This is a genomic window from Paenibacillus sp. NPDC058367 (assembly GCF_042723305.1).
GTDB lineage: Bacteria > Bacillota > Bacilli > Paenibacillales > Paenibacillaceae > Paenibacillus_AQ.
Genome location: NZ_JBHXIZ010000001.1, coordinates 2,284,503 through 2,399,845 on the forward strand (window position 1 = coordinate 2,284,503; position 115,343 = coordinate 2,399,845).

Consider the following 115,343-nt stretch of genomic DNA (forward strand, 5'->3'; position numbering starts at 1 on the left):
TCTTCATGAAGATGCTTACACAGCGAAAAAGCCACATTCCCAACGCCTTGAACGGCTACAGTCTTTCCTTCGAGCGAATCACTGCCAAACGCTGCTTTGGCCGCTGCCTTCATCCCTTGGTATACGCCGTAAGCCGTCGCTGGTGACGGATTGCCCGATGAACCATAAGTAGGAGATGTACCTGTAACATAATCTGTCTCCTGATAAATAATGTTCATATCTTCTTCTGTAGTGCCAACATCCTCGGCTGTTATGTAACGTCCATTCAAGCCCTGTATGTATCTTCCAAAAGCACGGAACATCGCTTCATTCTTATCCTTCTTGGGATCCCCTATAATTACTGTTTTCCCACCGCCTAAATTTAGGCCGGATACTGCATTTTTGTACGTCATCCCTTTCGCTAATCGAAGCGCGTCAACAATCGCTTCCTCTTCTGTAGCATAGGTCCACATCCGTGTTCCACCCAGCGCCGGCCCTAATGTAGTATCATGAATGGCGATGATTGCCTTTAATCCTGATGCTTTATCCTGACAAAATAACAGTTCCTCGTAATCGTCCTGCTCGAGTGTTGCAAACAATTCCATTCTTAATATCCCCTATCTCTTTGTTATATTCCAGATGTTGGTTGTTACTCTTACCTCTCAAAGTATTGTAGCAGAATGTGCCGTAAAACAAAAAGAACCACGTCACCCTTATAACTTTCAATGGATGACGTGGCTCTTATATGAATGCTACTGCACCGAACAGAGTGCAATTGTCAAAATGCGTTACAGCTTAGCAATTGTTTCTGTAAGAACAGGAACGATTTGCGATTTACGGGATACTACACCTCTGAGAAGTGCTTTATTGTCATCAAGCTTAACATTGTACGCCGTTTCTACTGCACCTGCAACACGACCCAGAGCCAGACCCACAGAATCGTTATTGAGGATATCTGTAACTACAAACAAAAACAGATCCAATTCTTTTTCAGCAATAATGGAAGTAAGTGCAGTTTCCAGTTCAGCTTGTTTGGAGAGAACATCATTAACATCCACCGCGTTCACTTGAGCGATTTCAACTTTGTATTCACCCATTTTGAATTCCTTTGCATCCAAGGAAATCAGTTGAGCGATACTCTTGTCGCTAAGATCAGCTCCAGCTTTCAGCATGTCGAGACCGTAGCTTTCAGCATCTACACCAGCGATTTCAGCAAGCTCACGTGCTGCAGCTACATCTTCCGCAGTGCAAGTTGGTGATTTAAACAGCAAGGAATCAGAAATGATCGCAGACAGCATCAATCCGGCGATTTCTTTAGGAATAGCAACTCCGTTTTCTTTATACAACTTGTTAAGAATAGTAGCTGTACAGCCTACTGGCTCAGCACGATAGTATAACGGATGTGCAGTCTCAAAGTTTGCGATCCGGTGATGGTCGATAACTTCAACCACGCGCACTTGATCAATGTCATTCGCACTTTGTTGGCGTTCGTTATGGTCAACAAGAATAACCTGATTTGCTTCACCAGCTACGTTCTCTACCAGACGAGGAGCAGCGACTCCGAAATGATCAAGCGCAAATTGCGTTTCACCACTAACCTCGCCCAGACGAACGGCCTCAGCATCCCAGCCCAATTCCTTTTTGAGTGCAGCATAAGCAATTGCAGAACAAATGGTATCCGTATCCGGATTTTTGTGTCCAAAAACCAAAGTTTTTTCCATTTCCAATCTCCTTACTATGTTTTAGTGAGATTAATATACCATACATTGATAGCGGCTTCCAGATTGTGTGGTTTGAAAAATGCTTTATCGGCATTCAATTAGCCTCTTCTAAGTTGTTCACGCCCTAGTCTTTGGAAGTGGTACCGGCTTGTCCTCCCCATGCAGTGGCTCATTATCCGAGAAAAGGTCCGGATTCTCTGTCAGCATCTGGCTTAGAATATCCGTCGTTTCTACCGTTCCACATATCCTGACTAACGCGTCTCCAAAGTTACCCTTGCGCATGGCACCGCCCTCTTCAAGCTCACGCTCCACCTTCCAAAAATGCTCCGACCAAGAGAGGCCACAATGTCTGCGAGAAGGCACCATGATTTCATCTCCTCCCGGCGTCACCGTATATAGCTCCTCATGGGTATCCGTCATTCTGCCTGGAATATCGACCCACTCTTCAATGCCATGGATGAACGTATTCCGCCGAAGATCGACTCCCAGCAGTACAATTTCCGCTTTTCGATCAAGTAGCTTGCCCCATGCTGAACCACGGGCGCACGGCGTATCCCAGCGTTCATCCCCCGTAGTGAACTCCTCAGCATCTGCACCTAAAGCCGCCACAGAATGCGTCGGGTGCCAAGAGCGAACAACACCTGGACGTTTACGGAATAACTCCGGTAATATCCCTACACAAGATGGGGAATCTTGAACAGAGAACCTTGGATTGTCTGCATTAATATAAGCCCATGTATGAGTTGGCAATACGAGCAGTCCGTCCTTCATATATTCACTGAGTACATCCAGTACTGTGTTCGCGCCTCCATCTACTTCCCCAATGCTTTTTAAAGAGGAATGGACCAGAATAGTCCCGTATGGATCAAGCTTTAGCTCCTGCAATTGTTTCATCAAGCTAGTTGTTGTGTGCATTGTACGCTCTCCTTATGTATGAACTGGATTTTATGATGCATAAACATCTACTTGCAAAAATCGTATTTTACTATTAAAATTATAGCAACTTAATAATACTCACTAAATCTTTTAAAGATCACAATATAACTTACTCACATTTAGCATTAACACGGAGGTAATTACACATGACATTAACATTAAAAGGACTACATCACGTATCCGCAATTACAGGTAAAGCGCAAGAAAACTTTAGGTTCTATACCGAAGTACTTGGACTGCGTCTCATTAAAAAGACAGTAAACCAGGATGATATTTCAGTGTATCATTTATTCTATGGTGATGAGAAGGGTAATCCCGGAACCGAATTAACTTTCTTCGAACTCCCGATGGCGGGCCGCAACCGTGCAGGCAATAACAGCATCTCCGCGCTCTCCCTTCGAGTGCCAAATGATGCTGCACTTACCTATTGGGAGCAGCGTTTCACCGAGCTTAACGTAGAGCATGAAACGATTCAAACAATCGGTGGCCGCCAGGCTTTAGCCTTCCGTGATCACGAAGGGCAACGTTTCATTCTAGTATCCGACGAAAATGATAATGGTGTTGCCGGTGGCATCCCTTGGGCTAAAAGCCCGGTACCTGCTGAATATGGGATTGTTGGTCTAGGTCCCGCACATCTTACAGTAGAAAGTGCAGAACATACGGCGGTTGTACTGGAGCAATTGCTTGGCTTCCGCCGCAAAGGCACTTATCCTTCAACCATTGCGGGCCAGCCAGATGTGATTGTATTTGAGACTGGAGAAGGCGGATCAGGTGCAGAGGTTCACCTAGAGGAACGTAATGATCTAGAGCAGGAACATTTAGGACGAGGTGGTGTGCACCATGTCGCATTCCGCGTGGATAACGAGGAGGAATTGAAGCAATGGGTCGAGCATATACGCACAGCTCAGCTTCCTAACTCCGGATTCGTGGATCGTTTCTACTTCCGCTCCCTTTATTTCCGTGAGCCTAACGGCATTCTTTTTGAGCTAGCTACAGACGGACCAGGCTTTGCAACAGATGAGCCAATGGAAAGTTTGGGCGAATCTCTTGCACTGCCACCATTTATGGAATCGAAACGCCAGCAAATCGAAGCTTATCTGAAGCCGCTGGATACTCGGCAATAAGATTCTTCAGCTCACTTAATAAAAGGTGTGAGTCGCTGAAGCGCTCACACCTTATTTTTTATTGAAGATCCGTTGTCTTGCCTACAATGTCTAAGAGCTCAGACAGAACTCGAATTTCGTATTTCGGTTGAACACCCGACGTATTCTCTTTACCGAGCGGGTTAAACCAGCAAGTATCGATCCCATAATTGATTCCGCCTTGAATATCAGAGGTTAAGGAGTCCCCTACAATCAGTACTTTTTCCTTATCCGAAATCCCCAATTTGGCAAAAGCATAATCAAAAATCCCTGTCTCCGGCTTCTGACAACCAGCCTCCTCTGAAATAATGATCTGCTCAAATGTTTCACTAAGCGGTGATCCTTGGATTCTGGAAGTTTGCACTTCTTTAATTCCGTTCGTAATGATCGCTAATCGACAGCCGGCAAGCTCCTCGCACAGCTCGATCGCTCCCTGGATCAGAAAGGTTCCCTCGCCTAAGAAACGTAGATATGCTTCACTAAACGCCTCAGGATCTAGCTCCAGCGCATTCGCAGCGAATAACCGATTAAACCGTTCCACGCGTAATGCCGCAGAACTAATCTTCCCCTGCTCCAAATCCCGCCACAGCGCATGATTAATTTCCTGATAACTGGCAGCATAATCCTCAGCACCTGTGGGCATCCCAACATGTAGAAATGCGTTAGATAACGCGTGACTTTCTGCCATTCCGTAATCAAACAGTGTATCGTCAGCATCGAATAAAATAACGTCGTATTTCATAAATATCCCCCAAAACTCTTTTCTCAAAAAGGTACTACAGTGATACAATCAAGTCAACTTATCAGTCAGACGACAAAAATTTACTTTTTTAAGGTAGTTTTAAGCGAATTGTGTTATTTTAAAAAGAAAACGGTGGTGAGCGTCATATTATACGTTTTATCGTTTCTAATGTCTTTTTCTATCGTCTACTTTCTAATTCCGCCGCTCGGCAGACTAGCTTTCCGACTCGATTTTGTGGACAAGCCTCGTCAGGACGTTGAGCGTAAAATTCATAGAGAGCCTATACCGCTTACGGCCAGTTACGCCATATTCATTGGATTCTTCATTACCTATCTGGTATTTGCCCGTGAATTCTCCATGGAAACCGTCGCGCTGTTTGCAGGGGGCGTACTGCTGCTGACCATTGGCACCATAGATGATTGGTACAAAACAAAAGGTAAGGATTTCCCGGCACTGCCCAAAATGATTGTGCAGGTTAGTGCGGCTGTTCTTGTTTATCTTTCCGGCAACGCATTTACAGGCTTCTATAACCCCTTCTCAGGGGATTATATCGTTCTACCCGTTGTATTACAGTTTCTATTGACGATTATCTGGATCTTCGGCGTAACCACTGTCATTAATTTCTCGGATGGTATGGATGGTTTGGCTGGTGCCTTAACTGCTATTTCGGCCATAACACTATTTATTGTCGCATTAACTAAGGGGCAATCCTCTTCTGCGATTATGGCGATTGCGCTCGTCGGTGTCACCATTGCTTATCTACGCTATAACAAACCGCCTGCCAAAATCTTTATGGGCGACGCCGGGGCTACCTTTCTAGGTTTCATCCTTGCGGTAATCGCACTCGACGGTGCGTTTAAGCAAGCTACGGCCCTGTCGCTGTTCATCCCGATTCTGGCGCTGGGCGTTCCGATCTTCGACAATATTTTTGTCGTCGTCAAACGCTTTATCCAAGGCAAGTCCATTTATCAGGCCGACGCTACCCAGGCTCATTACCGCCTGCTTCGTGCAGGTTTGAGCCAGAAGCAAGTCGTTGCCGTGTTATGCTTGATCAGCGTTTGTCTATCGTTATCCTCTATCATTCTGTTGTTGATCGAGACTTGATGCATTATTTGCGGATTAGTATCGTACAAGAACAATCGCATCGGCTAGTCCATTGAAGTAATAAAAACGAGCAAGTTTCCAATCTGGAAACTTGCTCGTTTATTGTTTGAAGTTTATACGTCTTTAAGGCCCTACCTCTGCAGCCAAACACATCATCTCATCTGTCGCTTTCTTGCGTAAACTCAGCTAACCTACGGTAAATTCCTATGATTTCCTCCATAGGCATCCTCACTAATCCACTGGAAGAGGGAGCTACAAATTCACGTACACCGTCTACCTTCGGAGGTACATCCCCTTGAAATCCCCAGTTTGCTTTAGTCCTACGGCTAAACTCTGTATATACACCTTTTCCTACAAAACAGGCGACCTGTGGGCGATACAATCCCAGCTTGGAGCGAAGCAATTCGCGGCCCTCATTATATTCCTCACGGGTAATATCGTCGATTCCGCGTGTAGGCCTGGAAACAATATTCGTAAACCCATAACCCAGCTTAAGTAGGTCCCCGTCCTCAGACGCGTCGTATAGCCGAGGAGTAAGTCCTGAATTGTGCAAGATTCTCCAGAAATTATTTCGTGGATTCGCGTAATGGTGCCCCACTTCACCTGAACGAATACTCGGGTTAAAACCAATAAATACAATCTGTAATCCGTGATCTAGGTGATCTGAAATTCCATCCATGTGAGTATGCCTCCTAACCAAACGTTGTTCTAATTCTACAATGGGGTATACACATTAAGACAGGAAGCCGGAATTGGGTCCGCCAGCCATACCTCATTACCCGCACAATAAAAAGTTACACCCATTTGACCAGCGCTAATCGTATCAACAGTCAGTAAAATCAATTTCCCTCTGCGGCTTCCGGCCAGACTGGCAAAATGTGTCCCTTCGGATAAATGAACATATTGGCGTCCCATTGATTGGAGTCCCTCTTCCAAAATAACTGAGAGAACGCCAGTATGAGTTCCGTGATAAAGCGTAGATGGCGGAGTTCCCGGATCATAGGTTATTTTGGTATGACTATGCCCGTACCGAGCTTTGATTCGATCTCCATTGATTTCAAATCGTTGCTTCTCGCAGCTGGCAACCACTTGCTGAATATCTCCCACAGTCACCTCAGACCATCTAGGAGCTTTCACAAGCACGGACAACAAATCGTCCAACGTACAGGAACCATCCTCAGGGTCCAAAATAAGGCCACACTGCTCTGGAGTATGCCGGAGCAATTTAGTCATAAATTTGCTTAACGACACTTCTGTAGCATTGCTTAACATTATATTTCTACCTCAATTCATAACTCATTTCTATTCTATTCTCTACAGCCGTGGATCTACAGGATCAGACTCCAAAGACAGCGCAGCAAGCACACATTCATGTACGCGTTCTATCGGCTCTTTACGAATAAAACGTTCCACCGATTCCCGGCTAAGCGCACATTCCATTAAGGCATTTCGCTCTTTTTTGCTTGTTTTGCGCTGCTTGAGGCGTACAAGATTGTCCGGCTGTAAATAATCTATTCCATAGATAATATGCAGATATTTACGCCCTCTCACCTTGAGTGCAGGCTGAACCAGTTTATCTCCATTACGTGTTATAAATGTTTCCGGTTTGATAACAATCCCTTCATGCCCATCCTCCGTCAACTCTTCCCACCAACGGATTATCTGTTCCTCGTCCGCTTCATTACAAACCGTACGGTATTCAGTCTCCATAAATAAAGGTGACAACTCCGCTAGTTTACGATTATGCTCCATATGCCAAAGATGGCTGTGCTCAAAGAAAGTTTGTCCGCTATGCGCAAGCGTGTGGAAGGGAGCAATCTTAATCCCCTCTAATCCACTTACGTCCCAGCAATACTTTTGGAAAGCTTCCTTAAAAAGATGAGCATTCTGGAGCTTCTCCTCCATTTCCTGTATCCACGAGGTAACATCTCGCCCTGATCTTTCAGCCTCACGCAGCTTCTCCAAAAGATGCTCCCGATCTAACAGTGCAGCTTCAGCCACATGTGCATATTGGGAGGAAATCAGCTCACGCGCTTTCAAGTTCCACGGTACGATCTCCGCATCTAGGAGCAGCAAATCCGTGTTATTTTTCGCAAAATAATTCGCCTGCACGAGATCCGCGTTCAGCCTACGTAACACTTCAGATTCAGTATCCCTGTCAAAAAAAGCTCGGCCTGTACGTGTATAAATCGTGCCTAACGACGGCCTGCCCACATACGATAATGCCGCCTCTTCATCCCGGAATAACAATAGGATGGCCCGGCTGCCCATATGCTTTTTCTCCGCGATCATTGTCTTCACACCTTGTGCACGGAAATAAGCAAAAGCTTCACGCGGATGCTCCAGATAGTTCTCATCTATAGACACTGAAGGCGGCGGACTCATGGTCGGTGGAATATATACCAGTTCCTCTAGTGGAACCGTAAAGTGGGAGACCGTGTCTATAGCCGCTTTAACGAACTCTCCGCGCACCGTTATCTCACCGTAAAGGTCAGACTGGACTGAGTAGCCCTCCACGAATTTGCGCAGGTTAGGTGGTGAGAATCTTCCCCGCTCCCAACGAATTAACGGACTGTCGGGATCACCTGCATAATCGCGTTTTGCTTTAACACTAACGAATTTCCCTTCAGGGTAACGGTACGCAGTTAAAGATCCGCCAAATACAGCGCCTTGGTCGATGTTCACTGTATTTTTCACCACGGTTGGAAAAGGTCTAGGATCATGCCCCCAGACGATAATCTCTCCAGATTCGTGTTCGACATACCATTCTTTCCTTACAGGTGCACCCTTGCCATCCATTCCATCAGTGTCCCCATATCGGCAGAAGTCCTGAATCCGTTTGGACTGCTTGCCGATAAATTCATCGCGAATGCCGGCATGGGTAACTACGACCCGCCGCACGCCATTGCGGCCAAACAACAAGTGGCTAGGCGCGGACAACAGAAACTGTTTAAGCTCATCCCTAAGCCTTTTTGCTTCCTCATCGCCTGCTTCTAGCGCAAATGCCTCCAGCTCGGCGGCGATATTCTCGTCTCCGTGGCTTAATGTAACTTTGCGGCCATCCAGGTAGCGGGCGATTTTCCAGCCATGGTTGCTGTCGATCATGCGGGCGATTCCAGCATCTACATGCTTTTTCCAAAACCTCATCGTCTTCAGCGATTCCGGACCCCGGCTCATCACATCCCCCAAAGAAATTAACTGCCTACCCTCGGGGTGTCTGTACAACCCTTGCTCGTCTTCCTTATATTCCAATCTTTCGAGTAGCTCGATCATCTCTTCATAACAACCATGAATGTCGCCGATTAAATCAAGTCCTTTATCGATTTCAACCCAAAGCGGGTTCTGCTTACGTTCAAAAAGTACTGACTCCGTATTTTTCAAAAAATAAGTTGAGGCAAAGCCCTCGTCCTTAACACTCCGTAGCGAACGCTTGAACTGTCCATATTGTTGCTTGACCCGCTGGCGTCCTCGTGGATGCTCACGCTGTACATCCCGCTCCAGCAGCGTTTCCTCTGGAACATCGAGCACCCAAGCCATACATGGAACATTATACTTATCTGCTAAATCTAAATATTGCTTACGGTATTCCTCTTGCAGATGTGTAGCATCCACCACCGTCAGTTTTCCAAGTCGGCAGCGCATGGCAATGACTGAATTCATTGCTTCAAAGGCTAGACTTGAGAGCAACTGATAATCATTAAAAATAATATCTGCTTCTTCGCGGGGGCGATTCTTCCAATCCATAAAATCAGTGTCGCCAAGCATGCTACGGAAATCATCCGATGAGACGATTTCTGTCTGCAACAACGTGCCTTCATCTACTAATCTACGCAGTAAAGTGCTTTTGCCGCTATTGGAGGGACCCACCAATACAATAATTCCTGCATGCGGAAAAAGAATGGTTCGCTGCTTTTCTTTTTGCTCTTCTGTAGTCATTACAATGCTCCCTCCTTCGTAAATATCGCCATCTGCGTCGGGTATCCAAAAGCGTCAGAACCCTCGCCAATTCCTTTAAAATCAACCGAATAATCAAAGGAGCTCGTCCAGCGCATACACCACTCGGAAAACTCTGCTCGTCCCCATTCAAAACGGTGATCACTATGCCGCATTTCTTCCGCTTCCATCTCATACACCTCGTTATACTCCTTGTTCGGTGTAGTCAGGATCAATACCTTAGGACTATATTCCGCCAGAATAGTCTCCATCACTCGAGCCAGCCTATATTCGTCGATATGCTCAATAACCTCACATAGAATCATAATATCCTTGTTCCGCAGCGATTCATCGAAGTAGAACAAAGAACCTGTAACAGGCGTCGGCACGGTAACTCCTTCTCGGTCTTCAAGCTTCGAGAAGCGGTCTATTGCGCGTAGCTGTGCGTTTGCGGAAGGCTCAACCGCCCAGATCTGCTTAACGCCCGGCACACTTCCGAGCCTTGCCGAAAGTTTCCCTTCGCCGGAACCAAAATCAACAATACTACTCTTGAAAGCCAACCCTTCTACTGTTTCTGCAATCGCCGCATACCGCAGATCATTTAATCTAATTTTAGGCTCAGCTGAAAGCTCAGCAGGAGTAACAGCCACTTTTTCAGAAGAAGGGGTGGATTCCTCACCATCAAATTGCTTAATAAGATTAGCAAATCGTAGTGACCGCTTGAGAATTAACGCACGCAACGGATGACTATCCAACCAGCCTTCGCCATAACGCCTGATTTTTTCAATCTCATCATCACTGATAAAATAATGCTTATCATCATCTAATGCCGGAATCAGAATGAACAGTTGACGAAGGGCCCTTTGCAGCGTCTGTTCTCCCCGCAGCCTAATGTATCGTGCAGAACTGCGGCTTTTTAAATCAAAAGAATACACTGCATCTCCTCTTTCAAGCTCAAGCTCGTAGCCAAGTACATGAAACAGTTCCTCAATCGTGTGATCAGGCAGGTTCGATGCTACTGGGCCAAAGGACAGCTCCAATTGAAATTTGTGATCTACCCAAGGCAAAAATACTTCCTTAGGCTTTCCATTAAGAGCTGTACCTAGCGCTGGACGGATATAAGAGCAGAACCGGCTGCTCGTAACAAACTCCCGATCGTTAATATATTGTGTGATGTCATTATGAGCTGTATTTCCTTTAACTAGAGCTATTGGATCTGGTGTGACATAGATAACGGCCTCTGTCTCTTCGTCGGAAGCTGCAGTGAATACTATACGCACTCTAGCTTCTTTATCGCTCCTGTCATATAAATTATGTGGGTTTTTAGCCAGCAGATGGGACAACATCCCTGCTCCTGACCCCGTCGCCTTGATAATCAAATGCATAAGCTTTATCTCTCCTTAATTAACAATTATTGAATTGCGAACTTACCAATTCCATTGCCCCGTATCTCCCCAGACCTCTATCAGTGCTGATCGGAACAAGACATCTAACGCTTCATCCATAACACCAACACTCTGTTCAAAAGCAGAAGCAACCGCCTCGTAATGAGCAATTCGCTCCTCCAAATAAATATTGATAACATCCAAGCGCGGCTCCAGATTTAGTTCATCACCGGACATTTTACGAGATAACAGGTTCTGCACAGCTTCCTGTAATTCTGAACCTTGTGGAATCAAATCCTGTACAAGCACATTAAAATCGAGCGGCGGCACTTCGTTGTATTTTTCAATCCAAGCGCATGCTAAGAGTGGTCTTAATACGTAAAAATATTTCTTGATTTTAACCTCACTGCCTTGCAGATAATCCCGGTAATTTCCTCGCGCCATGTTCAAATAGTGGTAAATGCATGATTTTGGCGAAAAGCTTTGTGGCGAGAGTTCACGGATACTTTCGGCTACAGCGTATTTTTCTTCATAGCGAATCGGTGATTCTAACCATTCCAGCAGAGGCGGATTAGATTTCCGAAATAGATTAAGCCCCTTCTTCAAGTCCCAACCGTTAATATCAAGCATGTCACTGATCGGCCGTTCTATTACATCCCTGTGCTCAAAAATAGATAAATACGCCTCAGGTCTCCGTATGTATAGGAATCTAACATCATAATCACTATCTTTGGATGGAAATCCCCAAGCCCTGCTCCCCGATTCACACGCATACAAAATGCGGACTTGTTCTTCAGATTCAATGGTCCGAAGCTGCTGAATGATCGATTGATGTATTTCCGACATATTAACCCCTCCCTTAAACCTTCTAAATATGCAAAAAAGACCATGGACTCCATCGTCCATGGCCGGGCTTCACCTAAATACAGAACTCCTTACCGGTTAATATAGCGTTGTTGATTCACCGGAAATGAATACACTGATTCTAAGGCTGACCTGTAAGCCAAGGTAACAGATGGACGCAAATATGGATAAGCATTATACGATGGCTGATTATTCATATTGTTATTCATCTGTCCTTACCCCCAAGTCAAATTATATTTTATTCAGTACCATTTCATCCTTAACCTATCTCCAAAAGCATAATCCAACTATCCAGTTTCTGTCAACCAGTAGTCTTTTTCTGTAATCTTTTACTTACCTTATTCTTAGCTTATTTCAGCAATACCTTCAATTCAGCCGTCATATCGGACGCTTTTAACATAACGAAATCACTATAACCCTCCTTATACAGCAGCTTCACAATGTAGTTGCCATTCTCGACTCCATAATTGAAACGATGATCTAAAATATCCGTTAATAGTGCCTTATCCTTCATAACAACTGTACGATTCTTTTCACGTGCAAGCACTACTCTTTGTTCAGGACTCGTAGGATTCTTAGGTGTTTGCTTATCCATAAAGTCGTCTTTTACAATCTCTGCCGATTGGATATCTTCAGCTGTTATTCGTATTTTATCGGCATAGCCTTTTTCGTTCATCCACTTTTCAAGCTCATGGAAAGAAGACTTCCACGGAAAATAATAACCATAATCTGTAGAAATTTGATTACTGTTCTCTTTTACCTTTACCTCTACTTGGATATTAGCCACATCAGGTTTTCCGTCCTTATCTATCTGTACTTCGTAGGACATATTCGAAATTTCGCGTTTGATAATCTCCTTTAGCTCTGAAATTTCCTGAGGATCAGAGATGGCTACTTTTTTATTCCTGTTAGTAACCCACATATAATCCAGGTCTTTGTCTAAGAGAGCTAAATTATACTTTTCATACTTGTAAGCTTCGGTATCCTTAACCGCCTTGAGCTCTGATTCAAACCCCTTATTAGGGATCCAGTATTCCCTCACTAGCTTGTGACCGTTCTCCAATTGATAGGCGATGGTAAAATATTCATAAGCGTATTGTTGTGAGGTATGATCTGGACGTACCGCAATTACCGTTTGATGAAGTTTACGGACAGCTTCTATATAATCTTTATCATCGGAAAAAGGGTCCTGCCCCATATAGGGTGTAGTAGTGTACAAATCATCCGTGGGGGTATACCAACGGTAGTTAGATCCCATATACACACCACTAATCTTATCACCGGATGGTACTCTAGCTTCATACCCGGTAACACTTGATATCGGGATATACAGAAGTAACCCCAGCATTACTGCATAAACCGCAAACTCTGCTAACACTTTACGCGTCATAATCTGCCATGTTTTCCGAATAATCATTTCCGCAGCAACATAGCCGATAATGGCTCCAATGGCATATCCACTAATTACCCAGCCCATTTGCTGTTGCTTCATTTGTGCAAAATAATTCCCGGAAATAAGCATAGTACATAACATAAACCCTGCTTTAAACAGCGGGTTGAAATATCCAAAAGCAATAGCCTGACCCGCTTTTTCCGTACTACGTTTACGGTATAATAGATAGGACAACCCAATAAATAGAAGTGCCAATACCCCATAAATCCATAATTCTGTATTGGTGAATGGTTTGCCGGTAAAATAATACACGATATGAACAAACGGAGACCACATCTGCAAACTAGAATCTCGGAAGTTTACATTTGCATTTGCATTTGCATAACCATAAAGATACATGACTAAATGGCTATTGATTAATGAAATCAGTACAACAGGAAGAATAAGCAAAATATAAATGATAATTCCCTGAAGAATAGATTGGCCCGTGCATATTCCCACAAAAACACTAAAGCAGAAGAGGAACAAAGTTAGAATACTAACAGTGATGCACCATTGCCAAATATCTGCGCCCTGAAAAATATAAAAATTACCACTCCATCGCTTAACAACCGCAACCACCCCTGCAGTTAACCAAACCGGCACCAACAGTAAGGTAAGTCCACTTGTCAGATGAGCCGTAAATAAATGCTCTCTGCGTAAAGGCAGGCTATGCCATAGATCTGATGGAGATTTTGCCTGAAGGTATCGGAATAAAAAGAGTCCAGCAGCAACAGGGATCGTAATAATAAACAATGCTTGCACATTACCAGAGATGCGGAATAAATGATCGATTTCCTGCGGTTTTGCATTTGGATCGATACTCATGAACAGCTGCAATGGAAGTGCGAACATTAGGCCAAGTGCATATATAATCCCTATCCAGCCATGCTGGCGGAAGTTCTGGCGAATAATACTGCTATTAAAGTAGTATCGGCTGCGCGTCATATCCGACATCCCCCATTTCATAAATAAAGATCTCTTCTAGCGTTAATGGAAGCAAATCGAATACGTATGGCTCGTACACTTGAAAAGCCGCTTTAATTCGCTCACGATCCCCTTTTACTATGTAGAGGTTCACGCTCCCCCGGCGTTCTTGATGTAATATTTGCAGCTTCGCTGCTAACGGAATTTCATGCCGTTCATCTCGGAAGGCCACTTGAATCTTATGTGTATCCGCCTTAAGATCATCCAGGTCCTTCTCAATCAGCATCTTCCCACCATGCATAATCCCAACATGATCACACAGATCTTCGATCTCACGAAGATTATGTGAAGAAATGATTACCGTCAGCTCGCGTTCAGCAACCTCCTGAAATAGCAGGTTTTTGATCTGGCGTCGCATTACCGGATCTAACCCGTCAATCGGCTCATCCATAATAAGCACATCTGGCATACAGCTTAAACATAACCAGAATGACGCTTGCCGCTGCATCCCTTTGGAGAAACGACTAAGCTTACGCTTCTTATCGAGCTGAAAGACGGTCCCCAAATCATCAAAACGCTTCTGATTCCAGCTCGGATAGATCGAGCGATAGAAGGCTGCCATTTGCAGCATGGTGGATTGCGGGAAAAAGTAAGGAGAATCCGGCATAAAAATAACCCGTTGCTTAGTCGTCGGGTGTTCGAATACCGCTTCACCCTCCACCTTCACGGTTCCCTTATCTGGAGAGTAAATGCCTGCCAAGGTTTTCAGCAGCGTAGTTTTACCCGCGCCATTAGAGCCGAGCAGCCCATAAATCGTCCCTTTACGTACTGTTAAAGAGATATCGTCTACTGCCTTCTCCCCTTGAAATAACTTACTGACGCCTCGAATCTCAATCATCACTTTTCCCTCCTTCTCTCTGCTTCTCCACTTGCTCATACAATGAACTAATCTCAGCTGCGGTGAACCCAAGGTATACCGCTTCCGCCATCAGTCTAAGCAACTCAGCACGTACTTCGGCTTTTTTAATCTCATTCTGTTCTTTTTTCATTGGGGCTACAAAACTCCCTTTCCCCTGCAGTGAATAGATATACCCCTCACGTTCCAATTCACGGTAAGCCTTCTGAATCGTATTGGGATTCACGGTTAGCTGCTGGGATAATGTCCTTACCGAAGGCAGTTGTTCATCAGTCTGCAAAATACCATGTAAAATCATCTCCTTGACCTTATCGGTCAGCTGCTCATAAATCGGCTTGCGACTTCGAACGTCCAATTCGAACATAACCATCCTCCTTTCACTGTCTTCCCTTAGTTCATGATGATGTGTATTAACTGTACTACTATTATTAGTACAGTTTAATCTTTATGTCAACGCAAAAACCCCCACAGTTATAAAAAACTGTGGGGACTTTTTCTCATAAATAGACACTTTATTAGCCTGAGGCGGTATTCATACTCTCGTCTCTTGATTCAGAAAAATTCGAGTGCGCTCCTGCTGTGGATGATCAAAAATCTGCTCTGGTGTTCCAGACTCTGTAATCTCACCGTTGTCCATGAAAATCACACGATCAGCCACATCACGAGCAAAGTTCATCTCATGAGTGACAACAATCATCGTCATATTCTCCTCAGCAAGTTGACGGATGACGCGTAGTACCTCGCCCGTGAGTTCAGGATCAAGCGCGGAAGTGGGTTCATCGAACAATAGAATATCAGGATTGAGCATTAATGCTCTCGCAATAGCAACCCGTTGCTTTTGTCCACCCGACAGCTTTGCAGGATACACATCCGCTTTTTCAGCAAGTCCTACCTTAGAAAGTAAGTTCTCACTTCTAGCCGTAATCTCCTTCACGCTCTCCCGTTTCAACATCCTTGGAGCTAGCTCTAGATTGCCTCGCACCGTTAAATGTGGAAATAGGTTAAAGTGTTGAAATACCATTCCCATGGACGCTGTGATCTCACGAATACTTGCTCCACTAGCGTATTTTCCATTCTCCACAAGCGGCTTACCTTGGATGAAGATGCTTCCACCCGTAATTTCCTCTAGATGTACTAGACTACGCAGCATCGTACTCTTACCTGAACCTGAAGGCCCGATAACAGCGACGGCTTCTCCCGCCTGGATATTGAAACTAACCTTCTTCAACACATCCAATTTGCCGAAGGATTTCTGTAAATCACTTACTTCTATCATGTTACTCATATTCAGACAGTCCCTCTACTCGAATTTAAAACGTTTCTCCAGTGCTTTGAAGAATAAAGTGAGCACCAGCGTCATCAGTAAGTAAATCACTCCCGCCACTACAAAGGGGGTTACAGTAAAGTCTCGATTCACTGCTGTTTTGGCATAGTTCAGTAGCTCAGGTACAGCAACGGCATACAGTAGAGCCGTATCTTTGACCAAGGAAATCGATTCGTTTGCCACGGCTGGCAAAGCTACCCTAAACATTTGAGCTAGAATTACCTTGCGCAGCGTTTGCCATTTACTCAGTCCGAGTACTTTGGCTGCTTCATGCTGCCCTTTATCAATGGAGAGCATACCCCCACGGAAGATCTCCGCGAAATAAGCCCCATAGTTAAGAATAAACCCAAGACTCGCCGCAACGAAGCGGTCCATGACCAGATATTCCCCGATCACCGGAATCTGTGGTAAACCAAAGCAAAAAAATAACAATTGCAGTAAAAGTGGTGTTCCCCGCATGACATAGATATAGGTATGTGCAATCCAAGCCACGGGCTTGATCACACTCTTCGCCATCAAAGTGACTAGGAACCCGAGCGGAATCGACACCAAAATAACAATAAGAAACAATAAAATAGTTGTACGCGCGCCTTCTAACATCGGCCCGGAAATTTGTATTATATAATCCATTTTCATTTCTCCAATAAACTCTGTATATTGACCTTCTATTTCAATACCTTATTCTCACCAAACCACTTCGTGGAGATCTTCTCAGCCGTTCCGTCGTTGTTCATTTCATCCAAAGCCTTTTGAAGTTCTTCCAGTAGTGCCTCATTGCCTTTCTTAATTCCAATACCGTACTGCTCAGGAGCAAGCGATTCATCTAGTAGCTTAAAGGTATTAGGCTCTTTTGACATATAATATCTGGCTACCACTTCATCAATGACTACACCGTCCAGGCGCTTAGTCTTCAAATCTGTGAGCGCTAGCACATTATCAGGAAATTCCGACAGATTAGCAATTTGGTCTTTAATCGGATTAGCATTTAAAGCATCGGCAGCGGAGGATAGACTTTGAAGTCCTACCTCTTTACCCGCCAAATCCTCAAGCTTTGAAATAGTGGAATCCGCTAATACGACTACTACCTGACTATTCTCAAGATAAGGCTTAGTGAATAACACCTTTTCCTTACGTTCATCTGTGATGGTATAACCATTCCAAATCATATCAATGCGCCCACTATTCAGTTCTGACTCCTTAGCTGACCAGTCAATAGGCTGAAAAGTGATTTCTTTGCCCATTTTCTCAGCTGCAGCTCTTGCATAGTCGATATCAAACCCAACAATTTCATTATTCTCATCTCTAAAGCCCATCGGAGCGAACTTATCATCAATCCCAATCACCAGCTTTCCATCCTTGCTCCCAGAAGACGAACAGCCTGATAAAGCTGCAATAACCATGATCATAAATAAAACTAAAAGTGCATTTTTCTTCATCTCTTTTATCCCCCATCGTTGACACAGTGCTGTGTGCTTTAGTTCGCTAATACGTTATCAGAGTATCATGATAACATGACAAATTAACTACGTCGATAGATTAGAGAAGTCTACATGTGTCAAATCTACAAAGATTTCAGACAACAAAAAAAAGACGACAGATCAAATCTGCCGCCTCAACAATATGAATGATTTAATTCCACTATCAGATTTAGCGCTTATCGTTCCAAAAATTGTTAGGCTCCATATCCGAAGTAATAATATGAAACGCATAGCCTTCTTTCTTCAGCGCCTCTAGGATGCGTGGAAGAACTTTAAGTGTAGCCTTTTGATCATGCATTAGAATCACTGGGCTGCTCTTCTTCAGACTATGAACTTCTCTCATAACCGTATTATAGATGGAATTACTATCGTTCTTATATCTCCAATCCTCAGAGTCAACGTTCCAATCCCACAGATGGTACCCTTGAGTTAGTATCTTATCTCTATAAGCTTTTGTTAAATAAGGCTTACTACCATAAGGTGTACGAATCAGCGTTGTACTTTGACCTGTAATCTTCTTCAGAATTGCATTATCGTCATTCATCTCTTTCAACGCAGAAGCTGGAGAAGCATAAAATTTATCTTTCACATGTGTCATGCCGTGCAAAGCAGGTGCATGTCCATCTTTCACTAAACGTTTCACTTGAGACGCGTGTGCGTTCATGTTATTTCCTAACATGAAGAAGGTTGCCTTCGCATCATACTTCGCCAAGATATCAAGTAGTTGAGAGGTTGTAGCGGATGGGCCATCATCAAAGCTAAGATATACAACTTTCCCCTTTGTGCCTGTCGTCCCTGTAGTTACATTTTGTTGCAAATCCTTTTTATGTTGATTCACGAATGCAGCATCGTCTAATTTAGCCCCGGAATTATACACTCTTAATAAAGATTGAGCTGGCTTAAACGAAATTGAAAATCCAAGATGAGAGGTCATCTTCACAGGAACCATCGTTCTACCATTTTCCACAAATGTTTTCAGCGGGATAGTCTTTCCATTAGGGAGAAGAGCTGTTGCGTGATCATTCAGCAGTTCAATGGAACCGTTGTTCCCTTGAACATGAATACCAACACCCTCAAGGGTAAGATTCAGATTCAGTGCTAGTGACAAGTCACGCAGCGAAACATAATATGTATCCTTTATCGACACTGCATCAATTTTAGTTAATTTATCGTTCACCCCTAATTTCAGGGATCCTGCACCCGCAGCATTCACTGTATCTATCTCTCGTACCAAGCCCGTACATACGAATAATACTATAAATAATAGCCACACTTTCTTTTTAAACATCTCAAAAAATCTCCCATCTCGTATATTTACCTATAACATTATCATAGATTAATAGATAGAAATTTGAGAGATTGTAACTTAATACAGAATAATTTGTTACCCTTTTTAAGGCTTGCAGATATTTCGACAAAATTCATCAAATACAGATTTCGGCCAAATCCTGTCACACCAACAATAAATGGTTAAATTCCAATCCTTTTGCACAAAATAGATGTGTCCAAATTAGCAACTTTAGTAAATTATTGAACAAAGTTTGAACAGAAATAAATAACCATTAAACAGCGTGGCTACAGTGATCTTTATCATATCATTAGGAACTTGTAACAAATTGATCACACATATTTAACTTGATCGCCATTATTAAGGTATATTATGGCTTAGATGGAAAAATAAGTCTTTTGCTTTCTTTCTCATTAGTTCTTACTATATATGAAGGTAATGATGAGGGTTAATTAATAGAAGTATTGAAGGAAGGAGCTTAAGCATGAACAAAAAGGGACCGTTATACGCTTTATTTCTCAGCCTAATTTTACTCTTGCCAGGATGCAGTTCAATCGCTGTTCTGAATCCGAAGGGGCCGGCTGCGAGAACTCTGTCTGACACGATCATCCTCTCCATTGTTGTGATGCTCGGTGTTCTAGCAGTTGTCTACATCTTATATGTCTTTGTACTTTTGAAGTACCGCGCTAAGAAAAGTAACGAAGATTATATTCCTCCTCACGAGGAAGGAAACAAATGGTTGGAGGCCATCTGGATTACAATCCCGATTATTATCGTGGCATTCCTCTCCGTGGTCACTGTCAAAACGACAGTAGATGTAGAAAACGTTGCAGCGGATTATAAAGATCAGAAACCGCTTGTAATCTACGCTTCCTCCTCCAACTGGAAATGGCATTTCAGCTATCCTGAGGAAGGTATTGAAACCGTAAACTACGTGAACATTCCAGTTCACCGCGCTGTTGAGTTCAGATTGTACTCTTTCGGTACGATCTCAAGTCTCTGGATCCCTCAATTGGGAGGACAGAAATATGCGATGAGTGACATGCTTACCACTCTGCATCTTTCAGCGGATACTGTAGGTTCTTATACCGGAAGAAATGCGAACTTTAATGGTAAGGGTTTTGCCCACATGGAGTTCGAAGCCCTTGCGATGACTGATAAGGACTATCAAGAATGGGTAAAAGACGTTAAAGAAACAGCAGGTCCATTAACCGAAGACGAATTCAAAAATCTTTTGAAAATGGAATATGTCGGACGCAAAACATACACCAACACTCACTTATCCTTTAGCCCTCCTCCAGGAGACCATGGCGACCATATGAGTAATAATGGTAAAGAAATGGATATGGATAATGGAACTATGGAACATCAGGATAATAAAGAAATTCATCCGTCTCCTGCACCATCTAGCGAGACAGAATTTAACAGTGAACCTAATCCAGAACTGGATGAACAGAGCACTACACATGAAGGACATTAGTCCATGTTAATTGAGCAACTTGAAAGGAGCGATTCCTAATGGATTGGGATAAATTTAAGGTCCATGGCGAACCCCTGATTTACGGGGCTATGGCAAGTATTGTTTTAGCTACAATCGGGATTATCGTCGGCCTAACCTATTTTAAAAAATGGGGATATTTATGGCGCGAATGGTTAACTACCGTTGACCACAAACGTATCGGGGTTATGTATATCCTTGCTGCGCTACTAATGCTTTTCCGCGGCGGCGTTGACGCTATTATGATGAAGCTGCAAACCGCAGCCCCAGACATGAAATTTCTTGACGCACAGCATTACAACGAGGTATTTACAACACACGGCTTGATCATGATCCTCTTTATGGCCATGCCGTTTATTATCGGTCTGATGAACGTTATCGTACCGCTACAAATCGGTGCCAGAGACGTTGCCTTCCCACGTCTTAACGCTGTCAGCTTCTGGCTCTTCTTCTTCGGAGCAATGCTGCTTAACATTTCGTTTGTTATCGGGGGATCACCAGATGCTGGTTGGTCTGCATACTTCCCACTAGCAAGTATAGAGTTCAGCCCAACGGTGGGTAACAACTACTACTCGCTCGCGCTACAAATATCGGGTATCGGTACACTCCTCACAGGCGTTAACTTTATTGTAACGATTCTGAAGATGCGTGCTCCTGGTATGAAGCTGATGAAAATGCCAATGTTTACATGGTCCGTGCTAATCACGAACGTAATTATCGTATTCGCTTTCCCAGTGCTTACGGTTGCGCTCGCTTTGATGATGTTCGACCGGTTATTCGGCTCTCAATTCTTCACGATGGCCAACGGCGGTATGGATATGTTATGGGCCAACCTTTTCTGGGTATGGGGACATCCAGAAGTATATATCGTTGTACTTCCTGCCTTCGGTATTTATAGTGAAATTATCGCCACCTTCTCCAAAAAGAACCTGTATGGATATACATCCATGGTCTTTAGTATGTTGATCATCTCCCTCTTGTCCTTCTTAGTATGGGCTCACCATTTCTATACAATGGGTCAAGGCGCTATGGTTAACAGTTTCTTCTCGATTACTACCATGGCCATTGCTGTTCCAACAGGTGTGAAAATATTTAACTGGCTATTCACCTTACGAAAAGGGCGAATATCATTTACGACGCCGATGCTATATTCGCTAGCCTTTATCCCGATCTTTACGATTGGTGGGGTAACAGGTGTCATGCTGGCCATGGCCAGCGCCGATTATCAGTACCATAATACAATGTTCCTGGTAGCGCATTTCCACTACGTTCTCATTCCAGGTGCTGTATTCGCCGTTATCGCAGGTTTCCACTACTGGTTCCCTAAAGTATTCGGCTTCCGTTTGAACGAACGCCTTGGTAAACATGCCTTCTGGTGGATTATTATTTCCTTTAACGTATCGTTCTTCCCACTGTTCCTTCTCGGACTTAAGGGAATGACACGTCGACAATACACTTATTCTGCGGATACCGGATTTGGTCCGCTCAGTATGGTCTCGTTCATAGGGGCGATAGGTCTTACAGTCGGATTTGTAATTCTGGTGTATAACATCTACTGGAGTACACGTTATGAACCAAGAGATACAAATGGAGATCCATGGGATGCACGTACACTGGAGTGGGCAACGAAAAGTCCGATTCCAGCTTACAACTTCGCAGTGGTTCCAACCGTAAAAACACGCGATGCCTACTGGTTCTCTAAACAAGACAACGTACCTCTATACGAAGATAAGATTACTAAGATTCATATGCCTAGCAATTCAGGCAAACCATTTATTCTGGGTGTTATCTTCTTCATTGCAGGATTCTCTCTGGTATTCAGTCTCTGGATTCCAGCCATTCTCTCTGGAGTAGGTATCCTCATCGTTCTAGCTGCTATGTCCTTCGATCGGGATCATGGATTCTACATCCCTGCAGAAGAAGTTATTGCTACTGAAAAGAAATTGCGGGGTGAGACAATATGAAAATAGATGCGTCTAAGCCGCTTGAATACTCAACAGAAGAGAATAGTAATAAAATCTTTGGCTTCTGGGTCTTTCTAGGAGCAGAGATTGCACTGTTCGCTACGTTGTTCACTGTTTACTTTGTAATGGTAGACCGTTTTGCCAGCGGCCCTAGCGGGCCGGACCTTTTTGAAATTGGTCCCGTGATGATCGAAACATTACTGCTGTTGACAAGCTCATTTACGATCGGTCTTGCAGTTCATGCTATGCGGCATGGTTACCAGAAAGCTATGATGGTCTTTTTCGGACTAACCCTACTAATGGGTCTCGGCTTCCTTGGTATTGAAATCATGGAGTTTGTCACTTATGTTCACGAAGGGGCTACACTTCAAACCAGCGGATTCCTATCCAGTCTCTTTGTACTGCTGGGAACACACGGAGCTCACGTATCGTTCGGGTTCCTGTGGGGTGCGGCTATCTTAATCCAGTTGAAGCGTCAAGGTATTACTCCGGCTACGGCCAATAAATCCTTTATCTTCTCGCTGTACTGGCATTTCTTGGACGTTGTCTGGATCTTTATTTTCAGTTTCGTCTATCTGAAAGGACTGATGTAGCATGATGAAGCAACTGTTTCCAATTCGCCATGTGATGGGTTTCTTAGCCTCTCTTGTCCTTTCTGTGGCTGCACTTGCTGTAATCTACCTTGATCTATCTAATAGTGCGAACATGGCTATCCTGCTTATTACAGCGCTCATTCAGGCTTCCCTGCAGCTCTTCCTGTTCATGCATATTGGAGAATCAGCTGATACCAAGAAAGAACTCTACATCAATATCGCCTATGCCTTATTCGTTGGCTTAGTTACGATCTTTGGTACGCTCTTCATCTTCGTATGGGGCTGGTATGCTTAACTCCATTCAATAACACACAAAAGGACGTCTCCAAAGCCTAAATGGCTCTGGGACGTCCTTTTTTTCATTTCACGTTATAATTTAAATCGCGCTAAAGTCTTCTGCAGATCTTCCGCCAGCACCGCTAAATACTGAGCTGATGCGGACATTTCCTCCATAGCAGACAGTTGCTGCTGACTAGCTGCGCTGGTGTCCTGAACACCCACTGCCCCTTTATTGGATATTGCATTGACCTGTTCCATTGCTGCCGCTACACCTTGTGACTCTAAGGAGACATGTGCAACCGCCTCTCTAATCTCTTCCGTCTGCAGCGTAGCTTCTTTAATAGAACTTTGAATCTCATGAAACGCTTGAGATACGAGCTGACTTTGAGCTACGCCGTGAGAGACTAGCTCGGAGCCGAAAGCCATTGATTCTACTGCTCTTTCAGTTTGCTTTTGAATATGCGTAATAATATCCGTTACTTTCAGTGAACTGTTTCGCGTCGCTTCTGCAAGACCCCGAATTTCTCCGGCAACTACAGCAAAGCCACGTCCATGTTCTCCAGCTCTCGCTGCTTCAATAGAAGCATTAAGCGCCAGCAGGTTCGTCTGTGTTGCAATTCCGTTAATCGTAGTAATAATTGTATTTATATCCTGAGACAGCTGCCCAAGGTTACTAATAATCTCTTGGCTCTGAGTTACGCCGGAGTCGATTTCCTTCATCTGTTCAATGATGTTATCTACGGCGATTACCCCTTGATCTGTTGAACCAGAAGCGACTCCCATAAGGTCGGACATTTCAAAACTGCTACTTTCTACGGCCGAAATATTATTGGTCATAGCTTGTATAGACTGAGAAGTACGATTAATGCTTTCCGTCTGTTCATCAAACCCCGCTGCAATCTCTCCAGAAGCTTCGGCGATCATTTGCGAAGCCAACGAGGTCTGCTCAGCACTAGCGCTCATCTCTTGCGATGAGGCTGATAACAATTCTGCACTCTCCGCAATGCCTTGCATCATCTTCCGTAAGCTCTCCAGCATATTGTTAAATGAGCTATTAATTTGGCCGATTTCATCCTTAGCGGTATATGTTGCTGTGACGGTTAAATCCCCATTTTCCGCCCGCTTCATTAAACCTTGCAGTTCCTTAAGAGGTTTCGTAATCAGTCGAATGATTGCAACACTAAGCACGATACAAATGATCCAAGAGAACGATATCAACACTATACTTTTAGTCTTCATGCTCTTAGCGGTAGCCGTAGACTCTGAATTATGATCTCCAGCTCCCTTTAGCAGCGAATCGCTTATTCCTTTAAGCATATTGATCATTTTCTCACGAGAATTACTAAACTCACCTGTGAATACTTGAAAGGCCTCTTGACTACCTTTGCTATCCGCAACCTGAATAATATTATCTCTTTGTGCACGATAGTCTGTTAAGGAGGACTCATATTCCTTTATTTTATTCACTACCGCACTATCATTGTACTGGACGGTCTTCAACTTGTTCAAAAGATTATTATTTTCCTGAACTTTCTCCGTAATGCTCTCTTTCAGTTGTTTGTTCTTGTTTACATCAACGCTCATCAAGCGCTCCAAGAGAAAAGCTTCAATGGCCCGATTGTTTGTACGCATTTGTCCCACGTAAGAAACAGGCAACAAGTTTTCATTATACGTCTCTGTTGTTTTTTGAGCCATTTTGTCCATGGTGATAAAGCCAGTTACCCCCACAATGTTCAACATGACTACAGAAAATACCAATAGAATCCCAATTTTGAATTTCACTTTCATATTCTTCATCTGCACTCCGCCTTCACATGATCTTACTAACTATCTATTTTTATCGGTAAGAAAGGCGAATAGTGTGATGATTTTTAAATAAAATCATGAATAAAATGTCGAAAAAAAGTTTATGTTGTCAAATAATGCAACGAACGAAAACAAAAAAACGGACACTCGATCCGCTAATACTCCGAATCGTAGTGTCCGCCTAACAATAATCAATCGTACTTATTCACCCGATGAATAGTACCAATATAATATATCACCGTTCTCTAAAATGTAGCTGTCCGCGCTGATACTTGGATCAGCATCTCTATTCGTCTTATACTTCCATCCACTGCTAGGTCCGCCATCAAATTCGGACAAACCATCTATAGATTTCACGTATTTACTTCCAGCGTTTCCGGATGATACTACCTTATCGCCCAATTGACTAATCAATAAGCTATAAGCCGTTTCACCTTCTTTTAGCGATACTGTTGTACTGTTCAGAATCGTACCCTTCTTGTTATCCCCAACGACTGAAAGGGTAGCCGTAGCTTTAACAGGAGCAATAACATCTGAAGCAATGTTTAGTGACTGAGTATAACGCGCCACACTAGGCACACTATCTTTAGCATATCCGGTAACAATGATCGTATAGGTATTCGCTGGTAGACCTTGGTCAAATGCAGCTACACCCTTAGCATTTGTGATCGCCTTCTGATCACCGATCAAGACCTGCACGCCAGCGGCTGGAGAAGTCACTGGATCGGAAGTAAAGGTATCCTTATTCCACACCCATTTTTTCTGAGAAACTGTTACAGTGAAAGCTTCACCCGGCTTCGGCTGTGCAGAGGATACAACCGCAGTATCAACAACCTGTGTGGTTTCTCCGGCATAATATACAAGAACACGGTCGGATTCCTGTAATTCAAAAGCGTCCATACCCACACTTGGATAGATCCATTCACCGCTACGCCATACTACGAAGCTCCACCAGCCATCATAAAGGCCTTGAGTAACTCCATGAATACCCGATACAAAATTACCATACGACGATTTCGTGATATCTACTTTAAAATCATTGGATAACCCCAATTGCTGCAAAGCTTCAAGCGCATTGGAAGCCTTTAAAGTCCCCTCACCGATCAGTCCTTGCGGACCCTCAACGGTAAGTGAAGCCGTTACATTCTTAGGAATTACCTTTAGATCTTGAGTATATTTAGCTATCGATGGCGCTTTTCCTTCACGATAGCCTGTTACAGTCAGCTTGTAATCACCTGCTGGAACATTCCCTGAGAATAGCGCCTCGCCTTTAGCATTTGTTGTTACGATGCGATTTCCAATTTGGACCTGAACGCCAGATGCTTTGGCAGTTACCGGGGAGGATGTATTCGTTACAGCATCCCATTTCCATGTCTTACTAGTCACTACTACAGTAAAAGAATCGCCCTCTTTAAGGCTTGCTTTGGACACCGTTACCGAATCTACAAGTTTAGTATCATCTCCAGCATAATAAACCAAGACCTGATCTGAATCTTTAAGCGCAAAATCACTCATTCCAACATCAGGGTTGATCCATTGACCGTTACGGGATACGGCATACATCCATCCGTCATAGCCGCCGTAGCTTCCGGCGGGAATGTTTCCAATTCCTGTGACATATGCACCGGAAGGATTCGTGATCGGCAAGTTCGTCTGAAGAGCCAACTTCTCTAATGCACCAAGTACGTTGCTAGCATATCCATATCCCTGTGCTAAAGTACTCTTAGGACCCTCTACAGTAACAGGTGCATAGATTAAGGCATTCTGAACAGATGACTTAGAAAAATCGTATAACTTACTGTTACTGCCTTTATAGAGTAGATTGTAGGCTACAAGCGCCTGAAGGCCTTGCTCAGTAGCTAGAATATTACTGCTTCCGCCACGGCTATGAGCGAAGCTTCCGTCAGCTAGACGGTAGCTCAGCAGGTTACCAATCAGATTCACTTTATTCTTGGCATATTCTAATCCACTTGGATCTACACCGAAGGATGTGAGACCTAGAATAGCTTGTGCAGCGCTCTCAGCACTATCTCCGTAACCTCCATGACTATCCTGAGCATTAGAGAGCCAAGATACGGCTTGTAGCCCTGCTGTGTAAGCCTCTGGATTACGCTTATGTGCCGCTAGAGCGGTCAAAGCTATCGCTGTCATATCTGGCTCACTAGCGCCTGTCGTTAAGGCAAAGCCGCCATCTTGATTTTGCTTGGAGAGAATCTCAGCAATGAGCTTATCCGCTGTCCATTTCGCGTTATATGGAATGTTATATTTACCAGAGTCCAGTGCGAGCAAAGCATATACTGGATTATTAAGTGTCTGTCCACTGATTTTGTCATGATTATAGATCTTTTCTATTAAGTTATAGCCAGGTGTTGTTCCACTTCCAGCAAAGTTGGTAGGATCAGCACCTACCGCTCTTACTGCGAGTACGATTCTCGCATAATCCGTTACGCTCGCGAAATTCCCCTCTGCATCCTTCACCTTTTTCTCAAGAGCTAGACGGTAACCTGCTGGCAGTTTGTATCCCGCTTGAGCCAGCCCAATCGCTTGCCAATCCGACTGCACGCCACCCTTTAGAATAAATTCTGCAGCTGTATAGGTCGCATCCGCAACATTAATTCGCTCCGCCTGAGCAGCTGCATCGCTAGATTCATCTAGTCCGGTGCTAACACCTGCCTCTGCGAAGATGGTTCCTGCCGGAGCAAGGGATGTTCCTAAAATTGAAATGACCATGAATATGGCCAGTCCAAGTACAAAAAACTTGGAGGTGACTATTTTCTTCATTGTTCAACCTCTTTCTATAAAGGAATGGATACTACATAAAATAAGAGCGCACAACATAAAGACCGCCCCTATAAAGGGCGGTATAACCTTATTTTCATAATCATATCTATTAATACATAGCATGTCTATAGAAAAGCTTTGTATGAGTAACAAAAAAAGAACAGCAGAACCAAACCTTTCGGCATCGTCCTGCTGATCAGAAATTCCTTTATTCAGCTGTTCCTTCCGGACTTGCAGTTGGAGAAGGTTCAGCACTTGAGTTAACACCCAGTGTATCCTTTGGAGCGGGATCTACAATCAATGTAAATCTTCCCGCCTTGATCATACTTTTCTCTACGATGGTCGCTCCCGGTTCTAAGGTAACCTCCACCTGATAGGATGGCTGTACCCCTTCTGTGACAGATGTCGCGGATGGATCAACTGTGTTATTCTCCGCATCAGATGAAGGCGTTGGAGAAGGTGTGGCATCGGCTCCTGAGTTAGTAGCGTCCGCACCTTCAGCCGGTTCAGAATTAGCGCCTGTGGCATCCGCTGACGGAACTGGACAAGTTCCATGGCTAGCAGCGACTTTAAAGCTCTTATCCACCACATTGGATGAAGTCATCAGACTAATCTCCGTCGGATTAAATTGCACACAATCATCAGCTTTGGCAAACGTGAACACCAATATGCTGCTCCCCTTATCTCCTTCGACGCTCTGATCCTTCAAGTATACTGAAGCCGGAGGCAGCTCATTGCCTGCACTCTGAACGGGTGTCGGCTCAGGGCTTGTCCCCGGCAGAGCCGTCTTTGGATCATCCGGACGCAGCATACTGAATACGATAATTGCGATAATCACCAGAATGCCCGTGATGGAACCGGAGATCAGGAGTCGAAATCGACTGCGGCTGATCCAGCGCGCCAGCGGGGAAGCGAGCTGGGAGCGAGCTTCATTGTACACATTTTGAAGAGCAGGCCGTGCTGTAGCAACATAGCTTTTACGGAACTCACGATTCTTGAAGGCTTCGCGGTCACTGCTCTGGAAATACTTCAGAATCGCCCGGCGGTAACCCGGATAAAGCTTTTTATTCGATATCGTAAATAAAGAATTTCCTTGAGACCATGCAAAAAATCGATAGATAACATCCTTATCGGTACCGGCTTTATGCTTTACTAATTCCAAGAGTGCGTCATAATCCAGTGGACCACCCTCGCGCTGACTGGTGTAGTAGAAAGCTAGAGGCAGACGTTCAAAAGGCTCTAGCACTCGGGCTTCCTTCAGTAAACGGCGACCGAGCAGTTGTACATCGTCCAGCTCCTTTGGAGATAAGCCTGCAAAAATCTCTTCATTCGGCTTCTCTTCACCAAACCAGCGATAAGCAGCACGGAGTGCATTTTCTTTCTGCTTGCTAATTCTATCTAGTGGCGGCTGCCAATCCACGACATTGCCATAACGTAAGAAAACAACCTCCAGTAAGTCCTCCTGCGTCATTTCAGTGAGGGATAGCCGGTTCAGCAAGAATCTGTCTGCAGATGCTGCCAGATCCTGCATGAGCGAGAGTACTTTAGAAGATACGCCTGTCCCTCTACGTCGATCTTTCTCCGCTTTATCTACAGTGCCATGAATTTCCGCCACCGCAGCAACCGGATCAGTCTCCAGTTGTAGCTTTTCTAGCAAATAATCCCTTACTGCATCCTGAGCAAAAGGTTGCTCTAACGCAGCTGGCAGAAAACGGCCCCAATGGAGTACAAAATTCAGAATGTCCACAGATTTAGATGCAGCAACTAGTCTTGATTCCATATAAGGTTCTAATAACTGCTTGCGGAAATACGCTTCAGACATTACCCGTTGAAAAAAAGCAGCGCTTAGCTCATCATTACTCTCAATGATACCGTAAGCTGCATTGAGAACATCTTTGCGTCCCGCTTCCACGCTATGAAGCATACCATTAATGAAATAATCAACAATTCTGACTTTGTAATTATGATCCTTGAGCACAAAATAATCCTTAAAGCACTCCATAATTGCAGGATCCGGGACATTCCTTTGCCGGACTAAATCAAATTCTCGGTCGAACCGCTCCAAGAAAATATCATTCAGTCGGATTCTGGAATGAATCGCCCCCTCCGCTTTAAGATAAGAGAGTAAACCACTTAGCACCGCGCTCTTGTTCTCTGTATATAAGTGCTCATTCCCCTGCTCAATCTCATAAAATACGGCTAACTCATTATAGAGAGCGAGCGATAGTTTATGCTCAGGACTTTCTCCGCGAAGGATCTGATCGGCAAAACTTACGAAATCGTCGAGATCCCCTGGATTCAGAAGTAAAAGCTTCCAAACCAGATCAGCATACGGCTGACGGGACTCGCCAAAATCTACATTCCCCATCCGACCCGAAACCAAATCGAATGTGAAGTCCTTCTCGATGCTGCGATCACCGGGACGGAGCGAGCCTTTTTCCACAAAGCTAAGATGAATATATTTACGGCTTTGCGGTTCATTCGCATACGTAATCACGCCTAATCTACGGCGGAATTCATACGGCAGCACGCTATATAAAATCTCTGTAAGCTCCACCGCACGTGCGGACAGCTCCGTGATAGGTACATTTAGAGCGATATAGATTTTTTTCTTACCTGCCACAGAGAGCATCACCGCTTGCAGCAATGCCTTAAATATCCCTTCATCAATCCCTAGCAAGCGTAATCCCGCTATAGGATCAGGTCGGCGATCCGTACGTATAACTGGAATAGCAGACAGCTCCGGCAAGGTTCCGCCCAGCTCTCCTTCATAACTTTTTGCGAAATCAGCATGCAGAAAGTCCCCGTAGCTCTGAATAATCTCCTCTGAACGTGAGGCCGGAACTACAAAGTTATGTGCAAAAAAGGCGCTCCGCTGGCCCGTAAAATCCGTCGCTTGATAACGACTCGTCCCAAGAACCGTGTCGCCATTCTCTGCATGGAACAGGTGCAGCGCACTAGGATATAGAGTCTCATCCTTCTCCCCACGCGCGGCCAGCTCTGCTGGAGCATCGTAAAGACAGAAGGGATGCAGTGTTTTTTTGATAAAATTATTGTCCAGACTATCCGATTTCGCTACTGTATCAAAACCTTCAGTGGAACGAAATAATCCGCGGCGTTCGCGGGTATACATTTGTTGGGCGATCTTAGACCCTGAGAAAACATTCACGGGCCGTCGCTCCCCTCAATATACTTCAGCTTATGCAGCAGCCAAATAAACGGCTCGTCTACACGAATCGGGCTTACTACACCCTCAATCTTCTGATTCACAGGATTACTGCCCAACGCAGATACCGCAAAATAGCCCGTATTCGAGAAGTACACATCCATCGTATCTTTAAAAGGTCTGTCCACCTTACCAATAAATCTGCGGATTTCTCCGTCGATGTTATGGAATTCATCCATATTCAATGTTTTGCGATGGACATAGTTATTGAACACATTACTGTTGGACTTGATGTAATCGCCATCCTCATCCTTCAGCGAATGCAGCATATCACTTTTCGCAAGAACGACTGCTGTTGGAATGTCAGTTTTGCTCTTTTCCTGATAGGCAATAAAATCACCGAACATCGTCAGCACAACATCACGCGGCTCGTCATATTGCGAGACCCATTCGCCCGGGCGATCACCGATGTTAATATGAATCTTCTCACGGATCGAACGGATTTGCAGCGGATCGACCATAAACAGAATACCGGCAGAGTTCTTAATATGTTGACCGTGTAGTCCGAGATAATCCTGATCCACCATGCCCTCACCCGCTACATCAAAGAACACAAGTGTCAGCGGCGGCTTTTCTTCATCCTTAAAAACAAATTGAAAGATAAACGGCTCCTGCATTTTCTCCTTCTGTGTGGAAGCTAGCAGATCCCCGCGTTCAAACAGCGGTTCTTCATAGAGCGTACGGAACTTACGGCTAATCTCCGCGTTGAGCGGCATACAAGCGGCATCGAAATGACCTGCTGTCGTATGCTGCAAGGTATGAATCAGCGCGGTCATATATACCGACTTCCCGACTTGGGAAGCTCCGATAATCGAGATAATGTTACTTGGAACCTTACCTGCAGTCACAGGCAGCTCGTTATGGCAAGATGGACATAGCCGTCTGCGTGTAAGCACTCCATAACGATCCGTAAGCCCTGTTAACACATGATCGGTATAATGATGGTATTCTTCCGGAATATCCGCCGGATTAATGATTGCTTCTATGTCATCCACCGTATCGAGCCCAAAGCGCTCACGGTATTTATTCAAGGCATCATCCTCGCCCAGCGCGTAATTCTCATCGTCCTCTCGGCTATGCATAGCCCGAAAGACTACATCCTCCGGAGAGAACTTAGTGAAGCAATACGGACACACAATATCATAAAAAAGCGGCCTTGGCTCCGGCTGATTCTTTTTCATAAAACGGCTAAAAAAAGACATCTACTCATCCTCCCAAAAGTTGTATCTGCGTATCTTGCTATGGACAGGCATTGTCCAACACTCGCTTGTACGCATAGACTGATCTTACTCCGGCACCAGCTCGTAATAAAGCCCATACTTAGGACCGTCGGTGAAAAAGATGCGTACAAAATCATCCTTACCGATCTCAATCGGCGGGAGTACATTGCGTCCAGGGGCGAAATCCTGTACAAAGGGAAAGAGAATACCATCCTCTTTCCCTGCCGGATGTCCTCCCCGTTTCTTAACATAACAGAGGACATCTCGAGCCACTGGAACTTCTGCCGTAATCGCCATATGTACGGTCTTTTGTTTTCCGAATAATCCTCTTTTTTGTTGAACGGAATAATAGATTCTGGCTTTGCCTGCACTGACCACCACACGGTTCGCACCGTCACTTTGCCTCACCAGCAGTGTCTCTCCGTTCTCAGCAAGGCGAGCGTATATGGTATAGGAGACTAGGCCGATCTCATCCAATCGATCACGGTATCCATTGTTAGATTTGTATTCCTCACGAGTGTAGAGCTTCATTCCGACCGGAGGAATATCCCCGGTGCCAATAGAAGCCTCTTCTGCGGAGGTCTTATGGATGTACACCGCCTGCACGCCGTCCGGCCAGCGCCATCTCAGCGTACAGAACCGTTCATCCACTTGAGATGTCACATCCGTTATTACCAGAGCGGAAGCATTATCCTCGGCGTACCTCATTACTGTAAACCCCTTTCAACTACTAGAATCCTTTGCTATTCCGATTTCTCCGTCGATCAGGAAAGCTTTCTGACGGTGGATTAGGAGCTGCATTATTTCTTCTATTACGGTAAATACGTCCTTCACCTACCGGAATGACGCCTGTAAATAATGAGATGATTGCAGCCAATATAAGAACAGCAAGGAGGCGAATTAGGCCGTCAGTGAAATTGTGCCCGCTAAGTCCAAATTCCAGAATAAGCCCTGCGAACAACCCTGAGATTACGCCGCCAATCCCGAAGCTTTTTGCTAAATGACGGTTATCAAACATAATACCAAGACCGAGTCCAAGTGCAGCACCGATTAGCATCAGCGACAAAATACGAACTGCAGCATAGTATGGACTATCTGCCGTAGCATCACTACGCACCGTAAGCAATGTCCGATCTCCCAAACGATCATAGATTTGCTGGAATACATCACCCAAAAGAGCCGTATCTGTCACATCATAATAGTGACCGCCCGTTATTTTCGCAATATCCTGCAGCAACTGGGTACCGGCAGGATCCTGCATCCCCAGACCAATGGTATTTACGGCAATGCCACGATCTATATAGGTCTGTAATTCTCGTGAGGTGTCGAAATTACTGACTCCGTCCGACAGCAAGATGACCATAGCGCCTTGATTTTTTCTGCCGTCACTGTCTATCTCCTTAAGTGCTTCCGAGATCGCACCACTTATGTTCGTGCCACCCTCAGTTGGTTTCAAGTTATCAATGGCAGTCAACACCTTCTCACGATTCTGCGAATCCGAGAGTGGTGTTAACGGCTGGACGACTACAGCTTCGTGGTTAAATGTCACCACCGCTACCTGATTGTCATTGTCCATTCTCGCAATTAACGCCTTAGCGGCTGAATAACGGCTGTTATCAGGATCACTCTGCGCCATACTGCCAGAGTCATCGATAGCCATTACAACATTTTTAACCGGTTTAGCACCGCCAAAATTCAGCTCATAAACGAATTCTGTTAATGCTCCAACTCCAAGTGCAAGGACAATCATCAGAGGCAGGAGCTTCCAGGATAAACCTAGGTAGCGCTGCTTCCACGAGGCTCCGTTCAGCCGTGGCGAGATCATTTCTGCAAGCAGACAACCGATGCCGATACCGAGTGCTACTATGGCAAAATAAATGCCTACGAGCAAGATGGAAGGCAGATCGTTGTACCAGCTTAGCAGCCACTCGCCAAAAAGAAAGGCGACCCCGCCGCCGATCAGACTGAAGAAGAGCAGGAGCAGATTGATTTTTCTCTGCATCGTTATACTTCCTTTCCGGGAGAAACCTGAATTGTACTCTTATGGCCTTAACATTGTTCGGGGGTTATGTAGCCCGATTAACGGGCTGCCCGGATGTGTAATCATCCCCCAGATTGCACTTTGTGCAATAGAATGGAATAAAAGAAACATCTATTTCTATTCTATTGCATAATGTGCATTGGAAATAAGGAGAAATGTCCCTATTCCAGAAATCTACTTAAATCTATTGTATCAAATACAACAGAACTCTAATTAAAGGTTATATCCGATGATTCTATTGCACAAAATGCAATAAAGAGACTCAAAGTGAGGGTACCCATCTATTACGCCATCAGCGCATCTCGGGAAGCTGCTCTTCACTCACCCCATGAAGCTGATAGCCATTCTGAGCATAGGTTTCATAATAAACCTTACCATTACGGTAGTAGAGCAGGTCTTCTAAATGGAAACCACCCATCAGATTTAGCTTCTCCACTCCGCTCCTGCGCTGTTCATGCACAAAGCCTAAGCGATAAATGCGGGTCGTCTCATCCACACCAAATGCATAGCGCAGGAATTCAGATGCGCTGTCTCCGAAGAAATATTTTTCCTCATGACGATGCTCTTGCGTGTATTCGAACAGACGAACATTGATCGTCGCGCTATCCTCCAGATTATGGTACAGACGCTTGAACAACTCTTCCTTGGATAGAACCTGACGGTTCTCATAAGCAGCCGCAACATTTGCACGCCGCAGCAATTCTTCTTCGAAAGATAGAGCAAACGGATCAGCCGTTAATATTTCCCGCTGACAAATGCCAATCAAACGCTCCGCTACCGCTTCTTTGCCTTGCTCTAAAAGCTTAGAAATGCTACCCATGTACTTGTCACTAAAGAATATTCCTGGCCCACGCCGGGTCTCGATCTCTTTCATTACTTCTTCTGTGACAACTCGATAGTATTCCATCACGTTCTGGCCAGTGGTTTCGTTCGTTCGCCCAATGCTGTCCATCACAGTAATACGTAACTCTTCTTCGAGCGTCTCCATAGCTTTCACACGGGCCACACATTCCACGTGAAGCTGCTCAAGCGCAGATTCCAAACGACTGCATAGCGCAAGCTCACTTTCCATACATAATAGCTCATATTTTTTGCCATATACCGCAGAGAATAAGTAATGAATGAAGTTGCGTACCGTTCGTTTGTCAAAAAGCGGCACACGCTGGAACGGTTGGCGCTCCACACTTTCCGCATAAAGATCCTCAAGCTCATCCTGCGCGGAGACAAGTGCTGAACGCAATCCTGTCATATGCTGACGCAAAGCATGCAGCACACTGCCACCCTCATCACGATCAGCTGTCCACTCCGCAAGCTGATAGAATGTTACTGCTGGCGTAGCTGTTTCCTGTGCCGCCAATAGGGTGCGCCATCCACGAAGAGGATGAATGCCTTCTACTCTCCGGTTAGACTCTGCGACAAAATTATTACGGAAATAAGCTTCGCCCCCATCACCGAACAGCTGCTGTTCAGCTTCACGAAGTGACAACTGCTTCAGCTCATTGTAGGACGGACGTCCATGGCTCATTAGCCCCGTCATTTCACTAAGGCCGTCTTTCTCCGGGACTAGCTGCGCCCTATGCTCCCGCAAACTATCAGGATCCAGCCCTAATAGAGATTGACGCTCGCGCATAGTCCATGGACTACCCTCACGCATATCCGCTGCAAGGCGCCGGAAGGCGTGATACAGCACGGCCAAGGCAATTTGGACATTAGGTCTTCTCACGCCAGAAAAGCCTGCGGAGGCGTAGCCTTGTCTTCCTGTGCTACCTCTAATACCGCTTTTGAAGGTCATATTGTTATAACCACCGTGTCCTGTAGCTTGATCAGAAGTCGGGCGGACACGATTCTTAAGTAGGCTAATATGGGAGATGATCTCATAGTTATCATCCATGCCGTGAGCCGACATCATGCCGCGCTCATTCTTATCGGAGAGCAGATACACAAGGTCAAATAAAGCGGAAGGACCATGACTCACTGGAATCGACAGACCATCCTCGGTTACAAGTAGCGGTGCATTAAACGTATAGTCCGTAGCTTGCATTCTGTCCAATTCACGCAGAAAAGCCAGCCCTACTGAGCTGGAATATCCAAAATTATCCCCTTGCTCCCGCTCATTGATTAAAGCGTAGAGATCCGTCTGTACCGACTTGAAGGACTGGCTGAGTATTGCTCGAGCCAGCAGTGTAATTTCTGGCAACAATACATTAAGCGGGTCATCGACCCGCGTAATGATAGAGAGATGGATCACGTCAAAAGATGAATATAGCCGTCCATAATCCGCTATACTGTTGCTCAGCCGCCGAATAACTTTATTCATTTCAGCAAGATAACGTGTATCCTCATGAAACTTGCGGTAAAGTTCATGACGCACAGTGCGTGGATCTGACCCTGCCATATCCGGCAAGGCCATGGCCAGCACCCGGTCTTTTCCTCCTGCATCAGAGCCCCTCTTACTTCTGTCTGTGTCCTCACTCTTCGTGCCTGACACAGCATGCAATGCCATAACACCGCCGGCGTTATCCCATTTTCGTTCGCAGCTATCCAGCACCGGACCGATGGCCGGAGCAACCTTGTCGCCTACGAACAGAAACAGGGCAGGGTAATGGATGCTGCTGCGTCCATCCCCTTTACTGCGCTGTGCCTCTTCCTGTACCGCATATTGTTCACCATAAGATAATGCCAGTGTTTTGATCATAGGCCTATTTCAACTTTCTGCGGATGCTGCCGAGTTTGCTAGTCATACTCTTGTAGAAACTATACATCTCATCGCCGCTCTCATACTCTACCCGTTCATACTCCAAGCTGTCGCGTGCTTCAAGGAAGGATACATACAGCCCTTCCAGCTTATAGAGCAATGGGGTTACGTCTTCAGCGGCAGTCATTTCACTCGCACGACGAGCTGCCTTACGCAGTAGAACGCTGCGGCTCTTCTCATCCAGCTCCCGGAAATGACGGTACACGGCATATTCCACGTAGCTACGTTCTTTCATCAAGTTGGCAAACGGCTCCCAAGCGTCCTCTTCTTCATCACGATCATAAACGTAGAGTGCGCCTTTCTTGATAATGCTGTCCGTGTACAACGCCTCGATGAATTGGTCCATCCACTTGTCTTCGTCCAGATATTGATGGAGCAGCCCTTCAAGCTCCGTTGCTTTTGCAGTCAGCTCAGCATATTTAGCTAGCTCAACACGAACACGAGAAATCAGCTGCGGTGAACGAATTAAATTCTCCTGTGCCATTTCTTTGTTAATGCTGCCAAAAATATCTTTAATGCCTTCGCGTTCCAAGCCCTTCTCGCGCAGATTCTTAAGTTCATCAGCCGCCTTCTTCACTTCTCCGAGATTCGGACGTGAAGAATTTAACTGCATATCAAATCCACTCAATAGAGCATCCATATCAAATGGTTTCGTGAACACAACAGAGTATCTGTTGCTTGTATTCTCGTCTACACCTTTTTCGATGATCACTCCGCTTGCCAACGCCTTTGCAAAGTCTGCACGTACACGTGCGTTATAATCACGTACACGAGAATTGACGTAGGTGTCACCCCATGATTTTTCCGGAATCGGAGAAGGCAGATACGTCCAGTTGTTCTTATCCGTCATCACCAGATGGCGGCCGATCCCTTCCTTATCTAGAATGGTCCGCTCATAGTTCTCTTCAAACACCCGCAGTGGCGTGTATACGAAGAGTGGCACACCGTTGCGGGTGTTAAGCCAGAAAATACGGTTTTTGACTTGGCTTTCTTTGATTGTAAATTGTGATTTGCCAAGCGCATTATTCTGATAATTACGAATCCCTTTCAGGATGCCAGGTGCTTTAACAGGTACGGAAACGAAGCCCCATGATGGGAAATGCAAGCTGCCCGAGCTGTTGCTAAGGTGGAAGGTAGGCACAGCCTCTTCGTCCAATTTACCGGCAATGATCCGCTCTACGAACTTATCCAGCGGCTCTTCATGGCCGAATTTCATCACAAGGAAATCTTCCATCGAACGGGTGATCAGATCCCCGAACTTATCACTAAGGAACTCTGAAATCGAGCGAACGATATCAATCTCCTGTTCCTTAACCCAACGTCCGGAATGCTTCAGCATTTCACGGGTGAAGTCGCGAATCAGGTCGTCGCCGTCCTTCTGATCCATGATTTTGGAGATCGTCGCCGAAATATCCGGCACGTTAACAATGTTCCAATAATAAGTTTTGTTTCCTTTATAATCCGCTTGCTCTTCACCATTGATAAGGATGTCCCCATTCTTGGCAAAAATCGAGCTAAGCGCACTAAGAATCTCCGTAAATACACCATAAATCCGGCTGTTTTCATCATTTAAGAGCTCGTATAAGTCCTCATAAAATTGAATCATTTGCTCAGTACGTTCTACATCGGCATGCAGCCAATACTCATTGATTTTAGCGTCAATATAGGCATTTTTCTTCTTCTCTTTGGATACAAAAGCACTGCGTGCATCGCTCAGCTTCTCATCCGCACTGTCCTGCGCCGTCTCAATATCGCGTGGCAGACGCAGCAAGCTTTCACGTAAAGCCTCAATATAAGACTGAATCAGTTTCAAAATACAGAAGCCCTTCTCTGTGTACAGCAGGCGGGAAACGTAGAACGGCCCTTGCTCTGGGTGCAGGAAGATGCGCTCCAGCTCTTCACTGAAACGTCCAACAATTTCGCCAGGCAGCTGCTTTTTCGATTTAATATATTCCTCACGGGCACGAGCCAGGAAGTTCTGCTCCAGCTCTGTATCCATACTTACCACTTGATTCTTGACTACATTGGCATGACTCAAGCGTTCGCTGTTCTCGTATCCTGGCAATGGCTCAGGCACACGGGATTCAAAGGTTTTAATCATACTGTCGAGATCAATCCCAAGCTTACGTGCGAATTTCTCAACATCCTCTTGACCAGGCACCTGCTGGAACATTTTTTCCATTTTATCAAACAAGCGGAAGGCCAGATAAGTCGTCATTTCCTCAATCGGAAGCACGGCAGACGAGGCGCCGATAATGTTGTACTCATAGTTAGCTGGATAAGTCTTATTCATCTGCGCAATATTGGTGCGGATATTACTGATATAGTCATGGATGGCGAATTCTTCACCAGACTGCTTTTCTTCACTTGCCATAAAGTTCGTGATGTTCTCAGCCGTTACGTTCATACAGTAATCATACGCATTCTCTAACAGCTTACCTTCGGTATTCGTTGCAGAGATCAAATGGCATAAATTAAACGGAGGCAGTGGAGAGTTTACCGTCAAAATATTCCCGTATTGCTGCTGGAATCGCTCCCCACGACTATCTACATTCATCCAGTAATCCAGCTCTTTTAGCGCCGCATAACCGTTCTTGCGAATATATTCACGCGTATGCTCACTTAGACTTTTATTAGACAGGTTCACGTCCGGTGTAAAGAGATAACCCAGTGTGTTCACACGGTCAATACCGGCTGATCCATAATCACGTTCAATAATACCGCGTACGATATAGGCAATATCAAGGAACGCTCCACTACCTGTACCCCCTGACAGACCTGTCAAAAGGAAGACCATCAGCTTTTTGTTCGTGCCTACAGATAAGGTCTTGATCTTCTTATCAATCGCTCCTACAACCTGATTAATCTTGGTGAACAAGAGCAGACGTCCAGCCTGCCGCACACCAGCGGCACCGTTCATACCATCTGTGATACTCAGCTCGGGTGACAGCCAATCCGTGATGTACGAATCAAGGATACTGCGGTTCTGCAGCAATCCGCCGATTTCAGCATTCGCCAGCAATACAAATTCATTCTGTGGATCGAGTCCGATCCCTTTGTATTTCTTTCCGCGATCCTGTTCATTCGTTTCAAAAGCTAGAAACTCTACATTATCCGGCTTGTCCCGCTTCTTCTTGGATATCGGATCTTCTGGCAGCTTAAAGCGGCGGTTAATCTGATACTTAAGACGCAGCAGGGCATCAATGCCCGTGCCGCCTAGTCCAATAATCAGGATCGGATTATCAATCGTATCCACCCTGATCTTATCGCTGACAATCCCGCCGCCTAGTGATACATCCAATTGCTGTATATGCTCTCTTACTACTGGTTTCATATGCTTTATCCTCCTAAAAGTTTTGCGGAAGCTGTACTTCAGATTTCTTGCAAAACCACTTCTATACTAAATATTCGAGATAAATCGTCTTATCTACCGTGTGCAGGGACACTGAAACGCGGTCACCACTCTTCAGCTCAAGACCACGCGAGGCATCCGCAGCACGTCCGGATCTCTCTACAGTAATACCTTCTCCACTGCGTAACAGCAATCGGTCATTCTTAGCTGGTGTGAAAATAATGCTCTCGCTTTCCTTGAGCTCAGGCGCTAATTGCAGCAGCTGATGAAGGGTGAACTTGCCTCTGAATCCAGCAAGTTTCTTATATTGTGGGTAGGTCTTTTCACCCGTATTGCCGTCTTTAACCTCAATTACCAGCTGTCCAACAAAACCACGTGCCGATTTCTTATTCAGCACATACCATGCGGCAGCGGCTGCCAACACCAGAAGAATACCACCAATAATGTAATACAAGGTATTGGATGAAGCTTCTTTCAGAGGTTCTTCTTTGCCCGTTCCTGTCGAAGGACTGGTAGTTGCAGCGCCACCTGCCTTCGCGCTGATTTTTACAGGAGCACTTTCACGATAGAAACTGCTTTCCTCTGCACGAACCTTCAGCTCATAGTCATGGCTTTCTTTTACCTCGAAGGTGCCCTTAAAAACATCCCCGGAGTTATCCAGTTCGATTTCCTGTACATCACCTGTATCGATATCTGTAGCAAGCAGTACCGCCTTCATATCTTGATACAAATTACTGAGCGTTACCTGAGTACCATTGCTGAACAGGTGAGAGGTAATATCAATTTTATCACCTTTTTTATAGGTTGCTGATGGCAACGCATCGATCTTAAGCTCCAAATCATAGTTAAAAACTAGATTAATATCAATTTTATCCTTTGGCACACCTTTGACCTGAAGCTTCCAATCTCCTTCTTGCGGTGACAACAGCTTGATCAAGCTATAAGTAGAAGACTTCGACAGCACAACATCCTTGGACGGGATGGCGACAGCATTTCCTGAAGGATCAGTTAGCTTCGCGGTCACAGGCTGTGACGACATAATTGAGATATTGGCTTCCAAAACACTGCCGTTAGGCACGTTGACAGTCACATCCTGATAATCCCCATTTGCAGTGATCGACTGCACAGGTACTACCTTTAACTTCAGATGACTAGCAAAAATTTCACTAAGTATTTGCGGAAGATCATCTGCGGAGTCCGTCGAAAATGCTTTACCACCTGTCTCAGTGGACAGATCAGCGAGTTTCTGTTTATTCAGCTTGCCGTCTGCGTTAAGACCAATCGTATAAATGGGATAGCCATTCTTCTTAGCGACTTCCACGGCTGCATTCAATTCTTTATCCGATTCGCTTTGCGTCCGGCCTGTTGATTTGTTGAAATCGTTATTGCCGTCAGCTAGCATTACGATGATTGGCTCATGTTTCGGATCGCTACCATTCTGGAGCACCTTCACAGCTTCTTCCACACCGACAGCAATGTCGGTATAAGCTCCACGGTCCAGTCCATCAATAAAATCCTTCAAATCCTGTTTATCTGTCTCTGAGTTAATTTCCAGCAGGGCCTTCTCCCGCTGTACCTTGTCGGTATAGGCAACAATACCTACTTTATCACCTTGGGTGGATAGCATATCTATGAACATTTTCATCGCTTCGTTCGCGACTTTGTTCTTGTCACTAGTCTTCATGGAGTTGCTGACATCGATAAGAAGCACCGCATCAATGTGAGATTGCGCCGACGTTGCCGCATAGGCCTGAACCGCTGCAAAAGGTGAGGCAGCAAGACATAGCGCCAGCAGTAATGCCGGGAAGATACGTTGAAAAAGTGTCTTAGTTGTTCTGTTACTTTGATATTTACGAAGCATAAATAGGGCTCCTCTTGTGTTATATTAGGCACATATGACAGCTTCAGCACTGTCGCTAAAATCTGTAAATAGTATGCCATTATGATATAATTAAACCTTGTAAACTTCAACTTTAGGACCGCCGGACCAAAGTAGCAATGATGCATAGAGTTATCATTCTATGAGCCATCCAGACTGCGAGGCGTCTATGAGAAAGGACTGTTCCATGATTTCATACGTCATTCTTGGGATTACGTTCCTAATTGTCGTAATTCAGATTTCCATCTATGCTGCACGCCAACGTAAACCACTAACTCGAGATGATATTAACGACCGCCTGCTGGCCGCTTTGAACGGAGGCGATAAAGGCCGTGAATAAGAAAAGACCTGTTACCTTTCGCCCTTTCAAGGCTCCTCGTTACGCTTATGACAAGCTTCGTATTTGTCGCCACTGCGGACAATACACTGCTCTCGGTGAAGATCGATGCACCAAATGCGGTAAAGACTCGCTTATTACGGTAGAGAAGCAAGCTGCATCCATTGCAGGAAGAAAAATGCATACGCGCCTCCTACTCATCTTACTGCTTACACTAGCTTCCGTCTATTTTGGGAATAGCATAGAGCAGATGATGTTATGCGGTGCCGGAGGGATTCTCCTCGCTGGACTATTGTACTATACGCAGCGAAAAGCACGGCAGAACGAGAATCTTCGTTCTCTTAACGAGCTGCTTGGCCGAGGGATTGGCATCATCAAAGAGGGACTGGAGATCAACCGTCAGGAGGCTGTCTCCGTACTCCGTGAGGATGATGTGCTTGCCTACGAGAAGCTGCGCGAACTCTCCATCCTGCTTCGTGGTGACCGGATCGCACGGCAGCGTATCGCCTTGCTGCATGGATTTTTGCTTCGCAAGGATATGGATTTAGAACTGGAGCAGCTTCTTCTTAAGGATTTCGAGCCGCTGCTAGCCGAATATATCGGCGAGATCGCTAAAGTCCGTCCTGATCTGATCAAAGATCGTACACTACGATACGTAAAGAACTATGAAGTAGAAATTCGTCATATGAATAATGGTATGACCATCCTTACGGGAGTTGCCGGAGCTGCAGTAAGAATGAAGCGTTATGCCCTGCTCTACTCCAGTATGATCGGCCGATACGTGCAAGATCTACCTAAAGACCGCTTTATGCGGTTATCCAAACTCATTGCTGCTAATCCCCATGAACCGTGGAATGGCTTGGACCAAAGAGTAGCGGACATTCGTGAAGCCAAATACCGCTGGGACCCCGAAGTTCAATAGAATAAAGAATGATGTGAAACTATGCTTTCTTATATTTTGAAAAAAGAGGCTACTCTATATGACGTTCAAACAATTAATAACCCTGCGAAACTTTATGATCATTTTGTGTATAAGTATGTTTGTGATGCTTGGACAGAAGGTTTATCTCATCGCCGACAAAATACAAATAACCAAGGAAGCCGACCGTCTCTATGCTGCTGGCGATCTGATAAGTGCAGAGAATCAGTATCGCCTAGCGGCGGCAAACCATTCCATTCTTTATATGGAAGAAAAGGTTGCGAAGCGACTTGATGAGCTGTCACCAATCACGGCCATCCGCCAAGGTTTGAAGGCCTTGGTATCTTCCGCTAAAGCACAAGCTGCGACTAAAGATTTCACCGGATTTATGAAAAGTTATGATACTCTCCTCAGCTTAAAAGCTACATATATGAAGCCCGGTGGTCCTTATGAATCCTATTATCGCCAGTTATCGACCGATTCAGGCATTTCTGACCAGTTCACAACCTACTTCCGAGAATTTAAGGAGCAGTTTCTTACCGAACTTGCTCAGAGCCAAGATGGAAACAAGAGTGAAGAAGACACTTTTAAATGGAATCTGTTGCAGATTCCCGATGCCTATTACGGAAGCGCTGCATCCAAGGAGGAGTTGCTAGCCTCCAAGTTCAAAAGTCATGATACAGCTAAACTAAAAGCCTTAGCAGGCACAGGAAACTTTACAGGCATGCTGGAGAGCACCCTCTCCATGATGAATGCTTACAGCCAGCATAGTTACGAAGCGCCATGGGTACTTGGGCAGGCAGAAAGTAGCGGAAAGATCATCCTGAACAAAGATCTAGAGAGCGATAACATCACCGCCTTTGCTGGGCATGCTGTTGCTTATCGTAATTTTGCAGGATCGGCAGGGATTACTTCATCCAAAGTACTAACCTTAGTAGATACTAGTAAAGCTAAACTACTTAAAAATGCCAAGCGCATGACCAGTAAAGGTCAATATGCTGAAGCTATTCAGCTATACAGTGATCTTGCTCCGTTAGAGGATACTTCTTCAATCATAGCCGCTACAAGATTGGCTTGGAATATTGCCGAGCCTGTGCGCCTTCTCCCGGGCGGTGAAGAGCAAGGCAGATATGGGAACGTCATCTCCAGCAAGGGACTACACGATAAGAAGGTCATTGTGGCTGGAACGGATAGCAATGGTGTCCTCTATTATGCAGCAATGAATAGCGACGAAAGTGTCATAACTTTAACTGGAAATATTTTACCAAAATTCGAGAGTCTGCGCAGTCTAACTTTTAATGACCAGCTTGCTGCTTCTTCAGGTTCTGGTGCCCCCGTGGTTCTGGCTGAATCTGAGGTCGAAGGTGGACGTACCCTTTTTACAGCATATGAAATGAAATCGGATAGTATTTCGCAGTTGTTTTCAGTGTCTGGAGATAGCTATGAACTGCAGTCCGATGATTCCTTACTCGTATCTAACGCGGATCTCGGAGACGGTGTCGTTGGACAGACGGCACGTTATCGTAAAGTAGATGGCAGCTATCAATTTGCTGAGATTGTTCAGGAGTATGCGGTAATTTCAGCTTCCGATGTAGCGCTTCATCCTTTTGAAAAGGTATCTTTTCACTGTGAAATCGTCGCAGATAACTTCGGTAATATGCTGGCTTACTCGAATGGGGTTTATATTTTGCTTCAAGGAGACTTGGGTTCCGTTACAGGTAACGCGTTAGTTAGTGGTCAATATCAGAACGGTTATCAGCTTGTTGGAACGGAAATGGGAGAGCAATATGTGCCTGTGTTTGTGGTAGAATCCGTGGGTAGTATGAGTTTTGGACAGTAGAATATATGAGATAACTGCTTAGTCGAATTGAGAGATCGCTCATCGTGACGAATGTGAAACTTTATATACATGAACCTAGGATCACCATGTCCGCTTAGTTTTTTTGTCCAAGGGGTGTCGGTAGCCCGTCTATACTTGTGGTGTTCTTCTCTTGTCTATATTCTTTCAGACCTGCTTCGCCCTTTTGGATAGACCAACGTTGTAACGTCTCTCGCTCACCATCATAACTCATGAATGGGACCGAAAATCCGCAGGAAGTCTGTACCTTATGAACATCAATTAAAATGATCTGTCTAGCTCCAGGCAGAGGTGTAAAAATAGGGTACAGTGCTTCCCATTCTGATGAACCAGGCAGGATTACTGTCCCTGTTCCATACAGTCTCAGAATATTCGGCGGTCCTTCAAACGCACAAAACATAACCGTCACTCTTCCATTTTCCAGCAGATGTGCGCTCGTCTCATTACCACTACCGGTCATATCGAGATAAGCCACTTGATTAGGAGACAAAATCCGCAAACAATCATGACCCTTAGGTGAAAGATTAACATGCCCCTCTTCAGATAGCGGCGCTGACCCTACGAAAAAAAGATGCTGCCGAAGAATAAACTCCTGATGTGCAGGTAATATAGCCGTGAATTGTTTTCCCATTTGGTGTTCTCCGTTTCGTTTTGGTTTGTGTGTGATTTGTTGGGTGGGACTGTCATGCTCCATCGAACATATAAACTAAACCAGCTACTTCAGCTACACTTCCTTAGTTCAACTCCATCAAAATCCATCCACTTCACTCAACAAGTTATTTCATTTACACTCCACTTGCTCCATCTACTTCCAAACGGTTTGGAGCATCATTAGGGTAAATGTAGGGTATTTTTACCCCTCTTTCTTGCTTTTTGAGCTCTTTTAGGGAAATGAAGGGTATTTCTGCCCCTCTTTCTTGCTATTTGGGCTCTTTGGGGCAAATGTAGGGTATTTTTACCCCTCTTTCTCGCTATTTGAGCTCTTTAGGGTAAATGTAGGGTATTTTTACCCCTCTTTCTTGCTTTTTGGGCTCTTTCCGGTAAATGTAGGGTATTTTTACCCCTCTTTCTCGCTATTTGGGCTCTTTGAGGCAAATGTAGGGTATTTTTACCCCTCTTTCTTGCTTTTTGGGCTCTTTAGGGTAAATGTAGGGTATTTCTGCCCTTGAAGATTGCTACTTCAGCTAGACGCAGCTAATGTGGGAGATTTTCACCGTTCTGTTGCACCACTTCGGCCTAACACAGCGAATGGCACGAAATTTTTACCGTTTACTGGTTAACGACACATCCGCATTTAAATATGAAGCGTATTTACTCATTCCTTCTATTAATATATATTCGTTTCAATCGTTGAGTAACCCTTCACCCTCACCCAAGGGATTCAGCTCATCCGCGAAAAAAGGAACTGCCTCTCGGCAGCCCCCAAATCCCCACGAAACATTTCTTTTAGCTAAAATATCTTTCACCCGATCTACTCAATCGCAATATAAATCTCAACCTGCGTGTTAGCAGGATCAAAATTCCGCGAATCGTAAATTTCAAAATCGCCCGTATAAGTTCTTATCTCTGTAGAGCCCTTAAAATACGTCCAAATCTCCCCCCAAGCTTGCGAGACTACTTCAAATACCGGACCTTTTTTCGTCGTAAAAACCATATACTTGCTCTCCGGAACAGCCGCACTCACGATGCCGCTATCCGCTAAATATCTCTCCCCAGCCACTTCATGCCCAATCACAACGGTATAAGCTCCTGACGCATCACTCTCATAATCTGTATACAAGGCATAGATATACTCAGGCTTAACCGTATCCATCTGCCCCGCAATATTACTTTGGAAATACGTTTCCCACAGCCGCGATAAGCCCCCATCGGGACCCATTTCTACTTCATTTGTCGTACGTATGCTAACCCCAGCCAATGTCATTTTCGGTTTTTGTGCAAAATAAGTATTCATTATTCTCCCTCATTTCCTGTAATTGAGTTCAGTATACACAAGGGAAGTGGACATCTGTCTGTCCAGTTAGAGCAGAATTATTGATTTGGGTTATAAAAGCATCAATGGGGTAATTAATAGTATGGAACTACACTCGAAGGGAATGACTCCAGCATGTCAAAAATTAAATTAGCCGTCATCTACTACAGTGCCACAGGAACTAACTACCAGCTAGCACAATGGGCCGCGGAAAGCGCCGAGAAAGCAGGAGCTGAGGTAAAACTGCTGAAGGTGCAGGAGCTGGTTCCCGAGGACAAAATTGCGGCAAATCCGGCGATGAAGGCCCTGGCTGAGAAGACAAAAGATATCCCTGTTGCAACACCTGATGATATTGTGGAGGCCGATGCGATTATTTTCAGTTCTCCAACCCGTTACGGTAACATCGCTTCTCAAATGAAGCAGTTCCTTGATACGACCGGAGGGATTTGGGGCAAGGGACTAACCGTAAACAAAGTCGTCAGCGCCATGAGCTCAGCACAGAATCCACACGGTGGACAGGAAGCTACGATTTTGGCACTCTACACATCGATGTATCACTGGGGAGCGATTGTCGCTGCACCTGGTTATACTGATCCCGTCACATTCGGTGCGGGAGGTAACCCTTACGGAACAAGTGTCAGTGTAGATGGAGACGGTAAAATGATCGAAGAGCAGGATCGGATCCGTGATGCTGTTTTTCATCAAGCGAAGCGCACCGTTGAAGTGGCCGGCTGGGTCCAAGCAGGCAAAAGTAAAAACGCCAATAGTCAGAACTAGACGCCCACCTTCGATCGATATAGCAAACACCCCTCGGAGCTACCTTAGTAGCACATAAACCGAGGGGTATTACTATTTTTAAAATTTACTCTCCAGGATACTTAAGACCCCACTGCGCACGTATTTGATCCAGCAGTTTCAGAATCGCTAACGATTCATCCAGTGACATGACTGGGCTTTCTGTTAGCCCTGCTTGTAGACAACGTCCTACTTCCTCTGCTTCAAAACAATATCCAATAGAAGCTCGATCATCCACAAAGCTCTCTACCTTCTCATCCCCTATATAAAGCGAAGCAGATTTCGGGTTCACTAACGTCCCTTCAACAATTATACGGCCCTCTGTTCCAAACACATGCGCTTCCTCCAGCGTATTAAGACGAATACCACCGTTCAACGAAGCGGTTTTTCCATTGCCATAATTCAGCAGCATGGAGAAATGCTCGTCCACTCCGGTCTCACCAATATGCACCGTACTGGAGATAGATTCGGGATGAGGTCCAAACACCATCGAGGCAAAAGAAACCGGATAAATCCCAACATCCAGCAGCGCGCCTCCGCCCAGCTTCGGATTCAGCAATCTGCTTTCCGGATTCCAGTCGGTGCGAAATCCTAAGTCTGCCTTCACCAAGCGAACTTCACCGATTCTACCCTCGGCGATCCATTCTCTAACCTTCACAATCGCCGGGATGTAACGACTCCACATGGCCTCCATCAGGAACAACTTATGATCTCTAGCGTAGGCCACCACTTCTTCCAATTCTCCGCTATTCACGGTAAAAGGCTTCTCACATAGGACAGCTTTGCCTGCACGTAGCGCCAATAATGCATTTTCTTTGTGAAAAGGATGGGGCGTTCCAATATATACCGCGTCTACATTCGGGTCATTTACCAATTCCTCATAAGTAGCATAAGCATGTGGTACTCCATGATCCCTCGCGAATTTATCTGCACTTTCCTGTGAACGCGAACCCACGGCATATGCCACGCCATTGCTGGCGTGAGCTAAATCAGTAACAAACTGATGGGCAATCCAGCCTGTACTGAGAATTCCCCATCTTACCTTGTAAGCGTTATCCATTTTCATATGCATGTTCCTCCTAATCCTTCTGCTAAGTCTCTTTTAATTCTATCAGACCATTCTAATAAATGTATAGGAACTGATGCCAGCAAACACCACTGTCACCACCAAAATAGCAATATTCCAGATCCTGCTCAAAGCCGCTGAATGCTCGTTCGAGCTCTGAATAAACGCTTTTTGCAAAAGGAACTGCAGGAGTTTCATGATTATAAATCCCAAACATCCAAGCCCGCTTTGCAAAATAACCTCCAGACTAGACTTACTTACAAATCTATCAGCCATGTTCCCATCGTAATGGATCGGGACCCTATCAGGCATTTTGGAATATAGGAATAAATAAATAGCTACAGGAATTAAGGCTACCACACCGCTTAAGATCATCATCAGTTTGGTTTTGGACAACATTAATAACCTCCTTATACGGAACAATAATCTCTAGTTATTCTCCTTCCACTTCAATCAAAAATATCCGTTCCTTAAATCCACCACGACTTTCAGCTTTCTCCGCACGAAGCTCCTCCAGCTCTGCGCTATTACTTCCATGGGTCTCCGCCAGCGCTTGAATTACTTCCAGCATGTCGGCAAGCTCCTCTAGAGCTTCTTCATTACTCACTGCCCGAAAATACTCCTCCGACTCTTCTTTCAATTTTTTACGTAGTTCAGTTATGTATTCTTTGGACTCTAAGATTCTTGTTTTAAAGTCTTTACCTTGAGAAGCTATCAGGTTAGGGATTCCATCACGCACTAGCTTTTCATATACGGGCACTTAAGTTCTTCCTTTCTACTTGATGTTCGGACTGCCTTCACACTTGATCTGACCCCACCATTAGCCGTACTACAAAAGGAATATCTGCAGGGGCAAAAGTGAACTGACCGAGTGCAGTTGGAAACACCCACCTATATTCATCGTGATCGACAAGTTCAATTACACCTCCCAGATATCGGGCTTTCCAAGCAAACAGTCTGATCTCGACACTTCCATAGTTGTGCTCGTTCACGCCAAAGCTTTCATAGGGAAGGATTGTTATCCCCATCTCCTCCTGAAGCTCTCTTTGCAGACAATCTGCGATGCTTTCATCCTGCTCTATTTTGCCGCCAGGAAATTCCCACAGACCTGCCTGAGATTTACCTTGCCTGCGCCGAGCAATAAGAATCTGTCCTTCTTCATTATGTATAATCGCTGCCGCCACCTGGATCACAAGGAACACCTCCTTTATTGATTTTTATTAGACAGATACTTCTATTAAAACATACATTTCATTCCAAACCAAAGAGACTCTCCCAAAAGCTATTAGGCCCGGGAAAGTCTCTTGCGTACAGTTTCTCTATAAATTCACAGCAAAGTCTTCTTTACGGAAAGACTGCTATTTCGTCAATACAAGCTCTAATCGAACCTCAAGATTGTTCTCCGTATCCAGCACAACGGTGTGTGGATTGCTTATGCCAAAATCAGAAAAAGCCACTGTTGTTGTACCCGACAGCATCAGCTGTCCACCACTGTACGCTGCTTGAGACTGGAAGGAAACGTCCTTTTCCACACCCTTCACTGTAAGCGTTCCTTGCATTTCAACCGGCACAGTGGCTCCTTCGGTCCATTCCGTTGGCAGCTCCGAGAATGATTTCACAACAAACGTAGATTGTGGGAATTCCGTAACGGCTAGGAAATCTTCCCCTTTTACATGCTCATCTCTTTGACCATTACCAGAGTCCAGAGCGCTCATATCTACTGACCCTTCTCCAACCATCGAAGTAGAATCTTCTATATTAACTTTCCAGGTACCTTGAACTTTGTTATCCACGAAGTTTACTGTTTCTTTAGAGGTGGTTACTGACCAATATACTTTAGAAGCATCCGTAACCGTCCAATCACCGTTTAATTGGTCGGCTGTGACCGCCGCTCCTGCTGGTGCTCCAGTATTAGTCGTGCTTTCTCCATTACCGGCTGTTGTGGCTTGCCCTGGAATCACGGACTCGATCTGTACATTATTGCCCAGCGATTTATCCAGCAATGTATAACCTGTGACTACTCCTACGATAATGACTCCGGCAGCGATCAAGGCTATTCTTTTTCTCTTCATCCTGTTCCCTCCAATATTCAAAATATTCTGTATATTTTCAAGCTCGTCCCTCATTCTAACAAAGCAATAAGTCGGGAAGAAGTCAGAGCAGAGCGAGCTATGATGTGTTAAACTTGTCGTAATTTTATAGATTGGAGGACCACCACATGATGAGATCCATTCTAATTGTTGAAGATGAGGAAGCTATCTCCAGGGTCCTCAGTGCCTATCTGAAAAAAGCAGGCTTCCATGTCACCCGTGTAGCCGACGGACGTGCTGCGCTGGAATCTTTTGCCATAACACCTCCCTCATTAGTATTACTCGACATCATGCTGCCAAACATGGACGGCTTTGAACTGCTAAAGCTGATCCGTGAAAAAAGCAGCTGTCCCGTGATCATGCTCACCGCAAGGGACGGGATCAATGACCGACTAGCCGGTCTCGACGGTGGTGCGGATGATTATATGTCTAAGCCCTTTATTCCTGAGGAAGTGGTGGCACGCGTGAATGCTGTGTTACGCCGTCCTTCGCAGTGGTCCGATGGCAGCCGCAAACGGCATTATGGCAGTTTGTTTATCGACTTTACTGCACGAGCTGTCTTTTTAAACGGGGTTGAGCTGAGTCTTAGTCCACGTGATATGTCGGTCATGTTATTTCTGGCTGAAAGACCTAATCAAATATGTACTCGCGAGCAATTATTAGAACATGTCTGGGAGATGGATTACGAAGGAAGTGACCGGGCCGTGGACTTGTCTATCAAAAGACTTCGCCAAGCGCTGTCGCATTGGCCAGTAGATGAGGGGGAAATCCGTACCCTGAGAGGAACAGGATATCAATTATGGACAACCTAAAGAAAAGCAGCCCCAAACGTACTTCGATTCTCTCCTATTGGACGATTCGTTACCTGCTCATCATTAGTGTTGGCCTCCTGCTAACTGCACTAACGACGTTCTGGTGGATCCAACAAGAAGCTATGAGTAATCGGATGCAGACTACTGGATTATTAGCACAGGAGATTGCCGACCGGAGCGTAAATCATGAGGGTTCAATAGAGATCAGCCAGAATCTTGGAATGCTCATTGAAGACCGAAAACGATTCTTCAAGTTAACCGTAGAAATGTGTGTAATCATTACGGATCAGCAAGATCAGATGCTGTTCTCTATGCCACCACTAACTGAAGATGAGATGAGGCATAAACTTAATGATAGTCTTAACGACTCTCGCAGTCCGGAGTTCAAAGCTGCAGTAGCGTCCATAAAATCGGATGGGGAAACGCTGGGACAGGTGATTGTCCTTCAATCCAAGAAATCGCTGCGGCATATTCCGCAGGAGGAGATCATTTTTTTCTCCATTCTGTTGCTATTTCTAATCATATTAAGTTGGCTAACCATTTACCTCTTGTCCCGTAAACTGGCAAAACCGATCCAGAAAGTAGCCAAAGCAGCCGCTCAAATCAGTCATGGCCGTTATGATATCGTTCTGGATAAGGACGCCAAAGAACGAGAAATCCATGAACTGATGTTGTCTTTTGAAGAGATGGCAGGCAAGTTACAACAATTTGAGCAGTCCCGTGCGGTTATGTTAGCAGGTGTATCCCATGAACTAAAGACACCAGTAACCTCTATTAAAGGCCTAATCCATGCCGTTCGTGAAGGGGTTGTCGAAGACGATGAAGCTGTGGAATTTCTAGATATTGCTTTGCAGGAAGCTGGACGATTGCAACGGATGGTTGCCGATCTTCTGGATTACAACGCTCTGACTGCAGGAATCGTCTCTGTCCGTCACGATCGACTGGATGCCGTGCCACTGTTATCTGAAATCGTGTATCAATGGAAGCTGACACAAGCGGATGAAGTTGCAGAGCCTATGCTCCATATGCCAAGAACTCCCTTATTTTTGTGTGGGGACCCGCTACGTATCCAACAAATCATCGTCAATTTACTTAATAACAGTGTACAAGCCAAAGCCCCAGACCGAATGGTGCAGCTTACAGTAGAGTTGCTTGAACAGCAAGGTCATGGCATGGCGGAGATTCGTGTTCAGGATAATGGGCTGGGCATCTCATCGAATCATAGTGAACACGTCTTCGAGGCTTTTTTCCGAGGTAGCGACAAACAGAGCACACTACGTGGTCTGGGACTCGGTCTCACCTTCAGCCGTCTTTTGGCCGAATCTATGAACGGAAGCCTCGTGCTTGAGAAGCACTCCCAGGAAGGCTGTACCTTCGTGCTGTCTCTGCCGCTTGATCACTAAAAAATAGTCTGCGGGCCATCGTCATGGTATAATCATGTGCACAATCACACCGAAAACCGGAGGCTGTATATGCTTACTTTTGAACAAAAATTAGCGATTCTCGACTCTTACCCCCAACTGGAACGTAAAAACGTATCCCTTGGGCGCGTGAACTATCACTACGAGGAAAGCCAGCATGATAAGAAAACCGTTGCTTACCATCTGCATCCTAATGGGAATGGTTATGTGTTCGCAGGCTTATTGCGGGGCTATGAGGCAGATGATAAGGGCTTTGTGAACATTCGCGACTACTCGGAAGCCGAGCTGCGGAGTCTGCTGGATGCCTCCATCACCTCACTGTCTATCTACATTCCAGACGCCCCTGTAGCCAGCAAAAGAAAGAAAAAGGCTGCGGCAGCCGCCGACTCACTCTGGACTAATGATGAGGGCCATACACTGACACTAAAGCTTGAGGATGATTTATGGTATGTCTATGCCGACCTTAATCTAGAAATGGCCTTTGAGACCCTTGAGGAAGCTAAAGAATATTTAGCGGAAGAGGGATTTACAGCGCAGGAGTAAGCAGGGGTAATAATAACTCCTATCAGAAAAAAATAAAAAGAGGTGTCCTAACAGCCATTTATTTTGGCCATTTGGACACCTTTTTTCAGTTGCGCGCTTGCAAGCTCTACCCAAAACTTCGCTAATAAAAAACATTAATATCCCCTTTAACTACCGAGACCATCATTCAATAATTTGTAGTATTAAAAGAATACTACCACTAATACCCAAATTATGGTTAGATGAAGGGGAAGCTATATCCTAAAGGGAAAGAAGCGTGAACGCACATGAGTTTTGAAATCGTAGAAGCCACTATACCGGAGATCCAAGCTGCATTAGAAGCCGGAGAACTTACGTCAAAACAACTAGTTCTCATGTATTATGAACGCATAGCTGATCATGACAAAAATGGCCTGACGATTAACTCTGTGCTGGAGATCAATCCTGATGCATTATTTATCGCAGAATCTCTAGATGTTGAACGTACGATCAACGGCTCCCGGGGACCCCTGCACGGCATACCTGTGTTATTGAAGGATAACATCAATACAGGGGATAAAATGCATACTAGCGCAGGCTCGCTGGCTTTGGCGAATTCTTTTGCCGGAGAAGATGCGTTTATAGTTACAAAACTGCGTGAAGCCGGAGCAATCATTATGGGTAAAGCCAATATGACCGAATTCGCCAATTTTATGACAACCGGCATGCCCTCCGGCTACAGCTCCCGCGGCGGGCAAGTCCTTAATCCCTACAATATATCTACACCAACAGGTGGCTCCAGTGCTGGTTCTGCGGTAGCTGTCGCTTGTAACTTTTGTACAGTCTCTGTTGGCACAGAAACCTCGGGATCGATCCTTAACCCCGGTAACTTAGGCTCCATTATTGGCATTAAGCCAACCGTTGGACTGCTCAGCCGTTCGGGAATCCTTCCGCTATCCAATACACAAGATACTGCTGGCCCTATGGCCAGAACCGTTCGTGATGCTGTTCTGCTGCTAAACGCAATGCTTGGCAATGATCCTCAAGATGCAGCAATGGGAACGAATATAGGTAGAATCCACGAAGATTACACTGTATTTCTAGACGAGAATGGCTTGCAAGGCGCGCGTATAGGTATCCCGCGTGATTATTATTTCGAGGAGCTGACAGAAGAACAACTTGCACTGTTCAATGCTTCCGTAGATAGAATGAGAGAGCTTGGAGCTACTATTATTGATCCTGCGGATATTAAGACCGCCCGGGAAATTAGTTATTCTTCGGTGGTATTGAATGAATTCAAAACAGCCTTGAACGCTTATTTATCTCGCTTGGGCCCTGGGGCACCGATGCGAACCTTAAAGGATATTATAGATTTTAACCATGCACATCCTGTGGAGACTTTAAGATATGGTCAAGCTACGTTAATAGATGCGGAATATACCTCTTCCGGCACACAAACCGAACCAAAGTATTTGCTGCACCGTGCGACTGACCTAAAACTATGTAAGGAAGAAGGCATCGACGCCACTATGAAGGAGCACAATCTGGATGCCCTGCTGTTCCCCGCCGATTTCGGCGCCAGAATTACCTCCAGAGCAGGATATCCGTCCATCGTTGTGCCTTCCGGTTATACATCAGCCGGCGCCCCCTTCGGTGTAACGTTCTCAGCGAAAGCTTATCAGGAGCCTACACTCATCAAGCTCGCCTATGCTTATGAACAAAACTACAAGGTGCGAAAAGCACCATCACTAAAGAGTTTTATCTGATCACTTCTTATATCAAAAAGCCCGTAAACGGTGATGGTCTCATTCACTGTTTACGGGCCTTTACTTTTCCAAAATCTACATATAATTACTCATAGTCACGTTGATTCTCTTCATCGGCAATATTCTGAATTTCATCAGAGTGAATTAGAAACAACTCATACTCTCCTTCAGCATGCAGCTTCAGCGCCCGCTCTTTAAAAAACTTCGGACTCCCCTCCGCCGCATCCTCATCATAAAAGAGCAATATTCCGTCACTTTTGCGGAACAACAAATCGTCTCTAGCCCGAAACTGCCAGCTACCGTCATAAGGAGCATTACTGACCGCCCCGAAGAAATCCGCACCCGCAATAATACGCCGATACTCGTTCTGCTTTTCTTCTTTCCATTTCTCTTCTTGTCCGGTATGCGCTGTAATGATCCCAAGCTTTAAGTCCGGATATTGCAGCTTAAGTTCGCTCACCACTTCGCATGCCCACAGATCCACACCATACTGGCCGGGCGTAATCACCCATTCCACGCCTTCTTCAATCAAAGGTTTTAATCGGTTAGCTAGTGCCTTTTTAATATAAGGAATCCCTAGATGCTTATTGTCAAAAATACCGAGCTCGTGCGCACGATACCCCGTTACTAGTAAAGTCTTCATGTGCTGCCTCTTTCCTGAACGTTGGCTTATTCTTTAAGTCCACATATTTGTTCATTATATAACATTTGCATATTTCATTTCTTTAGGCAAACTCTCAGCGGAAATTAAGCAAACTTTCAGAACTGTTTGTTATATTTCTCCTAATCTATCTTTAACCTACTAAGGAGGAATAAAAAATGAGAAAGTTCGTTCCTATTCTAATATCTGGAGGCCTACTCGCTTCTCTATTATTGGCTGGCTGCAGCGCGAATTCAGAGGCCGAAGGAACAACTGCTGCAAATAACCAAGCAGACAGGGGTTCAGCAGTCAAACAACCACAAGCAAACGGCGATCAACAGAATGGCGGATCTAATATGTCCATGAATTTCGGTAAGATTAAGAGTGTAAGCGATACTACCCTTACCATATATAAATCGGACATGTCTATGCCCCGACAAGGTGCTGGAGAAGGTGACGGGCAGAACAGTCAAGGCGGTACCCCGCCGGAAAGACCTGATGGCGATCAAAGTACAGGAAATGGCGCTGCGCCCGAGGGTGGGATGCCACAAGGGGAAATGCCGGAAGGTGGCGGAGGACAAGGCGGTGGGCCACAGGGAGGTAGAATGCAGCAAAGCTTCTCCGATGAAACCACAGACATTACGATTGATGCGGATACTAAAATCGTAGCGGTTACCTTCGACAATGGCACGCGTCAAGAAAATGCGATCACCTTAGCAGAACTGAAGGCTGATGATATTATCCAATACACACTTAAATCAGATTCCACCGTGGCGGAGAGCATTATATTAAGTAATGGCAATCCGGGTGGAGCTACTCCAGATGACAGCGCGAGCAGCAGCAGCTAATGAAATGCTGCACCACAAAAAAAGATCTCCGGGGACAAGCTGGTTCCCCGGAGATCTTTTTATATATACTACGAATTAGTTCTTATCCGACAAAATCAATACTCCACGGGCTGGCACAACACAAGAACCGCTAACCTTATTACCAGTCAGAAGATCCGTACGCTCAGTAGCACCAATATCCGCACTCAAATCACCAGTGGTGTGGTTCAGCAAGAATAGGTAGGATACGCCTTCCTTCACACGTTGCACAGATTCGATACCTTCCGGTGCAGTTACTAGCGGCTGAATGTTCTTGTCGGCACACAGATTGGCTAAGAATCCTTTTAAGAATCCCGCTTCTGGGCTGGTAGCCACGTAATACGCTTTACCTTCACCAAAGTTATTCACCGTCAAGGCTGGCATTCCTTTATAGAAATCAGATCCGTACTCTGCCAAAACCTCAGCACCTTCGGCATGAATCAGATCGCAGAGCAGATCACATTTGTAAGAACCACTCAAATTGCCCCACGCTTTGTCCATCACAATCTCATTGCTCATCCCTGGCAGCAGTGCATCAATTTCCTCTGCCCAAATCCCGAGTACGTTGCGCAGTTCCCCAGGGTAGCCACCTACGGTTACTAGGTCGTTCTCATTAACAATTCCGCTGAAATAAGTCGTAATGAATGTACCGCCTGCTTTTACAAAAGCTTCAACCTTCTCAGCAAAACCCGGCTTAACCATATACATCACAGGTGCGATTACAATCTCATATTTGAACAGATTCTCTTCTACACCGATCATATCGGCTTCGATATTTTGTTGGTAGAGTGCATCATAATATTTATGAATCTCATTCACATAATCCAAAGCTATGGATGGTCCGCTTGAAAGGTTGATAGCCCAGCGGTTTTCCCAGTCATAAATAATCCCTACTTTAGCTGCACTACGCGCATCCAATAGCTGATCTCCAAGCTGTCCCAGCTCTTTACCTAGCTCAGCGCATTCACGGAATACACGCGTATGCTCATGTCCGACATGCTCAATAACAGCTCCATGATACTTCTCACATGCACCAATTGAACGACGCAGTTGGAAGAACAGAACAGTGTCTGCACCACGCGCAACAGCCTGATAACTCCACAAGCGCATAACCCCTGGACGTTTCAAAGAGTTATATGGCTGCCAGTTCTGCTGGCTTGGCGTTTGCTCCATCAGCATGAAAGGTTGTCCATTCTTCAATCCACGCATGAGATCATGCGCCATGGCTGTGAAGCTGACCGGAGTATCGAGTGAAGGATAGTTGTCCCAAGAAATGACGTCCATATGTTTAGCCCACTCAAAATAGTCCAATTCATCATAAAAGCCCATCAAGTTAGTGGTAACAGGTACGTTAGGACTGTGCTCCTTAATCGCATCGCTCTCAATTTTGTAACATTCAAGCAAGCTATGAGACATAAATCTACGGAAGTCTAATGAAATGCCTTGGAAGTTGGTGCGGTTGCCGTCCCATTCTTCACTCAGCTCACTAGGCAGTACAATTTCTTCCCAATCATAAAACGTATGTCCCCAAAAACGTGTATTCCACGCTTTGTTTAATGCATCCAGAGAACCATAACGTTCCTTCAACCAGACACGGAACGCCGCTTCAGATAAATCAGAATAATCATAGTTACTGAACTCATTCGAAACGTGCCAAGCTACAAGCCCCGGATGATCCTTATAACGTTCAGCCAGTTTTCCTGCCAGCTTCGCTGCAAACTTGCGGTAAACCGGACTGTTTGGATTCGAGTTATGACGTCCACCGAACTTGCGTTTTCTGCCCTTCACATCAACACGAGTAACTTCAGGATAACGATGAGCCATCCAAGCTGGGTGCGCTCCTGTACCTGTTGCCAGACATACGTAAGTACCATTTTTATATAGTCTATCCATTAATTCATCTAGTGATGAGAAATCATAAGTGTCTTCGGAAGGTTGGATCAGCGCCCAGGAAAACACATTAATTGTGGCAACATCAATTCCTGCCAGCTTAAACATACGCTCATCCTCTGCCCATACAGGCGCATCCCATTGCTCTGGATTGTAATCTCCACCGTACCAAATCTTAGGTAATTTATCGTTAATCACACTTCGCACATCCTTTATAGTATAATTATATATATATTGTAATCGGTTAACCTGACGCTATAAATATAAAATAATCTTCCCAGCATATAAGAATATGGAACTAAGAGGAGATGGAATCATTGAAGGGAATCGTGCATCGTAGAATAGTGTTCCCCCATGAGGGTGGACAGGATCTACCTATCACATTAGACAGTATCGGTCACAATCATCAACAGGAAAAAGTATCCCGCTTAGATGGCTACGAAACCTATCATTGGCTCCAAACGGCGTCTGGTGAAGGGGTGATTCATTTTGAGAATAAAAGCTTCTCCCTTCCCGCAGGCAGTGGTGTATTACTTCTCCCCTATACTCCACATCGCTATGAAGCTTCGGCTGCTAACTGGAGCACCTCTTATTTAACGTTCGGAGGCAGCTCTGCAGGGTCTATTTTGGAGACGCTGGGGATGAATATGAATTCTTTTTACCGCTGGGAAAAAGAGGCGCCTCTCTCCAAGCTGCTAAGAGAAATACTTGATCAGTATGATGCCTCACAGGACATGTTTGGTCTGACTGCCTCCACTGATGCTTATCGCTTTCTGCTTACTTTAAGCAAATATGGGCAACTGCATAACAACACAACGATATCCCGTAATGTCGATAAGCTGCAGCCGCTACTGAAATGGATGGACAGCCATTATGGTGATCCTGATCTCGGACTTAACGATCTAGCCGGTCAGCTTGGCGTCTCAGGGCGATATCTCAACAATCTATTCATACAAACCTTTGGGCTATCTCCTTATGCCTATTTCGTACGGCTACGTATCCGTAAAAGCAAAGAAATGCTCGTAAGCCAGCCGGATCTTACTGTAAAAATCATCTCGCAGAGAGTAGGCTTCCGTGATGTTAGCCATTATGTTGCCACCTTTCGCAAGCAGTCAGGGACTACACCGGAGCAGTTTAGACGACTTCACTAATACTCTAAGGTGTACAGCTTAATCGCCTCCTGCGTAGTGAAATGCTACATAAGGTTGCTTATGACAGAGCTCATCGCTGTGTGGATCTCATTAGTATGGCATCTGTGTCAGAGTAACTGCATTTTGTACACTTAAATCAGCCTGTTCAGCAGAAAATATCCATATAAGTGTATTCTGTGCAGTTATATTCTCAGCATTTGGCTGTGAACCGCGATACTTCGCATTATAGCTGCACTAAATACAACTAAATCCATTTCATAGGCCGAGAGCATAAAATAAGTGTAGAAAGTGCAGCTATTCCGCACCGTACAAACTCACCCTCTGCTCCTGCGTAGCATTCCACGCCACACCAACTCGCCTTCCACTCCAGTGCAGCATTCCGCACCATACCAACTGGCTTGCCTCGACAGCTCTCCCGACCCAAGGAGTACATTTAATTGCACTTCATGCAATAGAATGTGCCTTTTCATCTCATTTCGAGCATTCTATTGAACTTCGTGCATTAGAATCTGGTGAAACCCATCAAAATCGACGTTTACCATTAATCTGATTGCACAAAGTGCAACAGATTCAAATTCCTCCCACCCAAAAAGGAATTCTATTGCACAGAGTGCAATCACATATCACAAATCTCAATCTCAATCTCAATCTCAATCACAAGGGTTAACCCTCAAGGAGATAAAGCCCTCTCCCCATCAACAATTACTTAGAATCTTTTACATTTCCAGAATTTCCACACCATATGGCTCAAGCTGCAGCTCTCCTGAACAAATCGAGTGGTTCAGCAGACTGTTATACTCCTGCGGCAACGGGATCGTCACAGACTCCCGGTTCAAATTAAGCAAGAATAAGAAGCTTCCTTGATCTCCCGAGCGCACAGAGGCCTGTACTCCATCCGGCAAACCCTCAAATCTAAACAGCCCCTGCTGTTTGGAAAGGCGCTCCAATAAAACTGACCAGAATCTCTCTTACATATGAGTCCCAAAGTAATAAACCTGACCTTTTCCAAAAGCATTGACGGTTACAGCCGGAGTTCCACTATAGAAATCATCGCCATACCACGCAATCGGCCATGCCACAACAGGTCTCAGGATGTCGCACCACTGCGTGCATTCATATTGGTTCCCCTCAGCATCAACGACCTTATGGGTTTCAGCACCTATTGGATCATACTCCAGCACTTCAACCCCTGTGCAATAGCTCAGTAGCCCCGGTAGTGGCTGCATGACTGCGATGTTATTTGTAGTTTTCACGCCACTTCGATTGGTAATAAGCAAAGTTCCGCCAGCTAGTGCAAAATCCTCCAAACTACGTACAATCTCCTCATCCAGCAAATATAAATTCGGAGCAATCACTACTTTATAACCATCCAGCGATTGTCTAAAATCGATAACATCGCAACCCATACCGAGCTTCGTCACCGCACGGTGTATCTGTTTAATATTCTCATAATAATCGAATCCTTCAGCCTGAGGCTGAATATCCAGCGCTGCTTTTTCTTCATGAGAATGGAGTATAGCTACTTCATTCTTTAGCGTCGTTCCAGTCAGCTTCTCCCCGAGTGTATTAACCTCATGGCATAGCTGAGTGAACTCCGCAAACCTGCGTCCTGGGACATTGCTGTGATCAATCAGTCCGTGCCAGAATTGCTCTGCTCCCGCGACTGCACTACGCCAGCGGAAATGAACGACGGTATCCGCACCTCTGGCTATCGTCTGCCACGCATAAGCACGAATCATCCCAGGATACGGCGTTCTCCACATCGGCATCCAACAACCTGGTGAACCACTTAGCTGCTCCATGATCCAGAAGTTTTGACGTTTAATACCACGGGTTACATCTAGTGAAAGTGCTCCGCTATATGGTGTTGTCGCTTGCTTGGTTGGCGAAGTATTCGGATAATAGTCAAATGCAGCGACATCCAGATCAGCACCGACTGCGTACATATCCAGACGCTGCGGATAGCTATGAAAGTTATGAGTGATAAAATGCTGCGGACAAACAGACCGCAAAATATCAATTTGGGTCTTCTGGAATGCTACCACCGAATCCCACTGAAACCGCTGATAATCTAGCAGGAATGATGGATTCTGATGTGGTGATCCACCCAGTGGAACAGTAAGCTCATTCCAATCGCTATATTCTCCACTCCACACAACCGTTCCCCACTCTGCATTCACCCGATCAAGGCTGCCATATTTGGCTTTCACCCAATTGCGAAACGCTATATTACAAGCATCACAATGACAATCTAACATCCCGAATTCATTATCAGTCTGCCAACCAATAACGGCCGGGTGTTTACTATAGTGCTCCGCAAGTCGCTGCGTGATACGACTTCCGTATTCGCGCAAAGATGTACTATTATAGCAGCGGTGTCCGCGTACCCCCGGATGAAAGGTCTCTCCCTTCGCAAATAGCGGCAAAACGTCCGGAAATTTCGTAGTTAACCATCTAGGAGGTGTAGCTGTGGGCGTACCAATCACAACCTGTAATCCATACTTATGAAAAAGATCCAGCGCGCGGTCCAGCCAACCGAACTGGTAATTGCCCTCCGCTATCTCTAACCGGCTCCATGCAAACTCGGCGACTCGAACTACCTTGACACCTGTTTCCTTCATTAATTTGATATCTGGTTCCCACATGGATTCTTCCCAATGCTCCGGGTAATAGTCCACACCTATCTGAATAAGATCATATCGTTTCACCGGCGTCCTCTCCCCCTATCTTGTTATCACCAAAATAAAAGGCGCTCCCCGTCTCATAATGATGAGGTATACGGAGAACGCCTTTGTTAACCACTAGTCCATTTTAATCTTATGAACGAGCTTCACTTATTTCTTAAGCTTGTCCCAAGCTGCTTGCATGCCTGTCATCCAGCCATTCACATCAACCTTGCCAGCGATCATCTGTTGAATCACACTAGCAAATTCTTGAGTTACACCGTCAGGGAATTTAGAGGATTGCAAACCATACACTTTGTCTTCTTTTACATAGTTCCATACGTCAGATCCAAGCTTACCGATATCTTCAGGAGTTGCTTCGATGGTGGACAACGCAGGGATGAATTTCCATTTTTTAACGATGTACTCTTTACCCATATCTGAAGTTACCAACCAGTTCAAGAATGTTTTAGCTTCTTCTTTAGATCCGGAATCTTTGTTGATAACAAGGTTTGCAGGAATACCTACAGTCATTTTGTCATTCTTTGCAGCATCTTCATTGATTGGCATAGGGAACATACCGATGTTCATGTCAGGTGTAATGTTATCAACAAGGGTTTGTGCCCAGTTACCTTCTTGCATCATTGCAGTTTCACCTTTAGCAAACATAGCCAAGTGAGTGTTAGCATCTGTAGTCAACGGATTTTTTTGTCCGTATTTCAAAGTCAAGTTGAGCAAGTTGCTCCAATCTTCAAACACTTTGTTACCTACGATTGTACCGGTACCATCATTCAAGCTCTTAATGAAGCCATTTACATCATCTTGTTGAGCAAATGCTACGCTGATCCCTTGGTTACCAAGGAGCCACCATTCTTGATACGCATTACCAAAAGGAGTTACGCCAATCGCTTGCAATTTCTTAGCCGCATCTTCTAGTTGTGACAATGTTTTAGGAGTTTCAGTGATGCCTGCTTTTTCGAACAGGTCTTTGTTATATACAAAACCAATTCCTTCAAGGTTCATTGGCATACCGTACACTTTACCGTCTTTAGTCATTGGCTCTGCTGCCATAGGAATCAGATCTTTCACCCAAGGTTGATCGGACAGATCTTCCATCTTATCTCCCCAAAGCTCCATTTCAGCATATCCGCCATTTGAGAAAATGTCAGGCGCGTCGCCGGAAGCAAACTTAGTCTTCAGTGCTGCAGCGTAATCGGCACCACCACCAACGGTTTGAATATCCAGCTTGATGTTAGGGTGTTCTTTTTCAAATTCAACCTTAAGCTCATTAAGACCTTCAACGATTTCAGTTTTGAATTGAAAGATCTTAACCGTCTTTACTTCACCTTTATCTGTGCCAGCGCTTCCATTTTGTGAGTTACTAGAAGCGTTATTGCCTCCACCGCATGCTGTTAATGCTAAACTCATCGCCATTACTGCCGAAAGTGCAACTGCCGAGCGTTTCTTATTCATTATATTTTCCCCCTTAAGATAGTGGACTACTTATGAAATATTTGGAACGGAGGGCTCGGTGTTAACCTTTCACCGAGCCAGCCGCTATTCCCTCAACAATGTAACGCTGCATGAACAGATAGAAAATGATAATTGGAGCAATCCCGATTACGAGAGCCGGAAGCGCCATATCCCATTGTTTGGTGTATTGACCAAAGAAGGAGAAGGTCGCCAGCGGAATGGTCCGAAGTTCTGGTGCCTGAAGAATCAAGGAAGGCAGCAGATAGTCATTCCATATCCCAAGTGCATTAAGCACGATCGTTGTCATTACCATTGGCTTCAGCAAAGGAAGTACTATGCGGAAGAATACGGTAATTGGATTACATCCATCAACTGTAGCCGCCTCTTCAATTTCAAGCGGAACGGACTTGATAAAGCCGTGGAATAGAAAGATTGCCATTGGAACACTGATCCCTAGATTCGTGATAATCAAACCCAGGAAGGAGTTGTTTACTCCCATTACATTTACAACTTTCAAGATTGGAATCATGATCGTTTGAAACGGAACAACCATTGCGGCTACGAACAACAGTAACAAAAACTGATTAAATTTCGTATTCGCCCGAACCATACGATAAGAAGCCATCGCACTAAACAGAGAGATTAGAATAACACTGATAACCGTTATGATAACCGAATTTCGGAAAGCTTCACCGAAACGTGCCAATTTCCAAGCACTTGTATAGTTCGACCACATAAATGTCTGTGGCCAGCTTGCAGCATCACTCAGAATTTCACCGAACGATTTCACTGAGTTTGCTAGCAAGAAATAAAATGGAGACAGGAAGAGCAGGGCCAGAAGAATCATCAACACTTCCACGCCGATATTCCATCTGCTTTTTGTCTTGGCGTTCATTAAGCTTCTACCTCCTTGCTCTTCGTAATACGGACTTGAATCAGAGTGATAATCGCCACGATAACGAAGAACAGCAGCGCTTTAGCAGTACCCAGACCGTAACGATTGTTCAGGAAGGCTTCATTGTAAATATTCATAGCAACTGATTCTGTAGATTTGAACGGTCCGCCTTTCGTCAAGGAAAGGTTAAGGTCAAACATTTTGAAGGACCAAGAAATGGCCAAGAACAAACCAATGGTTACAGCCGGCATAATCAACGGAACTACAATGCTGCGTAGTACCTGCCAACGGGAGGCACCATCAATATCAGCCGCTTCCAGGACTTCTTTCGATACGTTACTGAGAGAAGCGATGTAGATAACCATTAGATAACCGGAAGACTGCCAAACAAAAACCATTACAATCGCCCAGAAGCCGGTTGTTGCATCACCCAGCCAAGGAAGATTAAAGAACGACCAGCCTGTGAGTTCTCCCATTGTTGCGAACCCTTTGATGAAGATAAATTGCCAGATGAACCCGAGCAACAATCCCCCAATAACGTTCGGCATAAAGAAGATCGTCCGAAGCATGTTACGTGTCTTTAATGGTTTCGTTAACAGATAAGCTAGGAAAAACCCTACCACATTAGTCAAAATTACACCTAACACAGTAAATCTTACGGTAAACCAAAAGGAAGACCAGAAGTCGGGGTCATTCGTAAATATAGTGGTGAAGTTTTGAAATCCTACCCAACTTACATTACCGGATACACCGTTCCAGTCTGTGAAGGAGTAATACATCCCCATGATAAATGGGATAATCGTTATTAAGGTAAAAAACAAAACTGCAGGACCAACGAAGAATACCTGTTGACCTAACTGGGACAACTTAGTGCCGCGCATTTATTGTCCCCCCCTTTCTTTTGCTCACTTACTTGTTTATGCTTTATACACATATTATCTGTTTTTTTGAGCGCACCTCACACCTACGGAAGTGATCTTTCAGGTGTAAAATATTGATCGGATGTGACAAATTTCGATGAAATGGAACACGATTCGCACAAAAATGATCGTTTTCATCCTACTTCCAACACTAATTTGTATTATGGCCACGATGTTTATAAGCTACCACTTTAGTACTCAATCCTTAAGAACAAGAGCAGTAGATGAGAATACGAACCTTCTCTTTCAAGGTACTAGAAACATTGAAAGTTTGATTCAGGAAATCAATCGACTCTCCCTTATCGTCTATTCAGATTCAGAATTCTACAGATCTCTCGAAGCTGGATACGAGGATATGCTAGCAAATGCACGAATTTATTCTTCTCTGAATTACATTTCATCATCTATGCCTGACATATCTCAGGTCTATTTATACGGTGTCAAGGACAGCAAAGCCACTCTGCTCACCCAAAATACACCGAAACGTTGGCAGGGTGTTCCACCTTATCCTGATTCCAAGATCAATACCGATTCTGCGGTATCCTTACAGAGTACGCATTTAAGTCATAGCTACGGCCTAACGGCACCGATCCCGCAATTTATACCGGAGCCAGTGTTTACCTTACACAGAAGAATCGAAAGAGTCCCTACCACAAAAGCGCTTGGTTACCTGTCGATTGATGTCAAGCTAACGGCTCTAACCGACATCATCAGTCAGTTATATGATCAGAAGCAGGAGAACATCTGGCTGCTGGATGGCAACGGAAACATTGTCTATGGGGACAATAGTGAAGAATACGGCAAGAAACTGAATGCAGCTTGGTACGATACGAATATCAGGGACAAGCAAAGCTCACAAGGATACTTTGAAGAGGACAAAGCTATGTTTATTTACCAGAATATCGAAGGTCCAGGGTTAAATTGGACGTTGGTGAAGCAGATTCCCGTATCTTATCTTTTTCGAGAAGCCAATGAGGCGGCAACGATCAATATAGCACTAATGGTCCTGCTGCTGATTACAATTACAACGCTAACGATCCTAATCTCTTTTCGAATCACTGCCCCGATCAAGCAATTGACCCGCTACATGAATCAGGTCCAGACCGGGAAGCTTGATATCGATATCCGTCCCATGGGCAAAGACGAGATCGGTGTCGTTACAGAACGGTTCCGCAGTATGATGGATACGATCAACAATCTGATCCTAAGAGAATACAAGCTGGAATTAACTAATAAAACGAATGAATTGCGGGCTTTGCAAGCGCAAATCAATCCGCATTTCCTTAACAACACCTTGCAGATCATCGGTACGCTTGCCTTGGAGCTTAAAGTACCCCAAATCTACTCTCTTCTTTCGGCGCTAGCGAAAATGATGCGCTACAGCATGTACAATGAGGAGAAGATTGTCACGGTTAAGGAGGAACTGGATCATGTCAAAGCTTACGTCGAACTACAGAAGGAACGTTTTGAAAATAAATTCAGTTTCCGTTACGATATGGAGGAAGCTCTTTTAGAGACATTTATGCCTAAGATGATTCTGCAGCCTATTGTAGAAAACTATTTCAAACACGGTTTTAACCATTCCCGCTCAGACGGATTTGTTGAGATCACCGCGGCCAAATTGGGCGACAAGCGAATGGAAATCTGTATTCAAAACAATGGAAATGCTATCCCTTCAGCGAAACTGGATCTTTTGCGGCAGAAGCTTCAACATTCCACTAGAACAGATATAGATTTATTAAGAAATACAGAGCAAGACAAGGAAGCTACAGGCTCTGGTATTGGTCTGCCGAACGTTCTGGCTCGGCTCAAGCTCGTATGCGGAGATAGCGCCATCTTGACGGTGGACAACCTCAGAGCAGGTGGAGTAGTTGTAAGACTGGAAATAGACATTATAGCGGAGCGTGAGACGATATGAAGGCGTTAATTGTTGATGACGAGGCGAGAGTCAGAAAAGCTGTTAGACTTCTTGTCGACTGGGACGCACATCAAATCAATGAAATTCTGGAAGCCGGAAACGGAAATGAAGCTATTGAGATCATTCGGCAAGCGAAACCAGCCTTGGTCATTATGGACATGATGATGGAATCCGGTAATGGCGTAGAATTAATGACATGGGTTAACGAATTTGCCGGCAACATCAAATTCATTGTGGTTAGCGGACATAATGATTTCGAGTTCGTGCGCCAGACTGTACGTCATGGTGGAATTGACTATATCCTTAAGCCCATTGAAGCGGAGGCAATCAATGTAGCAGTCGCTAAGGCAGTGGCTGCCTGGCGTTCAGAGGAAGCTGACCGTAGCGAACGCCAGAAGCAGAGCATCCAGCTTAATGAGTTCAAGCCCATCTATGGAGAAAAGCTGCTGTCCGCACTAATCGATGATCCGATCAACTCGGAATTATCTCTTCGAAGGTTGCGAAGCGATGGCATTATCCCGGAAAACGTCCTCTCTTCGCGCCTAATACTGGTGCAGACAGATACAGGAAATAATCTCCTACTTAACCGTTTTGGAGGAGACACCGGTCTCCTGAACTACGCTATCGTCAATATTTGTAATGAATTTTTGCAAGGTCAGCGTAAGGGTGTGGCTTTTCGTTACTGGGGAGGTCCTTCGGAGATTGCCATCATTCTATGGGATATCCAAACGTCTGTTGTCGAGCTTATAGGGAGAATTAATCAGGGGATCTACTCTACTTTGCAGGTCCGAATGCATTTCGGAATTAGCTGCATCGGTAACCTACCTAAGCAATTATCTTATCAGCGTGCAGAGGTGGCTGAGGCCTTACAGCGTAGAAATTTATTAATTCATGAGGATTACTGCCATTTTTCTACTTCCTCCGAAGAGTTTAAAGAGCGCAATGAAACCGCAAAGACAGAAATTCAAGGACATGCATCGCCGACGATCTTCGCACATGTGAAGGAAGATTGGAAAATGGCGGTCATCAGCGGAAGCACTGATGTATTGTCCGCGGCAGCACAGCACTGGGTGGACGAGCTTAGCCGATGCGGAATTGTTACACCAGAGATTCTAAACTCGTGGAAGAATGATGCACTCTTATTTCGTTCCCAGTTGGTACGGGAAACGTTAGGCCCTGATGCCGATAGCGCACTAGTCGAGTTAGAACAGGCCGATCAGCTTCACCCAGCTCCTTATACGAATGGTTACTCGTTCTCCTTATTTGCTTGGCGTGACTGGTCATTTGATCTGATGGAGCGAATATCAGAAGTGATAGCCGCTAAACAAGCTAAAGAAAGCAATCCTATGCATGATATCGTGAAATATATCGAACTTAATTATGCCTCTGATCTATCCTTGCAGGAGATTGCCGGAAAGTTCTTTGTTAGCCGCGAATATATTTCACGCCGATTCAAACAGGAATACGGCATTAATTTCTCCGATTTCATCGTTAACGTCCGGATAGATAAAGCTAAATTGCTTATGCAGAACCCTCGTCTAAAGCTGTCGCAAATTTCCGAAATGGTGGGGTTTCATGATGTGAAGTATTTTAGCAAGGTATTCAAGAAACAGGTTGGTGTATCACCCAAGGACTATCGAAACCAGTTTAAAATTTAATTAATACCACGCTACGAGAAAACGGTTGTCTCCTTTATGGAAGACAACCGTTTTCTCGCAGAAATATAAAGATAATGTATAGCGTGAAACTTATATTTTCTTATATTTTTAAAAAGGCGTCCGCGACCGTCTTACCGGCTATGCCGTTCGGATGCGGGTCGTCTGTTCCACTCATAAACTCTGGTCTGATCCGGTGATCGTCTGGTGCAGGCAATGACAATAGGCTTGCTATATCAAACACCCGGCTCACACCTATAGGCGGATTAGACAAAATCTCACGATTCACCTTGCGCCAAGTTTCTTCTCTTTCACCCTGAAAATTGAACGGTGGCACCGTACTTAGAATAATATTAGCTTCAGCATTTGCCCCCTTGATCTTAGAAATAATGGTCTGCAAGTCACCAAGAAGCTCGTCCGCCGAACGGCAGCCAATATCAATATCATTTACTCCGAGTACGATCATCACTTCATCACTTTGCTTAGTTTTGTTTAGCCATGGACCATCTGCAGCGACATCATAAGCTCTAGCCCAGCCAGAGCCGAGATTCCATACACCAATATCCGTGCCAAGACCATCCGCAATTCTCGCGACCCAATATTCGTACTCATCCTTTAATGTCCGCACACCTTGAGTAATCGAATCCCCCAAGAATACTAGTTTCTTGGTAACAGATTTCTTATACCCAATGAAGCTTGGCAGTACCAAAAGATTATCAGACGCTGTAAAACCATCCGCTGATTGTTGTGCGGCAAGATTTCCGGGCGCGTCATAAGCTGAAACCAGCATCCCTTCAACATTGAAAGGAATCGATTTACCTGCAGTGAGTGTCTTAATCGTCCACGTAAACGCCAAGTAATGACCCTCCGGCAGAACAATGCTTGTCTCATCACTCCAGAAACATTCGCCAGCCGCAACGGTTTTTGAGGCTTTGCCCTCAAAGGTAAGCGCATGCTGTGTATTCTCAGCTATTGTTCCGTCTGGTTCTGTTCCTCCGTCAGCGATATAAGCTGTCTCGATAACCCAGTCGCCTCCAGGTTCACTGCCTACAGCTTCTTGCCCTTGATCCCATGTAGAATCCACCGCGTTGCTATGCCAGAACTTCAACTTCAACGTACCATTTTCCCTTAAACGAATATAAGTCCGGAAGGTATGCGTAAATGGTTCTTGCCTATTCATTATAAAATTCGCTGCAGTTGAAAGAACCGTTGCTGAGGTATATTCCGTCTGGTTCAATACTCCACTTCCCTTTGTTAAATTAGTATCCATAACGTTCCCCCGTTATTCAGTAAGATTGTAACACTAAAACCTCTCCAATAAACCAAGAGAACAGATCGTCCACCCAGTTTACAAGAGAGGTTATGGCTATATCAATATGCTTTAAGAAACAATCTTATTTCAATGTAATCGTAAACGATACGGTTTTTGCACCTGCGTTTACTTTTACTGTAGTTTCATCTACTTGCTCTGCACCTTCTACAGAAGCGATAGCTCCCAGATCTTTAAGTGAAAGCGAGAATTCTTTACCGCTACCTTCCGCAGTAACTGTTACCGTACTGCCTTTACGGTCAGCCTTCACAGTCAATTCAGGAGCACCTTTGAGATCACGAACGGTTGCAGAAGTCGTAGTGCCATCTTCAAGTGAATATAAGCCGAATTTAACGCCATTCGCATAGTCGTAATCCGGTTTGTTATCCACACTGCCGATTGCCAGCAAGGAATTCTGGCGAACGAATAGTGGCAGGCTAAAGAAATCATATTTCTCTTTGCGCCATGATCCACCTTGTACGGTTTCACCAGTAAGCAAGTGAGTCCAGCGACCAGCCGGCAAGTAGTACTTCGCTTCGCCGTTTTCTTGGAAGATTGGGGCTACAAGCAAGGATTCACCTAGCATGTATTGACGATCCAACACTTCGCAAGTAGGATCTTCCGGGAATTCCATAACCATAGCCCGCATAGAAGCCCAGCCATGTTCATGAGCTTGTCCTGCTACATCATACAGATAAGGCATCAAGCTACATTTGAGTTTGGTGAAGAAACGGGTAACATCACAAGCTTCATCATCATAAGCCCAAGGCACACGGTACGAAGTGCTACCATGCAAACGGCTGTGACTGGACAATAGTCCAAACGCCAACCAGCGTTTGAATACATGTGCCGGAGCCGTGTTCTCAAAGCCACCGATATCATGACTCCAGAAACCGAAACCAGACAATCCTAGAGACAATCCACCGCGAAGGCTCTCTGCCATGGATTCATAATCTGCGTAGCAGTCACCGCCCCAGTGAACTGGGAACTGTTGGCCACCGGCAGTTGCAGAACGTGCGAACAATGCCGCTTCATTTTTACCAAGCTTCTCTTCTAGCACTTCAAATACAACCTTGTTGTACAATTGAGTGTAGTAGTTGTGCATTTTCATCGGATCAGATCCATCGAAGTAAACTACATCTGTAGGAATACGCTCGCCGAAGTCTGTCTTGAAGCTATCTACGCCCATATCTACCAAATCACGCAGATAGCCGGCATACCATTCACAAGCCGCAGGGTTGGTGAAGTCCACCAGTGCCATGCCCGCTTGCCACAAATCACATTGATAAACGTCACCGTTAGGTTTTTTGAGCAGATAACCATTTTTCTTGCCTTCTTCAAACAAGCGGGAACGTTGCCCGATATAAGAGTTGATCCATACGCAGATCTTCAGCCCTTTATCTTTCAGGCGTTTCAGCATGCCTACTGGGTCAGGGAATACGCGCTCATCCCACTGGAAATCGGTCCATTGATATTCACGCATCCAGAAACAGTCGAAGTGGAATACGCTCAGTGGTAAATCGCGCTCTGCCATACCATCTACGAAGGAATTTACGGTTGCTTCATCGTAGTCGGTAGTGAAAGAAGTTGTCAGCCACAGGCCGAATGTCCATGCTGGCGGAAGCGCAGGCTTGCCAGTGAGTGATGTATAGTTGCTAATAACTTCCTTAATGGTAGGACCATCAATCACGAAGTATTCTAAGCTTTCTCCAGCTACGCTGAATTGCGCTTTTTTCACTTTTTCTGAAGCGATTTCATACGAAACGAGCTCAGGATGGTTAACAAATACCCCGTAACCTTTGCTGCTTACATAGAAAGGAACGTTCTTATAAGCTTGCTCGGAGCTAGTACCACCGTCTTTGTTCCAAAGATCTACGGTCTGTCCATTCTTAACAAAAGCGGTAAAACGCTCGCCCAAACCGTATACGAATTCGCCTACACCGAGATCCAGCTCTTCACGCATATACGTGTTGTCGTCTTGATCCGTGATATAAGCCATTGATTTGTAACCGCTACCTGTAATTCTCTCGTCGCCACGATAGAAATCCACTGCCCATTGCTCGCCTTTGCGAATCACTACACGAAGTCCGCCGCTAATCAGCACAGTCTCTGAATCGGTTTCTTCAATTTTTACATGATCGCCAGTGCCTTTTGTAAGTTCGAAAACCGGACCGCGTTCTTGTACGCCATCATGATGAATAATTTTAACCCCTACCACACCTGGAAGCGGGGAATGAAGTTTTACAGTAAGCAGGGTTGAATTCAACGTCGCTGAACGCCCTGTGATTGGAGTTGTTTGAGTAATTGCTGTTAATCCTTCTGGAGTCTTTTCTACAACATAATTTTGAACTGCACCGTTAATCGTGATACCATCACGCACCAGCCAGAGACCATCAGTAAATTTCATTGTGTACTTGCCACCTTTCAATTTGGTGTTTATAGTTGCATTATACCGATAAAAAATAAACAAAACTAATACTATATAGCTCATTTATAACACTATTTTGATGTTTTTCACGAAAGGAGTGGCATTTATGGACCGTACAACCCAGAGTTTGCTAAAAGAAGACAGAGTGCATGGCGACAGCATGTTTCCGCTTGCAGCTTATTGGATAGAATTGCCGGCTGGAACACATGTACTCGATACCCATTGGCATGAAGAAGCGGAGTTTTTTATGCTGCTAGAAGGAGAAATTCTGTTTCAGGTAGACACCGAATATTTCCCGCTTAAAGCTGGTGAGGCTGTTTTTATTGAGTCGGGTGATATTCATGCCGCCTATGTACTGAATGAGGACACTCCCTGCAGATTCTGCGCACTTGTGTTTCTCCCTGATCTTCTGGCTAGTGCCCAATATGATGCGATCCAGCAGAACACCATCTTACCCCTTCAGGAGAAAAGACAAAGCTTTCCTCGCCACCTAACACCGGCTGTGAAATGGCAGCATGAACTTCTCGGGCACTTAGAACGCATGATGGACGCCTACGCTGCGCAATCTCCCGGGTTTGAAGCTTTTATTAAAGGCACGTTACTCATCATGCTCTCGCTGATTGCTCCAGAGGATCGTTTTGTAAACCGCAGCCAGCTGGATGACGCTGATACTACTAAGATCAATCGACTTAAGAAGATTATTCTCTATATTCAGGATAACTATCAGGAGCCGATTCGAACTCGGGACCTCTCCGACCTTATCCCCATGAGTGAAGGACAGTTCTGCCGCTTTTTCAAAGAAATGACCCGTAAGACTCCAGTAGATTACATTAACTCTTACCGAATTCGCCAAGCCGCCGATCTACTGCAACAAAGCAACAGAAAAATATCCGACATCGCATTCGAGGTCGGATTTGATAATGTGAGCTATTTTATTAAAGTGTTTCGCAGAGCGATGAAATGCTCGCCTTCGGAGTTTAGGAAGGGGTCCCGTTGACATCTTGTTGTTCGACTTCTATTCATCGGTCGTTCTGAAGCTAATGGCTCTCTTTATTAATTCTTCCTGTTCATCTACCGATATATTATAGATAGATCTTATCGTCGTAGGAGGAGAATGAGCCATGCATATAACGAATATGACCTCTGCTATGGGAACGAGACTTAATGTAGCTGTTAGTCACCAAACTAACGATAAAACCATAAATTCAAACAGCAAGACAAGTGGTAGCGGAGACCACTTATCGTTAAGCAAATCTGCAAAAGCAGCTTTTCAAAATCAATCTCAAATGAGCGGAATGGTTGATTCTCTACTTAAACAAAAACAGAGTATCATCGATAGCAAGAACAGCCTAATTGAAAGAACCACCAAAAACTCACATAACCTTGATTCTATTCAAGATCAACTTAAGGAATTCGATAAACAGCTCCAAACGATTGACCAACAAATTGCGAAGTACACCTTTGAAGAGCAACAAAAGAACTTAGAAAAAGCTCAAAAAGAAGATCTATCGGATGAACCTAAAACCGAGCAAGAGATACAAAACGAAAGATTGAACACGATTGTTGCTATAAGCCAAAATGTTTCACAAATGGAGGTAGTTTCTTCTACCCATTCTAAGATGCATGGCGAGGCAAGAGTTCTGACCAAGGAAATCGAATCGGATGAAGCTCGTTCTACTCATTCTGCAACAGCCAAACGTGAGCAGTTATCAAAAATCGAAGATAGAATATCGGAAATGAACGAAACGTTAGGCGATACCATAAAAGACACCGGAGATAAAATTAAAGATCAGGAACGGACTGAGAAATTAGCCACCTACCAAGAAATTCAGCGTTTAGCCGAAGATTCTGATAAGTCGCAGCTAGAAATACTAATCTAACAAAGACAAAATTCTCTATATAGAAAAAGCAATCGGACCTCTACCACATCAAAGGGGTTGCCGATTGCTTTTTTATATGCAGATGATGTTATCTTTCAACTATTCCTTCCGAATCACGATAAAGCAGGTGCTGTCTGGCAAGGCCACTTCCTGTCCGCTCTCATCCATGAACCTTACTCTATCGCGCAGCGCTTCGGTATAACCTTCTTGCAAGTAATGCCGGAAAACTTCAATCTTCGCTTGCTTTCCTAAAGTCTGTTCAATAAATGAGGCAAACTCCGTAGGGGTAAAATAACCAAACTGTTCCTGTACTTCATGAATGTAAGCCTCTTCGCCCCAGGTATACGTATATAAAAACTCCATGGCATCATTAACAGGCATGAGTACTTCTTCTTCCCCTAATCTCTGATACTGAAGCTGACGTCCGGCAAAATCCTTCGCATAACGCTCCAGCCACGCCATACCGTCCTCCTCCAGAAAACGAACTTTCCGCAGCAATGCTGTGGGTTCGGTCATTATCCCATCGCGGATAATGATAACCCCGCCCACTGACAATACATCAAAAGCACTTCGCAGGGCGGCCGAGACGGTGTCATGATTGAACTTTTTACCATTAAGCGGCACATAAGAATATAGCTCATGCAAAATCGAAGAAAAAATTACCGTACCCACCGTTCCAGCCTCTACGAAATCTTCAAGGTTCAACGCATCTCCCTGCAGGACCTCCCACTGACGACCTTCCCGTTGCTTGCGCTGCCGCAGAGCTTCCACTACATTGCTCGATATATCAATGCCGATAGGGGTAACCTCTGGCATCCGCTCTTCCAGCAAATCCAGCAGCACACCGCCGCCAGGGCCGATATCCAGCACTTTTTTCCCAATGACATGCTCCAGAATTACCGCCTTATAATCTGCGGTATTATTCATTTGACTTAAGTAGGTATCTTCATTATGAAAACGGTCGAAGGCGTCTCTGCGTAGCTCGAACAAGTCGAATAACAGCAACACAGCACGTTCATACAAGGGCGATTTTTCAGCTTCCATACAGAATTCGATCAGCTTCTCTGCCGCTGCCGAGAATTGAAACTGAAAAAACACCGTGTCTGGCAGATGTTCCTTAGCGTATGGACGAAGCATTAGATGAGGATTCTCATCAGGTAAAGTCCCTTTTTCGATATCCTCCCATGTAAGCTCCGATAAATATTTTTCTATAATCCGCTTCTTATAAACATTGATCTTCTTAACACCCTTGTAGTCATAGTAAATTCTGTTCATAACCTGCTCGAAGCTGATATGGCGTAGGGGTTCATTCTGAGCCCTTTGGGCTGCAAGCAACATCACCTTCAGAAATTGCTCCAACGAGAAGGTCTGCATTGCAGATTCCACATACCAGAAGATAGTGTTACTTAAAGACTCCAACCGTTCCGCATGGAAGCCTTCCTGTGTCAGCTTTGCCCATTCTGTAGTGAAATCCTCTCCTCTAGAGATCGGACCTAGCCGCATTCTGCGCAGTCTTTCTTTCATCGGCATTGGACTAGCAAGTTCACCGGATGCAATCAGAGTGATAAGCTGTTTCACTTCATGCTCTACATTCAGCCATAGCTCGGGAGATACAGCTCCGATGATGCAATGATTGAGTACGGTTAGCAAGCGTTCAAGTTCCTCGGCAGTCAGTAACTGTTCCTCCACAAGATCACGAAGCGGCTTATTTACTTCCGGAGGCACCTCCCCACGGATTTGCTGTCCTATCAGTCCATGGGTTTCAATAAGCCGATGAACCAGTGCGCTTTTGTCAGAGACCGTACCGCTCAAATGTTTCCCGTATAACTGTGCGGAGCCAATGTTATGTACAAAACAGTTAATGCCTTCCTCCTGCCAAAGTAACCGCTCCTTCAATGTGCCACCCTTAGCTGTTTCTGACCAGATTAATGTTTCTTCCACAAGCTCTTTGATCCAAATCGAACGGGGAAGCTGGTCTAGCAGCTGCAAACTGCGTTCCACATAATCCAGCACGGGATTCCTGCGGTCCAACTCCTCCAGAGATTCCACACGCTCCAAATTTACAATCTGCTCCTCGGCTTGGACAATAAGCTTCAGCCAGAGGTTATCCTCCAAATGATCTTGTATTCCTTCACGGTATAAGGTGATGGCTTCCAACGATTTCAGCATATACTCCTCCTTCGCTCCAAAGTGGAGACTATAAAGACTTATTATTATATATACACTCCCGTTAATTAAAAAACAGAACCAGGATTCATGAAATTGCCATGTCCCGGTTCTGTTTATATTCCAATCCTCAAGTTCCGAACCGTTGCCGATATCCGCACTTGCGGCACAGCTCTTCTACTGCCTCTCTACGAGAGAACCCGTAAAACAGATTGTTCGCTCGCTCACCCTCTACGATTTCTGAGAAAGGAGTCTCATGAATGTTTCCGAGGTTAATGACTCCTTCACCATCCAGACAGCACGGTACAACGGTACCATCCACAAGGATTGCCGCTTGGCTGCGTAGTGCATGACAGAACCCTTTTCCATCATCTTCCGGCTCATTCAGTGCAGGCCATCGGAACTCATGGTCCTGATTGAGATATACCCGTGGGGCAACCTTGACGCCGCTGCCAGGTACAACCTTTTCTTCGATCTTGAAATCAAGGTTAAAGGCTTCCTCCAGCACAGCAAGGGTCTCACGGTTCCGATTCTTCTCCAGATTGGTCAGATTATCCTCCGTCAAATTCCACAGCCGGAAGGAAATAATGACCCCTTGCGCGGAGGCTTCCCGTACAAAAGAAATAATCTCCGACAAATACCCTTCGCGGTTCTCAGATCCTTCATGCCCATCAAAGCTATGCAGAGAGAAGTTCATCTGTCGAAGTGCAGGTTTGCCGAGGATCTTAGGGCCAGCCTTATGAATTAACGTACCATTGGTAGTAATATTGACCTTGAACCCTTTGGCATGTGCCGCATCCAGCAGGTCACCAATCTTGGGATGCAGCAATGGCTCACCTTTTACGTGAAGGTAAATATGATTACTATGTGGCTTAATTTCATCTAATATCGTATTAAAAGTATCGAGCTTCATAAAGTTCTTCGTTCGGGCGGTTGGTGGACAAAAGCTGCAGGCCAGGTTGCAGACGCTTGTTATCTCAATGTATACCTTTTTAAAAGTCTTCAAGTGCTGCTCCCCATTCTATTTATAGATCTGCGGCATAGCGGAGGCCGATTTGTGCTCTGGCTTCCTCCATAACTTCTGCTACTGCCAAGGAATTCGCATGTGTATTAACTCTGCTTTCCCGTTCACCATTCTTAATTAAGTTGATAAATTCCTCAACCTCATAATACATAGACTCGAATACCTGAGGCTGCGTAAGTTCCTCAACGGTTCCGTCGCGATAATGAATCTTCACTTGGTAAGGTTGGTTGATCTTATCGATCACCATTGTACCACTTTCCCCTTGAATCTCGGCTGGCAAATAGGAATCAGCGATCTTGGAATGCATCACAACTGCATCCATATCATCATATTGCATGACAATACTTCCTTCTCCATCCACTCCAGAAGAGAGCATTAGACCCACGGCCTTTACAGACTTCGGTTTCCCGAACAACACTACCATAGGATACAGGCAGTAAACACCAAGATCCATCAACGAGCCATTAGAGAAGGCTGGGTTAAAAGCATTTAATACTGTTCCCTGTCTATAGGCGTCATATCTCGATGAGTATTGACAATAGCTTGCAAAATAACGACGTACTTGGCCAATCTTATACAAATTGTCTCTGATCACTCCGAAATTCGGCATGAAGGTCGATTTCATTGCTTCTACCAACAACACATCATTGTTCTGAGCGGCTTCAATCATTGCTCTAAGCTCCGCACTGTTTGAGGCAGCTGGTTTCTCACAGAGCACATGTTTGCCATGATTTAAGCACATAATCGCCTGCTCAGCATGCATGGAGTTCGGGCTTGCAATGTAAATAGCATCGACATCTTTACTGGAAACCATATCTTCCAAATTCGTATAAATTGTAGCTCCAGCATATTTTGCAGCAAAGGCCTGACCTTTCTCCATTGTGCGGGAGTACACGGCTGTCAGGATAAACTCCTCATTCTCCAAGCCGGCTTGCACGAAGCGGTCTGTAATAAAGTTTGTTCCAATGACCCCGAAACGAATTGTCATGATAATCCCGTCCTTTTTAGTTCTTACTAAAGCTCTATATGCTATTTTCTCACTCTCAGGGTAGTCATGTCTACTTTTCAGGACAAATTTCCGACAAATTCCGATAGATCCACTTTGTGAAAAAAAGCACCACTCCTTCATCTTTTGTCGATATCAAACTATTCATAGTAAACAGCGACATTATTTGTCGAAAGATGCAGTAAAGAGGCTCCCATTCTTAACTTAAGAACAGGAGCCTGCTGAGCCATATGGACTTACAACTTATTTATAAAAAGCCTGCAATTGACGCACAATTTCATCCTTGTCATGATCCACTACGGTTTGGTGTTGTGGCATCTCGAACAACGCTTTAATTTGTGCCGGGAATTCCTGCTTAATGTCAATCAGAGTAATCGCCTCATCAAACTTAGCTGGATGTGCGGTCGCGAAGGTAATCCCAATCTCATCCGAGCCATTAAAAGCTTCGTAAGCTGCGATTCCACATGCAGTATGCGGATCAAGTAGGTAGCTATATTCTTTTTGATACTTAGCAATTGTATTCAAGCATTGATCATTCTTCACGCCAAGCGCTGCAAAATCCTTCTGCACCTGCTGAAGCGCCTCACCTTCAACCGTAATCTTGCCCTCGGTTTGCAGCTTGGACATATACGCGGATAGTTTCTCGGAATCCTCGCCTACCAAATAATATAGATAACGCTCAAAATTGCTCGCCACTTGGATATCCATCGAAGGACTGTATGTGCTTGTGAAGCTGCCCGGTTTGTATTCACCCGTGTTCACGAAACGCTCCAAGATGTTATTTTCATTCGTAGCAATAATCAGCTTGTTAATTGGTAATCCCATTTGCTTCGCCAAATATCCGGAGAAAATATTACCGAAGTTGCCGGAAGGCACGCTGATGTTAATCTTCTTCTCACTGCTGCCATCGACATGCAAATACGCATAGAAATAATAGACAGTCTGCGCCAGAATACGTACAAAGTTAATGGAGTTGATCGCACGCAGATGATAGCGACTCTTAAAGTCGAGATCCGCGAACAGATCCTTAATCACCTTTTGGCAATCATCAAAGTTACCATGAACAGACAGGTTCAGTACATTGCTGTCATCAACCGTAGTCATCTGCAGCTCCTGCACTTTACTAACCTTACCATGCGGATGAAGAATACAGATCTTGATTCCTTCTTTGCCGCGGACACCCTGAATCGCAGCCGCCCCAGTATCCCCCGAGGTTGCTCCGAGGATGTGGATGATCTTGTTCTGCTTTTTGGAAATATACGAGTACAGCTCACCCATAAACTGCAGTGCTACATCTTTGAAGGCAAAAGTAGGGCCATGGAACAATTCCAGTACATACAGGGAATCATTCACTTGGTGAATAGGCGTTACTTCCGGCGTGCGGAAATTGCCATAACTAGTATTGACCATTTCCTGCAAATCTTCTAAAGGAATCTCATCATTAGTGTAATAGGCGAAAATCTTCAGGAACAATTCCTGATAGCTAAGACTTCTCCACTCTTCTAAAGTAGCTGCTGAAACGACAGGAATCTCGGAAGGAACCATCAATCCGCCGTCATCGGCAAGTCCCATCAACACCGTATCGATAAAGCCTTTAGGTTCCACATTGCCTCTTGTGCTTATATACTTCATGCTCATCCTCCTGAACCCCTCATATACTATATATAAATATAAGTTTCACTTAATCGTTGCCTGTTTTCCCTATATACTACCACGTTTACGCGCTAAAGTCCGTTAATTCTTTGTCTTATTTTGCAGCTCTTTCCAGACGGTTTTGTTGCTGTACTGCCGTTCCGTGCTGACATCCTTGCCGAACCATTCCGGCGCCTTGAAGCTTTCCGCTTCCTCCAAAGATTCAAATTCAACCTCCAGAACGGACAATTTCAGCTGAGAATAGACGTCGATCTCAACCGTTGTGCCATTCCACACCGCCGTAATCCGCTCTTTGACCAAGGCTACCGCATTAACCGCCTCAATCATCTGATTATATAAACCCTCTGAGATAAAATATTCGATCTCTTCGCGCTTGATCCCTTTGCCATCCTTAAACGTGTGTGTATACGTTACCTCACCTGAGTCCAGATCCGTAATTTTACGCACACGCAGCTCTTGTCCGCCGTCTATCGCCAGATAGGTCTGATCGATATTATGCCGGGTCACAATCTTCAATTCGCCTTCTTGAATAAGCTGCTCCGGAAATTCCGGCAGCAGAAACTTGCGTTCGATCTCCAAAGCCATGATGTTTCGCTCCTCTTCGTGCCATTTATTTTATATTAATAATCATCATAGGGGTGAGACAAACCCAAGTCAATGTAGATTATGGGGAAAAAGGTTTTGTTCTTATCGAATTACCTCAATAATAGAAACAGCGGCAGTCATGGACGTGGAAAAGCAAGCCCTAAACTGTCGCTGCTAATTATGGAGATTCTAAAGATTTCCTAACAAAGCGGACATATTTTTTTGATTTTCTGCAAGCCAAATCATTTCCTTCGCAAAGCGAGCTGGCGGTACACTATGTTGATCCATGTTAGCATTAATCCACCATGTGCTTTCCATATACCACAACAACTGTAATGAATGTGTTAAATAGCCCTCTACCACGTCGCGTTCCTCACTGTACCCTTCCATAAACGCCGAAGCCAGGGAGACATCTAAATTATCATCTAAGGCACATGACATCACAGCACGAGCTACATCAAGCTGCGGATAGTCATATTTTAGTCGATCAAAATCTAGAATTGCAGATAATCCGTTATCATTAAATAAAAGATTATCTACCCAAAGGTCACGATGTGCCCATCCTGTTTGAAGTAATTCGAGTGGTTCTATATTCATTTCTTCAGTAGCTTTAAATTGAGTTTCTATCTCAGCAAGCAGCTGAGGTTTACCAAGTCCCTTAGTCTTTTCCCAAACGGAGTTCCAATGTGCTAAGCGCTCCTCACGACTTGGAGGAATAAATTGCGGACTATTTTTAATGCCAAGTGTCCCGTCATTTAACAATCGATGCATTTTTCCTGTTGCTCGACCTAAATCATATATTTGATGGACATTGATTTTACCTGGTGAAATTAATTTTCCCTGGCAATACTCCATCACCAGGAAGCGTTCTCCATTATCAGATTCAAGCAAAATACTTTCATTCTGTGATAACACTTTGGGGCACGCTAGATCTTGGTCATACAATCTAATCTGTTGAGAGAGTGCTAACAATATCTCCTCTGACTTATATAATTTATATCTTTCTTTATTGTATTGTTTAAGTAACAATTCCCCTGCATCCGTCGTAACTTTCCACTTTAAGTTTAACCAGCCTCGTTTTATCGAAGTAGTTTCAATTACATTCAAACCGAATAAACGATGAAATGTTTTTAGTAGGTCATCCAAGATCATTTCCTCTGTTAATATTGTCTCCATCTGGTCAACTCCTATATTTATAGTGAATAAGTTTTTATTCCTTATGGAGACCTATATAACCTCTGGGATTAAATAATCAATCTGTTATTAATTTTGAATACATATTGAGATCTATAAACTTTCCGTTTACTCTTTCATACCTTCTTAAGGTTCCCTCAAACATAAAGTTCAGCTTTTGCAAGACTTTTACTGAATTCACGTTTTCGGGTTCCACTTTTGCTTCGATTCGATTCAGCTTCAAAGTTGAGAATGCGTAATCTAACAAAGCACTTATAGCTTCTGAAGCATAGCCTCTTCCCCAAAATGCTCTAGCAATGTCATATCCAATCTCCGCTTTCTCATTTTCAAAGTCTAAGGAATTAAAACCACAAGAACCTATGATTTCATTGGATTCCATTTCAATTATAGAGAAACGAATAGCTTTGTTAGCTAGAGAAAATTCATCAAGAAGTTTTATCATATCTTTTGCCTGATTTTCATCAGTAAAACTATCAATATTCATGAACTTGGTAACCTCTGGATCAGACCAAATTTTAAACAAACTTGGCGAATCCGCTACCTTCATTTTTCTTAAATGTAATCGTTCTGTGTGTAACTCTGTAGTTAACATTATTTTTACCTCCATTAAATTTTAATAGTTGGTTTAAAAATAATGATCTCTGCGCATAGTTCAGTCCCTTCATTTTTCATTCCCCATTAGAATATCACACCATCGTTAAAACGAATAATATACCTCTTTCCCCTCAAGAAAATCCCGACATAACGTGCTGCATATTTTGGAGGCGTGCTCTTTTATCCAACCGTTCCTCTCAGAGTCATGAATAAAAAATACGTAACTAATAAAAATATCCATAAATATTTGTCCTTCAATGTACCGAATCTCATCAAGCGAAAAGCTTGATTTAGAAGCATAACCCTCCAAAAGCGTTTTGCGCAGCTCACTTTTCAACATGGAAGATGCAGAGCCCAAATCAAACAGGTAGTAACCATAACCAAATAAACAATAATCTATTAAGATAGGATTTTGTTCTGACACAACGACATTGCCCAGTTGAAAATCAGCATGAATGAATCCCCATGAATTGTCCCTAGCGTCTAGCTCTGCTAATTGTTCTTTTACTACGAGTAGAACGCTACTAATAACTTCGTAATCCTCCTGATTAAGGGCTCCTTTGTCTGTTCCCTTTCCAAGTTCTATTAAAGTTTCATCAATCTTTGTGACATTGTATACAGGTCTATGTAACTCCAAGGGCATTAGCGTTCGTGAGAATTCATGTAAACTAGCAAGATTTCTACCTAATCTATAAACAATCTGTTCAATGTTATCTTCATCTTGGGTTAGCGTCGAGCCTTCGATCCATTCTAAAAGAGTGGCCAAACTAGCCCCAAATTGCTCCGAACTATATTCAGTAACCAGTTCCCCTTTTTGATTTAGAACAGGTCTTTGAACTTTTAGTATGTTCTTCTGATCGATTTCTCGCAGAAAAAACATTTCTGCCTGTAATCCATCTCGAGTATGTTGTAAGCCTGAGAACCCTTCCGATATTGGTTTATGTATACGTAACAAATAATTCTTGTTATCCGTTTTGTCGGTCACTTTAAATGTAATATTCTCATTATGTCTAATGAATTCAATGATGGGATCGATGAACGAATACTGCAGCAATACTTTCTCAGCTTCAATGATCATAAGACTTCCCTCCTTCAAATCTAGAATATTCTTTATATTGTACCTGTTGCTCGTTGTATTTTGTTGGAATTAATAACTATATTTAAAAAGTATCCTTTTGAATATCTTCTATAAAAAAATAGAGTTACATATTAGTTTCCTAATACGTACCTCTATTTATTACATTAGCTTTTATTCATTGCATTAATGCAAAATCAATACACCAAAGCCTTCCATAGTAACCTCACCCGATAACGTTGTCCCGCTCAGTAAATCCGTTTTGGTCTCATGAAGATGGATCGCGACAGGAGCTTCACTATAATTAAGCAAAAAAGTATAACTGGAAGAAGTCCCGTTACGAACTTGCAGCTCTACATCTTCAGGGAGCACCAGCCAATCTGCTGGCGACTGCAGGCTGACTTGATCTATGATTATGGACGCTGCCTCTTCATTAAATACTGCTCCGTAATACCAAACCTCGCCCTTGCCGCGACGATTTCTCGTAACTGCTGGCTTCCCAGCGTAATAATCCGAGGCATAGACCGCCATGACTTCGACCGAATCATCCTCAATCCGGAGAATATCATTAAAATCATCTGCCCCAGTAACCCCTTCTGCCGCACCCGACCAGCTAATCGTCGTTGGCTGACGACTACCTTTAACCATTGTGAATTCTTCGACTGTGATCCCGCATAGATCTCTAGCAGCACCTGGGAAAGGACGCATATAGCATTGGCCGCGTTCATCCTTATAGCCGGTTCTGCATCCGAAGATCAGTTTTCCACCTTGCTGAACGTATTCATCCAGAAGCGACGCTGTCTCATCTGTCATAATTGCCGGGTGAGGATAGATAAGCACATCGTACCGTGCGAGCTCTTCCAGCGTCGTCTTTTTGCGTAAATAGAGTACGTCATTCGGGATATGCTTCCGCTGGAGTGCCTTGTACCACTCCTTATTGCTCTTCCACATAAATGGACCATGCCACACATCATACTCTCCATCCCACTCATTAGCATAATCACGAACAATAGCAACGTTAGCCTGATTACGGGTGCCGATAAGTGCTTGCCCTGCCCCCGCCAGCTCTTGACCGATCTGTCCCGCTTCCCGTACTCTTCGGTTCGGCTGGTTATGGTAGTCGTTAATGCCATGCCAATAAATTTCATTGCCCATCGTGGCTGTCCGCCAGCGGAAATAAAGTACCATATCTGCGCCATGAGCGATCGATTGATAGGTCCATAACCGCATCTGTCCCGGCTTCGGAGATGGCATATCCATCCGGTTCACCCAGCCACCCGGTCCCGACTGCTGCTCCATAATACAGAAATTAGGGGAAATAGAACGGACAACAGATAATGAAAGTCCCCAGCCTCTGTCATTCAGCGGATTCCGCTCATTCGGATCATAAAAAATAGTCGAGAACTGCGGATAGGAATCATAGCTGAAGAAATCCAGTAATTCATCCGTCAATTCATGGCTGTCGAGATGCCCGAACAGACCGTTCGTTGTTACCCACTGCTTAGGGGCAAGTTTACGGATGATGTCCGCTTGGTTTTTGGCAAAAGAAATCGTATTTTCCGATATAAACCGCTTTTCATCCAAAGCCTGATGGGGATTGGGCTGCTTGGGTGACGGGGTAGGACGCGGAAGATACACCTGAGACCAATCACTATAACTCTGATTCCAAAAAACAGCCCCCCAAGCCTCGTTTAGCCGCTCAAGCGTGACATATTTCTGCTGCAGCCATTCCCGGAAAGCCTTATGGTCACTCTCTGAATAAAATTCACTGATCTCGCAGTTGAGCTCATTATCAATTTGCCAACCGACCACACCTGGATGATTGCCATAATGTTCAGCCATCTGTTCCGTAATCCGAGCACACAGCTCACGGTATTTGGGGCTACTGTAATTATAATGACGGCGCATGCCATGCTGTAGGGTAACACCTTCATACGTCACGTTTAATACTTCTGGATACTTATGGGTCAGCCAAGCTGGAGGTGTTGCCGTCGGCGTACCGAGCACAACCTGAAGACCATGTTTATGAGCTAAATCAATCGCCCGATCAAAGAGCCCGAACTGAAACTCACCCTCAGTAGGTTCAAAAATAGACCAAGCAAACTCCCCAATCCGAATGATTGTAAAGCCTAGTTCCCTCATCCGGCGATAATCGTCCTCCCACATGCTTTCCGGCCAGTGTTCCGGATAATAACAGACGCCAAGCTCGAATTTTTCTGTTGCGACAGGTTTCTTCATGATTACCTCCAAAGTATTAAAAATATGCTTTCAATATTTTATAATTCTATTGTAGTATCAGTGTTAATAAGGCATATATAACAAAATATTGCGATCGTATCACAATCTTGCGTTAATTACTTCAATCCAACTAGCGCTCTGTAGCGCGATAGAAATGGGTGCCACATAACATGAAGAAACAATGGTATTTGCCGACACCGGCTTTTTCAAAATATGTCTGTTATCCTGAATTTCTGGGACATTACAGTCACTTTCCACAGCATACCGAGAGAAGAAGTGAGGGGTTTCTGGGAAGCTATAACCTGCATTTAATTTTTGGTGGGGAGGGTTATGTATTCCATGAGGGCGAACGTATTCCGATGAGCAGAGGACGAGGTTTTCTTTATCCTAAAGGGGCTTATCAGCAGTACGGCTCAGATCCTGGGGAGCCTTGGGATGTTCGTTGGGTTCATTTTAGCACTGAAATTGTACTCCCCTTATTAGAAGAAGTGGACCAGTCTAGTGCATACCTGTTCACTTTTGATTTGGACGCTAAGCTGGACGAGCTATTCGAGGAAATGTACTTGCTGAGCGCTTCCTATGTAACACGTAGTGAGCCAAGGCTATCCGCGCTTCTGTATGAGCTTCTAGTGAAATTGCTGCAGAACTCCGAACCGCTTCACGGCTCAGTACCGCACGAGGTCAGGCAGTCTATCCGCAGTGCCGCAGATATCATTCATGTCGAATGTGCCCGTCCTTGGTCACTGGAGTCGATGGCAAGACTAACCGGGTACAGCAGCTATCATTTTCTACGGCTGTTCCGAATGGTTATGGGCAAAACACCAAACCGTTATTTAACGGATTGTCGTCTGGCCAGAGCCAAGCTTCTACTGGTCTCTACTGGACTCTCCATTGCTCAGGTTGCGACTCAGTCCGGTTTTGCCCAGTCCAGCTATTTCATTAAAGTGTTCAGAACGTTCGAGGGGATGTCCCCCGTAAAGTACCGTCAGGCTTTTGGATCATAATTCCTTACACGTTGAACGAGAAAAAACCGAACGACAATCAGAGAAAACCCTGAAGTTCGTTCGGCTCAAACAGTCATTTACTTAGCTTCTTCCATAAATACTCTGAAGTTTTCTACGATCTCTTTTGCTTTAGTACGATATAAATAATGTCCTTCTTCAAATGTCAGCACTTTTCCATGTACAGAGTCTTTTACTTGCTTTTCATGCTCTGGTATCCATCTATCCGTTGCTGGTTGATTCGCTTGTATAAAGAAAATAAGAGGAAGATTTTTAGGAAATGTTAAGCTTTCAGCTGATTTAAAATTAGAATACATCATTCCAGCTTCATTTAATTGGGTGGGATTAAATATGTTTTTGCGATTGATCAGTCTCATTTGTTCTTTTGTTTTATCATCAAATGGTAGTTCAGCAATGGGGTCAGCACTAAATTTCATTTGCAATCTGATTAAACCTGATTTTTTGAGCAGATTTATAGTTCTTAATTCCGAAGCTTCGATCTTCCTCTCGCTTATCGATGGAACACTACTATCAAGCCCGACAAATGCACTCACTTCATTTTCATACTTGTTAACATAATCTAGTCCATATATGCCTGAAATAGAGTGGCTCATTAGAATATAACGGTCAATATTAAGAGCCTGTAAAGCTTCATGAATTTCACTTACAATATTCTCCGTGCTGCGCTCCTTTTTGGTCAGATCACTTAATCCATACCCAAAAGGCTCAATCATGACAACTTTGTAAAACGGCGACAGTTCATCTATTAATGCTTTAAAATCAAGAGCTGGTGCTGCTGTACCATAGCCTGGTAATAGCACAACTGTTTCTTCGCCTTGTCCTTGAATCAAAATATTCATGTTTTTCCCATCTACGGGTACTAACTGACCATAGGGTTCTATTTTATTTTGTTCCGATTTATTGCTGATCAAATTAACTGTATATACGATGGCGAGAAAAAGCATGATTGCTATGATTATTGCCCCTATTACTTTAAGTATCATGTTTAGTATTTTACTTGTTCTCGTGCCCACCTTTGTTGTTATTCCCTCTTTTATTTTCACTCGTATCTTCTCCTGTCATCCTCTGTGTATTGGACTGCCCTATCCGACTACTAAGGTAAGAATAACCAATGAAGATGTACTCCCCATGACGTTAACATGAACGGGGTATGAATAGGAAAAACAACATTTATACCAGCACACAAAAAACAAGCCAAGAGCCGAGCTCATGGCTTGTTTCCTTTTGAAATAAATTATCTCTCCTTAAGATTTACAGTAAATCTTCGCTCACAAAATCAACCATCGATTGAACCTTCAGTCCCTTAGGAGCTCCTGGAATCCAGTCCCTTCCATCGTTCCCGCATTCCGAGAACGTTATCGTCTTGGGCTGCCCTGGGAGAAGATCAAAGTAATTGTCAGAGAATATTCCTTCATCTTCTGAGGTCAGGTATACGCCTCTAGCTAATACATCGCTTGTCACAGTGAAGCTTAGACCTCCGCTATCTGGAGTTTCCATTATGTTAATTACTGAACGCTGCAACCGAATTTCTTTTTCCGGGATAAAATAGTGCACCTTACGATCTATCATCTCGCCATTAGCCTGCAAGCTGATCTCAAGCAATACATCGTTCGATCCATGACCTTCTAACAGTTCCGTCACTGGAGACGAGAATACGATAGCCGCTGAATCGGCTCCCAGTTCAACGGGATGTGTCCACTCTCGCAGTACCGAACCGTTAAACTGATACAATTTAAGCCCCAAATCAGCGGTGACTGCTGTTCTTAAATCAGATACGACATGAACGTCAATCCGCTCACGGTCTGTACCGTCAATAGACAACAGAACATCTTGAAAGCTTGAGCGCACGGTATATTGCAATGCTTTCCAGCGTCCGTTGTAATCCATCCCCGCCCAAGAGGCGACCGGCCAGCAATCATTCATTTGCCAGTATAAAGTGCCCATACAGTAAGGTTTATTTCTTCTGTGACTTTCAATCGCGATTCGAATCGCTTCGGCCTGCAGAATTTGACTCATATACAGAAATGCTTTAAAATCCTTCGGCTGCGGCAGATACATATCCATGTATTCCTTGATCAGCAGATTTCCGCGTCCATTCTTCTGATGAGCCAGCATCACCTCTGAGGTAAGCTCCAAATCTTGCTCTTCAGCATAGCTCATTACGGTCTTTAGTTCCGGGAACGACTGGAATCCGTATTCACTCATAAAGCGGCCAACCTTGGTATTATAATTCTCAAAAGGCTCAATCCCGTGCCACACGCCCCAGTAATGCACATCCCCATCGTCCACAATCCGCGTCGCGTGTTGATTCATATCTCCAGTCAAATTCCGCATTGGCGAAGACGGCCAATAGTCTACACCTGGATGGAACGCAGCTACAGCCTCCGGCAGAATCCGGTGGAATATTTCCTCATAATCGGCCCACATTGTAGCTCTTTGCTCCGCGCTGAGTTTTTCTTTCCAGCCCCAGCCCATATTTTCCTCGAACTGTGACCAGGCCGAATCAATCTCGTTATTGCCACACCATAGGGTGATGCAGGGATGATTGCGCAATCTTTTGACGTTATACTCAGCTTCTTTCTTCACATTCGCAAGAAACGCTTCATCCCCCGGATACATGCTGCAAGCGAACATGAAGTCCTGCCAGACCAACAGCCCGTATTCATCACAGAGCTTGTAAAATATCTCCTCTTCATAAAAACCGCCGCCCCACACTCGCAGCATATTCATGTTTGATTCTGCGGCCGTGGCAATTTCATGCCGATACCGCTCCTCAGTAACTTCTGTGATGAAGCTGTCATTCGGAATATGATTGGCACCTTTGGCGAAGACCGACACACCATTCAGTACAAAAGAAAATGAAGTCCCTTTCGCATCACGCTCCCGAATCAATTGAATGCTGCGGAGACCTGTTCTTACACTTTTGCTAACTTCAACTTCCTTACCTTTCACCAAATCCGCTTGGAATGTATATAAATGTGGCTCGCCCAGCCCTCTACACCACCAGAGCTGCGGCTGATCTACCACGATATCCATCTCTATTTGTTGCTTGCCGCTCTTTAAGGAAACCGCTTGCATCGACTCTAAACCATCAGCACTCATTCGCAGCATTCCCTGCCATGCCGCAGGAACATCTACTTCAATAATTGCGGTTAATTGAGCCTCTTCCTTTGTGATCACATTTTGGCGGATATAGAGATCTATGATTTGAACTGAATCACGTCCCTTAAGGGCCGCCTTACGCCATATTCCACTGGTCAAGAAACGCGGACCCCAATCCCAGCCGTAATGATAAGGTGCTTTGCGGGCAAAGACACTAATCCGCTGTTCCTCTAGTCCCCCAAGCTCGGATTGATCATTCGGTGCAGGTAACGCATACCCCAGCTTCTCTAGCTTAGGTAGATCCTCTTTAACTACAGAGCGGAATCTCACTAGTATATGGTTTTCACCAATCTTCAACTGATCTTTAACATCCACTCTCCACGCCAAAAACATATTGTCTGCAGCGAGCACATGTACATTATTCACATACACGTCAGCATATGTATCAAGACCTTCAAAAATCAGTTCTGTGCAAGTAAGCTCCAACCACTCTTCACCAAGCTGCAAAGTGGTTTGATATTCCCAATCCTTCTTATCAATCCATTGTAGGTTATGTTCATTTGTTCCATAGAAGGGATCTTCAATCTTTCCGTTCTTCAGTAAATCCGTATGGACCGTGCCTGGCACAGTAGCCGGAAGCCACTCCTCGTCACCACAGCTTCTAAATTCCCACTTCGCAAGATTCATCTCTAGATGTTTCATAATATCCTCCTAATTGCTAAAAGTTTTGTAGAGCATATGCTTCTCCAAGTGACTTCGTACAAAACTCACTTCGAAAGCGTCTGCTTAAGTTTTGTAAGCCTATTCATATTTCAAAATAACATACCTCTTCTAGCATTTCATTGAATCCACTTGTTATTCTTGGTATTTTGTTATCCATTCGTTAGGTATACACTAATTATAATCGTTCAAACAAAACAAATAAAGACAATAAATAATAATACAATACATTTCTAAACGCTTTATTTAAAGCTATAATGTTCATGTAAACGCTAACAAAATAATGAACAGGGGATTAAGTTATGAGAAATAAGTTATTTTCGTTATCTTTTGTTATGGTTATGATTTTATCATCAACGCTGGCTGGCTGCGGCTCGAACAATGGCAACAGCACCAATAACGGGGCTTTTGCAACCGATAAGCCCGCAGCGACTAACACAGAGACTACCGGCGGTGACACAACAAGCAACGCAACAGCCGAACCTGCAGCAGGAGCTGACATTAGCGGCAAAATCACCTTCCTGACTAACAGAACAGACATGATTGGCAAAGAATACGATGAATATTTAAAGCGCTTTAATGAAAAATACCCGAACGTTAAAGTCGAATTCGAGGCTTCCCAGACCGACTATAATCAACAGGCTAAAGTCAGAATGGCCAGCGGCGAGCTTCCTGACGTTATGTTCATTCCTACCATTCCTAACTCCGACCTACCGAAATACTTCGCTTCACTGGATGATCTCGGCCTGAACGATCAAATCACCTTTAAAGACTTCAAATCCTTTGATGGCAAGCTGTACGGAATTACCACAGGGAACTCTACATCCGGGATTGTTTATAACAAAAAAGCATTTACGGATGCTGGCATCACAGAAACCCCTAAGACTTGGGATGAATTCCTGGCTGCCTGCGAAAAGCTGAAAGCAAAAGGTGTCATTCCACTGTCCTCTAACTTCAAAGATAAATGGCCACTGGGTACATGGGCTTATGATACTCCGCGCCTAATTGCAGGCAACCCCGACTTCCCTAATGAGAAGCTGAACTCTGAAACACCATTTACCATGGACAACGGCTATGGTAAAGCCTTTAGCCTGCTCAAGGAGCTCAACGAAAAAGGGTATCTGGAAAAAGACATCAACTCCACCAACTGGGAGCAATCGAAAAAAGACATCGCTTCTGGTAAGTTCGCCATGTACTATCTCGGCAACTGGGTCATTAACCAAGTTATTGGAGTAGGAGCTCCTTCAGACGATGTTGGCTTCTTCCCGTTCCCTTATGACAATTCAGGTAAACCATCCGCTACTCTTAGCCCTGACTTCTTCTATGCTGTTGCTAAAAACAGCAAAAATTTAGAAGCTGCCAAAGCTTTCGTAAAATGGATGATTGAGGATTCCGGCTATGAGGACTTCGCGGGCTTTATCTCCCCACTAAAAGGAAAAGAATCTAATCTGGCTCAGCTAAAAGAATTCCAAGCTACCGGAGTAGAGTTAGTAGAAGGAACTGTTGACGATGCGAAGGTTACAGAAATCGGCAACAAGGCACAATTAGATCTCCCTGCTGTTGTACAGGAATTTGTGCTTGCCAAAGATCCGCAAACTGTATTAGACAAATGGAATAAAGCCTGGACTAAAGCTAAGAAAGATCTCGGCTATTAATACAAACTTTTGACCAGAAGTACAACACGGTGCAAAATGGATTATCGCCCTTACGGATAGTCCATTTTGCCTTTCCATACCAAGCTTTTATGAAAGAAGGGCTAGCGATGTTCGGAACACTTTCCTATAACAAACAAAAAATGATAATCATTGTATCATTCCTTACGATCCCATTGTTGCTCCTTGCGACATTCACGTATTATCCAGCGCTTAAGCTGATCTATTACAGTTTCACCAATTGGGATGGCTATAGCCCTGAGAAACCATGGGTCGGACTTGCTAATTACCGCGAGGTCTTCTCTAATCCTGATATTTTCAAAGTATTTACACATAACTTTGCTTACTTCGCTATGGGAATTGTTCAGAACATAGTCGCCATTTATTTTGCGGTTGTTCTGAATAGTAAGCTCAAAGGGAAAAACGCATTCCGAATCTTACTTTTCCTTCCTTACATCATGAACGGAGTTGCTGTTGCTTTTATGTTTGGTTATGTCTTTGATACTACTAACGGATCTCTGAATATGTTCCTGAATAGCATCGGTCTAACCGGACTAGGACAGACCAGCTGGCTTGGAACAGAAGGACTGGTCAACTATTCTCTGGCATCCACAGGATTTTGGCGTTTCATGGGTTATAACATGGTCATCTACATCGCCTCCTTGCAGGCCATACCAAACGATATCTATGAGGCTTCAAAGATTGATGGTGCTGGACCTTTCCAAACCCTTTGGAGAATTACTTTACCGAATATGAAGCCAGTCATTCAGCTTAACTTATTTCTTACCGTCACAGGAGCACTGGAAGTCTTTGATCTCCCGTTCGTATTGACCAAGGGTGGTCCTGCAGGCGCCAGCGAAACTTATGTACAGAAAGTTGTAGACACTGCATTTGCTTACAACAACTATGGTCTCGCTTCTGCCATGAGTATTATCTTGCTCTTCTTTGTCGTCATCGTACTATTAGTACAGCAACTAGTTCTTAGCCGGGGAGGAGACAAATAGACATGACAAACTCCAAATTCCGCTTTACAGATGTTATTAAATACTTCTCGCTAATCATCGGCGTATTTGTCGTGCTTTTCCCTCCTTATGTAGTTATCGTAAATGCCTTCAAATCGACTGATGAATTTAACAGTAGTAGCTCCATGGCACTGCCAAAAAGCTTTTTTAATTTCGATAATTTCATTGCGGTGTTCCAGCGTGGAGGTTTACTTAACGGATTTGGTAACGTATTAATTATTATAGCTATTACTTTAATTCTGAACATTCTATTTGGAACTATGGTAGCATTTGTACTGGGACGCTTCTCTTTTAAATTAAAACCTGTTGTCTTTGGCGCTTATCTAATAGCCACTATCATTCCTAGCATCACGACGCAAGTAGCCACTTTTGGTATCATCAAAAGCATGGGGCTTTATAATACACTCGGCGCCCCTATCGTGCTATACATCGGAGCAGATGTGATTCAAATTATTCTTTATTTGCAATTTATCCGTAACATTCCCGTGGATCTAGATGAGAACGCGATGGTAGAAGGTGCATCTCTTTTTAAAATCTATCGCTCGATTATTTTTCCATTATTGACGCCGGCTACGGCTACTTTGATTATCTTGAAGACAATTAGTATCTATAATGACATGTACATCCCTTATCTATATATGCCAAAACAAAGCCTGGGCGTAGTTACGACGATCCTGATGCGTTTTCAAGGGGTCAATTCAGGCGAATGGAATTTGATCTGTGCGGCCATTCTGCTTATCCTGCTCCCCACAATAATTCTATATTTCTTCCTACAACGTTACATCTTTGAAGGCGTAACCAGCGGCGCAGTTAAATAAGGCAGTTCACTTTAAGAAAGGATAACGCAAATGGTATCATTCATCCGGCTAGCCTTACGAAAAATGTGGTTGTTCCTTGCCAATCTTCCGATGGAGCGAAAACTGATCGTCGTATTTGTCTTTCTGATCTCGCTTCCAATCACTTATGTTAGTTATTTGTCCTCCCGCTCCATGTTCAATTCTGTTCTTATGAATGCAACGGAAGGCGCGAACCAAATGACATCGAATGCCTCTGATACCATTGACCGTTATGTTGCCGATCTAAAAAGATACACAGCGCTACCGCTGTATAACACCGATGTACAATTCTACCTAACTCAGCAAAATACCGACTGGGATAAAAGTACTGGCATGGCGATGTTCCTGAGCTACTTGAAGCATACGAAGGAAGAGATCATCGCCGTGTACATGGTGGATCAGTACGATTCTGTTTTTTATGATAGAGTCCCCGGGATCCACGAGCTGTATCCTGAAGAACGACTAGCCGAATGGAGAACCTTAAGTGAAGAAGCTGGGGCCGCTCCTGTCATTCAAGGCAGACATACGATTCGTATAAACTCCAATGTCCATAGAGAGGTTTTCAGTGTACTTCGCACCATTAATTCTGTAAGCACGCTAGACAATATAGGAATTCTCGTATTTGATGTAGACATCAACTTGTTTAAGGGGATCATTGATCCCGTAAACGCAGTTACACAAGGCAACACACTAATTGTAGATAATACCGGAGAACTGATCTATGACGGCGAAAACGCCTCAGACTCGATGCAAACTGGCGAGGGGCAAAGTCTGAACACGCAGCTTTTGCTGCAGCATGTGAATCAGCAACAGGATCATTTTCAAGTAGAAATGAATGGTCAGTCTTATCTTGCAGTGTATACTGTCTCGAAACAGACAGGTTGGACGACTATGGTTACGATTCCTTTGGCCCGTATCCTGTCACCTGTACAGAAGAATCGCAATGCTCTTATATTAACTACACTGATCATTATCGCGTTTGCACTTTGTGTTGCGACGTTCATCTCACATGCGCTGACCAAACCCCTTAAATCTTTAGTCCGTCTAATGAAACGGGTACAGCACGGTAATCTAGATGTCTGGCAGCACTCCAAATATAATGATGAGATTGGAATGCTTGGCAGTCATTTTAATCGGATGATCATAAGGGTCAAGGATCTGCTGCAGGAAGTATCCCTCACCGAGAAGCGAAAGCAGAAGGCTGATATGAGGGCACTTCAGAATCAGATCAATCCCCATTTTATTTATAATACGCTGGAGTCTATCCGTATGCTGGCAGAGAGCAACGATGACCCCCGTGTAGCGAAACTCACCTATTTGCTTGGACTTCAGATGCGTTACAGTATTGTCCGAAGCGAAGAAGCCGTTACGATCAGACAAGAGCTGGATCATGTACGAAATTATTATCATCTGCTTCAAATCCGGTTTCCAGATAAGTTCAATCTACACATTGATGTGCCAGAGAAATTTCTACATCTTCCTGTAATCAAGCTTGTCTTCCAACCCATTGTGGAGAACGCAGTTTTTCATGGCTTAGATCAAAAAGTAGGTCTCGGCACCTTAAGCATCACCGCATGGAGTGAGCATGGAAATGTCGTATTCTGTGTAGAAGATGATGGCATCGGTATGGATGCAGCTACCCTTCGTTCCTTAAATAATAGTCTGCAAAATGGGACTGAAAGTGAAATGTTTGGTATTGGCCTACGAAATGTGAATGAGAGAATCCGTCTGCATTACGGCAGCTCATTCGGGCTCCTTGTAGAGAGTAAGCTCGGAGTGGGTACTCGTGTTACGCTGCGCATTGAGGACATTACCTTCACTACTCATAGTGAAGATGATATGAATTACGGAGAGGAGATGCTCTGATTGCTGCATATTGCAATTGTTGACGATGAAATCCTGATCCGCGAAGGTCTGGCCCGAATGATCAGCAAAGAAAACACTGAATTTCTGGTCATCGGCACCTACTCCGATGGGAAACATCTACTTGACGAGTTACCTTCACTTCAACTTGATGTTGTGATTACTGATATTCGTATGCCGCAAATTAACGGCTTGGAATTAATTAAGCAATTAAAAGCCAGTCACCCACAAATCCGCTCCATTCTAATGAGTGGATTTGTTGAATTTAATTATGCCAGAGAAGCCATACGCAGCTCTGCAGTAGACTATTTATTAAAGCCAATCGATAAGGAGCAATTATTCGAGCTGCTTTATCAATTAGAGGAAGAGCAGCAGTTCTCTCGTGACAAGGAGGTACGTCACCGTTCTGGTCTCTTACTGACCCTTCTTCAAGGCGACGAGCCCCCTTCACCCTTGCTTTTGTCGAGCCTTACTTTGCCCCAGCCTTATTTCTCAGTCTTTGTGTTCAAAGGAAGATCAAGAGAACCCGTCTGTTTTTGTGTAGACAGTCTGCGGCAAGTGATGGCATTTAGTATCGACAGCTTAGAGATTCAAAATGGACTGCATGTCTGTATCCTGTATTCTACAAAGCAACTCTCAGACAGCGATAGGAATGAAATCGGCGACAGAATCCGTATCTCTGCCAATGGTATGATACTGCATGTAGGTACTAGCAGTTCCTATAATGATACCGCCAAGCTTAGACAAGCATATCTAGATGCTAAGTTAGCCTGCAGCGTCGGCATCTATAATCCTGACCGACTGCACTATGCAAATATTCAGAACATTCAGCAGTCTGAGATAAATATCCTTGAGCCTTTTAATGCGATCAAGGAACCATTAATCCATGATCTGCAGATCCTGAATATGGAGGGTGCTTTAGAACGCGTGCATAACTTATTCTCAGTGCTGAAATCACAACAAGCTGTGCCCGATCAAATTCTCCGTGTCTGTCGATGGGTTATTGAATCTGCGCAGAAAGAATTGCAAGAATTTGAGGCCCTCTACAAAGGTGCACCCTATCTTGGGCTGGATGAAAGCATCGCGTCCAGTATGAGCTTCAGTGAAATCGAGCGTGGTTTCACCAACCATTTCTCAAGCATTCTATTTGAGATCAGAGCCCATCGCCTAGAGATGTCCGGTACAGCTGTAGAAACCATAAAGCGCTGGATATCAGCCAACTATAATCAGCATGCGGATCTGAACACCTTAGCGAATATGGTTTTTTTGACACCAAGCTATCTAAGTAAGCTGTTCAAACAAGAGACTGGACTTACATTAACGGACTACATCACGGAAATCCGGCTACGTAAAGCCAAGCATCTGCTCAAGAATGCCCCTGACCTAAAGATTCACGAGATTGGAGCAGAAGTTGGATATGGCGATCCTGCCTATTTCAATAAGCTTTTTAAACGTGTAGTCGGCGTTACACCCAATGAATATAAACGAATTTCTATCGTATAAGGAGTTTGATCACTTGCAATCACAGATTCACACGAGCAGCGATAATCATGAAATCATCGTCTATGACACCACAGAACTATACGGTGAACAAGGTGCGTTCCGCGTCATGCAGTTTTCCAATCAGGCCATTCAAGGTGCGATGGATCTCAATCACCCAGAACGAGTTGTGTTTGAATATCCGCGAGCCATCATTCACTTGATGGAATGCAATGCTCCCTCTTTCGAGGATGCCTTTCTTATAGGTCATGGGATTGGAACGATTGCTGGGCATTTTATAGACAAAAGATTTAAAGTAGCTGAGCTAGACAGCGAAGTAGTCGAATTAAGCCGCCGCTATTTTGGATACATCCAAGATAACGTAGTGATCGGTGACGGACGTCAGATCCTTGAAGGTGAAGAACCACAGAAATATGATTACATCATCTTGGATGCTTTCACCGCCGCGGGCACGCCGAGGCACTTAATCTCCAGTGAATTTTTCAGCATCGTGTATTCAAAACTGAATGCCAAAGGGTATCTCCTAATGAATCTAATGGGAAAAGGTGAAAATGACCCACATATTAACGCGATTCACACCACGCTCGCGGAAGAATTCACCTATATCAAATCCTTTTCACTGCCTTCAGATGGGGCTGCGGATATCAAAAACATCATTATTATAGGTGGATTTAAGCCGATCCACTTTCAAGCTCGCCACATGGCAGGCTTTAAAGAAATCCAGCTTGGGCAAGGATATCTTATTCGGGATTAAAGTTATGCAAATAAAAATGACCTCATCCTCCACTTCACTGTGGGCTTTGAGGTCATTTTTGGGTTGTTACTATTTGATATCCTTTACACCGGATTAGGGACAAAACTGCCACCTCGGCAATACTTCAAATAATTTAGCGCATGTACTTGTCCAGTCATTTCTAGTTCACCCTGGTAGACAGGATCATGCCAGCCTTCAATATCAATAGTTCCCTTATAGCCGGCTTGGCGCAGAATCGAGATGATATCCACCCAGTTCGTATCTCCGAAGCCAGGCGTCCGGTCCCACACATAAGACTTAGGTCCGTGAATTCCGTATTCCTTGACGATATCCCAGGCAATAGTGGCATCCTTGCCATGTACATGGAATACCTTATTCACCCATTTGCGTAGCTGCGGAATCGGATCAATGAGACCTATCAGCTGGTGGCACGGTTCCCATTCCAGACCCAGATTGTCTGCTGGTACAGCATTGAACATTTTCTCCCAGGCTGAAGGATTGTGAGCGATATTCCACTCTCCGGCCTGCCAGTTTCCACCCATAGAGCAATTTTCAAAAGCAATTCTTAAGCCACGATCGGCTGCCCTTTTGGACAATTCACTAAACACCTCTGCAAATCTCGGAATCGACTCGTCAATCGAAGAACCTGGAAGACGTCCAGTGAATCCGCCGATAATATCTGTGCCGAATAAATGCGCATGTTCAATCAGCCGCTCCCAGCTGGCGAGTGTGTCAGCGTTGTCGCCTGTCCCTGAAAGTGGATTGCCATAAATCCCAACAGAAGAGATGACAAAATCATGTTCAGCAGCCAGTTCCTTAAGTCGTGCAGCTGTTTCTACAAGATTGGTTTCACCTGTGGTCTGCCAAAAGTTCAGGTTAAAGGATTCAAAACCATGCTGAACGATTTGCGGAATCACGGTGACGGCCTCCCCGCCACGAACCAGAGTACCTATTCTCAATGTGTCTTGCATACGGGTTACCACTCCAATGATAGCTTTTATAGTCAGGATTAAACCTTAAGTGTTTTGAGCATCTTGCAAGAGCCTCGCTTGAGCAATACCGCATCGTAGACAATATGCTGATGACCTGACCTTCCAGAAATTAGATCAAACAGAACGCCCACGCTGGATAAAGCCATTTCTGTACCCGGTTGGCTGATCGTATCAAGTGAAGGATGAAAATATTCAGCCATTTCGATCCCGTCAAAGCCAATGATTGAAATATCATCCGGAATAGACAACCCTGCGGTAAGCACCGCTTTGGCAGCACCGATAGCAATCGTGTCGGAGGCTGCAAATATTGCGGTTACTCCCTTATTCCTTTTAAGCAATCTTCGCGCTGCATCAAATCCAGAGCTAGGACTGTATTCACAATCTTCCACAAGCTGTGCATCATAAGGCAGATTATGTTCTTCCAGTGCTTTTTTGTAGCCCAAATAACGCCGGTTGCCTGTCGTTTCATCCAGTAATGGGGACTTGGCTAGAAAACCAATATTCTCATGCCCAAGTGATATCAAGTAATTGGTGGCCTTATAAGCTTCCTTCAATTCATTAATGGTGACACTAGAAAAGATATCAGGGTCCACCTCTTGTGTAGAGGTGATCGTTGTCAGAACAAATGGGACCGTCAGCTGCTTGAATTTCTCTTCGGAATGATTGTAAGTTCCGCCCATGAAGATGATCCCGCATAGATTCTTTTCTTTGGTTAGCTGAATCGCCGCATTAATTTCATCCGTTCCATCCTCTACCTGATGAATGAGGAAAGGGTACCCTCGCAGATTAGCCTGCCGCTCGATTTCTTTGATCATATTAGAGAAGAACGGATTCGTAATCCCCTTAACCATAAGTGCAATGTTCTTAGACTCCGTAGTTTTTAGATTTCTCGCATTGGAATTGGGAATGTAATTGTATTCCTTAACAACATTCAGAACCTTTTCCCGTGTAGCCTTGCTCACCAGCCCCTTATTGTTGATGACCCTGGAAACCGTCGAGATGCCCACACCGGAAATCCGCGCGATATCCTTGATATTTACGTCCACTATACTCCCCCACTTATAAGTAAGGGAGCTATATGCTACTATAGCTCCCTTACACCTTTTAACGTTCTTTAGTTCACTGGAACAAACTCAGCCAATTGCTTTTCTACTTCGGCAATAACCTTGTCAATTCCTGCTTTTTTCAGTTGCTCACGGTAATCCGCTACAGCAGCTTTAGGATCTTTGCTTGTTTTACCAAGCATCAATTGAATACCAAGCTGGGAATTCACGTTGGAGATGGAAGCAATTTCTGTAGTTACATTCGATGGATCAAAGCTAAAGCCATTGTATGGATCATCGATAGCGACTTTATCCCACTCTGCAAACAAGGAGTTACGAATTGGGTTTTCTGTATCCGTAGGAACTACGAATTTGTCGTTACGAAGTGACCAAGCAGCGAAACCTCCGCCGTCCGTTTTTTCGTTGAAGCCTGGAGGCTGCTTTTTAACACCATTTTCCATAACATATTGTTTGCCTTCAATACCGTTTTGGATGAGGTTGTAGTAGCTTTCGTCAGTCATGAACTTCTCGATTACCATCAGAGAGCGCTCTGGATTCTCGGAGCTCGTGCTGATTACAGTCGAGTTGTCAACGCCCATCTTACGTTTGATCTTCTTGTTGGCTTCCGCAAAAGTAAAGAATGCAGTTTCTGCCTCTGGTTGTGCCTTCAAATCTGCACCGTATTGGCCGATCCAGTCCTGAGCATGAGTCAAATAACCTGCGGAGTTTGCTGCTCTGAAGTTATCTTTACTTCCAAGAGTTGCAGACAGCACATCTTTGCCCCAGTACCCTTTATCTGCCCATTCACGCATCTTCACAGCCCAATCTTCGAATTCTTGAGTGTATGCTGGATGGAAGACGGTCTTGTAGTCCTCTGGACTTTTCGTCACAAGATTCAGTTCATTCAAAGATATACCAGGTGCGTTAAGCCACATTCCTGTAGTATCAACGAGCATTCTGAACATATTGGCCGCATCTTCAGACTTACCGTTAATTGGTGGGAAGGACTCATTGGCAACAACATTATCCATGTATTTAACCATATCGTCGAGTGTGGTGATTTTTTCCATGCCATATTTTTTCAGCAAGTCTACACGATAGGCATAACCATTCGGTGTATATTCGCTATAAAGACTCGGAACACCATAGATTTTACCTTTGTATTTAGTATTTTCCCATACACTAGCAGGAATTTCTGCCTTCAGCTTAGGAGCAACTTTATCGAGCATATCTGTAAGGTCCACTAGAGCGCCTTCACTAGCCAATGTGAAATAGGATACTGGTGCTCCAGGAGATGCATGAGACATATCAAATTGCTCACCAGAAGCAAATAGCAACGGATATTTGGTATTGATATCCGGCCAGTCAATATACTTCACTTCAATTGTAGCGTTAAGATCAGCCTTAAGCTTTTTGTTAATCTCAGCAAGAATCGCCTTATTTTGAACGCCTTCACTGCCCCACAGGTAGTAAACCAACTTAGCTTCTTTAGAAGTATCTACTCCTCCTGCATTCGTTGAAGCTTCTGGTGCCTTCGTAGCTGCCGGATCATTACTTGCCTCGTTGTTCTTCGATGAACAGGCTGTCAATGCCCCAGTAAGCATGAGTACAGCAATTAAAGAAGACGCAATTTTTTTACCTTTCATTAGGTAAGCCTCCCTTTTCTTTTCTATTTATGAATTGCATTTATAATAAACGCGCCTTCGAAAAGGAGACGTCCATTAACCCTTTACAGCCCCAACGGTGAGGCCTGTTACGAAATAACGCTGTACAAATGGATAGAGAAGAATAATTGGCCCGGTGGCCAGCACAGCTGTAGCCATCTTGATGGATTGCGTTGGAAGATCAGCCGTATTGATAACTGCCCCCGAATTGATTAGTGTACCGAGATTCGTCTGATTGACCATTCGCTGCAAAAAGTATTGGAGTGGATATTTCGTCGGGGAGTCCATATATAACATCCCGTTGTACCACTCATTCCAAAAGCCTATCGCCGAGAAAAGCCCGATGGTAGCTAAGGAAGGAACCGCCAGCGGAATAAATATCCGCCAATAGATATGGAAGTCGCCAGCACCGTCAATGGTAGCAGATTCATATAAGGAATCCGGAATCGCCTTCATGAAATTACGCATCAGGAAGATCGACCAAGCGCCAACTACAGCCGGTAGAATCATGGCAAATAAGTTATCTTTCATATGCAGGTGCTTGACCATCAGGATATACGTTGGAATCAAGCCACCGCTGAAGAGTGTCGTAAAGTAAATTAGAAAGGAAAAGAAGTTGCGATACTTGAAATCCTTGCGGTTAAGCACGAAGCCAGCCATCGACATCATGAACAGTCCAAGGACCGTACCCACTACGGTTATAAAAATAGTGATCTTATAAGCATTTACCAATTGCGTAGAGTTGTTAAATAACAATTCGTAAGCCTTAAATGAAAATTCCTTAGGCAGCAGCTTGTAGCCTTCACGGACAATTTCCTGCTCGTTCATGAACGATGAGGAGATCATTAGTGCGAAGGGAAATACACAGAACAGTGCAAAGATACTAATGCAGATATAGCTAATCACTTTTATGATAATACTTCCCGAATCCTGTTTGATTTTTTGAGTTTCCATATTCATCACCCCTGTTTCATGTCTGGTTTTAGAACAATGCGCTGTCTGGCTCGACCTTGCGTACAATAAAGTTAACTACTAGCACCAGAATCAGGCCAAACATGGATTGGTAGAAGCCCACAGCGGCGCCCATAGAGAAGTTGAATTGTCCCACCAGTGAACGGAAGACATAGGTATCGATAATATCCGTCTGCGGATACAGCACCGAGTTCGTACCGATCAGATTATAGAAAAGGTCAAAGGAGCCCTTGAGAATTCCACCCATACCAAACAGTAAAAGCAGAATAAAGGTTGGCTTCAGAATCGGTAAGGTCATATAACGGATCCGCTGCCAGGTAGTGGCTCCGTCCATATAAGCAGCCTCGTACAGATCATGATTAATCCCTGTGATCGTTGCCAGATAGACAATCATTCCATATCCGGTAGCGGCCCAGATCTTGAAGGCTACAATGATATATTTCCATATGCCCGGATCAGAATAAAACTCGTAACGGTCTAGCCCCATTCCGGTTAGCATCGTATTGATGAACCCGGAATTGAAATTGAATATATTGTAGGCAAACACACCGACGATAACCATAGAGATAAAGTAAGGTAGGAGAATAACGGATTGAGACACTTTCTTGAACCACTTGCCCGAGATCTCCGAAAGCATAATGGCAAACACAATTTGAATAATGTTACCCAGAGCTAGGAAGACGATGTTGTAGAGCAGTGTATTCTTGGTAATATTCCACAGATCGCCATTCTGAACCAGAAATTCGAAGTTTTTCAGACCGATAAAGTTACTTCCGAAAATACCCTTATTGAGCTTGTAATCTACGAATGCGACGTAAGCGCCAGGCATTACCGCATAGTGAAAAATAATGAAGTATAGGATTACAGGCAGCAACATTAGAAAAAGCACTTTCTTCTTAATGACTTCCCGGACAATATTTCCACCCGCAAGCTTAATTCTTGCCAATGAGCCCACCTCCAATTTGAAAGATGCATTTCATCACATGCATAACTTAGCTTCCTTTCTTGTCCCGCAACCAGCTTGAAACTGATTGCTCATCCTTTATGATAAAGCGTATCGGATGATATAGAAACGTTTCCATAATTTCTTTGAAACTCCCTGTACGAAAATCATACTCCCTAGATGTATGCGCTGTCAATTCATTTTATTTTTGTTTTTCTAGTAATAAAAATCACATTTTACAACCTAAATATAATGAATCGGCCGATTTCGCGAAGATAATTGACTTTTTATGGTCTTCGGACTAAGATCGATATGTATCGTTAATGGAAACGTTTCTATCTGTTCTTTCATAGACATGTCAGTCTTATATATGATGTCTGACAATGAACTCCCCGTTCTTATCTATTGCATGTCTCATCCAATTATATTTATCTGCGTGTGCACTGCGGCGAACTCAAATAGCAAGCGCTTTCTTATTGGTATAGCACATCTATTTGTCACAATAACTTTCAATGCGCTCACGAGGAAGGTGTTAACCATGACTAAACTGTTTATCCAAGATCTTGTGAACGATATGACTCTAGAAGAAAAACTGGCCCAATTAACCCAGCTAGGCCCTCACTATTGGGGTTTGGATGATACCGTAGATTTAACCGGTCCATTCAAGGAACTGAACATTAAGCCGCAGGTAATGCAGAACATCGGAAGCGTTCTGAACGGCATTGGAGCCAGGAATGTGATTGATCTACAGACCCGGCATTTGCAAGCCAGCCGTCAGAAAATCCCCTTACTCTTCATGGCGGATGTGATTCATGGTTACAGAACGATCCTACCGATCCCGCTTGCGATAGGTTGTAGCTTTGACATGGAGGCCTGTGAAAGGTTCGCTGAAATTGCAGCCAAGGAGAGCGCAGCTGCCGGTATTCACCTCACTTTCTCGCCTATGACGGATCTTGTACGCGATCCGCGCTGGGGACGAGTGATGGAGACATCCGGTGAGGACCCTTATCTGAATGCTCGTGTAACTGAGAGCATGGTACGGGGCTATCAGGGCAAAGACCTAAAAGAAAAAGGTCGTATCGCTGCCTGTGTGAAGCACTTCGCCGGTTATGGCGCTCCCGAAGGCGGTCGAGAATACAATACGGTGGATATGTCCCTCGGCGTATTACGTGAGTTCTATCTACCAGCCTATAAAGCTGCTGTAGATGCTGATGTAGCCATGGTGATGGCCGCATTCAATACGATTGATCGTATACCTGCAAGCGGTAATTCCAAACTTCTCCGCGGGATTCTGCGTGAGGAATGGGGCTTCAATGGCGTTACCATCGCCGATTTCAATTCCGTAAATGAACTAATCCCTCATGGCGCTGCCGAAGATGGTCGTGAAGCAGCTGAGAAAAGTCTGGCTGCCGGACTAGATATTGAAATGATGTCCACCCATTATCTAAACCACGGCGCTGCTCTCGTCGAGGAAGGCAAGCTTGATATCTCCTTGATTGATGAAGCCGTTATCCGGGTGCTAGAACTCAAGGACGCTCTCGGCTTGTTTGACAATCCATTCAAGGATGCAGATCCACTAGTAGATGAGGCGCCCACGCCGAGCGCGGAGAATTTACAAGCTGCGAGAGAGCTGGGTGCAAGCTCAGTGGTGCTGCTGAAAAATGACAATAACGCTCTGCCCCTTAAACACGGTATGAAGATTGGATTGGCTGGTCCCTTCGCTACCTCTATTCATGTGCTGGGCGGCTGGTCTGGAACGGAAAAAGACCCGGCCGTATCACTCTACAACGGCATTTCTCAAAAAACATCTGCCGCGGATATTATTACGGCCATGACTGGTGAGCTGGGAAGCATGCTAGAGGGTGTTTTTGATGTGGAGGATGAAATCGAAGAAGCCTTTCAGCGCCTAAAAGATTGCGATGTAATTCTCGCTGCTGTCGGTGAGAATCAGCAGGATACCGGGGAAGGCGGAAGCAAAACCAATCTGCGCTTGTCGACCAATCAGGAGAAGCTGATCTGGCGTCTGAAAGATACCGGCAAAAAGATTGTTACCATTGTATTTAGCGGCCGACCACTGGAACTAAAGCCTGTTCTTGAGGCCAGCGATGCTCTACTGCAAGCCTGGTTTCTGGGAACAGAATCCGGAAATTCATTAGCTGATGTGCTGTTCGGAGATTATAATCCGTCCGCTCGTTTATCTATGAGCTTCCCTTACTCGGTTGGTCAAATTCCTGTTTATTACAATGCCTATCAGACGGGACGTCCCTATGATCCCCTATATCCGAATGTGCGTTATGTAACCCGATATCTGGATTGCCCTAATGACCCTCTTTTCTGTTTTGGCTATGGTCTGAGCTATTCCAGTTTTGATTACAGCAACTTCAATGTTGATGCTAAGGGTCGGATTGTTGCCTCCATTGAGGTGGAGAATACTTCAGACATCACCGGCAAGGAAACCGTTCAACTCTATATCCATGATGTTAGCGCAAGTGTCGTACGCCCGGTCAAGGAGCTGAAAGCCTTCCGACAAATTACACTCGCAGCGCATGAGAAACAAGTGGTTTCTTTCGAGATCACTAGAGAAATGCTGATGTTCTACGGAAAAGATGATCAAATGGTCTTCGAACCCGGGGAATTTGATATTATGATTGGTAGAAGCTCCGGAGACCATTTCACCCAGCGGATCTGGATCGGCTAACTATATTAGACAGTAAGGGAGATAACCCCAATGAGACACAGCTTATCATTTCAGCAAGATGGAACCTTGAAAATTGTACAGTTCACTGATCTTCACTGGATGGATGGAAGAGCCGAAGATCAGCGTACCCGGGAACTGATGGAACGTGTTCTAGAAGCAGAACAACCTGATCTTGTGGTCTTCACGGGAGATCTAATTTACACTGCCCCTGTCTCTCCTGGCGAAAAGGCATGTGAAGACCCTGCCCAAGCATTTCGGGATGCTGTCGCTGCTGTAGAAAAAACAGGTACCCCTTGGGCCTTCGTATTTGGTAACCATGATACAGAAACCCTGATTTCCCGCAGTGAATTGATGCAGATAGCATTAGAACATCCCCACTGTCTGGCCGAAGCCGGTCCAGAGGATCTTGAAGGTTCAGGCAATTACACGCTTGAAATAAAAGATCAGGATGGCCAAGCAGCCGCTGTCCTTTATTTTGTTGACTCGGGCAGTTACTCCGAGATGGAGCATATCCCAGGCTACAATTGGATTAACCGGAATCAAATCAACTGGCTAACTGCTGAATCCGCTCGGTTGAATCCTAAAACTGCTGAGAACAGGCTGCCTGCATTGGCTTTCTTCCATATCCCGATTCCGGAATATCGTGAGGTCTGGTCTACACAAGTCTGTCATGGGTATAAGTATGAACGTGTATGCTCACCTGAGGTTAACTCGGGATTATTCTCGGCTTTGCTTGAAATGGGTGATGTGCTTGGCACCTTCTGCGGACATGACCATATCAATGATTTTACGGGCAGCCTGTATGGCATACGTCTTTCCTATGGCCGTGCTACCGGCTACAATACTTATGGAAAAGAAGGCTTTATGCGGGGCGCACGCGTCATCAGACTGACCCAAGGCACCCAAGACTTCGATACCTGGCTTCGTCTTGAAGACGGATCTGTCCTGCTGGAACAGCCAATTCATCAGCCTGAACCTGCTGCCGGTTCAGAACATTAATCGTCTTACTTTATTGTCTGCAATCTTTTTGCTCATTAATAGTTATAAAAAGAACCCGCATAGTGCTGGTTCTTTTTTATGTTCCAATATTAGCTTGTTCTCATACTCCCCATTACATCGCTTTTTTTGTTAAAATAGAGTAGTCGACGTATTAAGTACTACAGCGTCAGTCATGGAACGGAGGCAAGTACCTGTGGATTATATTATTCTGGACATCGAATTCAACGGCCGTAAGTTTGCCAGCGAGCACCCTATGGAGGTCATTGAGATTGGAGCTGTCCGGTTAGACTCTTCATTGCAGTATAAGGATGAATTTTCTTCCTTGATCAAACCCATATATTTCTCCACCCTTAATTCTTTTATTAAGAAAAAAACCGGTATTCCCCAAGAGGAAATCGACATCGCACCCCGCTTCCCGAAAGTCATCACTGCTTTTAGAGAGTGGCTTGATCTAAGTACAGATGGAGTGTTGCTCCTTACTTGGGGTGGCGAAGACATGAAGCGAATCATTCAGGATGTACGTATGCACAAGATGGACGACTCCTACTGGATGTCTGCAACGTATTTCGATTTACTGAAGGGTGTGCTGCGGGCTCGCGGCCTAAGCAATGATATCAGTGTCGAAGGCGCGATGGCTTTGTTTGAACTTGAACCTTCTGGATCTGCTCACCGTGCGTTGGATGACGCAAAGATGACTTCGGAAATCTTCCGCGCTGTGTTTAAGGATCTGGATTTTGAGCGCTCACAGCATTACGTAGATACTTTTTCTAATGCCAAAGAACGCAAGACGGTCAAAGTCGCCATTAAAGCGATGAACTCACAAAAAATAGTACCTACCTGGGACCTTGTTCTCGAACACTACTTCTCAGACAAAACAACCCTAGCTGATCCTCGGAAATTAGAGGAATTACAAAATTATTTTGCGGCGCAGATGGGTCAAAAATAACTTCAACATCAGCAAATCATAGCAGCGGCAGTCTTCCCAATGATCTTCAGCGGGTAACTGCCGCTGTTTGGGATACGCAAAAAAAACATTTGACCTTCACGCTACGTAAAGGTGTACATTGAATTTGTGGGAGGTGATACTACGGAATACACAGTACAGAAGCTCGCTGAGCTAGCTGGAATCAGTACGCGAACCCTGCGCTACTACGACGAGTTTGGCATTCTTAAGCCGGCGAGAATCAACTCCTCGGGGTATCGTATCTATGGCCGCACCGAAGTAGATCTTCTACAGCAAATTTTATTTTATCGAGAGCTTGGCTTAAGTCTGGAACGTATCAAAGCTATTATGACTGAACCGTCATTCGACGGAGTCAAAGCGCTACGGGAGCATCATGACAAGCTGCTTGAAAAGAGACATCAATTAGATCTATTAATCGCTAACGTCGAACAGACGCTGGCTCACCAAGAAGGGAGAATGACTATGAGTGACGCTGAAAAATTCGAAGGATTCAAGCAAAAGCTGGTAGAGGATAACGAGAAGAAATACGGTCAAGAAATACGGGAGAAATATGGGGACAGCACCGTAGAACAATCCAACAAGAAGCTTAAAGGTATGACTGAAGAACAATATGCGGCTATACAGCAGCTTGAGGAGGAAATGTTCGAGACACTTGTGCAAGCGATGGAGCATGGAGATCCTGCCAGTGTATTGGCGCAAAAAAGTGCTGATCTACATCGCCAGTGGCTCTCCTTCTACTGGGATTCCTATTCCAAAGAGGCACATGCCGGTGTCGCGCAAATGTATGTGGATGATGAACGTTTTACCAAGTACTACGACAAGCATCGCCCTGGACTTGCAGCGTTCCTAAGAGATGCCGTTCACGTATACACGGGAACAAAATAATAAAATAGAAATAGAGCGGCACCGGAAATCCGGACGCCGCTCTATTTCTATTATCTGAACCTCACTGATAGCTCCTATAGACTGCGATGCAGCAGTGACAGTACATTTCGCAGCTCAACCACAGCTACCTGTCCAGGCGCAGAGGGCTTATGCGCCGCTCCAAAGGTAAGCGCTGAACCGAATATTTCACCGGCTAGACGGCTAATGACCCCAGCTCCCGCCATGGACATTGTAATAATCGGGCGATCTGCATATTGTTCTTTCATCATATGGGTAGCTTCTAGTAAAGTCAGTACATCCCCCGCATCCTGAGGCATCACCGCAATTTTAGGCAAGTCCCCGCCAAGCTCCTGTGCCTTGCGTAATCGCGAGATGATCTCCTCTTGAGAAGGTGTTCCATGAAAATCATGATTCGAGATAATGACAGACACGTTATGAGTATGAGCAGTCTCGACTAGTAGCTTTACATCCTGTTCCTCATTGAATAATTCAACATCAATTATATCTACTAGACCACTTTCAGCTGCAGCTATATTCAGTGCTATGTAATATTCCGTGCTAACCTGCTTCTCTCCGCCTTCTTTTGCACTCCGAAAAGTAAAAATCAGCGGTAACTCCGGAATTACAGAATGGATTTCTTTTAGTGCTAAATTGACCGCCTCTACGTCTTCAACTTCGTCAAAAAAATCCGTCCGCCACTCCACTAAATCGGGACCAAGCTCTTTTAATGATTCGGCTTCCTGTTTCAGTTCAGACAAGGTAGCTCCAATCAACGGAACACATATTTTAGGGATTCCTTCGCCAATGATCACATTTTTAACGATTACTGTCCTGCTCATTATTTCAGCCCCTTATCCAGTCGTCTGCTATAGATTCTGTATTGTTTATTTTACTGCCGATACATGTTTTAGAAACTGTTCAACCTCTGATAACTGCGGCAGCGATGGGATCGCGCCTTCTTTCCCGACAGCCAGTGCTCCAACAGCATTAGCGAAGCTCACTGCCTCCTCCAGCGTTTTGCCTAAGACCAATTGCTGGGCTAATGCCCCATTGAATGAGTCTCCGGCAGCAACCGTGTCTATCGCCTTGACCGGGAATCCAGGAACTGACTTAGCGCCTTCAGCATTAACGATCAGTGCGCCTTTAGATCCCAAGGTTACAATCACATTTTTAACACCTTTTTGCAGCAAAATACGGGCTGCCTGCTCAGCAGTCTCTAAACTATCTACAGTCATTCCGGTCAAAATTCCCGCTTCTGTCTCATTAGGTGTCAGATATGATACTTGACCCAGCATCTCGTCTTTAAGCACTCTAGCTGGTGCTGGATTCAGAATGACCGGAATTCCATGACGATGTGCAATGGCAATAGCATGCTCACTCATCGCCAGTTCCATTTCAAGCTGCATCACAATCATCTCAGCCTGGCTGATGACAGTCTCTAACGCCTGTATATCCTCTGCAAAGAGATCAATATTCGCTCCGGGTACAACGATAATCCGATTCTCTCCATCTTCTTCAATAACGATTGAAGCTACACCTGTTGCCTCCGTTTCACTCACTGAGATATGTTCTATATGAATACCTTCCTGCTTAATAATCTCCAGCATTTCGCTTCCAAAGGTATCTTTTCCGACGCTGCCGATCATACTAACCTCAGCACCCAGACGTGCTGCGGCAACGGCCTGATTCGCTCCCTTTCCACCGGGAGATAGAGCAAATGCTTGTCCCATAAGCGTTTCTCCTGCATTCGGTGCCCGGTTCGTACGTACTACCATATCCATATTTAAGCTTCCAATCACAACTATACCCAACTTATACACCACCAATAATTATTTCTTCAATCTCTTTATCTTAGGGTCTTCCCTTCACTTTATCAATCACTTCCGTTGATTTTGCCCCTAATTGGCTATTTTCACCAAAATGACGTTATGCTTTTGTAGATAAAGTGTGCTAGAATGATGGTGCAATCGCTTCCACAACGATTGGTGACTGTTTTTTGAGCAAACGTTTGCATCTTAGATAATGCCAGCAGCTTTACTGCAATTCAATCTAATCCGCGATTAGGAGGCTTATCAAGTGAACGAACAAAAATTACCATCAGTAGCTTATTTCAGTATGGAGTACGGGTTACATTCCGATTTTAAAATGTATGCCGGAGGGCTTGGAATTCTCGCCGGTGACTACATTAAGGGAGCTAAAGACATCAATGCTCCTATCATCCCTATCGGGCTGAAGTGGAAACAAGGTTATACGGATCAAAAAATTGATGCAAACGGTAATCCATACGACTCCTATCACAATTATGTTTATGATTTTCTTGAAGATACAGGGGTGAAGGTAACTGTAAAAGTCAGAAAGACCGATGTGGTGTGCAAAGTATGGAAGACTGATTATTTTGGCAACAGCACGTTGTATTTACTGGATACAGATATCCCCGAGAATAATGATGCATGGATTACTGGACAATTGTACGGCTGGTTCGGTGAGGAACGGATCGCTCAAGAGATCGTACTCGGGATCGGCGGAGTAAAAGCTATGCGTGCTCTCGGCATTCCGATTGATGTCTATCATTTCAATGAAGGCCATGCAGCCTTAGCAGCCATCGAGCTCATTCGTGAAAAGATGTCCGGAGGCAGCACCTTTGAGGAAGCTTGGAAAGCTACTCGGGAAGAGGTTGTGTTCACTACACATACGCCGATAAAAGAAGGCAACGAAACCCATCCACTCGACCGCCTAGAGTATATGAGTGCATTCAATGGCTTAACCCGCGACCAGATGGAGCGTATCGGTGGCGAGCCGTTCAACATGACGGTTGCCGGTCTACGACTCTCACGTATTTCTAATGCAGTGGCTCAGCTTCATGCGGATACAGCCAATAAGATGTGGAAAGAGGTTGCCGGAAGATCGGACATCATTGGCATTACTAATGCCATTCATACCCCTACCTGGGTAGATGAAAGAATGACACAAGCCTATGAACAAAATGGCGATTTATGGGCAGTGCATAAAGAAATTAAGGGTGAACTGATTGATTTCATCAAAGAACGGTCCGGCATTAGTCTAAATGCTGACAATCTACTCATTGGCTTCTCACGCAGAGCTGCTCCTTATAAACGCAGTGACCTGATCTTCTCGCAGCCGGAAATTATTGAGCCTTATCTGGAGTCCGGCAAAATACAAATCGTCTTCTCTGGCAAAGCCCATCCACTCGATGATAACGGCAAAAAAATCGTCAGCAATTTAGTGGCGATGATGAAAAAATATCCGAAGAGTGTTGTCTTCTTGGAGAATTACGATATGACTATCGGCGCACAGCTGACACGCGGTTCTGATATTTGGCTCAACAATCCCCGTAGACCACTGGAAGCAAGTGGTACCTCCGGGATGAAGGCAGCCATGAACGGCGTATTGAACTGCTCTATTCTAGATGGCTGGTGGCCGGAAGCCTGTATAGATGGCGAGAATGGCTGGCAGATCGGAGACGGCTTCGAGACTACTGACTTCGAGGTTCTGGATAAGCATGATAGTGATGCGCTATACGACACCCTATTGAATCGAGTACTCCCAACCTATTATGAGAATCGTGAACAGTGGGTACAAATGATGAAGAAGAGTATCAAAACCACTCGCACCGAATTTGCCACCAAAAGAATGCTGGATGAATACTATAACAGAATGTACATTAAAAACTAAGTATAGAAAACGGATATTCCTATATCAAAATAGAACAGCGCACCCTCCAGTGATGGTAGAGGTGCGCTGTTTCTTTTTTAACTCTGCTTAGTAATTAATCACTCTATCTATCATATATATCTGAATGGGACGACGATTACCACATACTGTAATGTGTCAAATATTCAAAAAGTGTTGCATTTTCCCCAAAAAACATTAATATAGAACTTATACTAAATCTAAAATCAAATCTTACGAGGTGATTCTATTAATGAGCTCCAATAATAATAATCTTACGACCAGCTGGGGTGCTCCAGTAGGCGACAATCAAAATTCAATGACAGCCGGTGATCGTGGTCCTACTTTGCTGCAAGATGTCCATCTGCTTGAAAAATTAGCCCACTTTAACAGAGAACGTGTTCCTGAACGTGTCGTTCACGCTAAGGGTGCTGGCGCTCATGGGTATTTTGAGGTCACTCAGGATTTAACTCAATATACAAAAGCTAATTTTTTATCTGAGGTAGGCAAGCGTACCCCAATGTTCATCCGTTTCTCAACGGTAGCTGGGGAGCTAGGTTCTGCTGATACTGTAAGAGACCCACGTGGTTTTGCTGTGAAGTTCTATACCGAAGAAGGAAACTATGATCTCGTAGGTAACAATACACCTGTATTCTTCGTTCGTGATGCAATCAAGTTCCCCGACTTTATTCATACA

General features: G+C 44.5%; 92 protein-coding genes (2 of these 92 cut by a window edge). 33 read left to right on the plus strand and 59 right to left on the minus strand.

Annotated features, from left to right (window positions below; all coding sequences use genetic code 11):
* The 3 genes from ACFWMP_RS09985 to ACFWMP_RS09995 form a co-directional block, all read right to left on the minus strand.
* A protein-coding gene (locus ACFWMP_RS09985) for a Glu/Leu/Phe/Val family dehydrogenase (RefSeq protein WP_042185141.1) crosses the window boundary here: on the minus strand, window positions 1-584 show its 5' portion. Its footprint begins 523 nt before the window's first position; the window shows 584 of its 1,107 coding nt (coding positions 1-584); it begins with the start codon at window positions 582-584; the stop codon falls past the left edge of the window.
* A gap of 183 nt (window positions 585-767) precedes the next feature.
* Window positions 768-1,700, minus strand: a complete 933-nt coding sequence (locus ACFWMP_RS09990; protein WP_076283885.1) for a manganese-dependent inorganic pyrophosphatase — start codon at window positions 1,698-1,700, stop codon at window positions 768-770.
* Between the two features lie 117 nt (window positions 1,701-1,817).
* A complete protein-coding gene (locus tag ACFWMP_RS09995) occupies window positions 1,818-2,615 on the minus strand; it encodes an AAC(3) family N-acetyltransferase (protein ID WP_379423345.1) in 798 nt (265 codons plus the stop codon).
* Window positions 2,616-2,782: 167 nt separating this feature from the next.
* Here ACFWMP_RS09995 and ACFWMP_RS10000 point away from each other — a divergent pair, with 167 nt between their 5' ends.
* The gene (locus ACFWMP_RS10000) at window positions 2,783-3,760 is read left to right on the plus strand and encodes a ring-cleaving dioxygenase (protein ID WP_379423347.1); all 978 of its coding nucleotides are present in this window, start codon (window positions 2,783-2,785) and stop codon (window positions 3,758-3,760) included.
* Window positions 3,761-3,818: 58 nt separating this feature from the next.
* Here ACFWMP_RS10000 and ACFWMP_RS10005 read toward each other — a convergent pair whose 3' ends face one another.
* Window positions 3,819-4,520 (minus strand): YjjG family noncanonical pyrimidine nucleotidase, encoded by a 702-nt coding sequence (locus ACFWMP_RS10005; RefSeq protein ID WP_042185133.1) that lies wholly within the window; start codon window positions 4,518-4,520, stop codon window positions 3,819-3,821.
* A gap of 168 nt (window positions 4,521-4,688) precedes the next feature.
* On the opposite strand from ACFWMP_RS10005, the gene ACFWMP_RS10010 reads away from it, so the two are divergent.
* Window positions 4,689-5,624: an MraY family glycosyltransferase gene (locus ACFWMP_RS10010; RefSeq protein WP_042124401.1), complete on the plus strand. Its 936-nt coding sequence runs from the start codon at window positions 4,689-4,691 to the stop codon at window positions 5,622-5,624.
* Window positions 5,625-5,781: 157 nt separating this feature from the next.
* Here ACFWMP_RS10010 and ACFWMP_RS10015 read toward each other — a convergent pair whose 3' ends face one another.
* From ACFWMP_RS10015 to ACFWMP_RS10070, 12 genes are all read right to left on the minus strand, one after another.
* Window positions 5,782-6,303: a mismatch-specific DNA-glycosylase gene (locus ACFWMP_RS10015; protein ID WP_379423350.1), complete on the minus strand. Its 522-nt coding sequence runs from the start codon at window positions 6,301-6,303 to the stop codon at window positions 5,782-5,784.
* A gap of 35 nt (window positions 6,304-6,338) precedes the next feature.
* Window positions 6,339-6,896, minus strand: a complete 558-nt coding sequence (locus ACFWMP_RS10020; protein WP_379423352.1) for an RNA 2'-phosphotransferase — start codon at window positions 6,894-6,896, stop codon at window positions 6,339-6,341.
* A gap of 42 nt (window positions 6,897-6,938) precedes the next feature.
* Window positions 6,939-9,560, minus strand: a complete 2,622-nt coding sequence (locus ACFWMP_RS10025) for a polynucleotide kinase-phosphatase (protein ID WP_379423354.1) — start codon at window positions 9,558-9,560, stop codon at window positions 6,939-6,941.
* The gene (locus tag ACFWMP_RS10030; RefSeq protein WP_379423356.1) at window positions 9,560-10,942 is read right to left on the minus strand and encodes a 3' terminal RNA ribose 2'-O-methyltransferase Hen1; all 1,383 of its coding nucleotides are present in this window, start codon (window positions 10,940-10,942) and stop codon (window positions 9,560-9,562) included. The genes ACFWMP_RS10025 and ACFWMP_RS10030 overlap by 1 nt, the downstream gene beginning before the upstream one ends.
* 42 nt (window positions 10,943-10,984) lie before the next feature.
* Window positions 10,985-11,788, minus strand: coding sequence for a nucleotidyltransferase domain-containing protein (locus tag ACFWMP_RS10035; protein WP_379423358.1), 804 nt, complete (start codon window positions 11,786-11,788; stop codon window positions 10,985-10,987).
* A 367-nt stretch (window positions 11,789-12,155) separates the two neighbouring features.
* Window positions 12,156-14,186, minus strand: coding sequence for a hypothetical protein (locus tag ACFWMP_RS10040; RefSeq protein WP_379423360.1), 2,031 nt, complete (start codon window positions 14,184-14,186; stop codon window positions 12,156-12,158).
* Entirely contained in the window at window positions 14,161-15,063 is a 903-nt protein-coding gene (locus ACFWMP_RS10045) for an ABC transporter ATP-binding protein (RefSeq protein WP_379423362.1), read from the minus strand. Before ACFWMP_RS10045 ends, ACFWMP_RS10040 begins: the two co-directional genes overlap by 26 nt.
* The gene (locus ACFWMP_RS10050; protein WP_076283874.1) at window positions 15,056-15,445 is read right to left on the minus strand and encodes a GntR family transcriptional regulator; all 390 of its coding nucleotides are present in this window, start codon (window positions 15,443-15,445) and stop codon (window positions 15,056-15,058) included. The genes ACFWMP_RS10045 and ACFWMP_RS10050 overlap by 8 nt, the downstream gene beginning before the upstream one ends.
* 168 nt (window positions 15,446-15,613) lie before the next feature.
* A complete protein-coding gene (locus ACFWMP_RS10055) occupies window positions 15,614-16,366 on the minus strand; it encodes an amino acid ABC transporter ATP-binding protein (protein WP_371916547.1) in 753 nt (250 codons plus the stop codon).
* Window positions 16,367-16,381: 15 nt separating this feature from the next.
* Window positions 16,382-17,041 carry an amino acid ABC transporter permease gene (locus ACFWMP_RS10060; RefSeq protein WP_042185116.1) on the minus strand — a complete coding sequence of 220 codons (660 nt, stop codon included), beginning with the start codon at window positions 17,039-17,041 and terminating at the stop codon, window positions 16,382-16,384.
* Between the two features lie 29 nt (window positions 17,042-17,070).
* Window positions 17,071-17,841, minus strand: a complete 771-nt coding sequence (locus ACFWMP_RS10065) for an amino acid ABC transporter substrate-binding protein (protein WP_042185114.1) — start codon at window positions 17,839-17,841, stop codon at window positions 17,071-17,073.
* Between the two features lie 211 nt (window positions 17,842-18,052).
* Window positions 18,053-19,171, minus strand: coding sequence for a polysaccharide deacetylase family protein (locus ACFWMP_RS10070; protein ID WP_052404162.1), 1,119 nt, complete (start codon window positions 19,169-19,171; stop codon window positions 18,053-18,055).
* Between the two features lie 484 nt (window positions 19,172-19,655).
* Between ACFWMP_RS10070 and qoxA the strand changes: the two genes are divergently transcribed.
* From qoxA to qoxD, 4 genes are read left to right on the plus strand one after another with little or no spacing between them, the layout of a single operon-like run.
* Window positions 19,656-20,651: a cytochrome aa3 quinol oxidase subunit II gene (qoxA, locus tag ACFWMP_RS10075; RefSeq protein ID WP_094871516.1), complete on the plus strand. Its 996-nt coding sequence runs from the start codon at window positions 19,656-19,658 to the stop codon at window positions 20,649-20,651.
* A 38-nt stretch (window positions 20,652-20,689) separates the two neighbouring features.
* Window positions 20,690-22,633 carry a cytochrome aa3 quinol oxidase subunit I gene (gene qoxB / locus ACFWMP_RS10080; protein ID WP_042185110.1) on the plus strand — a complete coding sequence of 648 codons (1,944 nt, stop codon included), beginning with the start codon at window positions 20,690-20,692 and terminating at the stop codon, window positions 22,631-22,633.
* Window positions 22,630-23,226: a cytochrome aa3 quinol oxidase subunit III gene (gene qoxC / locus ACFWMP_RS10085; RefSeq protein ID WP_076283869.1), complete on the plus strand. Its 597-nt coding sequence runs from the start codon at window positions 22,630-22,632 to the stop codon at window positions 23,224-23,226. Before qoxB ends, qoxC begins: the two co-directional genes overlap by 4 nt.
* 1 nt (window position 23,227) lies before the next feature.
* Window positions 23,228-23,521: a cytochrome aa3 quinol oxidase subunit IV gene (gene qoxD, locus ACFWMP_RS10090; protein ID WP_179281646.1), complete on the plus strand. Its 294-nt coding sequence runs from the start codon at window positions 23,228-23,230 to the stop codon at window positions 23,519-23,521.
* Window positions 23,522-23,595: 74 nt separating this feature from the next.
* Here qoxD and ACFWMP_RS10095 read toward each other — a convergent pair whose 3' ends face one another.
* The 9 genes from ACFWMP_RS10095 to ACFWMP_RS10135 all read right to left on the minus strand — a co-directional run bounded on the left by ACFWMP_RS10095 (window position 23,596) and on the right by ACFWMP_RS10135 (window position 42,547).
* Window positions 23,596-25,302 (minus strand): methyl-accepting chemotaxis protein, encoded by a 1,707-nt coding sequence (locus ACFWMP_RS10095; RefSeq protein ID WP_042185106.1) that lies wholly within the window; start codon window positions 25,300-25,302, stop codon window positions 23,596-23,598.
* Between the two features lie 210 nt (window positions 25,303-25,512).
* Window positions 25,513-28,092: a DUF4430 domain-containing protein gene (locus ACFWMP_RS10100; protein ID WP_379423368.1), complete on the minus strand. Its 2,580-nt coding sequence runs from the start codon at window positions 28,090-28,092 to the stop codon at window positions 25,513-25,515.
* A gap of 208 nt (window positions 28,093-28,300) precedes the next feature.
* Window positions 28,301-31,261 carry a GAP1-N2 domain-containing protein gene (locus tag ACFWMP_RS10105; protein ID WP_379423370.1) on the minus strand — a complete coding sequence of 987 codons (2,961 nt, stop codon included), beginning with the start codon at window positions 31,259-31,261 and terminating at the stop codon, window positions 28,301-28,303.
* A complete protein-coding gene (locus ACFWMP_RS10110) occupies window positions 31,258-32,520 on the minus strand; it encodes a TRAFAC clade GTPase domain-containing protein (RefSeq protein WP_042124368.1) in 1,263 nt (420 codons plus the stop codon). The genes ACFWMP_RS10105 and ACFWMP_RS10110 overlap by 4 nt, the downstream gene beginning before the upstream one ends.
* An 84-nt stretch (window positions 32,521-32,604) precedes the next feature.
* A complete protein-coding gene (locus ACFWMP_RS10115) occupies window positions 32,605-33,246 on the minus strand; it encodes a hypothetical protein (RefSeq protein WP_042185104.1) in 642 nt (213 codons plus the stop codon).
* Between the two features lie 22 nt (window positions 33,247-33,268).
* Window positions 33,269-34,540 carry a vWA domain-containing protein gene (locus ACFWMP_RS10120; RefSeq protein WP_042185102.1) on the minus strand — a complete coding sequence of 424 codons (1,272 nt, stop codon included), beginning with the start codon at window positions 34,538-34,540 and terminating at the stop codon, window positions 33,269-33,271.
* A 331-nt stretch (window positions 34,541-34,871) separates the two neighbouring features.
* Window positions 34,872-37,274: a transcription initiation factor TFIID gene (locus ACFWMP_RS10125; RefSeq protein ID WP_076283864.1), complete on the minus strand. Its 2,403-nt coding sequence runs from the start codon at window positions 37,272-37,274 to the stop codon at window positions 34,872-34,874.
* 4 nt (window positions 37,275-37,278) lie between these two features.
* Window positions 37,279-40,668 carry a tubulin-like doman-containing protein gene (locus ACFWMP_RS10130; protein ID WP_379423373.1) on the minus strand — a complete coding sequence of 1,130 codons (3,390 nt, stop codon included), beginning with the start codon at window positions 40,666-40,668 and terminating at the stop codon, window positions 37,279-37,281.
* 61 nt (window positions 40,669-40,729) lie between these two features.
* Window positions 40,730-42,547 (minus strand): vWA domain-containing protein, encoded by a 1,818-nt coding sequence (locus ACFWMP_RS10135; RefSeq protein WP_379423375.1) that lies wholly within the window; start codon window positions 42,545-42,547, stop codon window positions 40,730-40,732.
* Window positions 42,548-42,734: 187 nt separating this feature from the next.
* Here ACFWMP_RS10135 and ACFWMP_RS10140 point away from each other — a divergent pair, with 187 nt between their 5' ends.
* From ACFWMP_RS10140 to ACFWMP_RS10150, 3 genes are read left to right on the plus strand one after another with little or no spacing between them, the layout of a single operon-like run.
* Complete coding sequence (locus ACFWMP_RS10140; RefSeq protein WP_156113055.1) at window positions 42,735-42,905, plus strand: hypothetical protein; 171 nt, start codon at window positions 42,735-42,737, stop codon at window positions 42,903-42,905.
* Entirely contained in the window at window positions 42,898-43,824 is a 927-nt protein-coding gene (locus tag ACFWMP_RS10145) for a hypothetical protein (RefSeq protein WP_042185097.1), read from the plus strand. The genes ACFWMP_RS10140 and ACFWMP_RS10145 overlap by 8 nt, the downstream gene beginning before the upstream one ends.
* A gap of 58 nt (window positions 43,825-43,882) precedes the next feature.
* Window positions 43,883-45,661 (plus strand): hypothetical protein, encoded by a 1,779-nt coding sequence (locus ACFWMP_RS10150; protein ID WP_042185095.1) that lies wholly within the window; start codon window positions 43,883-43,885, stop codon window positions 45,659-45,661.
* A 94-nt stretch (window positions 45,662-45,755) separates the two neighbouring features.
* On the opposite strand, the gene ACFWMP_RS10155 is transcribed toward ACFWMP_RS10150, so the two are convergent.
* Together ACFWMP_RS10155 and ACFWMP_RS10160 are read right to left on the minus strand one after the other, a co-directional pair.
* Window positions 45,756-46,310 carry a pyridoxamine 5'-phosphate oxidase family protein gene (locus ACFWMP_RS10155; RefSeq protein WP_042185093.1) on the minus strand — a complete coding sequence of 185 codons (555 nt, stop codon included), beginning with the start codon at window positions 46,308-46,310 and terminating at the stop codon, window positions 45,756-45,758.
* Window positions 46,311-47,150: 840 nt separating this feature from the next.
* Window positions 47,151-47,633: a GyrI-like domain-containing protein gene (locus tag ACFWMP_RS10160; RefSeq protein WP_339268927.1), complete on the minus strand. Its 483-nt coding sequence runs from the start codon at window positions 47,631-47,633 to the stop codon at window positions 47,151-47,153.
* Window positions 47,634-47,786: 153 nt separating this feature from the next.
* Between ACFWMP_RS10160 and wrbA the strand changes: the two genes are divergently transcribed.
* Window positions 47,787-48,428, plus strand: a complete 642-nt coding sequence (gene wrbA / locus ACFWMP_RS10165) for an NAD(P)H:quinone oxidoreductase type IV (protein WP_340974228.1) — start codon at window positions 47,787-47,789, stop codon at window positions 48,426-48,428.
* Window positions 48,429-48,513: 85 nt separating this feature from the next.
* Here wrbA and ACFWMP_RS10170 read toward each other — a convergent pair whose 3' ends face one another.
* The 5 genes from ACFWMP_RS10170 to ACFWMP_RS10190 form a co-directional block, all read right to left on the minus strand.
* Window positions 48,514-49,512, minus strand: a complete 999-nt coding sequence (locus ACFWMP_RS10170; protein ID WP_371916545.1) for a Gfo/Idh/MocA family protein — start codon at window positions 49,510-49,512, stop codon at window positions 48,514-48,516.
* 45 nt (window positions 49,513-49,557) lie between these two features.
* Entirely contained in the window at window positions 49,558-49,911 is a 354-nt protein-coding gene (locus ACFWMP_RS10175) for a DUF1648 domain-containing protein (RefSeq protein WP_339800679.1), read from the minus strand.
* A 34-nt stretch (window positions 49,912-49,945) separates the two neighbouring features.
* Complete coding sequence (locus tag ACFWMP_RS10180) at window positions 49,946-50,272, minus strand: nucleoside triphosphate pyrophosphohydrolase (RefSeq protein WP_076299111.1); 327 nt, start codon at window positions 50,270-50,272, stop codon at window positions 49,946-49,948.
* 37 nt (window positions 50,273-50,309) lie between these two features.
* Window positions 50,310-50,705: an 8-oxo-dGTP diphosphatase MutT gene (gene mutT / locus ACFWMP_RS10185; RefSeq protein ID WP_149646429.1), complete on the minus strand. Its 396-nt coding sequence runs from the start codon at window positions 50,703-50,705 to the stop codon at window positions 50,310-50,312.
* Window positions 50,706-50,870: 165 nt separating this feature from the next.
* Entirely contained in the window at window positions 50,871-51,584 is a 714-nt protein-coding gene (locus ACFWMP_RS10190) for a YceI family protein (protein ID WP_379423381.1), read from the minus strand.
* 149 nt (window positions 51,585-51,733) lie between these two features.
* Between ACFWMP_RS10190 and ACFWMP_RS10195 the strand changes: the two genes are divergently transcribed.
* From ACFWMP_RS10195 to ACFWMP_RS10210, 4 genes are all read left to right on the plus strand, one after another.
* On the plus strand, window positions 51,734-52,414 hold the full coding sequence (locus tag ACFWMP_RS10195) for a response regulator transcription factor (protein ID WP_379423589.1): 681 nt from the start codon (window positions 51,734-51,736) through the stop codon (window positions 52,412-52,414).
* Window positions 52,402-53,817: a HAMP domain-containing sensor histidine kinase gene (locus tag ACFWMP_RS10200; RefSeq protein ID WP_042185080.1), complete on the plus strand. Its 1,416-nt coding sequence runs from the start codon at window positions 52,402-52,404 to the stop codon at window positions 53,815-53,817. Before ACFWMP_RS10195 ends, ACFWMP_RS10200 begins: the two co-directional genes overlap by 13 nt.
* 69 nt (window positions 53,818-53,886) lie before the next feature.
* Window positions 53,887-54,378: a hypothetical protein gene (locus tag ACFWMP_RS10205; protein ID WP_042185078.1), complete on the plus strand. Its 492-nt coding sequence runs from the start codon at window positions 53,887-53,889 to the stop codon at window positions 54,376-54,378.
* A 266-nt stretch (window positions 54,379-54,644) separates the two neighbouring features.
* Entirely contained in the window at window positions 54,645-56,102 is a 1,458-nt protein-coding gene (locus ACFWMP_RS10210) for an amidase family protein (protein ID WP_042185076.1), read from the plus strand.
* A gap of 85 nt (window positions 56,103-56,187) precedes the next feature.
* Here ACFWMP_RS10210 and ACFWMP_RS10215 read toward each other — a convergent pair whose 3' ends face one another.
* Window positions 56,188-56,745 carry an SLOG family protein gene (locus ACFWMP_RS10215; RefSeq protein ID WP_042185074.1) on the minus strand — a complete coding sequence of 186 codons (558 nt, stop codon included), beginning with the start codon at window positions 56,743-56,745 and terminating at the stop codon, window positions 56,188-56,190.
* Between the two features lie 176 nt (window positions 56,746-56,921).
* On the opposite strand from ACFWMP_RS10215, the gene ACFWMP_RS10220 reads away from it, so the two are divergent.
* Window positions 56,922-57,590 carry a hypothetical protein gene (locus ACFWMP_RS10220; RefSeq protein ID WP_379423385.1) on the plus strand — a complete coding sequence of 223 codons (669 nt, stop codon included), beginning with the start codon at window positions 56,922-56,924 and terminating at the stop codon, window positions 57,588-57,590.
* Between the two features lie 75 nt (window positions 57,591-57,665).
* Here ACFWMP_RS10220 and ACFWMP_RS10225 read toward each other — a convergent pair whose 3' ends face one another.
* Complete coding sequence (locus ACFWMP_RS10225) at window positions 57,666-59,696, minus strand: beta-galactosidase (protein ID WP_042185069.1); 2,031 nt, start codon at window positions 59,694-59,696, stop codon at window positions 57,666-57,668.
* A 119-nt stretch (window positions 59,697-59,815) separates the two neighbouring features.
* Here ACFWMP_RS10225 and ACFWMP_RS10230 point away from each other — a divergent pair, with 119 nt between their 5' ends.
* On the plus strand, window positions 59,816-60,649 hold the full coding sequence (locus tag ACFWMP_RS10230) for an AraC family transcriptional regulator (protein ID WP_042185067.1): 834 nt from the start codon (window positions 59,816-59,818) through the stop codon (window positions 60,647-60,649).
* 716 nt (window positions 60,650-61,365) lie between these two features.
* On the opposite strand, the gene ACFWMP_RS10235 is transcribed toward ACFWMP_RS10230, so the two are convergent.
* From ACFWMP_RS10235 to ACFWMP_RS10255, 5 genes are all read right to left on the minus strand, one after another.
* Complete coding sequence (locus tag ACFWMP_RS10235; protein ID WP_379423387.1) at window positions 61,366-61,596, minus strand: Beta-galactosidase C-terminal domain; 231 nt, start codon at window positions 61,594-61,596, stop codon at window positions 61,366-61,368.
* Window positions 61,597-61,617: 21 nt separating this feature from the next.
* Window positions 61,618-63,357 carry a beta-galactosidase gene (locus tag ACFWMP_RS10240; protein WP_379423389.1) on the minus strand — a complete coding sequence of 580 codons (1,740 nt, stop codon included), beginning with the start codon at window positions 63,355-63,357 and terminating at the stop codon, window positions 61,618-61,620.
* A 126-nt stretch (window positions 63,358-63,483) separates the two neighbouring features.
* Window positions 63,484-64,785 carry an ABC transporter substrate-binding protein gene (locus ACFWMP_RS10245; protein WP_042185065.1) on the minus strand — a complete coding sequence of 434 codons (1,302 nt, stop codon included), beginning with the start codon at window positions 64,783-64,785 and terminating at the stop codon, window positions 63,484-63,486.
* Between the two features lie 61 nt (window positions 64,786-64,846).
* Entirely contained in the window at window positions 64,847-65,680 is an 834-nt protein-coding gene (locus ACFWMP_RS10250) for a carbohydrate ABC transporter permease (RefSeq protein ID WP_042185063.1), read from the minus strand.
* Entirely contained in the window at window positions 65,680-66,561 is an 882-nt protein-coding gene (locus ACFWMP_RS10255; RefSeq protein ID WP_042185061.1) for a carbohydrate ABC transporter permease, read from the minus strand. Before ACFWMP_RS10255 ends, ACFWMP_RS10250 begins: the two co-directional genes overlap by 1 nt.
* A 202-nt stretch (window positions 66,562-66,763) precedes the next feature.
* Between ACFWMP_RS10255 and ACFWMP_RS10260 the strand changes: the two genes are divergently transcribed.
* Both ACFWMP_RS10260 and ACFWMP_RS10265 read left to right on the plus strand, forming a co-directional pair.
* Window positions 66,764-68,518, plus strand: a complete 1,755-nt coding sequence (locus ACFWMP_RS10260) for a cache domain-containing sensor histidine kinase (protein WP_379423392.1) — start codon at window positions 66,764-66,766, stop codon at window positions 68,516-68,518.
* Window positions 68,515-70,176, plus strand: a complete 1,662-nt coding sequence (locus tag ACFWMP_RS10265) for a helix-turn-helix domain-containing protein (protein ID WP_042185057.1) — start codon at window positions 68,515-68,517, stop codon at window positions 70,174-70,176. The genes ACFWMP_RS10260 and ACFWMP_RS10265 overlap by 4 nt, the downstream gene beginning before the upstream one ends.
* Window positions 70,177-70,276: 100 nt before the next feature.
* Here the strand turns inward: ACFWMP_RS10265 and ACFWMP_RS10270 are convergent, their stop codons facing one another.
* Together ACFWMP_RS10270 and yicI are read right to left on the minus strand one after the other, a co-directional pair.
* A complete protein-coding gene (locus tag ACFWMP_RS10270) occupies window positions 70,277-71,443 on the minus strand; it encodes an SGNH/GDSL hydrolase family protein (protein WP_339245054.1) in 1,167 nt (388 codons plus the stop codon).
* A 124-nt stretch (window positions 71,444-71,567) separates the two neighbouring features.
* Window positions 71,568-73,889 carry an alpha-xylosidase gene (yicI, locus tag ACFWMP_RS10275; RefSeq protein ID WP_379423395.1) on the minus strand — a complete coding sequence of 774 codons (2,322 nt, stop codon included), beginning with the start codon at window positions 73,887-73,889 and terminating at the stop codon, window positions 71,568-71,570.
* Window positions 73,890-74,016: 127 nt separating this feature from the next.
* Between yicI and ACFWMP_RS10280 the strand changes: the two genes are divergently transcribed.
* Together ACFWMP_RS10280 and ACFWMP_RS10285 are read left to right on the plus strand one after the other, a co-directional pair.
* Window positions 74,017-74,907: an AraC family transcriptional regulator gene (locus tag ACFWMP_RS10280; RefSeq protein WP_379423397.1), complete on the plus strand. Its 891-nt coding sequence runs from the start codon at window positions 74,017-74,019 to the stop codon at window positions 74,905-74,907.
* Window positions 74,908-75,031: 124 nt separating this feature from the next.
* Entirely contained in the window at window positions 75,032-75,790 is a 759-nt protein-coding gene (locus ACFWMP_RS10285; RefSeq protein ID WP_379423399.1) for a hypothetical protein, read from the plus strand.
* Window positions 75,791-75,889: 99 nt separating this feature from the next.
* Here the strand turns inward: ACFWMP_RS10285 and ACFWMP_RS10290 are convergent, their stop codons facing one another.
* The 9 genes from ACFWMP_RS10290 to ACFWMP_RS10330 all read right to left on the minus strand — a co-directional run bounded on the left by ACFWMP_RS10290 (window position 75,890) and on the right by ACFWMP_RS10330 (window position 87,325).
* On the minus strand, window positions 75,890-77,959 hold the full coding sequence (locus ACFWMP_RS10290; RefSeq protein ID WP_379423401.1) for a class I SAM-dependent methyltransferase: 2,070 nt from the start codon (window positions 77,957-77,959) through the stop codon (window positions 75,890-75,892).
* 127 nt (window positions 77,960-78,086) lie between these two features.
* A complete protein-coding gene (locus ACFWMP_RS10295) occupies window positions 78,087-78,962 on the minus strand; it encodes a radical SAM/SPASM domain-containing protein (protein WP_339268897.1) in 876 nt (291 codons plus the stop codon).
* Window positions 78,963-78,981: 19 nt separating this feature from the next.
* Window positions 78,982-79,968: a Gfo/Idh/MocA family protein gene (locus tag ACFWMP_RS10300; protein WP_042185046.1), complete on the minus strand. Its 987-nt coding sequence runs from the start codon at window positions 79,966-79,968 to the stop codon at window positions 78,982-78,984.
* 261 nt (window positions 79,969-80,229) lie between these two features.
* Window positions 80,230-81,618 carry a threonine synthase gene (gene thrC / locus ACFWMP_RS10305; protein WP_042185043.1) on the minus strand — a complete coding sequence of 463 codons (1,389 nt, stop codon included), beginning with the start codon at window positions 81,616-81,618 and terminating at the stop codon, window positions 80,230-80,232.
* A 102-nt stretch (window positions 81,619-81,720) separates the two neighbouring features.
* Entirely contained in the window at window positions 81,721-82,224 is a 504-nt protein-coding gene (locus tag ACFWMP_RS10310) for a CYTH domain-containing protein (protein WP_076283838.1), read from the minus strand.
* 189 nt (window positions 82,225-82,413) lie between these two features.
* Window positions 82,414-83,400 carry a phosphotransferase gene (locus ACFWMP_RS10315; protein ID WP_076299092.1) on the minus strand — a complete coding sequence of 329 codons (987 nt, stop codon included), beginning with the start codon at window positions 83,398-83,400 and terminating at the stop codon, window positions 82,414-82,416.
* 76 nt (window positions 83,401-83,476) lie between these two features.
* Window positions 83,477-84,025 (minus strand): GNAT family N-acetyltransferase, encoded by a 549-nt coding sequence (locus ACFWMP_RS10320; RefSeq protein ID WP_379423405.1) that lies wholly within the window; start codon window positions 84,023-84,025, stop codon window positions 83,477-83,479.
* Window positions 84,026-84,115: 90 nt separating this feature from the next.
* Window positions 84,116-85,090 carry a phosphotransferase enzyme family protein gene (locus ACFWMP_RS10325; protein WP_379423407.1) on the minus strand — a complete coding sequence of 325 codons (975 nt, stop codon included), beginning with the start codon at window positions 85,088-85,090 and terminating at the stop codon, window positions 84,116-84,118.
* Between the two features lie 183 nt (window positions 85,091-85,273).
* A complete protein-coding gene (locus ACFWMP_RS10330) occupies window positions 85,274-87,325 on the minus strand; it encodes a beta-galactosidase (RefSeq protein ID WP_379423409.1) in 2,052 nt (683 codons plus the stop codon).
* 170 nt (window positions 87,326-87,495) lie between these two features.
* Between ACFWMP_RS10330 and ACFWMP_RS10335 the strand changes: the two genes are divergently transcribed.
* Complete coding sequence (locus tag ACFWMP_RS10335) at window positions 87,496-88,329, plus strand: helix-turn-helix transcriptional regulator (RefSeq protein ID WP_379423411.1); 834 nt, start codon at window positions 87,496-87,498, stop codon at window positions 88,327-88,329.
* A gap of 77 nt (window positions 88,330-88,406) precedes the next feature.
* Here ACFWMP_RS10335 and ACFWMP_RS10340 read toward each other — a convergent pair whose 3' ends face one another.
* Together ACFWMP_RS10340 and ACFWMP_RS10345 are read right to left on the minus strand one after the other, a co-directional pair.
* Window positions 88,407-89,330, minus strand: a complete 924-nt coding sequence (locus tag ACFWMP_RS10340; RefSeq protein WP_379423591.1) for an alpha/beta fold hydrolase — start codon at window positions 89,328-89,330, stop codon at window positions 88,407-88,409.
* 268 nt (window positions 89,331-89,598) lie between these two features.
* Window positions 89,599-92,151: a beta-mannosidase gene (locus ACFWMP_RS10345; protein WP_379423413.1), complete on the minus strand. Its 2,553-nt coding sequence runs from the start codon at window positions 92,149-92,151 to the stop codon at window positions 89,599-89,601.
* Window positions 92,152-92,471: 320 nt separating this feature from the next.
* Here ACFWMP_RS10345 and ACFWMP_RS10350 point away from each other — a divergent pair, with 320 nt between their 5' ends.
* The 6 genes from ACFWMP_RS10350 (at window position 92,472) to ACFWMP_RS10375 (ending at window position 99,796) form a co-directional block, all read left to right on the plus strand.
* Window positions 92,472-93,824: an ABC transporter substrate-binding protein gene (locus ACFWMP_RS10350; RefSeq protein ID WP_379423415.1), complete on the plus strand. Its 1,353-nt coding sequence runs from the start codon at window positions 92,472-92,474 to the stop codon at window positions 93,822-93,824.
* 107 nt (window positions 93,825-93,931) lie between these two features.
* Window positions 93,932-94,825, plus strand: a complete 894-nt coding sequence (locus ACFWMP_RS10355; RefSeq protein ID WP_042185025.1) for a carbohydrate ABC transporter permease — start codon at window positions 93,932-93,934, stop codon at window positions 94,823-94,825.
* Between the two features lie 2 nt (window positions 94,826-94,827).
* Window positions 94,828-95,661, plus strand: coding sequence for a carbohydrate ABC transporter permease (locus ACFWMP_RS10360; protein ID WP_042185023.1), 834 nt, complete (start codon window positions 94,828-94,830; stop codon window positions 95,659-95,661).
* A 30-nt stretch (window positions 95,662-95,691) separates the two neighbouring features.
* The gene (locus ACFWMP_RS10365; protein ID WP_379423418.1) at window positions 95,692-97,545 is read left to right on the plus strand and encodes a sensor histidine kinase; all 1,854 of its coding nucleotides are present in this window, start codon (window positions 95,692-95,694) and stop codon (window positions 97,543-97,545) included.
* Window positions 97,546-99,045 carry a response regulator transcription factor gene (locus ACFWMP_RS10370; RefSeq protein ID WP_379423420.1) on the plus strand — a complete coding sequence of 500 codons (1,500 nt, stop codon included), beginning with the start codon at window positions 97,546-97,548 and terminating at the stop codon, window positions 99,043-99,045. It abuts the gene before it with no gap.
* Window positions 99,017-99,796 (plus strand): spermidine synthase, encoded by a 780-nt coding sequence (locus tag ACFWMP_RS10375; protein ID WP_379423424.1) that lies wholly within the window; start codon window positions 99,017-99,019, stop codon window positions 99,794-99,796. Before ACFWMP_RS10370 ends, ACFWMP_RS10375 begins: the two co-directional genes overlap by 29 nt.
* A gap of 83 nt (window positions 99,797-99,879) precedes the next feature.
* On the opposite strand, the gene ACFWMP_RS10380 is transcribed toward ACFWMP_RS10375, so the two are convergent.
* The 5 genes from ACFWMP_RS10380 to ACFWMP_RS10400 form a co-directional block, all read right to left on the minus strand.
* On the minus strand, window positions 99,880-100,767 hold the full coding sequence (locus ACFWMP_RS10380) for a sugar phosphate isomerase/epimerase family protein (protein WP_340974197.1): 888 nt from the start codon (window positions 100,765-100,767) through the stop codon (window positions 99,880-99,882).
* 38 nt (window positions 100,768-100,805) lie between these two features.
* On the minus strand, window positions 100,806-101,834 hold the full coding sequence (locus ACFWMP_RS10385; protein WP_339245006.1) for a LacI family DNA-binding transcriptional regulator: 1,029 nt from the start codon (window positions 101,832-101,834) through the stop codon (window positions 100,806-100,808).
* Between the two features lie 68 nt (window positions 101,835-101,902).
* Window positions 101,903-103,477: a DUF3502 domain-containing protein gene (locus tag ACFWMP_RS10390; protein WP_042185012.1), complete on the minus strand. Its 1,575-nt coding sequence runs from the start codon at window positions 103,475-103,477 to the stop codon at window positions 101,903-101,905.
* Between the two features lie 75 nt (window positions 103,478-103,552).
* Window positions 103,553-104,449, minus strand: coding sequence for a carbohydrate ABC transporter permease (locus ACFWMP_RS10395; RefSeq protein WP_197071264.1), 897 nt, complete (start codon window positions 104,447-104,449; stop codon window positions 103,553-103,555).
* A gap of 28 nt (window positions 104,450-104,477) precedes the next feature.
* A complete protein-coding gene (locus tag ACFWMP_RS10400) occupies window positions 104,478-105,413 on the minus strand; it encodes an ABC transporter permease (protein WP_379423428.1) in 936 nt (311 codons plus the stop codon).
* Between the two features lie 535 nt (window positions 105,414-105,948).
* Here ACFWMP_RS10400 and bglX point away from each other — a divergent pair.
* The 4 genes from bglX (at window position 105,949) to ACFWMP_RS10420 (ending at window position 110,956) form a co-directional block, all read left to right on the plus strand.
* Window positions 105,949-108,108, plus strand: a complete 2,160-nt coding sequence (gene bglX, locus ACFWMP_RS10405; RefSeq protein ID WP_379423430.1) for a beta-glucosidase BglX — start codon at window positions 105,949-105,951, stop codon at window positions 108,106-108,108.
* A 30-nt stretch (window positions 108,109-108,138) separates the two neighbouring features.
* Window positions 108,139-109,107 carry a metallophosphoesterase family protein gene (locus ACFWMP_RS10410; RefSeq protein WP_042185003.1) on the plus strand — a complete coding sequence of 323 codons (969 nt, stop codon included), beginning with the start codon at window positions 108,139-108,141 and terminating at the stop codon, window positions 109,105-109,107.
* Between the two features lie 172 nt (window positions 109,108-109,279).
* Window positions 109,280-110,053, plus strand: a complete 774-nt coding sequence (locus ACFWMP_RS10415; RefSeq protein ID WP_379423433.1) for a 3'-5' exonuclease — start codon at window positions 109,280-109,282, stop codon at window positions 110,051-110,053.
* Between the two features lie 126 nt (window positions 110,054-110,179).
* Window positions 110,180-110,956 carry a MerR family transcriptional regulator gene (locus tag ACFWMP_RS10420; RefSeq protein ID WP_379423435.1) on the plus strand — a complete coding sequence of 259 codons (777 nt, stop codon included), beginning with the start codon at window positions 110,180-110,182 and terminating at the stop codon, window positions 110,954-110,956.
* Window positions 110,957-111,030: 74 nt separating this feature from the next.
* On the opposite strand, the gene aroD is transcribed toward ACFWMP_RS10420, so the two are convergent.
* Window positions 111,031-111,795 carry a type I 3-dehydroquinate dehydratase gene (aroD, locus tag ACFWMP_RS10425; RefSeq protein ID WP_339244994.1) on the minus strand — a complete coding sequence of 255 codons (765 nt, stop codon included), beginning with the start codon at window positions 111,793-111,795 and terminating at the stop codon, window positions 111,031-111,033.
* Window positions 111,796-111,840: 45 nt separating this feature from the next.
* Complete coding sequence (rbsK, locus tag ACFWMP_RS10430) at window positions 111,841-112,779, minus strand: ribokinase (RefSeq protein WP_379423438.1); 939 nt, start codon at window positions 112,777-112,779, stop codon at window positions 111,841-111,843.
* Between the two features lie 253 nt (window positions 112,780-113,032).
* Here rbsK and glgP point away from each other — a divergent pair, with 253 nt between their 5' ends.
* On the plus strand, window positions 113,033-114,649 hold the full coding sequence (glgP, locus tag ACFWMP_RS10435) for an alpha-glucan family phosphorylase (protein WP_379423440.1): 1,617 nt from the start codon (window positions 113,033-113,035) through the stop codon (window positions 114,647-114,649).
* A gap of 250 nt (window positions 114,650-114,899) precedes the next feature.
* Window positions 114,900-115,343, plus strand: partial view of a catalase KatA gene (katA, locus tag ACFWMP_RS10440; RefSeq protein ID WP_379423442.1) — the 5' end (the start) only. The gene runs 1,014 nt beyond the window's last position; 444 of the gene's 1,458 nt are visible here — the first part of the coding sequence; it begins with the start codon at window positions 114,900-114,902; its stop codon lies beyond the right edge, outside the window.

Bases quoted from the DNA above. Each gene is read 5' to 3' on its own strand.
- ACFWMP_RS10215 (WP_042185074.1), bottom strand. From the start codon at position 56,745: ATGAAGACTTTACTAGTAACGGGGTATCGTGCGCACGAGCTCGGTATT.
- ACFWMP_RS10020 (WP_379423352.1), bottom strand. From the start codon at position 6,896: ATGTTAAGCAATGCTACAGAAGTGTCGTTAAGCAAATTTATGACTAAA.
- ACFWMP_RS10310 (WP_076283838.1), bottom strand. From the start codon at position 82,224: ATGGCTTTGGAGATCGAACGCAAGTTTCTGCTGCCGGAATTTCCGGAG.
- ACFWMP_RS10415 (WP_379423433.1), top strand. From the start codon at position 109,280: ATGGAACGGAGGCAAGTACCTGTGGATTATATTATTCTGGACATCGAA.
- thrC (WP_042185043.1), bottom strand. From the start codon at position 81,618: ATGAAGTATATAAGCACAAGAGGCAATGTGGAACCTAAAGGCTTTATC.
- ACFWMP_RS10055 (WP_371916547.1), bottom strand. From the start codon at position 16,366: ATGAGTAACATGATAGAAGTAAGTGATTTACAGAAATCCTTCGGCAAA.
- ACFWMP_RS10250 (WP_042185063.1), bottom strand. From the start codon at position 65,680: ATGAACGCCAAGACAAAAAGCAGATGGAATATCGGCGTGGAAGTGTTG.
- ACFWMP_RS10190 (WP_379423381.1), bottom strand. From the start codon at position 51,584: ATGAAGAGAAAAAGAATAGCCTTGATCGCTGCCGGAGTCATTATCGTA.
- ACFWMP_RS10285 (WP_379423399.1), top strand. From the start codon at position 75,032: ATGCATATAACGAATATGACCTCTGCTATGGGAACGAGACTTAATGTA.
- ACFWMP_RS10330 (WP_379423409.1), bottom strand. From the start codon at position 87,325: ATGAAGAAACCTGTCGCAACAGAAAAATTCGAGCTTGGCGTCTGTTAT.
- ACFWMP_RS10050 (WP_076283874.1), bottom strand. From the start codon at position 15,445: ATGTTCGAATTGGACGTTCGAAGTCGCAAGCCGATTTATGAGCAGCTG.
- ACFWMP_RS10260 (WP_379423392.1), top strand. From the start codon at position 66,764: ATGGCCACGATGTTTATAAGCTACCACTTTAGTACTCAATCCTTAAGA.
- ACFWMP_RS10010 (WP_042124401.1), top strand. From the start codon at position 4,689: ATGTCTTTTTCTATCGTCTACTTTCTAATTCCGCCGCTCGGCAGACTA.
- ACFWMP_RS10060 (WP_042185116.1), bottom strand. From the start codon at position 17,041: ATGAAAATGGATTATATAATACAAATTTCCGGGCCGATGTTAGAAGGC.
- ACFWMP_RS10320 (WP_379423405.1), bottom strand. From the start codon at position 84,025: ATGGAGGTAAAAATAATGTTAACTACAGAGTTACACACAGAACGATTA.
- ACFWMP_RS10350 (WP_379423415.1), top strand. From the start codon at position 92,472: ATGAGAAATAAGTTATTTTCGTTATCTTTTGTTATGGTTATGATTTTA.
- ACFWMP_RS10355 (WP_042185025.1), top strand. From the start codon at position 93,932: ATGTTCGGAACACTTTCCTATAACAAACAAAAAATGATAATCATTGTA.
- ACFWMP_RS10030 (WP_379423356.1), bottom strand. From the start codon at position 10,942: ATGCATTTGATTATCAAGGCGACGGGGTCAGGAGCAGGGATGTTGTCC.
- qoxB (WP_042185110.1), top strand. From the start codon at position 20,690: ATGGATTGGGATAAATTTAAGGTCCATGGCGAACCCCTGATTTACGGG.
- ACFWMP_RS10360 (WP_042185023.1), top strand. From the start codon at position 94,828: ATGACAAACTCCAAATTCCGCTTTACAGATGTTATTAAATACTTCTCG.
- ACFWMP_RS10375 (WP_379423424.1), top strand. From the start codon at position 99,017: ATGAATATAAACGAATTTCTATCGTATAAGGAGTTTGATCACTTGCAA.
- ACFWMP_RS10110 (WP_042124368.1), bottom strand. From the start codon at position 32,520: ATGTCTTTTTTTAGCCGTTTTATGAAAAAGAATCAGCCGGAGCCAAGG.
- ACFWMP_RS10220 (WP_379423385.1), top strand. From the start codon at position 56,922: ATGAGAAAGTTCGTTCCTATTCTAATATCTGGAGGCCTACTCGCTTCT.
- ACFWMP_RS10035 (WP_379423358.1), bottom strand. From the start codon at position 11,788: ATGTCGGAAATACATCAATCGATCATTCAGCAGCTTCGGACCATTGAA.
- ACFWMP_RS10195 (WP_379423589.1), top strand. From the start codon at position 51,734: ATGAGATCCATTCTAATTGTTGAAGATGAGGAAGCTATCTCCAGGGTC.
- ACFWMP_RS10395 (WP_197071264.1), bottom strand. From the start codon at position 104,449: ATGGAAACTCAAAAAATCAAACAGGATTCGGGAAGTATTATCATAAAA.
- ACFWMP_RS10210 (WP_042185076.1), top strand. From the start codon at position 54,645: ATGAGTTTTGAAATCGTAGAAGCCACTATACCGGAGATCCAAGCTGCA.
- ACFWMP_RS10205 (WP_042185078.1), top strand. From the start codon at position 53,887: ATGCTTACTTTTGAACAAAAATTAGCGATTCTCGACTCTTACCCCCAA.
- ACFWMP_RS10025 (WP_379423354.1), bottom strand. From the start codon at position 9,560: ATGACTACAGAAGAGCAAAAAGAAAAGCAGCGAACCATTCTTTTTCCG.
- qoxD (WP_179281646.1), top strand. From the start codon at position 23,228: ATGATGAAGCAACTGTTTCCAATTCGCCATGTGATGGGTTTCTTAGCC.
- ACFWMP_RS10155 (WP_042185093.1), bottom strand. From the start codon at position 46,310: ATGGGAAAACAATTCACGGCTATATTACCTGCACATCAGGAGTTTATT.
- ACFWMP_RS10290 (WP_379423401.1), bottom strand. From the start codon at position 77,959: ATGCTGAAATCGTTGGAAGCCATCACCTTATACCGTGAAGGAATACAA.
- qoxA (WP_094871516.1), top strand. From the start codon at position 19,656: ATGAACAAAAAGGGACCGTTATACGCTTTATTTCTCAGCCTAATTTTA.
- ACFWMP_RS10270 (WP_339245054.1), bottom strand. From the start codon at position 71,443: ATGGATACTAATTTAACAAAGGGAAGTGGAGTATTGAACCAGACGGAA.
- ACFWMP_RS09995 (WP_379423345.1), bottom strand. From the start codon at position 2,615: ATGCACACAACAACTAGCTTGATGAAACAATTGCAGGAGCTAAAGCTT.
- ACFWMP_RS10300 (WP_042185046.1), bottom strand. From the start codon at position 79,968: ATGACAATTCGTTTCGGGGTCATTGGAACAAACTTTATTACAGACCGC.
- ACFWMP_RS10070 (WP_052404162.1), bottom strand. From the start codon at position 19,171: ATGTTTAAAAAGAAAGTGTGGCTATTATTTATAGTATTATTCGTATGT.
- ACFWMP_RS10325 (WP_379423407.1), bottom strand. From the start codon at position 85,090: ATGATCATTGAAGCTGAGAAAGTATTGCTGCAGTATTCGTTCATCGAT.
- ACFWMP_RS10135 (WP_379423375.1), bottom strand. From the start codon at position 42,547: ATGCTTCGTAAATATCAAAGTAACAGAACAACTAAGACACTTTTTCAA.
- ACFWMP_RS10340 (WP_379423591.1), bottom strand. From the start codon at position 89,330: ATGATACTTAAAGTAATAGGGGCAATAATCATAGCAATCATGCTTTTT.
- aroD (WP_339244994.1), bottom strand. From the start codon at position 111,795: ATGAGCAGGACAGTAATCGTTAAAAATGTGATCATTGGCGAAGGAATC.
- ACFWMP_RS10265 (WP_042185057.1), top strand. From the start codon at position 68,515: ATGAAGGCGTTAATTGTTGATGACGAGGCGAGAGTCAGAAAAGCTGTT.
- ACFWMP_RS10115 (WP_042185104.1), bottom strand. From the start codon at position 33,246: ATGAGGTACGCCGAGGATAATGCTTCCGCTCTGGTAATAACGGATGTG.
- yicI (WP_379423395.1), bottom strand. From the start codon at position 73,889: ATGAAATTTACTGATGGTCTCTGGCTGGTGCGTGATGGTATCACGATT.
- qoxC (WP_076283869.1), top strand. From the start codon at position 22,630: ATGAAAATAGATGCGTCTAAGCCGCTTGAATACTCAACAGAAGAGAAT.
- bglX (WP_379423430.1), top strand. From the start codon at position 105,949: ATGACTAAACTGTTTATCCAAGATCTTGTGAACGATATGACTCTAGAA.
- ACFWMP_RS10170 (WP_371916545.1), bottom strand. From the start codon at position 49,512: ATGAAAATGGATAACGCTTACAAGGTAAGATGGGGAATTCTCAGTACA.
- ACFWMP_RS10045 (WP_379423362.1), bottom strand. From the start codon at position 15,063: ATGATTGAGATTCGAGGCGTCAGTAAGTTATTTCAAGGGGAGAAGGCA.
- ACFWMP_RS10160 (WP_339268927.1), bottom strand. From the start codon at position 47,633: ATGAATACTTATTTTGCACAAAAACCGAAAATGACATTGGCTGGGGTT.
- ACFWMP_RS10140 (WP_156113055.1), top strand. From the start codon at position 42,735: ATGAGAAAGGACTGTTCCATGATTTCATACGTCATTCTTGGGATTACG.
- ACFWMP_RS10130 (WP_379423373.1), bottom strand. From the start codon at position 40,668: ATGAAACCAGTAGTAAGAGAGCATATACAGCAATTGGATGTATCACTA.
- ACFWMP_RS10390 (WP_042185012.1), bottom strand. From the start codon at position 103,477: ATGAAAGGTAAAAAAATTGCGTCTTCTTTAATTGCTGTACTCATGCTT.
- ACFWMP_RS10380 (WP_340974197.1), bottom strand. From the start codon at position 100,767: ATGCAAGACACATTGAGAATAGGTACTCTGGTTCGTGGCGGGGAGGCC.
- ACFWMP_RS10410 (WP_042185003.1), top strand. From the start codon at position 108,139: ATGAGACACAGCTTATCATTTCAGCAAGATGGAACCTTGAAAATTGTA.
- ACFWMP_RS10005 (WP_042185133.1), bottom strand. From the start codon at position 4,520: ATGAAATACGACGTTATTTTATTCGATGCTGACGATACACTGTTTGAT.
- ACFWMP_RS10335 (WP_379423411.1), top strand. From the start codon at position 87,496: ATGAAGAAACAATGGTATTTGCCGACACCGGCTTTTTCAAAATATGTC.
- ACFWMP_RS10120 (WP_042185102.1), bottom strand. From the start codon at position 34,540: ATGCAGAGAAAAATCAATCTGCTCCTGCTCTTCTTCAGTCTGATCGGC.
- ACFWMP_RS10040 (WP_379423360.1), bottom strand. From the start codon at position 14,186: ATGACGCGCAGCCGATACTACTTTAATAGCAGTATTATTCGCCAGAAC.
- ACFWMP_RS10255 (WP_042185061.1), bottom strand. From the start codon at position 66,561: ATGCGCGGCACTAAGTTGTCCCAGTTAGGTCAACAGGTATTCTTCGTT.
- ACFWMP_RS10125 (WP_076283864.1), bottom strand. From the start codon at position 37,274: ATGATCAAAACACTGGCATTATCTTATGGTGAACAATATGCGGTACAG.
- wrbA (WP_340974228.1), top strand. From the start codon at position 47,787: ATGTCAAAAATTAAATTAGCCGTCATCTACTACAGTGCCACAGGAACT.
- ACFWMP_RS10100 (WP_379423368.1), bottom strand. From the start codon at position 28,092: ATGAAGAAAATAGTCACCTCCAAGTTTTTTGTACTTGGACTGGCCATA.
- ACFWMP_RS10315 (WP_076299092.1), bottom strand. From the start codon at position 83,400: ATGGAGACAATATTAACAGAGGAAATGATCTTGGATGACCTACTAAAA.
- ACFWMP_RS10065 (WP_042185114.1), bottom strand. From the start codon at position 17,841: ATGAAGAAAAATGCACTTTTAGTTTTATTTATGATCATGGTTATTGCA.
- ACFWMP_RS10200 (WP_042185080.1), top strand. From the start codon at position 52,402: ATGGACAACCTAAAGAAAAGCAGCCCCAAACGTACTTCGATTCTCTCC.
- ACFWMP_RS10280 (WP_379423397.1), top strand. From the start codon at position 74,017: ATGGACCGTACAACCCAGAGTTTGCTAAAAGAAGACAGAGTGCATGGC.
- ACFWMP_RS10095 (WP_042185106.1), bottom strand. From the start codon at position 25,302: ATGAAGAATATGAAAGTGAAATTCAAAATTGGGATTCTATTGGTATTT.
- ACFWMP_RS10175 (WP_339800679.1), bottom strand. From the start codon at position 49,911: ATGTTGTCCAAAACCAAACTGATGATGATCTTAAGCGGTGTGGTAGCC.
- ACFWMP_RS10000 (WP_379423347.1), top strand. From the start codon at position 2,783: ATGACATTAACATTAAAAGGACTACATCACGTATCCGCAATTACAGGT.
- ACFWMP_RS10345 (WP_379423413.1), bottom strand. From the start codon at position 92,151: ATGAAACATCTAGAGATGAATCTTGCGAAGTGGGAATTTAGAAGCTGT.
- ACFWMP_RS09990 (WP_076283885.1), bottom strand. From the start codon at position 1,700: ATGGAAAAAACTTTGGTTTTTGGACACAAAAATCCGGATACGGATACC.
- ACFWMP_RS10150 (WP_042185095.1), top strand. From the start codon at position 43,883: ATGACGTTCAAACAATTAATAACCCTGCGAAACTTTATGATCATTTTG.
- ACFWMP_RS10365 (WP_379423418.1), top strand. From the start codon at position 95,692: ATGGTATCATTCATCCGGCTAGCCTTACGAAAAATGTGGTTGTTCCTT.
- ACFWMP_RS10015 (WP_379423350.1), bottom strand. From the start codon at position 6,303: ATGGATGGAATTTCAGATCACCTAGATCACGGATTACAGATTGTATTT.
- ACFWMP_RS10245 (WP_042185065.1), bottom strand. From the start codon at position 64,785: ATGAATAAGAAACGCTCGGCAGTTGCACTTTCGGCAGTAATGGCGATG.